The sequence below is a fragment of the Corynebacterium sp. DNF00584 genome (assembly GCF_001552965.1).
GTDB classification, from domain to species: Bacteria; Actinomycetota; Actinomycetes; order Mycobacteriales; family Mycobacteriaceae; genus Corynebacterium; species Corynebacterium phoceense.
Genome location: NZ_KQ959764.1, coordinates 1 through 109,555 on the forward strand (window position 1 = coordinate 1; position 109,555 = coordinate 109,555).

At 60.9% G+C, this 109,555-nt stretch carries 109 protein-coding genes, 1 tRNA gene and 1 pseudogene; 30 read left to right on the plus strand and 81 right to left on the minus strand.

Going from position 1 to position 109,555, the window contains the following annotated elements:
- Positions 1–1,286 precede the first annotated feature (1,286 nt).
- The 3 genes from HMPREF0307_RS13460 to tagD all read right to left on the minus strand — a co-directional run bounded on the left by HMPREF0307_RS13460 (position 1,287) and on the right by tagD (position 5,925).
- On the minus strand, positions 1,287–1,418 hold the full coding sequence (locus tag HMPREF0307_RS13460) for a hypothetical protein (protein ID WP_255356879.1): 132 nt from the start codon (positions 1,416–1,418) through the stop codon (positions 1,287–1,289).
- A gap of 310 nt (positions 1,419–1,728) precedes the next feature.
- On the minus strand, positions 1,729–5,520 hold the full coding sequence (locus tag HMPREF0307_RS09370; RefSeq protein WP_082723306.1) for a CDP-glycerol:glycerophosphate glycerophosphotransferase: 3,792 nt from the start codon (positions 5,518–5,520) through the stop codon (positions 1,729–1,731).
- Between the two features lie 15 nt (positions 5,521–5,535).
- A complete protein-coding gene (gene tagD, locus HMPREF0307_RS09375; protein WP_066492216.1) occupies positions 5,536–5,925 on the minus strand; it encodes a glycerol-3-phosphate cytidylyltransferase in 390 nt (129 codons plus the stop codon).
- A gap of 210 nt (positions 5,926–6,135) precedes the next feature.
- On the opposite strand from tagD, the gene HMPREF0307_RS12640 reads away from it, so the two are divergent.
- Positions 6,136–8,106, plus strand: a complete 1,971-nt coding sequence (locus HMPREF0307_RS12640; protein WP_231725141.1) for a glycosyltransferase family protein — start codon at positions 6,136–6,138, stop codon at positions 8,104–8,106.
- A gap of 12 nt (positions 8,107–8,118) precedes the next feature.
- Here the strand turns inward: HMPREF0307_RS12640 and HMPREF0307_RS09385 are convergent, their stop codons facing one another.
- From HMPREF0307_RS09385 to HMPREF0307_RS12655, 6 genes are all read right to left on the minus strand, one after another.
- Positions 8,119–9,042 carry a GT-D fold domain-containing glycosyltransferase gene (locus tag HMPREF0307_RS09385; protein WP_066492229.1) on the minus strand — a complete coding sequence of 308 codons (924 nt, stop codon included), beginning with the start codon at positions 9,040–9,042 and terminating at the stop codon, positions 8,119–8,121.
- Positions 9,035–12,412, minus strand: coding sequence for a bifunctional glycosyltransferase/CDP-glycerol:glycerophosphate glycerophosphotransferase (locus HMPREF0307_RS12645; RefSeq protein ID WP_197418407.1), 3,378 nt, complete (start codon positions 12,410–12,412; stop codon positions 9,035–9,037). The genes HMPREF0307_RS09385 and HMPREF0307_RS12645 overlap by 8 nt, the downstream gene beginning before the upstream one ends.
- 57 nt (positions 12,413–12,469) lie before the next feature.
- Positions 12,470–13,297 (minus strand): ABC transporter ATP-binding protein, encoded by an 828-nt coding sequence (locus HMPREF0307_RS12650; RefSeq protein WP_082723308.1) that lies wholly within the window; start codon positions 13,295–13,297, stop codon positions 12,470–12,472.
- Positions 13,281–14,225, minus strand: a complete 945-nt coding sequence (locus tag HMPREF0307_RS09395; protein WP_082723309.1) for an ABC transporter permease — start codon at positions 14,223–14,225, stop codon at positions 13,281–13,283. The genes HMPREF0307_RS12650 and HMPREF0307_RS09395 overlap by 17 nt, the downstream gene beginning before the upstream one ends.
- A 70-nt stretch (positions 14,226–14,295) precedes the next feature.
- The gene (locus tag HMPREF0307_RS09400) at positions 14,296–15,810 is read right to left on the minus strand and encodes a glycosyltransferase family 4 protein (RefSeq protein ID WP_066492244.1); all 1,515 of its coding nucleotides are present in this window, start codon (positions 15,808–15,810) and stop codon (positions 14,296–14,298) included.
- Positions 15,811–15,834: 24 nt separating this feature from the next.
- Positions 15,835–17,139 (minus strand): glycosyltransferase family 4 protein, encoded by a 1,305-nt coding sequence (locus tag HMPREF0307_RS12655; protein WP_082723310.1) that lies wholly within the window; start codon positions 17,137–17,139, stop codon positions 15,835–15,837.
- 307 nt (positions 17,140–17,446) lie between these two features.
- On the opposite strand from HMPREF0307_RS12655, the gene HMPREF0307_RS09405 reads away from it, so the two are divergent.
- Positions 17,447–17,519, plus strand: a tRNA-Asn gene (locus HMPREF0307_RS09405).
- 214 nt (positions 17,520–17,733) lie between these two features.
- On the opposite strand, the gene HMPREF0307_RS09410 is transcribed toward HMPREF0307_RS09405, so the two are convergent.
- From HMPREF0307_RS09410 to HMPREF0307_RS09605, 47 genes are all read right to left on the minus strand, one after another.
- Positions 17,734–18,156, minus strand: coding sequence for a hypothetical protein (locus tag HMPREF0307_RS09410; RefSeq protein WP_066492247.1), 423 nt, complete (start codon positions 18,154–18,156; stop codon positions 17,734–17,736).
- Positions 18,146–18,556: a hypothetical protein gene (locus tag HMPREF0307_RS09415; RefSeq protein WP_066492257.1), complete on the minus strand. Its 411-nt coding sequence runs from the start codon at positions 18,554–18,556 to the stop codon at positions 18,146–18,148. The genes HMPREF0307_RS09410 and HMPREF0307_RS09415 overlap by 11 nt, the downstream gene beginning before the upstream one ends.
- A gap of 4 nt (positions 18,557–18,560) precedes the next feature.
- Positions 18,561–18,890, minus strand: coding sequence for a hypothetical protein (locus tag HMPREF0307_RS09420; protein ID WP_066492259.1), 330 nt, complete (start codon positions 18,888–18,890; stop codon positions 18,561–18,563).
- The gene (locus tag HMPREF0307_RS09425; protein ID WP_066492261.1) at positions 18,890–20,332 is read right to left on the minus strand and encodes a GH25 family lysozyme; all 1,443 of its coding nucleotides are present in this window, start codon (positions 20,330–20,332) and stop codon (positions 18,890–18,892) included. The genes HMPREF0307_RS09420 and HMPREF0307_RS09425 overlap by 1 nt, the downstream gene beginning before the upstream one ends.
- A gap of 60 nt (positions 20,333–20,392) precedes the next feature.
- Positions 20,393–20,749, minus strand: coding sequence for a hypothetical protein (locus HMPREF0307_RS09430; RefSeq protein ID WP_066492263.1), 357 nt, complete (start codon positions 20,747–20,749; stop codon positions 20,393–20,395).
- Between the two features lie 19 nt (positions 20,750–20,768).
- The gene (locus tag HMPREF0307_RS09435) at positions 20,769–21,116 is read right to left on the minus strand and encodes a hypothetical protein (protein ID WP_156435922.1); all 348 of its coding nucleotides are present in this window, start codon (positions 21,114–21,116) and stop codon (positions 20,769–20,771) included.
- A gap of 372 nt (positions 21,117–21,488) precedes the next feature.
- Entirely contained in the window at positions 21,489–21,998 is a 510-nt protein-coding gene (locus HMPREF0307_RS09440; RefSeq protein ID WP_066492267.1) for a hypothetical protein, read from the minus strand.
- A 24-nt stretch (positions 21,999–22,022) separates the two neighbouring features.
- Positions 22,023–22,796: a hypothetical protein gene (locus HMPREF0307_RS09445; protein WP_066492270.1), complete on the minus strand. Its 774-nt coding sequence runs from the start codon at positions 22,794–22,796 to the stop codon at positions 22,023–22,025.
- Between the two features lie 90 nt (positions 22,797–22,886).
- Complete coding sequence (locus HMPREF0307_RS09450) at positions 22,887–24,383, minus strand: hypothetical protein (protein ID WP_066492271.1); 1,497 nt, start codon at positions 24,381–24,383, stop codon at positions 22,887–22,889.
- Complete coding sequence (locus HMPREF0307_RS09455; RefSeq protein ID WP_066492273.1) at positions 24,383–25,255, minus strand: hypothetical protein; 873 nt, start codon at positions 25,253–25,255, stop codon at positions 24,383–24,385. Before HMPREF0307_RS09455 ends, HMPREF0307_RS09450 begins: the two co-directional genes overlap by 1 nt.
- Positions 25,246–25,983: a hypothetical protein gene (locus tag HMPREF0307_RS09460; protein ID WP_066492276.1), complete on the minus strand. Its 738-nt coding sequence runs from the start codon at positions 25,981–25,983 to the stop codon at positions 25,246–25,248. The genes HMPREF0307_RS09455 and HMPREF0307_RS09460 overlap by 10 nt, the downstream gene beginning before the upstream one ends.
- Positions 25,984–25,997: 14 nt before the next feature.
- Positions 25,998–31,634, minus strand: coding sequence for a tape measure protein (locus HMPREF0307_RS09465; RefSeq protein WP_066492277.1), 5,637 nt, complete (start codon positions 31,632–31,634; stop codon positions 25,998–26,000).
- A 17-nt stretch (positions 31,635–31,651) separates the two neighbouring features.
- Positions 31,652–31,963, minus strand: coding sequence for a hypothetical protein (locus HMPREF0307_RS09470; protein WP_156435923.1), 312 nt, complete (start codon positions 31,961–31,963; stop codon positions 31,652–31,654).
- Between the two features lie 104 nt (positions 31,964–32,067).
- The gene (locus HMPREF0307_RS09475; protein WP_066492279.1) at positions 32,068–32,337 is read right to left on the minus strand and encodes a hypothetical protein; all 270 of its coding nucleotides are present in this window, start codon (positions 32,335–32,337) and stop codon (positions 32,068–32,070) included.
- A 91-nt stretch (positions 32,338–32,428) separates the two neighbouring features.
- Positions 32,429–33,052 (minus strand): phage tail tube protein, encoded by a 624-nt coding sequence (locus HMPREF0307_RS09480; RefSeq protein ID WP_066492281.1) that lies wholly within the window; start codon positions 33,050–33,052, stop codon positions 32,429–32,431.
- A 42-nt stretch (positions 33,053–33,094) separates the two neighbouring features.
- Complete coding sequence (locus tag HMPREF0307_RS09485) at positions 33,095–33,466, minus strand: hypothetical protein (protein ID WP_066492283.1); 372 nt, start codon at positions 33,464–33,466, stop codon at positions 33,095–33,097.
- The gene (locus HMPREF0307_RS09490) at positions 33,466–33,675 is read right to left on the minus strand and encodes a hypothetical protein (protein ID WP_156435924.1); all 210 of its coding nucleotides are present in this window, start codon (positions 33,673–33,675) and stop codon (positions 33,466–33,468) included. Before HMPREF0307_RS09490 ends, HMPREF0307_RS09485 begins: the two co-directional genes overlap by 1 nt.
- A gap of 54 nt (positions 33,676–33,729) precedes the next feature.
- The gene (locus tag HMPREF0307_RS09495) at positions 33,730–34,080 is read right to left on the minus strand and encodes a hypothetical protein (protein ID WP_066492285.1); all 351 of its coding nucleotides are present in this window, start codon (positions 34,078–34,080) and stop codon (positions 33,730–33,732) included.
- A complete protein-coding gene (locus tag HMPREF0307_RS09500; RefSeq protein WP_156435925.1) occupies positions 34,077–34,370 on the minus strand; it encodes a hypothetical protein in 294 nt (97 codons plus the stop codon). The genes HMPREF0307_RS09495 and HMPREF0307_RS09500 overlap by 4 nt, the downstream gene beginning before the upstream one ends.
- A gap of 95 nt (positions 34,371–34,465) precedes the next feature.
- The gene (locus HMPREF0307_RS09505; protein WP_066492296.1) at positions 34,466–35,380 is read right to left on the minus strand and encodes a major capsid protein; all 915 of its coding nucleotides are present in this window, start codon (positions 35,378–35,380) and stop codon (positions 34,466–34,468) included.
- 13 nt (positions 35,381–35,393) lie between these two features.
- A complete protein-coding gene (locus HMPREF0307_RS09510; protein WP_066492300.1) occupies positions 35,394–35,762 on the minus strand; it encodes a capsid cement protein in 369 nt (122 codons plus the stop codon).
- A gap of 9 nt (positions 35,763–35,771) precedes the next feature.
- Positions 35,772–36,317, minus strand: a complete 546-nt coding sequence (locus tag HMPREF0307_RS09515; RefSeq protein WP_066492303.1) for a hypothetical protein — start codon at positions 36,315–36,317, stop codon at positions 35,772–35,774.
- A 102-nt stretch (positions 36,318–36,419) separates the two neighbouring features.
- Positions 36,420–36,680, minus strand: a complete 261-nt coding sequence (locus HMPREF0307_RS09520; protein ID WP_156435926.1) for a hypothetical protein — start codon at positions 36,678–36,680, stop codon at positions 36,420–36,422.
- Positions 36,681–36,786: 106 nt separating this feature from the next.
- Positions 36,787–38,343: a VG15 protein gene (locus HMPREF0307_RS09525; RefSeq protein ID WP_066492309.1), complete on the minus strand. Its 1,557-nt coding sequence runs from the start codon at positions 38,341–38,343 to the stop codon at positions 36,787–36,789.
- A 156-nt stretch (positions 38,344–38,499) separates the two neighbouring features.
- Positions 38,500–39,903: a phage portal protein gene (locus tag HMPREF0307_RS09530; protein ID WP_066492313.1), complete on the minus strand. Its 1,404-nt coding sequence runs from the start codon at positions 39,901–39,903 to the stop codon at positions 38,500–38,502.
- Between the two features lie 23 nt (positions 39,904–39,926).
- Positions 39,927–41,576 carry a terminase gene (locus HMPREF0307_RS09535; RefSeq protein WP_066492524.1) on the minus strand — a complete coding sequence of 550 codons (1,650 nt, stop codon included), beginning with the start codon at positions 41,574–41,576 and terminating at the stop codon, positions 39,927–39,929.
- Between the two features lie 24 nt (positions 41,577–41,600).
- Entirely contained in the window at positions 41,601–41,888 is a 288-nt protein-coding gene (locus tag HMPREF0307_RS09540; RefSeq protein ID WP_066492315.1) for a phage terminase small subunit, read from the minus strand.
- A 266-nt stretch (positions 41,889–42,154) separates the two neighbouring features.
- The gene (locus tag HMPREF0307_RS13575) at positions 42,155–42,445 is read right to left on the minus strand and encodes an HNH endonuclease (RefSeq protein ID WP_082723312.1); all 291 of its coding nucleotides are present in this window, start codon (positions 42,443–42,445) and stop codon (positions 42,155–42,157) included.
- A gap of 181 nt (positions 42,446–42,626) precedes the next feature.
- Complete coding sequence (locus HMPREF0307_RS09545) at positions 42,627–43,088, minus strand: hypothetical protein (protein ID WP_066492321.1); 462 nt, start codon at positions 43,086–43,088, stop codon at positions 42,627–42,629.
- Positions 43,085–43,363: a glutaredoxin domain-containing protein gene (locus HMPREF0307_RS09550; protein ID WP_066492324.1), complete on the minus strand. Its 279-nt coding sequence runs from the start codon at positions 43,361–43,363 to the stop codon at positions 43,085–43,087. The genes HMPREF0307_RS09545 and HMPREF0307_RS09550 overlap by 4 nt, the downstream gene beginning before the upstream one ends.
- Before the next feature lie 3 nt (positions 43,364–43,366).
- Positions 43,367–44,728, minus strand: coding sequence for a DEAD/DEAH box helicase (locus HMPREF0307_RS09555; RefSeq protein WP_066492326.1), 1,362 nt, complete (start codon positions 44,726–44,728; stop codon positions 43,367–43,369).
- On the minus strand, positions 44,709–45,011 hold the full coding sequence (locus tag HMPREF0307_RS12665; protein ID WP_255356880.1) for a VRR-NUC domain-containing protein: 303 nt from the start codon (positions 45,009–45,011) through the stop codon (positions 44,709–44,711). Before HMPREF0307_RS12665 ends, HMPREF0307_RS09555 begins: the two co-directional genes overlap by 20 nt.
- A 247-nt stretch (positions 45,012–45,258) precedes the next feature.
- Positions 45,259–47,769, minus strand: coding sequence for a virulence-associated E family protein (locus HMPREF0307_RS09565; RefSeq protein WP_066492330.1), 2,511 nt, complete (start codon positions 47,767–47,769; stop codon positions 45,259–45,261).
- Positions 47,766–47,915 (minus strand): hypothetical protein, encoded by a 150-nt coding sequence (locus HMPREF0307_RS13000; RefSeq protein WP_156435927.1) that lies wholly within the window; start codon positions 47,913–47,915, stop codon positions 47,766–47,768. Before HMPREF0307_RS13000 ends, HMPREF0307_RS09565 begins: the two co-directional genes overlap by 4 nt.
- A gap of 150 nt (positions 47,916–48,065) precedes the next feature.
- Positions 48,066–48,662 (minus strand): DUF2815 family protein, encoded by a 597-nt coding sequence (locus HMPREF0307_RS09570; RefSeq protein ID WP_066492333.1) that lies wholly within the window; start codon positions 48,660–48,662, stop codon positions 48,066–48,068.
- Positions 48,663–48,784: 122 nt separating this feature from the next.
- Positions 48,785–48,973, minus strand: coding sequence for a hypothetical protein (locus HMPREF0307_RS09575; RefSeq protein ID WP_066492336.1), 189 nt, complete (start codon positions 48,971–48,973; stop codon positions 48,785–48,787).
- Positions 48,970–49,374, minus strand: a complete 405-nt coding sequence (locus HMPREF0307_RS09580; RefSeq protein WP_066492338.1) for a DUF4406 domain-containing protein — start codon at positions 49,372–49,374, stop codon at positions 48,970–48,972. Before HMPREF0307_RS09580 ends, HMPREF0307_RS09575 begins: the two co-directional genes overlap by 4 nt.
- Positions 49,371–50,789, minus strand: a complete 1,419-nt coding sequence (locus tag HMPREF0307_RS09585) for a DUF2800 domain-containing protein (RefSeq protein WP_231725143.1) — start codon at positions 50,787–50,789, stop codon at positions 49,371–49,373. The genes HMPREF0307_RS09580 and HMPREF0307_RS09585 overlap by 4 nt, the downstream gene beginning before the upstream one ends.
- On the minus strand, positions 50,786–51,199 hold the full coding sequence (locus tag HMPREF0307_RS09590; protein WP_066492339.1) for a hypothetical protein: 414 nt from the start codon (positions 51,197–51,199) through the stop codon (positions 50,786–50,788). The genes HMPREF0307_RS09585 and HMPREF0307_RS09590 overlap by 4 nt, the downstream gene beginning before the upstream one ends.
- Positions 51,196–51,372, minus strand: a complete 177-nt coding sequence (locus tag HMPREF0307_RS13005; RefSeq protein WP_156435928.1) for a hypothetical protein — start codon at positions 51,370–51,372, stop codon at positions 51,196–51,198. The genes HMPREF0307_RS09590 and HMPREF0307_RS13005 overlap by 4 nt, the downstream gene beginning before the upstream one ends.
- Complete coding sequence (locus HMPREF0307_RS09595) at positions 51,372–51,575, minus strand: hypothetical protein (RefSeq protein ID WP_066492340.1); 204 nt, start codon at positions 51,573–51,575, stop codon at positions 51,372–51,374. The genes HMPREF0307_RS13005 and HMPREF0307_RS09595 overlap by 1 nt, the downstream gene beginning before the upstream one ends.
- Entirely contained in the window at positions 51,538–51,753 is a 216-nt protein-coding gene (locus HMPREF0307_RS13010; protein WP_156435929.1) for a hypothetical protein, read from the minus strand. The genes HMPREF0307_RS09595 and HMPREF0307_RS13010 overlap by 38 nt, the downstream gene beginning before the upstream one ends.
- Before the next feature lie 76 nt (positions 51,754–51,829).
- Positions 51,830–52,006: a helix-turn-helix domain-containing protein gene (locus HMPREF0307_RS13580; protein WP_082723313.1), complete on the minus strand. Its 177-nt coding sequence runs from the start codon at positions 52,004–52,006 to the stop codon at positions 51,830–51,832.
- A gap of 336 nt (positions 52,007–52,342) precedes the next feature.
- Positions 52,343–52,897 carry an NUMOD4 motif-containing HNH endonuclease gene (locus tag HMPREF0307_RS13585; RefSeq protein ID WP_082723314.1) on the minus strand — a complete coding sequence of 185 codons (555 nt, stop codon included), beginning with the start codon at positions 52,895–52,897 and terminating at the stop codon, positions 52,343–52,345.
- Positions 52,898–53,224: 327 nt separating this feature from the next.
- Positions 53,225–53,380 (minus strand): hypothetical protein, encoded by a 156-nt coding sequence (locus tag HMPREF0307_RS13015; RefSeq protein ID WP_156435930.1) that lies wholly within the window; start codon positions 53,378–53,380, stop codon positions 53,225–53,227.
- A 12-nt stretch (positions 53,381–53,392) separates the two neighbouring features.
- Positions 53,393–54,409: a phage antirepressor N-terminal domain-containing protein gene (locus HMPREF0307_RS09600; protein ID WP_231725145.1), complete on the minus strand. Its 1,017-nt coding sequence runs from the start codon at positions 54,407–54,409 to the stop codon at positions 53,393–53,395.
- Complete coding sequence (locus tag HMPREF0307_RS09605; protein WP_066492342.1) at positions 54,406–54,654, minus strand: hypothetical protein; 249 nt, start codon at positions 54,652–54,654, stop codon at positions 54,406–54,408. Before HMPREF0307_RS09605 ends, HMPREF0307_RS09600 begins: the two co-directional genes overlap by 4 nt.
- 162 nt (positions 54,655–54,816) lie before the next feature.
- Between HMPREF0307_RS09605 and HMPREF0307_RS09610 the strand changes: the two genes are divergently transcribed.
- The 5 genes from HMPREF0307_RS09610 to HMPREF0307_RS13350 all read left to right on the plus strand — a co-directional run bounded on the left by HMPREF0307_RS09610 (position 54,817) and on the right by HMPREF0307_RS13350 (position 58,783).
- Positions 54,817–55,275: a hypothetical protein gene (locus tag HMPREF0307_RS09610; RefSeq protein WP_066492344.1), complete on the plus strand. Its 459-nt coding sequence runs from the start codon at positions 54,817–54,819 to the stop codon at positions 55,273–55,275.
- Between the two features lie 22 nt (positions 55,276–55,297).
- On the plus strand, positions 55,298–55,708 hold the full coding sequence (locus HMPREF0307_RS09615; RefSeq protein ID WP_066492348.1) for an ImmA/IrrE family metallo-endopeptidase: 411 nt from the start codon (positions 55,298–55,300) through the stop codon (positions 55,706–55,708).
- Positions 55,709–55,733: 25 nt separating this feature from the next.
- Entirely contained in the window at positions 55,734–57,059 is a 1,326-nt protein-coding gene (locus HMPREF0307_RS09620; RefSeq protein WP_066492350.1) for a hypothetical protein, read from the plus strand.
- A 182-nt stretch (positions 57,060–57,241) separates the two neighbouring features.
- A complete protein-coding gene (locus tag HMPREF0307_RS09625) occupies positions 57,242–58,342 on the plus strand; it encodes a site-specific integrase (RefSeq protein ID WP_066492353.1) in 1,101 nt (366 codons plus the stop codon).
- A 180-nt stretch (positions 58,343–58,522) separates the two neighbouring features.
- Positions 58,523–58,783 (plus strand): hypothetical protein, encoded by a 261-nt coding sequence (locus tag HMPREF0307_RS13350; RefSeq protein ID WP_082723315.1) that lies wholly within the window; start codon positions 58,523–58,525, stop codon positions 58,781–58,783.
- A gap of 116 nt (positions 58,784–58,899) precedes the next feature.
- Here the strand turns inward: HMPREF0307_RS13350 and dnaG are convergent, their stop codons facing one another.
- Positions 58,900–60,813, minus strand: a complete 1,914-nt coding sequence (gene dnaG / locus HMPREF0307_RS09630; protein WP_066492355.1) for a DNA primase — start codon at positions 60,811–60,813, stop codon at positions 58,900–58,902.
- A 75-nt stretch (positions 60,814–60,888) separates the two neighbouring features.
- On the opposite strand from dnaG, the gene HMPREF0307_RS09635 reads away from it, so the two are divergent.
- Complete coding sequence (locus HMPREF0307_RS09635) at positions 60,889–61,365, plus strand: guanyl-specific ribonuclease (RefSeq protein WP_066492356.1); 477 nt, start codon at positions 60,889–60,891, stop codon at positions 61,363–61,365.
- A 5-nt stretch (positions 61,366–61,370) separates the two neighbouring features.
- Positions 61,371–61,607, plus strand: a complete 237-nt coding sequence (locus HMPREF0307_RS09640; protein ID WP_066492360.1) for a hypothetical protein — start codon at positions 61,371–61,373, stop codon at positions 61,605–61,607.
- Here HMPREF0307_RS09640 and HMPREF0307_RS09645 read toward each other — a convergent pair.
- Together HMPREF0307_RS09645 and HMPREF0307_RS09650 are read right to left on the minus strand one after the other, a co-directional pair.
- Positions 61,604–62,896: a deoxyguanosinetriphosphate triphosphohydrolase gene (locus tag HMPREF0307_RS09645; protein WP_066492361.1), complete on the minus strand. Its 1,293-nt coding sequence runs from the start codon at positions 62,894–62,896 to the stop codon at positions 61,604–61,606. The two genes, HMPREF0307_RS09640 and HMPREF0307_RS09645, sit on opposite strands and share 4 nt — an antisense overlap.
- Before the next feature lie 18 nt (positions 62,897–62,914).
- Entirely contained in the window at positions 62,915–63,457 is a 543-nt protein-coding gene (locus HMPREF0307_RS09650; protein ID WP_066492363.1) for a YdcF family protein, read from the minus strand.
- Between the two features lie 19 nt (positions 63,458–63,476).
- Between HMPREF0307_RS09650 and HMPREF0307_RS09655 the strand changes: the two genes are divergently transcribed.
- Both HMPREF0307_RS09655 and HMPREF0307_RS09660 read left to right on the plus strand, forming a co-directional pair.
- Positions 63,477–65,462, plus strand: a complete 1,986-nt coding sequence (locus HMPREF0307_RS09655; RefSeq protein ID WP_066492366.1) for a TPM domain-containing protein — start codon at positions 63,477–63,479, stop codon at positions 65,460–65,462.
- A 125-nt stretch (positions 65,463–65,587) separates the two neighbouring features.
- Positions 65,588–66,466 carry a hypothetical protein gene (locus HMPREF0307_RS09660; protein ID WP_066492371.1) on the plus strand — a complete coding sequence of 293 codons (879 nt, stop codon included), beginning with the start codon at positions 65,588–65,590 and terminating at the stop codon, positions 66,464–66,466.
- Positions 66,467–66,610: 144 nt separating this feature from the next.
- On the opposite strand, the gene HMPREF0307_RS09665 is transcribed toward HMPREF0307_RS09660, so the two are convergent.
- The 3 genes from HMPREF0307_RS09665 to HMPREF0307_RS09675 are packed head-to-tail and all read right to left on the minus strand — an operon-like array spanning position 66,611 to position 68,955.
- Positions 66,611–67,054 carry a hypothetical protein gene (locus HMPREF0307_RS09665; protein WP_066492375.1) on the minus strand — a complete coding sequence of 148 codons (444 nt, stop codon included), beginning with the start codon at positions 67,052–67,054 and terminating at the stop codon, positions 66,611–66,613.
- Between the two features lie 6 nt (positions 67,055–67,060).
- Positions 67,061–67,573, minus strand: coding sequence for a hypothetical protein (locus HMPREF0307_RS09670; protein ID WP_066492380.1), 513 nt, complete (start codon positions 67,571–67,573; stop codon positions 67,061–67,063).
- A 2-nt stretch (positions 67,574–67,575) separates the two neighbouring features.
- Positions 67,576–68,955 (minus strand): glycine--tRNA ligase, encoded by a 1,380-nt coding sequence (locus HMPREF0307_RS09675; RefSeq protein WP_066492382.1) that lies wholly within the window; start codon positions 68,953–68,955, stop codon positions 67,576–67,578.
- 319 nt (positions 68,956–69,274) lie between these two features.
- On the opposite strand from HMPREF0307_RS09675, the gene HMPREF0307_RS09680 reads away from it, so the two are divergent.
- Together HMPREF0307_RS09680 and HMPREF0307_RS09685 are read left to right on the plus strand one after the other, a co-directional pair.
- A complete protein-coding gene (locus HMPREF0307_RS09680) occupies positions 69,275–69,592 on the plus strand; it encodes an ArsR/SmtB family transcription factor (protein ID WP_066492384.1) in 318 nt (105 codons plus the stop codon).
- Between the two features lie 30 nt (positions 69,593–69,622).
- Positions 69,623–70,045, plus strand: a complete 423-nt coding sequence (locus HMPREF0307_RS09685) for a Fur family transcriptional regulator (protein ID WP_066492386.1) — start codon at positions 69,623–69,625, stop codon at positions 70,043–70,045.
- Positions 70,046–70,047: 2 nt separating this feature from the next.
- Here the strand turns inward: HMPREF0307_RS09685 and HMPREF0307_RS09690 are convergent, their stop codons facing one another.
- The 11 genes from HMPREF0307_RS09690 to hemW all read right to left on the minus strand — a co-directional run bounded on the left by HMPREF0307_RS09690 (position 70,048) and on the right by hemW (position 81,040).
- Entirely contained in the window at positions 70,048–70,806 is a 759-nt protein-coding gene (locus HMPREF0307_RS09690) for an isoprenyl transferase (RefSeq protein ID WP_077210089.1), read from the minus strand.
- 22 nt (positions 70,807–70,828) lie between these two features.
- Positions 70,829–71,593 (minus strand): DNA repair protein RecO, encoded by a 765-nt coding sequence (gene recO, locus HMPREF0307_RS09695; RefSeq protein WP_066492389.1) that lies wholly within the window; start codon positions 71,591–71,593, stop codon positions 70,829–70,831.
- Positions 71,583–72,623: a GTPase Era gene (gene era, locus HMPREF0307_RS09700; protein WP_066492394.1), complete on the minus strand. Its 1,041-nt coding sequence runs from the start codon at positions 72,621–72,623 to the stop codon at positions 71,583–71,585. Before era ends, recO begins: the two co-directional genes overlap by 11 nt.
- A gap of 45 nt (positions 72,624–72,668) precedes the next feature.
- Entirely contained in the window at positions 72,669–73,526 is an 858-nt protein-coding gene (pdxY, locus tag HMPREF0307_RS09705; protein WP_066492397.1) for a pyridoxal kinase PdxY, read from the minus strand.
- A gap of 49 nt (positions 73,527–73,575) precedes the next feature.
- Complete coding sequence (locus tag HMPREF0307_RS09710; protein WP_066492401.1) at positions 73,576–75,222, minus strand: CTP synthase; 1,647 nt, start codon at positions 75,220–75,222, stop codon at positions 73,576–73,578.
- 130 nt (positions 75,223–75,352) lie between these two features.
- Positions 75,353–75,955, minus strand: a complete 603-nt coding sequence (ybeY, locus tag HMPREF0307_RS09715; protein ID WP_066492403.1) for an rRNA maturation RNase YbeY — start codon at positions 75,953–75,955, stop codon at positions 75,353–75,355.
- Positions 75,952–76,929 (minus strand): PhoH family protein, encoded by a 978-nt coding sequence (locus HMPREF0307_RS09720; protein WP_066492405.1) that lies wholly within the window; start codon positions 76,927–76,929, stop codon positions 75,952–75,954. The genes ybeY and HMPREF0307_RS09720 overlap by 4 nt, the downstream gene beginning before the upstream one ends.
- 10 nt (positions 76,930–76,939) lie before the next feature.
- Complete coding sequence (locus tag HMPREF0307_RS09725; protein WP_066492407.1) at positions 76,940–77,662, minus strand: 16S rRNA (uracil(1498)-N(3))-methyltransferase; 723 nt, start codon at positions 77,660–77,662, stop codon at positions 76,940–76,942.
- Entirely contained in the window at positions 77,663–78,805 is a 1,143-nt protein-coding gene (gene dnaJ / locus HMPREF0307_RS09730) for a molecular chaperone DnaJ (protein WP_066492409.1), read from the minus strand.
- A gap of 49 nt (positions 78,806–78,854) precedes the next feature.
- Entirely contained in the window at positions 78,855–79,883 is a 1,029-nt protein-coding gene (gene hrcA, locus HMPREF0307_RS09735; protein WP_066492415.1) for a heat-inducible transcriptional repressor HrcA, read from the minus strand.
- A gap of 5 nt (positions 79,884–79,888) precedes the next feature.
- The gene (gene hemW, locus HMPREF0307_RS09740) at positions 79,889–81,040 is read right to left on the minus strand and encodes a radical SAM family heme chaperone HemW (RefSeq protein ID WP_066492417.1); all 1,152 of its coding nucleotides are present in this window, start codon (positions 81,038–81,040) and stop codon (positions 79,889–79,891) included.
- 130 nt (positions 81,041–81,170) lie between these two features.
- Here hemW and HMPREF0307_RS09745 point away from each other — a divergent pair, with 130 nt between their 5' ends.
- Positions 81,171–82,538, plus strand: a complete 1,368-nt coding sequence (locus HMPREF0307_RS09745; protein ID WP_066492420.1) for a hemolysin family protein — start codon at positions 81,171–81,173, stop codon at positions 82,536–82,538.
- Complete coding sequence (locus tag HMPREF0307_RS09750; RefSeq protein WP_066492422.1) at positions 82,531–83,571, plus strand: CNNM domain-containing protein; 1,041 nt, start codon at positions 82,531–82,533, stop codon at positions 83,569–83,571. The genes HMPREF0307_RS09745 and HMPREF0307_RS09750 overlap by 8 nt, the downstream gene beginning before the upstream one ends.
- A 91-nt stretch (positions 83,572–83,662) precedes the next feature.
- Here HMPREF0307_RS09750 and HMPREF0307_RS09755 read toward each other — a convergent pair whose 3' ends face one another.
- The 3 genes from HMPREF0307_RS09755 to HMPREF0307_RS09765 form a co-directional block, all read right to left on the minus strand.
- The gene (locus HMPREF0307_RS09755) at positions 83,663–84,562 is read right to left on the minus strand and encodes an endonuclease domain-containing protein (protein ID WP_066492425.1); all 900 of its coding nucleotides are present in this window, start codon (positions 84,560–84,562) and stop codon (positions 83,663–83,665) included.
- Between the two features lie 98 nt (positions 84,563–84,660).
- The gene (locus tag HMPREF0307_RS09760) at positions 84,661–85,344 is read right to left on the minus strand and encodes a hypothetical protein (RefSeq protein ID WP_066492427.1); all 684 of its coding nucleotides are present in this window, start codon (positions 85,342–85,344) and stop codon (positions 84,661–84,663) included.
- A gap of 116 nt (positions 85,345–85,460) precedes the next feature.
- Positions 85,461–87,293, minus strand: coding sequence for an AMP-dependent synthetase/ligase (locus HMPREF0307_RS09765; protein ID WP_066492428.1), 1,833 nt, complete (start codon positions 87,291–87,293; stop codon positions 85,461–85,463).
- A gap of 76 nt (positions 87,294–87,369) precedes the next feature.
- On the opposite strand from HMPREF0307_RS09765, the gene malQ reads away from it, so the two are divergent.
- Positions 87,370–89,442: a 4-alpha-glucanotransferase gene (malQ, locus tag HMPREF0307_RS09770; RefSeq protein ID WP_231725148.1), complete on the plus strand. Its 2,073-nt coding sequence runs from the start codon at positions 87,370–87,372 to the stop codon at positions 89,440–89,442.
- Here malQ and HMPREF0307_RS13195 read toward each other — a convergent pair.
- Positions 89,432–89,593 carry a hypothetical protein gene (locus HMPREF0307_RS13195; RefSeq protein WP_168162255.1) on the minus strand — a complete coding sequence of 54 codons (162 nt, stop codon included), beginning with the start codon at positions 89,591–89,593 and terminating at the stop codon, positions 89,432–89,434. The genes malQ and HMPREF0307_RS13195 overlap by 11 nt on opposite strands.
- Complete coding sequence (locus tag HMPREF0307_RS09775; protein WP_066492429.1) at positions 89,577–89,756, minus strand: hypothetical protein; 180 nt, start codon at positions 89,754–89,756, stop codon at positions 89,577–89,579. Before HMPREF0307_RS09775 ends, HMPREF0307_RS13195 begins: the two co-directional genes overlap by 17 nt.
- Before the next feature lie 25 nt (positions 89,757–89,781).
- Here HMPREF0307_RS09775 and HMPREF0307_RS09780 point away from each other — a divergent pair, with 25 nt between their 5' ends.
- Positions 89,782–91,008: a carboxylesterase family protein gene (locus HMPREF0307_RS09780; RefSeq protein WP_066492432.1), complete on the plus strand. Its 1,227-nt coding sequence runs from the start codon at positions 89,782–89,784 to the stop codon at positions 91,006–91,008.
- Between the two features lie 113 nt (positions 91,009–91,121).
- Here HMPREF0307_RS09780 and idi read toward each other — a convergent pair whose 3' ends face one another.
- Both idi and HMPREF0307_RS09790 read right to left on the minus strand, forming a co-directional pair.
- Positions 91,122–91,625, minus strand: coding sequence for an isopentenyl-diphosphate Delta-isomerase (idi, locus tag HMPREF0307_RS09785; RefSeq protein WP_066492433.1), 504 nt, complete (start codon positions 91,623–91,625; stop codon positions 91,122–91,124).
- Positions 91,622–92,164, minus strand: a complete 543-nt coding sequence (locus HMPREF0307_RS09790; protein WP_066492434.1) for a hypothetical protein — start codon at positions 92,162–92,164, stop codon at positions 91,622–91,624. The genes idi and HMPREF0307_RS09790 overlap by 4 nt, the downstream gene beginning before the upstream one ends.
- Before the next feature lie 114 nt (positions 92,165–92,278).
- Between HMPREF0307_RS09790 and HMPREF0307_RS09795 the strand changes: the two genes are divergently transcribed.
- The 12 genes and pseudogenes from HMPREF0307_RS09795 to HMPREF0307_RS09850 all read left to right on the plus strand — a co-directional run bounded on the left by HMPREF0307_RS09795 (position 92,279) and on the right by HMPREF0307_RS09850 (position 107,129).
- Positions 92,279–94,141 (plus strand): ABC transporter ATP-binding protein, encoded by a 1,863-nt coding sequence (locus HMPREF0307_RS09795; protein WP_066492435.1) that lies wholly within the window; start codon positions 92,279–92,281, stop codon positions 94,139–94,141.
- Between the two features lie 9 nt (positions 94,142–94,150).
- Positions 94,151–95,227, plus strand: coding sequence for a MalY/PatB family protein (locus HMPREF0307_RS09800; RefSeq protein WP_066492437.1), 1,077 nt, complete (start codon positions 94,151–94,153; stop codon positions 95,225–95,227).
- A 92-nt stretch (positions 95,228–95,319) separates the two neighbouring features.
- Positions 95,320–96,690, plus strand: coding sequence for a branched-chain amino acid transport system II carrier protein (gene brnQ, locus HMPREF0307_RS09805; protein WP_066492439.1), 1,371 nt, complete (start codon positions 95,320–95,322; stop codon positions 96,688–96,690).
- Between the two features lie 56 nt (positions 96,691–96,746).
- A complete protein-coding gene (locus HMPREF0307_RS09810; protein WP_066492441.1) occupies positions 96,747–97,736 on the plus strand; it encodes an LLM class flavin-dependent oxidoreductase in 990 nt (329 codons plus the stop codon).
- Positions 97,737–97,877: 141 nt separating this feature from the next.
- On the plus strand, positions 97,878–98,642 hold the full coding sequence (locus tag HMPREF0307_RS09815) for a GntR family transcriptional regulator (protein WP_066492442.1): 765 nt from the start codon (positions 97,878–97,880) through the stop codon (positions 98,640–98,642).
- An 11-nt stretch (positions 98,643–98,653) separates the two neighbouring features.
- Positions 98,654–100,087 (plus strand): ABC transporter substrate-binding protein, encoded by a 1,434-nt coding sequence (locus tag HMPREF0307_RS09820; protein WP_066492443.1) that lies wholly within the window; start codon positions 98,654–98,656, stop codon positions 100,085–100,087.
- The gene (locus tag HMPREF0307_RS09825) at positions 100,084–100,989 is read left to right on the plus strand and encodes an ABC transporter permease (protein WP_066492444.1); all 906 of its coding nucleotides are present in this window, start codon (positions 100,084–100,086) and stop codon (positions 100,987–100,989) included. Before HMPREF0307_RS09820 ends, HMPREF0307_RS09825 begins: the two co-directional genes overlap by 4 nt.
- On the plus strand, positions 100,986–101,771 hold the full coding sequence (locus tag HMPREF0307_RS09830; protein ID WP_066492448.1) for an ABC transporter permease: 786 nt from the start codon (positions 100,986–100,988) through the stop codon (positions 101,769–101,771). Before HMPREF0307_RS09825 ends, HMPREF0307_RS09830 begins: the two co-directional genes overlap by 4 nt.
- A complete protein-coding gene (locus HMPREF0307_RS09835; RefSeq protein ID WP_066492450.1) occupies positions 101,768–103,051 on the plus strand; it encodes an ATP-binding cassette domain-containing protein in 1,284 nt (427 codons plus the stop codon). The genes HMPREF0307_RS09830 and HMPREF0307_RS09835 overlap by 4 nt, the downstream gene beginning before the upstream one ends.
- A gap of 1 nt (position 103,052) precedes the next feature.
- A complete protein-coding gene (locus HMPREF0307_RS09840; protein WP_066492452.1) occupies positions 103,053–104,642 on the plus strand; it encodes an FUSC family protein in 1,590 nt (529 codons plus the stop codon).
- A gap of 357 nt (positions 104,643–104,999) precedes the next feature.
- A pseudogene (locus tag HMPREF0307_RS09845) lies at positions 105,000–106,783 on the plus strand (BCCT family transporter).
- Positions 106,764–107,129: a hypothetical protein gene (locus tag HMPREF0307_RS09850; RefSeq protein ID WP_066492457.1), complete on the plus strand. Its 366-nt coding sequence runs from the start codon at positions 106,764–106,766 to the stop codon at positions 107,127–107,129. The pseudogene HMPREF0307_RS09845 and the gene HMPREF0307_RS09850 overlap by 20 nt, the downstream one beginning before the upstream one ends.
- Here the strand turns inward: HMPREF0307_RS09850 and HMPREF0307_RS09855 are convergent.
- Positions 107,085–108,413, minus strand: coding sequence for a M20 metallopeptidase family protein (locus tag HMPREF0307_RS09855; RefSeq protein ID WP_066492459.1), 1,329 nt, complete (start codon positions 108,411–108,413; stop codon positions 107,085–107,087). The genes HMPREF0307_RS09850 and HMPREF0307_RS09855 overlap by 45 nt on opposite strands.
- A gap of 25 nt (positions 108,414–108,438) precedes the next feature.
- Here HMPREF0307_RS09855 and HMPREF0307_RS09860 point away from each other — a divergent pair, with 25 nt between their 5' ends.
- Positions 108,439–109,527 (plus strand): alpha/beta hydrolase, encoded by a 1,089-nt coding sequence (locus HMPREF0307_RS09860; RefSeq protein ID WP_066492462.1) that lies wholly within the window; start codon positions 108,439–108,441, stop codon positions 109,525–109,527.
- Positions 109,528–109,555 lie beyond the last annotated feature (28 nt).

Below are 109,555 nucleotides of genomic sequence, written 5' to 3' on the forward strand. Positions count from 1 at the left end.
ATATCAGGTGTCCACCAAACAGGGGTCAGGTCCCATTGTATAAGGTAGCGTTGGCGCAACTCGTGCCAGCGCATCATCACCTTTTATGACCTTAAGGTCGCCTACTGGGTGACGAAACTGGCCGACCCCGTCGGAGCCGACTCACTGGTCAGCAGGCTCAATGCCGGACATCGCATCGAACTCGGCGACTACGACATGCGCCAACACCTGGCAAGCGCCACACATGGTGCCAACGAGTAGTCGATCGGGTTAGAGGCCCGGCCGCTGGCCCCGACAAGGCCAGCTGCCTGGCTCTACCACCTGGTCGGAATCCAGCCCTACCACCGTTCCGCAACACCCCTACCAACAAGCCGTGCTCAGCAGACTACGTCGCCCCACGAGCGCCTATGGATCAGTTCGTTCGTATAGGAGCCGTTGACATTCTCAGCCAAAGCATTGTCATAGGAGTCACCCACCGTCCCAGTCGACGCGGCGATACCGTGCTCGGCCCGGCGCTCGTTGTAGACGATGCTCACATAGTGTCAGCCGTGGTCCGAGTGATGAATCAGTCCCGTTGTTTCCTTGACACACACGATCGCCTGGTTGAGCGCCTGCAGCGGCAAGGCTTCGGTGCGCTTCGAATCCGACAGCACCCACCCGACAATCCTCCCGGAGAACACGTCAGTGACAAAAGCTGTGTACACGAACCCCTTTCCTGGTGCGCACATAAGTAATGTCCGCCACCCACAGCCGATGAGGGCCAGGGGCCTTAAACGCACGATTGGCCAAGTCAGGGCGAAGATCCGAGCCTGTGGGTTTGCGTGTTGTAATTAGTGCCTCACCTTGACCCTTGCCTGTTAGGTCTGCGCTGCGCATCAGCCGGGCTGTGTTCTCGCGGCCAATGTCACTGCCCTGGCGGCGCAGCACGCGTCACATCTTCCGCACCCCGTAGACGTCGTAATTTTCGGAAATGAACGTCGCGAATATGCTCCACGAGGGCAGCGTCGCGAAGAGCGCGGGCGCTTAAGCCCCCGGGCTTTAGACTGGAGGTACCCACGCGAACTAAGAAAACCGCCTTCGCGATGCGTGTTGAACGTCTGACGGACGAACTCGACTGAGAAACGATTCTAATGCTCATCGATGATCGATGAATCGGATCATTTCTTAACGTCTGGGGCGAGTCCGGATGCGAAAAAGCCGAGGCGGCTTTCAACAACTCGTTGGTGTCCCGCAGCTCGTGATTCTCTCGACGTAACCGTGCGTTTTCTGCCACAAGGTCCTCGGGCAACCGTTCAGTAACGCGCCCCTCACGTCGAGCGGCCAGCGTCCATCGCCTCGCTGTATGCCACGAGACGCCCAGTTTGGGCGCCACGATCTTGCAGGCTGCCTGCATGGAAATCCTCCTCCGCCAGGATGCGGTCTTCCACGAGGCGGACCACACGGTCCTTCGCCTCCTAATCACATTTTCTCGGCATGTTCCAGATTTCTCCATCTACTCAAACGGAACAAACCTGGGGCACTTCAAACCAAGCTGCTTAGAAATCACGAACGCTCGAATCTCACTGAACCGGGGGGGGCGCAGGGCATTGCTACGAACCGCATCCATAGACTCACGATTCGTCTGAGCCTCCCACAACAATTTATCAAGGACTGTAGCTTGCCGCTGAAGCTCGCTTTTCACCTTGCTTAGCTCGTTGACTGGATCGTCAGAGTTTAGCAATAGTTTCTCTAGGCCTTCGAAAGAACCCTTTATTTAACTTCCTCGATGCTTTCATGGTTGTCGACTGCTGCAAAAATGGTCCGAAGCATCTCAACTGCGCGATGTCCGTCATCTTGGGAAGCAAACCGGTTAAGAAATGCCTCATACTTCGGTGTAATCGCAAGGCCAACGCTGCGGAATTTCTCGATGTACGAGATCACTTCATCAGTTGTACGGCAAAGGGGACCTGGAGCAAATTCCTTGAAATCAAAATAAAACCCACGCGTCGTACCTGAATATTGCTCAATATCCGGCACCAAAAATATCATCGGCTTCCTCGTGACAACGTAGTCAAACATGATAGACGAGTAATCAGTGACCAATAAATCAGAGGCGTTGATCAAATCAGAAATATCGCTGTACCGAGAAACATCGATCACATTGATACCCCGAATTTGCCTGCCGGCGTCGGTTGTATTGGAGTGCCCACGCATAAGGATTACGACATCGTCACCAAACTTGTTCCTCAGTTTGTCAAAGTCCAAGTAGGAAACCAAGTCATAGTGCCCTGACGCGACTTTCTTGTCATCACGCCAAGTCGGAGCGTACAGAACGACAGTTTGTTCATCTGTAATCGACAAGTACTCGCGCGTTGCAGCGCGACACTCGAGAGCAGTTTCGCCTACGAGACCATCATTTCGTGGGTAGCCGTCGGACACCACGGTTCCGGTATATCTAAAAGCGTCACGCATTATTTTACCTGCCCATTCACTTTGAGCAAGGAAAAAGTCCCAATACCTCTCCTCACGCTCCATAAGCATGCGGTAACCGAGAGATAGATTCTCCTGGGGAACATGGTGTCCGATTTTCTTCAGCGGCGTACCATGCCAAGTTTGGATGTACGTCTGTCCGTCTTGTTTACGGAACTGGGATGGGAAATTATTGTTGTTGATAAGCCAACCGGCAGAATGAAGCAAATTCCACCATTCTTCGGAATAACGTACAACAGGAATGCACCCATCGGGCGCACTCACAGAACCATCCTTAATAGTCCAATAACGATTCACTTCCGGTTTTAGTTCAGCAAACGCTGAAGCAAACGCTGCTGGTGAATCTCCCTTGGACGATCCAGCAAAGGATTCAAATAGCGCTATTGTCGGATCAACAGGTGTATTCCCAGCAAGAGAGCTTTGTTGGAGCTTGTACTGGTTATTTTTACCCAGCTCATGCTTTGCGAGAGGGGAAGAAATTCGAATCTTAAGACCCTTGCCGCCTGGCGTCGCGTACAACCGTAGTCGGTTCACATTTCCAGTTGCTTCACGATAAAAGGCTCCAAATTTCGTGTCCAATACCTTGGGCCAAATACTAGCTGGCAAGGATTTTCCAGTGGGCTGCAGAATCTGGAAAATATAATCGGCGGAAGGCAAGGAAACCAATCGTCCGCTCTGATCTACTTCCAACATCGAGAACTTTACTTGGAATGTGCCTGAATCTGGTTCAAAGTGTACGTCCTCAGGCCGAATATTTCGGGTCGACGAGACTAGCGCAAATGTTGGTACAAACTGACGAATTGCAAGGTCGTCAAAATACACGCGTCCGCGCACGAGGATCGTAGAATCTTCTATTTGAAGTTTCGTCTCATCAATAACAGCAAACTGTACATATCGACGAACGGAGAGGTATCCCCAATCCGAAGCCAACACTTCGATGCCCGGGGCACTCACGGTCAAAGCAGTACGATTTCGAACCCCGACGGGGAATGTGCGACCCCGATCCCAGCGAATGCGGAGATCATATTCATTGAAGTTCTTCACGCCAGACGGCACAAACGACTTGAACTGAACAGATGCGCATAGTTCGCCATTTTCCTCAACAAGCGGCACATCAAAAAGCAGGTCCTGATTATCCTTTGAGAGCGCGTACAAACGCGGTTCATCGTTAGCTTTCCTACCGAACAGAGCAGCCTCTGTGTGATCATAAGACTGAATCTTGACGCGAAGGCTATTTTTAGTCGGCTCCAACTCATTCAGCACGAACCTTGGCCGCAGTAGATAAACCTTCCAAGTTTCCTGCGAAGTCTTAAACGCAAGAGTGTTTCCAAACTGGTCGACTTGCCCGGAAACCAGCGTGTTAAGTCCAAACCAATTTTTCAACTTAGGAGTTTTAGTGCGAATAACATAGCCGAGTCCTTGCGCCTCGAAGCGCATAGAAAGCTCTTCGGACTGGCTCCCTAGGAATGTTCCAAGTGCGTCACTAATGGCTTTCGGGTTTAAGGAGAAATCAAAAATCGCTTGAGCTGGCTCTTGAGCAATACGTGTCCACTGCGTCGCCAGTCTCTCATCTTGCGCTCGTGATCCAGCGACACGGTAAACAATCTGACCAGACGCAGTTTCAATCACTAGATCGACAGATGAGAGCAATTCTGCTGGAAGATCATCGCTAGCCACAGCGCCGCGAAGCACGACATCTCCATTGCTCCGAAGTTTCTGGTCGAAAACCTCAATCGCTAAGTCGCTCTCCCTCGGAACAACTCGATGTTCTTCCTCAGACAGCAGAGCTGGAAGTTCTGATTCAATGTCAGCCGCTGCTAGAAGAATTTGATTGTCATAAGAGATATTCCACGCCGCACCGTTTTGCACGAAGTAGTTAAGAGTCGTCTTGAAGTCCGCAAGCTTCCCCGACCTAAGGGTTGCGAACATAAGTCGACGGTCAAATGGCATTTGCTGAATTACGTTAAGTGAAGCCAAAGCCCCATACTTTTGGAATGTGGAAACCAGCTTCGATGCGAACTCATCCGACGCGCGCGGAATCTCGCGGTAATAGTAGTACAAGTCCTCCGAAAGAAGTTTGGCCAGCCAGAAGTCCTGAATGGCTGGGTCCGCTCCTTCTAAAGCACTCCAAACGCGGTCGACAATTTCAAGGCGTTGATTTAGATCGTCGACAGAAGTCTTATTTTGCGTAATCGAGGAACTGTCGTCTCTAAGTCTCCAACGATAGACGACATCGTCAAGCACATCGAAGGGCAAACCACAGGTATAGAGCGCCGCAGTGCCTTCTTGATCTTCGTAAAGAATTCCTTCTGGGAAGGCTCCAACGATCTCTTTCCAGATCTCAAAATTGTAGAGCTTGTTCCACGCAAAAACGTCGTAAAGAATCTGCGGAAGTTGCTCAAGCTTAAGCCTATGCCGAGTCTTTGAATGCGCTTCATGCACCCACTTAGGCGTCCAGCTTCGCACCGAGTCGAAACGCTCGATTGACCCCACCACAAAAGCAGACCCAGTCTTCTCCAAGGTTTCCACCATCGTCCGAAGACCCTCCGAGGTTACGAAGTCGTCTGAGTCGATGAAAGTCAAGTACTTACCAGTAGCTTCAGCAACGCCAGTATTTCTGGCAGCTCCGAGGCCGGCGTTTTTCTTGTGAATTACTTTCACTCGTGTATCGCTTTGAGCCAGCTCATCACAAATTTGTGGCGAATTGTCGGTAGAACCATCATCAACAATGATGACTTGAATGTTCTCATACGATTGGTCCAGGAGACTCTGCACCGAGCCTCTGACGTATTGCTCCACGTTATAAACTGGTACAACTACGGAAACCAAAGGCCCATCAATCTTGAAGACGCTGCGCACTTTCGTAGAAAGATCAGTCGTCTTTTTCTTAGGCTTTGGAACTTTAGTCGCCACCGGAGCCGGCATTGGTTCAGGCTTCTTCGTTTTTTGGGCAGCAGCACGTGATCCAACAGAAGTACCGACTCCGAGCGTTTGTCGGAGTTTTGGATTGTCAACGACCTTTGATAGCCCTAAAGCTCTGGCTATAGACGCAGCTCGCGTAATATTCTTCATCGCCGTTTTCTCCTGTTAATTGTTCAAATCCGACTTAATCTGCGACGTTGAGATTTCAGGAGTTCGCGCAAGATAAATTACCTCGCACTTCTCTCCAAGGAGCTCGTCGAACTTTCCCCGCCAATCGTCACCCATAACAAACACATCCACGTTGTATCGATCGATATCCAGCGGTTTCTGTTCCCAATTGTCCTCAGGAATCACCATGTCAACGTATCGAATTGCTTCAAGCATGCGCTTGCGATCGGCGTACGAGAAATAGGCCCGCTTACCCTTCAACGCGTTGAACTCATCAGAAGACAGAGCGACAATTAAGTAGTCCCCTAGGGCCTTTGCTCGCTTTAGCAACTCAATGTGCCCATAATGCAGGAGATCAAACGTGCCATAGGTAATTACACGACGCAAAACTAGAAACCTCAGTCTTTCAAAAATCAGGTAGCCGACGAGGAGAGAAGCCGATGTAGACTACTTTTATATCGATGCCGCGGCGACGCGACCTTACCATTCTAACGTACTTGCTTTTCATGCACCCCATAACCTTATAGAAACCTTAGACACCCTCGATGTATTTGGTCTAACCCGTCGAGCTGATCACTGCCAAAGATAGATCTCCCCATGAACCTTGATACTCGTAAAAAGTTCCCCTTTAAGAAATTGAAGACTGCTGGGCAGCTGATTCGTCAGGGCCGCTTTAATTACGTTTCAATCGTTGCAAAGCGACAAATAATGGCCTTTCATCGCCGAAACGCGCCTTATTGGTTGATAAATCTGGAGAGGAGATTTGCCGCGCGTTCTTCTCGACAGGAAGAGTCATTCAAACCGTTTTTGACACCACCGTTTAAAGTTCGTTCACTCGAACGAAACGAGCCAAAAATCCGAGCAGCCGTCATCCTTGATGACTTTTCACTTGCTTGTTGGGAACATGAATTCCAAGTCACGTTGCTGACTCCTAATAATTGGCGAAGTAAAATCGCTAGCAGCCAATTTGATTTACTTTTCGTCGAGTCAGCATGGCAGGGGAACAACGGCGCATGGTCGACGCGGTTGAGCCAACCGGGCCAGGTTGATCCAGTACTACAAGAGATTGTCACTGCGTTCAAAGAATTCGATATTCCTACCGCTTTTTGGAATAAAGAAGATCCCCCTCACTTCGAGCAGTTTATTGCTACGGCAAAAATGTTTGACTTTGTTTTCACCACCGATTCGAACAAAGTTCCAGAATACGAAAGGCATGTTGGTGTCGGCCACGCCTTCGCATTACCGTTCGCTGCGCAACCCATCATTCACAATCCCGCTAGAAATTCACCCGGCACACCAGGAGTTCCAGATCCTCGCTGGCATCAAGGCGACATCGCTTTTGCAGGAAGCTACTTCAAGAATAAATTTCCAGAGCGCCGATTTCAACTGGACACCTTGCTGAAAGCCGCTGTGACATTAGCGAACGAGAATTTCAAGTTCTCTATCTTCTCCAGAACAGGTTCTGCGGACCCCAATAACAGATTCCCCAGCTACGCGAAGCCTTACGTTATCGGTTCGCTGCAGTATGAATACATGTTAAGTGCAAACAAAGAACACAAGGTGTTTATCAATGTAAATACCGTGACTGACAGTCCCACAATGTGCGCAAGGCGAATTTTTGAAGTACCGGCTTGTGGCACTGCTGTCCTCACAATGCCAACTCCCGCAACCAAGAACTTTTTCTCAGATTCGGAGCTGGTAACAGCAACAGACTCGGCTACGTCGCTATCAAGCCTGTCCATGCTCCTCAAGTCACCTGCAATGCGCGACCGGGTAAATCACCGTGCACAACGCAAGATCTGGAATGAGCACACTTATAGACATCGAGCGCTGAAGGTCGCTAAGGCGCTCGGCATTCCAAGTGATGAATACGAACGTCAACTGGCAGTACCAAGAGTCTCAGTTATATGCTCTACCAATCGCCCCTCACAAGTTCCCCATTTGATCGAGCAAGTCGCACGACAAGTAAACGTAGAAATCCAGCTAATCATCGCGACCCATGGCTTCGAGCTCTCACAGTCTCACAAACTGCTTTTGGATCGAACCTTCGATGATTACAAGGTTGTTGTCACCGATTCTTCGATGTCTTTGGGCGATTGCCTCAACGCTTGCGTGAATGAATCCTTATTCGATTATGTCGCAAAATTTGATGATGATGATATCTACTTACCGCACTATCTCGAGGATCAGATAAATACGCTGAAATTCAGCGGTGCTTCATTGGTTGGGAAGCAAGCCGCTTATGCTTTTGTGGAGAGCCGCAACGCATTGATGCTTCGCCGCCCCGAGAGAGAACACATGTGGACAAACTTCGTCGCAGGCCCCACATTTGTTGGGCCGCGTGCTACGTTTGTCTCAAACCCCTTCGAGAGCCGCACCACGGGTGAAGACTCAGAGTTTCTGCGATCGATTGTCAATGGTGGTGGACATATCTACTCCGCAGACCGATTTAACTTCATTCAGATACGGCACAAGCATGGACATACTTGGCAGTTAGCGGATGACGATTTTTTGGCGCAAGGCACGATTGAAAGCTTTGGGTTCAATGAAGCCCACGCTGAAGCCTGATGCAAACACTATTCAGGTTAATTCTGCTGACACCAACGGCGTTCTTTCGGGCCACTCGCCGCCTTCAAAGGAAACGGAATAAGAATTTGAAATGTGTCCGATATCGAGCGCTCGATAACCCGCTTTCACCAGTTCAGCAGAGAGCAAAGTGCCCGCTGGCCCAAGCGAGAGTAGGAACAACTCGGTATCCCGTTCTTCTACGTTCTTGACGCACTCGGCAATTAACCTGTCCACGTCATCGACTGCCTCGGTCGGCGTGGAATAAATCATGTCAACACTTGAGCAGTTATCAAACAGAGCATCTTGCAGCTTGAAGCGTGAGCCTTTCCCCGTCACAACGGAAACTCGCTTAGATTCCCACACTCGTCGCCATGTTTTCACTGCTTCCTCTCCGAATTCTTGGAAGAAAGTTGGACGCGAAACATGCGCGTCCCCGAACTCGTCAAGCTCAAGCAGCCTCGGTTTCAAGTTGTACCAAATTCGTTCCCAGACATTACGCCAATGCGCATGAGTAGAAAAATGCGGAAGCGCCATCATCACGCGCGGATCGGAACACGCGAATTCAAATGCTTCAGAAAGCTGACCTGCGAGTTCCCAAGAATTCGATTGAAAACCAAGCCTAAAATCGGGCTCAAGCATCAAGCGAAACTCACCGTCCCCGAAGCGAATCAGAGATAAATCCTCAACTATTACGCGCTCCAAAGTGGCCAAAAAACTAAGCTGACGCGCAGCGAAGTATTCGGAAACCTGCTTATCTACGCTCTCACGAGTGAAAGCTCGAACTAGCTCGAGTTCATTACTGAGCTGTTTTACCTGCGTTCTCAACGCACCAATTTCGGTCTTCATCTCGGAGAACTCGTTGGAGAGCTGCGTGCCTAATGCCATCCCGAGGATGTCAAAATTCTCTTCTAAGAATTCCTGGGTCTCTTTATCCATAGAGAGCTTTTTCCTCCGATTCCAAAGCTTGCTTAATCCACTCCGCAATCCACTCCAGATTTCGCCGTACCGATTTTTCCACTTCGGAAGGAACTATACTTGCTTCTGAAGATTCGAGAGCACGCTTAATTTCCGACATCAGTACATCGACATTAGATGTTGCAGGCCAGACTGAGTCCTCTGGCCAGCGACCGTAGAATCCACGCTCTTCATTCCGATACGCTTCCAAATCCGGCGCGTAAATTACCGCAGGCTTCCCTGTCAACGCGAAGTCGAAGAATATGGATGAATAATCAGAAACCAGTACATCGGACACGGCCATGAGTTCCTCAACATACTTTTGGCTTGTAACGTCGATGACGTTCTTTCCTTTGTATTTTATCCCTCTCATATGGTGGCCACGGACTAATACCACGGCATCGTTTTCCGCGGCTAATTCGGCGGCGGGGAATGCAATCTGCGAGTGAGAATATCTCCATGTAGGAGCGTAGAGAATTACTTTCTTGTTTTCAGAAATGCCGATTTCTTCCTTGATTGCCTCTACGTTCAGGAGCGAAGTAGCCAGTCTCGAGTTTCGCGGGTACTCTCCAATTCGTATCTCACCTTGATACTTCACGGAGCCAGCGATACGTTGTGCCCCAAATTCATTTTGTCCGAGTAACAAGTCCCACTGCTGTGCTTGTCTAAGCATCAACCGTCGATAAACCAGGCCAATATAGCTTGGATGTGCGTCAAGAACTAGTCGTTTGATCGGCGTTCCGTGCCAGGTTTGAAGCCACTTTTGACCGGGATTCTTACGGAACCACTGGGGAAAGTTATCGTTGCTAACAATGACGCGCGCATGACTCAGGATGTCGAACCATTCGTCCGATCCGACCAAAACTGGAATTGCACCGTCTGGTGCCTTCACCGTCGAATCCCGAACGCCGAACCATAACGGGACATCGAAGTTTTGCTGGCGTACGAAATCAAAAATTGCTCCGGGATTATCGGCCGTAGTTTTGCCAGAGAATGTCTCAAAATAAATTCCCCGCACAAGCTCGGACGCTGCTACTCCAGTCGTAGAGCGGGTTCCGTAGTGCGTACTCTCCGCTACTCGCTCAGACTGAAATACATCAAGTACAACGGCCCCGTTCGAGCGTTGGCGTAATTTTACGCTCCGCACACTTCCCATTACATACAGATTGAGTTTCCCCTCATCTGCCTGATAAATGCAATTCAATCTGGTGAATCGATTCTTGGCCCATTGGGAGTGCCTTACGAAATATGACGCTGCTCTTAGCTCAGAGGTCCTGAATACGGCTTCGAAGTTCCTGTCGTTCCAATACATCTGCCCAACGATTGATTGATTCTTAGAAATCAGCCAAATTGTTGGACGAGAAGAATGAGTCGCTGTTCCACAAATTCGCAGCTGATCGCCATCATTTACAATCCGGTGGATGAACACGGGATGCCAAGTCTGGACAAGTTGGGGTGAGCCCGTTGCCGTTGGCCGGACGTACACGAATCCCGAAGAATTTTCAGAAGAGTCCTCAGAAACCACGAACGAATGAGACGCACTATGCAGGGCCCATTCCTGCCGACTACCTAGAATTCTTTGCGGAAACAGCGGAAGACGTGCAGAAGCCGTCGTGTAATTCTTATTATTCTCGAGCTTCAGCACATGCTCGCGACTTCGTGCCCGGAGTTGCAGCTGAGGCACTTCGCCTACAATTTCAAAATCAATCTTGCCGCCAAGCGGTAATCTACTTCGGACCTTACCTATTGATTTCGCATTGCCATCGACGAGACACACCCTAACTATGTGCCCATGCGCTGTGGGAGAGCTGCTTATCACAATTGCTCGGTCACCATCTCCCTTATCTTCCACAATGAAGGGTTGAAAGGCCTCAGGATTTCCTAGTTCAGCGTCAATGTTTCGGCCAGCCGCGATCCCAGAAATCACGCAGGTGACCAGCTGAGATTCAGGGATTTTTTCCGCATCGACTTTCAAAACATATGCCGACGACGAGTAGTCGATATACGCATGCTGGACTTCCGCATTTACCCAGCCTGCGGGAGCACGCTGCAGCTCCGCGTTGACCTGCTGAGCATCGTTTTCGAGCACAGCTGATGTGAATAGTACGTCCGCAGGATCTAATCCTGAGATGAAAGCTGCAAACTCGACAGCGAGTACTCCATCCATAAGGAATGCTCGACGGATTATCATCTTGCTTTGCAGATCAGCTGGACGCAAGGACGAGATAAATTCGGGAATCTCCCAATCGACAAGGTCTGGGAACATAAGACCTTTGCCTTCAGAAGGCAACACAAAACTGCTATTTTGCTCAAGTATTAGCCCGCGGAAACCATCTGTGTCGGGGTAATCCCGGGTTGCAAATACCCACAGCGTCGCGCGTTGTTTAAACGGGACGTTGTCAAGTGAGCCGGACACTTCTTGTGCCTTGCTAAGTACGAACGAAGCAAAGCTTCTCATTTCAGCGCGGTAAGAATCATCCGATGCCTTTGAAGAAACGTATTGCACATACATCGGAACATCACGTTCGGCCCAAGTCTTGACTAGCGCTCGTTTGAACGAGTTAGGAGCATCAACTGATTGGCTCCACATTAGGCGGACCAGCCGATTTCGATCTTGGATATCTTCCAGTCTCGCCTTTCCCCCTGACCTCGATGCTCCTTCCTCAGAAATCCGCCACGAATAAACCGGTCGTTTCAAAACATCAAAAGCCCTTGCTTTTATCACAGCCGAAACTATTGGCGGCTGATCTTCGTAATTCATGTCCTCCGGCATCGGCCCCACACACTCGTCCCAAAAACTTCTCCGGAAAATCTTGTTCCACAGAACAGGTTCCTCAATTATCTGTGGGAAAGAGTCGACTGTCGCACGAATTCGATCTTTGGCGTGGATCCTCTGCACTATGGACGGTGTGGTCACTGCACTCCCCCGATGACGGAGGTACCCCCCAGTCGCAAAATCGCTTCCCGATTTTTCAAGGGTCTCTAGCATTTCCTTGTAAGCACCGGGCAGAACCAAATCATCCGCATCTGCAAAAGTCAGATACTTACCCTTGGCATGTTTAATCCCTAAATTGCGGGCTGCGCCAGGCCCACGTCCTTCACCGTCAATCACCCGAATTCGCTTATCCCACATTGCCAGAGAGCGGACGATAGCACGGGATCGATCCGTCGAATTGTCATCAACTACAATGATTTCCACGCTTTTGATGTCTTGAGATTGGATGCTGTGAATCAGCGTTGCAATCCACCTTTGCGCATTATGGACTGGAACGATCACCGTCAAAATCGGCGAATCATCTCGGTGATTAAACCATGTACGAGCATTAGGCACTTGTTGAGCCCAGCGTTTCACGTCGTGAGCGTAAGCCAAGTACGGACGTAGCTCAGAAAATCGCATTATAGAACCTCTCTACGATAGGCGGAGATTAGGGCGAACGTAGGTTAATCGCATTGCGCGAAGCAGATCATCTGCTTCTTGGTCATTGCCGGCTGACTTCAAATCGGCCCATTCGACGTAGTCGTAGCAGACTTGCTGCGAAGGCCCATCGGCGACGGTAACACCTTCGTGTATCCATATGGCGCGGTCTACCATCTTCGCCATAATTCTCGGCGCATGCGAGACAAGGAAGACAACACCAGACCGGGCTACAAGTTCGTTCATCCGCTTCTCCGCTTTCTGATTGAAACCTGCGTCACCAGTCGAAAGAGCCTCATCAATGAGCAGAACTTCTGGATTTCCAATAGTACCAATCGAGAATCGTAATCGCGCTGCTTGACCTGAAGAATAGGTGCTCATTGGGCGATGGATGGCATCTCCGATATCGGCCATTTCAATGATTTCATCCAGAGCTTCATCGGTTTCTTCAGGAGATAGCCCCATAGCGAGGCAGCCTAGCCTCGCATTCTTGATGCCATCTACTTCTTTAATAAGCGCTGCATTAACGCCTAGCAGGGTTGGCTGTTTTCGGACGAATACAGTACCCGAAGTAGGTCGCTCAGTACCTGCGATGAGCCGCATCAAGGTGGACTTTCCAGAGCCGTTTTGACCAAGAATTCCTACTGATTCACCCGCGTAGGCAACAAGAGTGGTCTCTTGAAGCGCTTCGACATGCTGTGGTGCCCAAAATTTCCTGCCGGTTCGAACTGTATAAGTCTTCGTCACATTATCGACCACTACCATCGGCTCGCGAGGCTTTGACCCGGGGGTTACACCAGTGTCTTTAATCGACTCCGACATATCGCTCCTCCGCTTGCCAGAAATAAATAAAGCCAATAATAAAAAGACCTAATGCCCACGCCAGCATTTGCAGCCAAGCCGCTAGCGACGGAACTGCTCCGTAAAGCACGACGTCACGAACCGCTGTAAGAAATATGTATCCCGGATTAGCCTTCATGAGACAAGTCATCAGCTCTCCTCCGGCAAAGTGATCGACAGAGAAAAAGACACCAGACGCGAAAAACCATCCACGTTGTGCAACGTTAATGATGACCTGCATATCCGGGACGAACGCCGTTATACGCGCTCCAATGAACATCAGACCGGTTCCAAAAAGATGGAGTAATAAAAAAACTGGGATGATGAGCACAATTGTCCATGGAACACGACCGCTGGTGATCAAACCGAAGATTACAGCGACTAATGCTGCCGGGAGTGAATCAAACAAAAGTCGCAATGACTCAGAAAATACGACAGCGGCACGCGGAAAGATAAATGACTTAATCATTCCTTTGTTCTTCTGAACAAGCCTCATTCCAGAACTTAGGTCCCGTTGAAGGAAACCAAAGAAGGTCACGCCCAGAACGACGTAGCCTATAAAATTGTCCACGCCACGCGATGTGTGGAGGAGGACTCCGAAAATCAGGATATACATAAGCGAGTCAACTACAGGTGACGCTACAAGCCAGAACTGCCCCAAAAGCAGATCCTTGTTCGCCTGGAATGCTCTCGCACTCGCTTGAATTTTAACGAAATGGCGTCGCTGCCACAGCAGAGCGACGTAGCGGAATAACCCCGGTCGAGCATCGAGGCTTCGCATACCGTCGACAGAAACAGAAATCGCGTCTCTCGCACTGGATGGCACCATTCGAGCAAGCTCATTTACTGTTACGGCGGCATCATTGCCAGAGCGTCGACGCCAACGGCCGTGCAAATTCCGCTTACCCATTTGTTTTCCTCATCTCAATTACCTTACCGCCATGTTCCCTAAAGTTTTCTTAGCCTAATCACCGCCATGGCTATCCAGCCAAATACAGGTTCCTAAATACTTCACCGATTTTGGCCCATGTTCGTTGTGAGGCCCATTGTTTGCCTCGTGTACTGATGCTCCGCGACATTGCTTCTTTAATACCCAAGCTAAGTGCCACCGGATCCTCTGGTTGCACATAGGTTTCGACTTCCCCAGTTACTTCTCGTAGCGCAGGGAGATCGGAAGCGACGACTGGGATGCCCAAGGCCTGAGCCGCGATGGTTTTAATCGGTGTCACAGTCCGGCAAACGAGCGTATCTTTCCTCGGGACCACCATCATGTCGAGTGCACTGTACCACTTCCAAATGTCCTTATGCGGTTGCTTTCCTACAAATTGAACACGATCCCCTATCCCCAATGATGTTGCGAGGGATTGCAGCTCTGAAAGCTTTTGACCATCGCCAACGATGATCGCCAAAAACTCTGGCCCCAGTTTGGTCATCGCCTGTAAGAAAAAATCAAGCCCCTCATAATCAACTACCGCAGTGATTGCCCCTACGATGATTTTGGAGATAGGTAGGCCCAGTTCAGAGCGCAATTCCGCACGGTCGGGTTTCTTATCGAGTAAGTCTCCTTCGACGCCATTTGGTGCAATTACAATCTTCTCTGGGCTCACGCCTCGCTCAATGAGACTTTGCTTTGAAATTTCACTCAGTACGACAACTGCTGCTGCTGCCTTGGCAGCCGCTAATTCTTGCGCTCTCGCAAGCCTAAAATACTCCGAATGGCGAGATACATGCTGAGTAATCGCTGGTTTCTTGGAAAGCCACGTGCGTTCCGGCTCACCACGCATCTCATAAACCCAAGGGATCTCTAGAATCATCGCTGCGCGACTCACTATGAGCGCATTCTCAAAGCCAGTTGTAGTTTGCAATACTTGGGCACCAGTTTTCCTAGCCACCTCAATGAGCGCATTGATTGCAGTTTCTTGCTGCGCTTCAAGTGACTCCGGGTACTGAGAGGGCAAAATGCGGTGATACTCGATGCCGTCAATGAATTCCTGTTCGGCGGTGGCAAAACGTCCAACGACCGCCGGGTATCCCAGACGCGTAGCCGCTGCGACCTCGAGACCAGCGCCTTGCATGGCTTTTAGAACTGCATGGCTACGCAACGAATAACCGGAATTAGTATGCGGAAGTGAATTCGTGAGGTAGTAAAGCACTTTCTGAGCCCGTTCTAAGGGAAGCGACGTAACAAACGGCTGCTCTAGGCGATTCCGCTCGCTCTGATACCACGCCGAAAGCGCCTGACTACCCGCCCCCGTGTTGTTGAGAACTTCAATTGCGCGAGTAATCTCCCCAGTGTCGTAAGCTTCTCGAGCGACCGATTCCGGCGTATCCGTCTCTGTGCGTGGGTTATACAGTTGAGCGACACGTCCTATGGCAGGAATACGCTTAAACCGCTCGCCGACATTGCGAGCAAGTCCTTGGGGGTCAATAGTGAGTTGCTCACGCACGAGCCCCTTCATGACCCGCAGTTGTCGATGACGCACTGAAAAATCCATAATTAATTCAACATCCTAATCCGGCTAATCCGTCTCAAGAACTTCAGCAATCAATTGCGCCAATGATTCAGGAGCATGAATGTCTCGCTCATCATCAACCCATCGTTTTGCCTGCGGATTTACGCGCAGGTTTTCTCGATTGCGGGCCAACGTTACCCACGATTCCCCGAGAGCTTGCGGGTCAGAAGGCGCAACTACATCTCCAGCCTCGAGTCCATTAATTAGCTCGGCAGCTTCGCCAGCCACTGCACCGCTGATGAAGACACCGGCAGAGATGAGCTCATACGTTTTCGAGGGGACAGTTCGATGTAGCGGCTCCCAGTCTGTCAGATGGACAAGAGCAACATCAGCCCATTGGTAAAATTCTTCGAGCTGCTGAGCCGGAACACGATCCAAAATTTCGACATCGAGGCCTAGTCGCTTCACCTGTTTCTTCAATGCTTCTTTTGTCGCCCCTGCGCCGACGAATTTCATTTGAATATGAACGCCTTTTTCTTGCGCGACTTGGGCCGCAAGTAGGGCGTTGCTGAGTTTTTGAGCGCGGCCCAAAGTCCCAGCATAGAGAACTCGAAGGCCATCGTCGCTCGTAGACTCTTCAAAAGTTTTCTTGAACGGCGATTCAACTGGGAATACATTGCGTACTGTAGCAATCGGCACTGCTCCACGCTTTCTCCACAAATGCAGGCTCTTTCTAAGCTGCTCCCGCAATGATTGCGCCGTAACGATAATCCCGGAAGATTGAGATAATGACAGATTGATCATCCTCTCAACCCCGATAAAGGCCAACTGCTTAGGCCCTGAGCTGAGGACACGCTCACGCAACGAACGCGAACCGGTTCCTTCGTTCCAGTCATCAGACTGTTTCAAAAGGTCGGGCCATGCATCGCGCAAATCGATGATGTACTTTAGTTTCAAATGACGAGCTAAAAGCATGGTGAGTACCGCTGTAGGAAGCGCTGGCACTGTGCCAATCAGCAGGTCTGGTTTTCCGTTCTCAAACAGGCGCCCAGCTTTCCACCCAGTGATCAGAGAGAATCCAGCAACAATCGCTTGGTTAAGGGCTTTCCCCGTAATACTCGGCCCCGTCAAGAAATAACGGGTACGAAAAATCCGTTCCCCGCTTGGACCGAGTTCCGGTTCAGCGGTCGTGGACCACAGTTGTTTACGCCACTCGCCCCAAGTCACTCGTCGCGCATAGTGCTCAGGAGGAGCAATCACTGATACCGAATGCCCCTGCTGTTGTAGGACACGAGAGAGCCAGGTCCATCGACGCTGCGGTACACCGTTTTCGGGATACCAATAGTGCGATAGCACCAAAATATTAGCCATCCCTCAACTCCTGATCCATCGAGACTAGCTTAGTAGCCTTATGCAACTTTCTCTGTCGATAAGTACAGTACCCGCGTCCTAGCATCCTTTGTTTAAAAGATTAGTCCTAAGTATGCCTTTGACCAACCGTAAAACGATTGGCACTCGTGGCCAACTCCTCTGCACGCTGAACAATTCACTGCCCAGAGACACGGCATTCAGAGATGGATTTTTCAGCTATACGCTGGCGATTTGCAAAGGGTACGGAGTCGCCGTTATAGTAATTCAACATCGCACAGAGAGCAGCAAAGTTCCTGGAGCAACACATTCCTCCATAGCTCAGTTGGCAGAGCATTCGACTGTTAATCGAAGGGTCACTGGTTCGAGCCCAGTTGGAGGAGCAAATAATTTACCCCCTTCTACCAGTAAATATGCTGGTGGGAGGGGGTTTCTACGTTTTGGGCATTACAGTCTTTTACAGTCGTTTACAGCGGTTTACAGTGGTGCATGTCGTGGGATTGCATGGCCGTTTTAGTCCCCTAAAACGCCGAAAAGGACCCCCACCACGAGGGTGAGGGTCAAACTTCATAAACTTCAAAGGCTTTCACAAGGGGGCTAGTCCTCGTCCGGGTAGGTCGATATTTTCCACTCTGGATAGGTCATCATCGGGGGCGGGGGCAGGGTGATGTCTTTCTCCACCGCCCAGAATTGGAGTTTGCGCCAGTAGCCCGCGACGTACAGCTGATACTCGTGGTGGATCTTGTCCTTGGCGCGTAGCTCGCCTACCTCATCATCCAGGCGCTGAATCGTCTCCTCTAGCCGGTCTAGGCGGCGGGCATCACTAGCCTCATCAGCGGCGATAGCTTCCTGCTTATGCCTGGTCAGTGCTTTGCTCGCCGCGCCGATAATGCCGCCGTAGTTTTCAGCCGCCTTGGAGAATAGGCCACTCACGAAAGCGAGGATGATGGCGATAGAGAGAAAGAAGCCCAGCGGGTTCTTCGAGCCGGATAGGAACGTGGGTATTTCGTCAATCTGCACTATGCTCCCTCCGGTTTTTGGCGACGGCCATGCGGATTGTGAGTGCCCAGGCGATGACTGCCCAGATGAACGCGGTCGTGAGGTACAGGGTGAGGTAGCGCCAATCGTCGAATGAGCCGTCCTTGAACACGTCGTCCACAACCATGAGGGCGAACGCGAGATAGATAGCGGTGGTGAGTAAAGCACCGCCGCGCACAACCCGGTTGGAGCTAGACGCTAGCCCTGCCGCGATGACGGCAGCGGCGACGAGGCACGCCACACCCCAAGCGAAAGCAGGGCCAAGACCATCAATCTCAAAGACTCCGACGCCGCTGTGAGTATCTCCGGTGACGTAGTCGAGGCCGCGTGACGCCATCTGAAACGCCAGGGCAGCGATGATGAGGCGGAGGGAGCGGGTCACGGCCTCACTCCCCCGCGGTGGTGGGGCCGGTGTAGACCGGCAGGGCGGGCACGTCCTCCGGCTCCGGTGTGACGGGCTGCTCAATGACTACACCTACAGGGGCCTGATCTGACTCGCGGCCCGTATTCACGGCGGCGAGGAGGCCACCAATGAGCGCGGCTAGACCACCGGTCTGTCCCAGCCAGCCGTCTACCTGCTCGGGGCTGGCGATGCCGAATGCGACGAGGGCCAGGCCCACGGCGGCGACGATGACGTACACAGCGAGCCGAATCCACCACGGGGTTCCGATGACGGCGCGAGGCTTCGGTGCGGAATTGGTGTAGTGCTTGGCCATTAGTGCTCGCCTCCTAGGAGCTGGTCGAGCTTGCGCTCAATACGGACGATCATCTGAATCATGTGAGCAAGGGCGTCAACCGGAGTAATGCCCTTACCCTTCTCGTTCACCCCTAGGTGCTTCCAGCCGGGGTACGACGCCTCAATGTCCACGGTGCCGTCCTCGCGGAGAATCTTGTCACGCCCGCCCGTGATTTGCTGGCGAATATCCTTCACATCCGAGCCAATGGGGTCGGTGATGCGAATATCGACGTAGCGCTTGGTCTCTTCGGTTTTCCGGTCAATATGCTCGAGAATTCTTTGAATATCAGCCATGCTTAGCTCCTGCTCTTGCTTTCCTGTGAATAGTGTTTCCAGCTGTGCCCTGCTGCCCCGGTAGGCGTTGATGTCCACGCTGTAGCCCGCGACCTGCGCGTTGCTGCCGAACTGCCACAGGGCGGGTTTCTGATTGCCCAGCGGGTAGTCCCATTGGCGGTGGTGGTCGCCGGGGTAAATGTCACGCGGCTTGCCCCTCGGGTTGCCGCCGTAGGCTGCGACCCAGAACGCTCCGAACTCGTGACTGTCCGGCTCGTGGGGGCTGATACGCCCCTCCCAATACGGGACGTAGGAGTACGCGCCGATGACGCGCACGCCCCGGCGCTCGAACTCGGCCTTGCAGGCGCGGATGTGGTCAACATGAAGGCCCGCGTTGGTCTCCACGTCAATCCACAGCGGGCGCTTCTTGTCGCCCATGACCTCCAGGGAGGCCTGCACTTGCTGCGCCACGCTAGTGCCCTCGCTCGGGTTCCTGAGGTAGTGATAGGCGGCGGTGAGCATTCCCGCGCTCTCCGCGTCCTCAAGATGAGAGCGGTAGCACCTGTCCTTGTAGGTGCCGTCCGTGGTGCGGATAATGGCGAAGTCGATACCCTCACGCTTCGCCTGCGCGAGCGACATGCCGTCCTGGTGCTCGGACACGTCGATGCCGAAGATGACGCCCGGCGCGGCCTGGTCCCCGCCGGGTTCTCCTGGCCAGCGTGCATCGCGGAGGACTACCTCGGGGTCGAGGATGGTCTCGCCGAGTACGCGCTGCGCGGGCGCGACCCATGAGTATCGGTAGAACTCGAAGTGGAGGTGTGGTGGCACGCCTCCGTTGGTTGCGCTGTTCGGGTTGATGCGTCCGATACGCTGACCTTCTCTAACGTGTTCGCCGGTGGCGACCTCTGGGATGATGTGGCCGTAGACGGATTCACCGCCGCCGACGCTGGCGGGGTGGTCGAGTCTGATCCAGCGCCCGAAGCCGCTTGCTGGCCCGGCTGCGATGATGGTGCCGTCCTTGACGGCGTAGATGGGGTAGCCGCCTGAGCCTCCGTCGCGGCCAAAGTCGGTGCCCCAGTGGGTGGTGCCCCACCGTGCGCCTATTGGGCTTGTGACATAGAAGCCTTTTTGTACTGGCATTGTGGTCATAGCCTCCTCCTTTCTTGGGTATAAAAATGCCCCTCGTGGGGGCTGGGTTGGTTTTCGCAGTTAGTCTTGGGCGGGCATCGGGATGATCACGAATGAAAACGTGTCATTCGTCGTGGCGTCGGCGGCGCGCAGATAGATGTAGGCGTTGTTGCTCACGGCCTCAACCAGGTTGATGCCACCAGGGTTTTCCCGCCACCATTGCACATCACGCCGCCTGTCACCATCCGTCAGGACGAGTGTCGTCGAGCCTCTATAGGTGGTGGAGAGCTGCACATGTGAAACGCCTTTCGGGATGCCGATGAGGTCGATTTGGCCGCGCTGGTGCGCCTTGCCAGCGGCAATGACAGGATTCGTGCCCGGCGCGCCGGTCATCACGACCGAGTACGGCATTGCGTCTTCAAAGATTGGGGTGGTCATGCCGCCACCTCCACTGCGGTTAGGCGGGCACCTGGAAAATCGTGATTCCCAGCAGCGTGGGGTTCGACGGGTCTGCCGTCGAGACGAATGGGACCACAGTTCCCGCCTTGTCCATGATGACTCGGACGATGCGGCCCTTGTGGGGGCCGTCCATGCCGAACACGGCCCGCGACCCCACGTAGAGGGACATCCACCGCTCCTCGTCGAAGTCGATGATTAGCTGATGCACACCGGCGGGGAGCCAAAAATCGGTAGCCGTGTCTTTCGGACCGCGCCCGGCCACAATCTGGCCCCGAGTGCTGCCCTCGGTTGAGACGGGCTTGATGACCAGTGAGCGCATCCAGGCTTCTTCTAGTGGTGCGGTCATTTACGCCACCGCCCGGCGCGCTAGACCGGATAAATCGTGAGTGTGCCCCTGTGATCCTCCGCCACATTTTGAGCTTTCGCCGCAGGGCGGACATACACCACGACTTTCTCCCCGGGTTTTGCCCCACCCCGGCCCGTCGTCCCCCCCGCCGTTAAATTCGGTGAGCTTCCGCCATTCCCAGCCCTTGCCATTATGGTGCTGGTGCCAAAGCTCGGCCTTTTGCGGCCCAGACCAGGACGCAGATACCAAGCTCGGCCCCTCCAGGCGGTAGTGGTCGCCACCATCTACGCGCGTGAGCTGTTCATTCCCAGCTTGTCTTACCAGTGTGAATGACACCGGCATTGCAATATCGGGTGTTGTCATTTCTCCTCCTTAGTGTGTTGCTGCAGCTCCAGGGCGTGGACGGTCCCCGGCCGCCGGGGCATCACCAGTGCCTGCTGCAGTGGTTGGTTTTGGTGGTGTGACGTCCAGCCACACCGTGCGGTCCGTGAAATCATTCGGCAGGTCAGTCAGTGCGGTCTTTTGGAGGATGTGTCCTTTCCACAGGACGTGCTCACCCGGCAAAAACGGCACAGTCTCCACAGCCTGGCTGACCGCACCGATACCGTCCGCGCGCATCGTCGCAGGCAGTTTCGCGTCCTGCGGGGTCGCCAGCGCACCCTGCTCACGCAGCCGCTGTACCGCATGCGTCGCGCCCTCCTGGATTGCTCTCTCACGCTCCCGGCGCGCTGGCTCTTCATCGAAGCACCACCCGCGGTGGCGCATCAGGCCAGCGTCGGAGAGGCGTTGGACGACTTGCTTGGCAGCCTCTTCGAGCTGCCAGGCGTCAAGCCCCTCTATGGCCTTGACGAATTGCTCAAGGCCTGCTTCTGGTGCTGTCATTATCCTTTCCTTTCATTTCTCTGGCTACTGTTCTTTGAATGCCACGTAGGGTGGCCACACGGAAATATCCGTGCCGGGAATCTGCACTTTCTTCGCCCGCACGGACTTGCCGTCCTTGCTCAATTGGGCCTCCCGTGTGGAAAAGGCCACGCTGCGTTCAAACGCAACGGCACCGTCAGAGCGCACGCTCACCGGGTTCTCGACGGGGTTTTTATACACATCAGTCGGGATAAACTTGCCCGTCTCCCTATCCACCTCAAGCACGTATTCGGGTTTGTTCGGCAGCCACACCTCGACCTGTATGTGCGCCTGGGTGAACACCATCTGTGGCGCTCCCTGCTCAAACACATCTGAGCGGTATCCTGGTCCGACATTGAACGTGTACAAGTCCACAGCCGATTTACCGCCGATGGCGGCCTTGTACTCGATTTGGAACTGGACTCGGCCCCACCACGTGCCATGCGCGGTAAATTTCAGCCCCCGCTGCTGGTTCCAGTCAGTGGTGGTCAGCAGGTCGTCGTGTTTTTTCGACCCCGCACCCACATGATTAAACAGCCTGGTCCGTCGGTCCCTGTTCCACGCAATCAGGTTGCGGTGCACATCAAGACCACCTGAGAGGTAGTACTGCTGGATCGCAAGGGTGTGTGCCTTGGCTTTCTCCGCACCCTGGCGCGCCTCGTGCGCTTTCTGCCGCTCCTGTTCGGCAAGCTTGCGCTTATCCTCGGCGAGTTTGCGCTCCTGCTCGGCTTCGTTGCGGCGTCGCTCCGCCTCCGCTCGTGCGAGCTCTGCAGCCGCCATGGACGAGGATGCTGCCATCATCGCGTTGCTTGCTCGACTGCGGGCGGTCTCCGCAAGCTTGCGCTGCTGCTCAGCGGCATTACGCTGCGTCTAAGCGGCAGCACGTTTCCCCTCCGCATCAGAACGCGCCGTCTCAGCCTGATCACGCGCAGTCTCAGCAGCAGACCGCGCAGACTCGGCCTTCGAGCGCTCATTCTCTGCTTGCACACGCTGCTGCTCCGCCTTTTTGCGCTCCTCCTCCGCCCACATGCGCGCCTGCTCCGCTGCTGCCATCGCGGCAGCAGCAGCCTGCATCGACTGCATCGCACGCTTACGCGCCTGCTCCGCCTCATTGCGTTTCGCTTCTGCATCAGCACGTTTGGTTTCGGCAGAGTCGCGGGCTTGCTCAGCTAAGCGACGCGCTGTCTCCGCATCATTGCGTGCTTCCTCCGCTTTCCGCAGTGCCTCCTGTGTCAGCGTCTTCGCCTGCGTTGCCGCCTGCGACGCCGTGGATGACGCTTCCGACGCTGTTTTCGCCTGCGACGACGCGTCCGACGCCTCCCGTGATGCCTGCTGCGACGCCTGCGACGCATCCGACGCCGCATCCGAAGCATCGGTGGCTTCCTTGACGCGATCAGCAGCCTCCCGCGCATAATCGAAGCTCTTCTGCGAATGCCGCCTCGCCTGGTCCGAGTACTCGAAGCTCTTCTCCGAATGCTCACGCGACCGCTCCGAATAATCCAATGAAAGCATGCTGTGTGACACCGACTGTGCCGACGACGCCGACGACCGCTGCGACGCCAACCGCGCCTCCAACGAGGACCGCGCCGCATCCTTCGAATGCTGGTCCGCAGCCTCCGAATGCTCAGCCGCTTTCTCCGACGCCTCAGTCGCCTCACGCACATGACTAGCAATCGTCCCGTCAGCATCTTTGACCGCCGTCAGCGCCTCATGGGCAGCAGACTTCGCAGACTCCGCGGTGTTTTTTGCCGATGCCGCGACCTTGCTCACCGACCCCACAGCCTCAAGCCGCTCACGACGCTCCTGCATAATCTCGAACTCACGGTCCTGGATGTCTCGCTCGCGAGCGGCATCATCCTCAACCAGGGCACCGCCAACATGAACGCGCCAGTCAACAACAGCCCCAGCCTCAACCTTGTCTTCAATCAAGGTCACCGGCTGCATCAGCACACGGTTCCAAATCAACACCGGAACAATGTCATCGACATCGAAATCGACCCGCGGCACTAGAGCTCCCAACGCTGACCTGTCAAAATCCTGCTGGAACAACGCATCACCATCGGTACGCCGAGCGGCATCGTCAAGCACACGCTCAACATCACTACGGCCCGAGAACGGGACCATAGCGCCAGTCTCCGAATACTCCGCCGCAGTAATCGACACATTAGCGCGCACAAACCTACGGCCCATCCGCCCCGGCGCGTCACGGAGTTTGGCGGCGTAGCCGAAGTCTTGGTCGTCAGGGATTTCTGGCTTGTGGTCGTCGGGGACGGTATCAGGCCATGTGACTGCCCAGGTGCCGTAGGCGTACGAGGCAAGTGAACGTAGGACAGTGAGTTCACCGCCGTCGGCAATGAGTGGGTGCATCAGACCTCCTCAATCTTGTTGACATGAATGATTTGAATAGGATGCGCCCAGCTATGGGCCGCGACTGTTTCGACACTGTTACGGCACAGGATTGGGGGATCCCCCGGCCACCACAACGACACGTCGATACCGACACCAGCTACTTTGCAGGCGCTAGCGACAGTGTCGAGGACGGGATCATCGTTGACGCGGATGAGTACTCGATCCGAAGTATCGGACTGAGTGTCGTAGGCGACGACGGCGTGTGGCTGGTTGTCCCATCCGTAGAGTTTGTTGACTGCGTCGAGCGAGTCTTGGATGAGGTTGCGCACGGTTGACACTGCAGGACCGTCCATGGTGTACCCGTCGGCTTTGGTAGCCAGACGAACTTGAGCAAGCTCGCGTGGCAGCACGTAGGTCACGCCGGATGCATCGGTACGCCATTCAGTAAAGGCGGCACGTTTCCATTCGGCTGGGATAGATGGGCAAGGCCACCACGCCAGCCCGTCGAGGAGGTCGAGGGCGTGGATGGTAAGTGTGGACGGCGCCGACTTTCCCGCGACAACTGTGTAAATGATGGTTGCTGCGCGGCGTTGCCCGTCAGAGCGCACCATCATTAAAAGCCGGGTTGGCCCGTTGGCAGGAACAAGCGCACCGGTGGAGTCCTGGACTCCAAGGCCGTTCCCAACAAGCTCATCAAGCACACGATCGCCAGGCTGCACCGAAACCTCAACCTCAACGGAGGAGGCCGTCAGCCTAGCCTTGGGAAAAGTCACGGAAATGACGCCACCTAGCTCGAGAAGAGGTAACCCATTCTCGTCGAGGATTCCCAACCACTGGCCCTCGTCGGCAACTACCCTGTCAATGTGCTTGCGCCAGTTCGTTAGATCCACGGGTTAAGTACTCCTTCCTCCCACTCGAGGTACGCACCAGCTGGAAGCCCAAATAAACGAGTTTCACCGACCGGGACCATCTCACCCACGGCATCGACAGTGATGGCCGCGCGCGTGTTACCGACCCAGACGCGTGCACTATTTGACCGTCGCAGCGGCAGGCGATGCTCGACGGTGACCGCAGGCAGCGTGAACGACGCCCCGGAGGGAAGACGCACTGTGCCCCCACTACCCGACCACACCAAAGTTGGCCAGATAGGTACGTCCCCACCGTTAGCGATCGATACCGAACTGCCGGACGCCGTGTAGTGGCGTGACCACACACCGGCGTAGCACACAGCAGATAATTCGATGCGCGCACCCTGGCGAGGTACGGCACCAGGCGCAGGCAGCGAGGCCGCGAGCTGCATCGCCACCTGGTACTCGGCACCACTATCACGCCGAAGGAGCAGGGTGCCCGGCGCGCGGGTTGAAAAATCCGCGTGGGCTTTAACCCACTGGTCGAAGGTGAAGAGGACGAGAGTAAACGACCCCTCCATTGGTGCGACCGTGCGATCGGCAAGCAACAGTGCCGCGCCCGGTTCACCTGGCACCACGACCGGATTGTCGGTATAGGTACCGACGAATCCCGAGAGAGTATCAACCTCAATAAACGGTGTACCGTCACTGCCTTCGAGTAGTTGGTATTCCGCCCCAGTTGGCGCGCGATACCGCAGGGAATAACCCATGGACGTTCCTTTCTTTAGCGTCTCCTGTAGGCCACCTCGGCCGCCAGCGGCGTCTTGTTCTCCAGTTGCACAACTCGTGCATTCAGATTGCCTGCCATCTCCTTGACCTGCTCCGCGCTAAACGCATCGCCGGTCATGTACAGCACCTTGTCGGGCTGAGCAGCAAGCTGACGCAGTTGGTCGGCGGTATCGGCCTGGTAGTTGGCCAGCTTTTCGACTGCGGCGCGCACTCCGGCGTCTTGGGTTTCGTAGTACTTCGCCCATGCCTCATGCGAAGCTTTCTCAGACTCCAACGCGGTGATTTCGTTGTTCATCGGATTCAGCTTCGTGCGGTAGTCCACCTCGGCCAGCTGCTTTTCCAGCTGTCGCCGCATTTCCGACTCGTTGGCCTTGATGTCGATCTGCTTGTTCTTGTACTCGATTTCATCGAGAGCTCGAGCAGCATCACCTAGCGACGAGTTCTTTATCATCTGCTCAACCATGTCGGTATGCCCGGTGAACCCGAGCCACCCTGCAGACGACATCACCTTGTTGACATCGCGCTTGTTGACGTTGGCTGATTTGAACTCGTCGGTTTGTTCCAGCTCGCGAAGCTGCTGGTCGATCTGGGCGAGACGACGCTTGTCCATCGCCCCAGCACCGGATGCGTGATACGAGAACACACGCCACCAATTCTTGCCCTGGTTGGCCTTGATATTGGCTTTCTCGGCCTGCAGGTCAGCCCACCGCTGCGCGGCCGTAGCCTCCCCTTCTCCCATGCCGAATGCCTTGCCCGAGGCCACCGCCAGCTTTTCAGCAGCAGTACCCAGCTGGGCCGTCACATCCTTGAGATTCAGGGCAGCCACGGTTGCCTTCCAGACTGCCTCGAGGTTGGCCTGCTGCGCCTGGGCCGCCAGCAACCGCTCGCCAACCTGCGCGGCCTGCACCTTCTCCCACAGGGAGCGCGACGTGTCAGACCACGTCGACATGTCCGCCATGATCGAATCCATCGACGCGCCGAACTCATCCGTACCTGCCTTAAGGCTGTTGCGGAACCGGTCGTACGACAGCGACAGGTCATCGTAGTTACTCATGCTGGCCTTAAGGTCAGCGCGACGCTGCGCCTCAAACTCGGCCTGGGCTTCGGCAACAGTGACCGCACCCTCGAGTTGTGAGCGCACCCCGTCCATTTGTGCGATGCGCACATTACGCAGAGCTGCAGCCAATTCGATTTGTGCCAGCATTTGCTGGACGATGAGCTTGCTGACCTCCCCGCGCAGCTTCGTGACCATACCGGCGAGCTGTGCGATGGACCCGAACGCGTTGCTTATTCCCGACCATGCAGTAGCGAATCCTTGTTGGACTGCCACGATCTTGTCGGAAATCCACGTGACGATCTTCTTGGTCACCTTGATAACAGTCTCGGCGACTTGGATCGCTGCAGCAACCTCCGCACGACCAGTAGCCTCCGCAGCCAACCGCACGGCACCCAGCGAAGACTGGTACTCATTCTCCGCGTCGGTGACTGCCTCCTGTGCCTTGAGAAGCTCCTCGGCGGACTTCGACCCGTTCTTTTCTAGCTCCTTGGCCGCGTCCTCGCGCACACGCTTGAGCTTCTCCTCTGCGTCAGCGACCTTCTTAGCTTTCTTCGAGCCGTCCTTATCCGACTTCGCCGCCGGAGTCGTCTTCACCTCCTCGAGGTTCTTCTCTGCGTCCTTGATGCGGCGCTGCATCTTGTCGGACAGCTCCACATCTTTGCCTTGCATTTCGCGGTACTGGGCACGCGCAGAGATCAGATTCTTCTCAGCCTGGGTGACCGCCTCGGTCGCATCAACCTGCGCAACGGACGCATCTTCCAGGTCCTTATAGGCTCCGGTAACCCCACCGAACGTGGACTTCAGGCCAGTGATTCCAACCAGGGATCCAACACTGTCGGCAAGCCCCAGGCCCTCGGTGGCATCCATACCAGAAAGGTAGGCGCGGATGTTCGACCCGTCCTGAACGTCGCGCACCACATCACCCAGGAAGGCGATCTTGTTGGCGATCTTCTCCCCGGCGCGCTCGCCAAAGACTTCAGCAAGCCCGGCATAGCCGCTGTCGGAGCCGTTCCATGCAGCTGTTAGTTCATCGGCCATGGCTTCCCACGGCACGCTTGAGAACTTGGTCAGCGCAGATGTCAAGCCCGGCACCAGGCCAACGAACTTGTCGAAAGCCACAGTCTGGGTTGAGTTAAGGACGCGCTCGGGCTTGCCCTTATTTACTGCGATGCCGTTGGTGGGGAGGATTCCGCCGGTGTCGTAGATGTGTGCCCGCCACTTCTTAAGCTGGGTGCGCTTGTGCTCGTCCTTCTCCCACTCCGACTTGAGGTTCGAGGCCGTGCCCCAGTCGATGGTGTCGAGCTTGATGCCGGTGTCGACGGTGACACCGGTAGTCGATGTGTTGGCTACCTTGCCGTTGACAAGAGCTTCTGATGCCGCCGTACCGACGGCGGTGCTGCCCTTGAGTGCGCGCCACCACACATCGGTGAACTGGCCGTCGCGGGAGCCTGCGGCGCGGCCACCAATCTGGCCGTTGCCACGCCCGCCGCCCATCTCAACGTTGGTGGACTCGCCCTTAGGGCCGTAAATTGTGCTCGCGGTATGGCCGCCCCAGGGACCGCCGTTGAAGTAGGCGACCTCAAATGCGTTCTTGCCAGAGCTACGCCCCCGCTTGAACCCGTGCTGTGCCAGCCAGGAGCCCTGCGAGCCAGTGGCGAATTTGCGGCCTGTCGTGTCTACTCCGGCGACCAGGGCTGCTACGGCGGACTGGGTGCCCGAGCAGTCGCCCCAGTTTCCGTCCAGGCCGCCGCCCCACACGTAGGGCGACCCCTCCAGCGAGCCGGGGGCCTGGTTGCCGTTGACGTTACCGCCATGCAGGAACTTCAACACATCCGAGTAACCCACCACGCCGCCGTCGGCGTAGCCAGGAAGGCCAAGGTCGCCCTTGCGCCTGTCGAGCTTGCCTCCGTTGATGGCCGCCAACAGCGGAAGGTACTGCTTAGTGGCTGCGCGGTTGACGATGAATTCACCTGGTTCCACACGTGCGATCGGGGTCTTCTTCTCCGTCGACCAACCAAGGATGGGGTCTCGCTGTGAGTTCGACACACCGGGGATGGATGGCAGGACACCGCTACGGGCGAAGCCGGCCAGGCCACCAAAATGTAAGCCGGGAACGAATCGCTCCACGGAATCCGGCACGACGGAACGGATAGCGTCCATCACCGCCGATCCGGCGTTACGTACACCGTCGGCAAGGCCCTGGATGATCGAGCGGCCCGCGTCTAGGAGCCAGGAGCCGGCACCCGCGAACGCAGCCTTGATCTTGCCTGGGATTTCCCGGAACCCGTTGACCATGTCGTTGAGGCGGTTCTTAATGGCGGCTATCGCGTTGTGAATGGCCTGTTTGAATACGTCGAAGGCTGCGCGCATGGCGTCGGTGTTTCCGCTGAATACGGACTTCACGACGTTAATCGCGGCCTTAAACGGTTCGAAGACAACGTTCTGAATGAACTGCCAACCGTTGTTGAACGCGGTCTTAAGCCCCTCCCAGATCGCCGAGAGTGCCCCTACGACTGCACTCCAGATGTTCTGCAAGCCTTGGACTTCGTTTTGCCAGGCCGTAATGAAGACGGACTTGATGAAGTCCCAGCCTGCCTGGAACGCAGACTTGAGCCCCTCCCACGTCGACGAGATCGCACCGCTAACCGACTCCCAGGTAGTCTTAATGCCTTCAACGGCACCATCCCACAGAGTGAAGAACGCCCCCTGGATAGCCTCCCACCCAGTGCTAAACGCGGTGGTGATCGTGCCCCAGGTAGATGAAATCCAGCCTGTAAACCCTTCCCAGGCAGACCGTATTGCGTCGACGGCGCCGTTCCACAGGTCAAAGAAGGTGGACTTGATGATCGTCCACGCCGCAGTAAATCCTGCAGTCAACAGTGTCCATGTCGAAGAAATCCAGGTGGTAAACCCCTGCCATGCGGACTGCAGCGCAGCGGTGAAGGTAGCCCACAGCTGTCGGCCGGTCTCTGTCTTGGTGAAGAATGCCCACAAGGCGGTGCCAATTCCGACGATTGCTGTAATTGCCCACCCGATGGGGCCCATAGCTACGACCCAGGAGGCGGCAATCTTTGCGGCGTTGACGGTGGCCTGGATACCGGCTTTCACCCAGCCCGTGCCGAGGGAAGCGAGGGCGAGCAGGGCAGAGCCTGCGTTTTGGGCGCGCACCAGCACCCATGCCGCAACCTGCTTAGCCGCGCCGATAGTTGCCTGCACGCCGGCCATAATCCAGCCCGCGCCCACCTTCCAAAGATTAAGCACAGCCGCAGCGCCCGACTTGACCGCCTCAATCTTAGTGGAAATCCACGCCGCGACCTGCTTAGCCGCGCTTACGGTAGCTGCGATACCTGCCGCAGTCCACTTAGCAGCCAGGCCGATCATAACGGGTGCAACCGCCGGGGATACCACAGTCGCCAGGCCGAGAAGCTTGTTTTTATTGTCGGCGATCCACGTCCCTGTAGTCTGGAAAGCATCACCCACGCCGCGCACCACATCGGGAATTGAGCGCAGGCCCGCCCCCACGAGCGGGATGACTTTCCCTGCTAGGTCATTAAACCCGTTGATAAGATCGGTCAGAAACGGTTTAGCTGCTGTCAACCCATCCGACATCGCGCCGACAAGCGTGGCCTGGAGGTTACCAAGCGCACCCTCGTAAGTACTCACGGACTCCGCAGCCTGCTTCGCCCCGTCCTGCTGCCCTAGCTCCATCACAGCCTGGTTGAATTCCTCGGCGGTGATCTGACCGTCGGCCATGGCGTCGCGGAAGTTGCCCGTGTACGCCCCGTTTTTAAGCATGGCCTCTTGCAGCACTCCTGAGGCACCGGGGATGGCGTCAGCGAGCTGATTCCAGTTCTCTGTGGTGAGCTTGCCTGCGCCTGCGGTCTGAGTCATGACCATGCCGACGCTCTTGAAGGTGTCGGCGTTGCCGCCAGACACCGCGTTGAGGTTACCGGCGGCCTCAGCCAGGTTGGAGTAGTCTTTAACGCCGTTGGAGGCCAGCTGCGCGGTCATGGACTGGATGTCACCGAGGTCATAAACCGTGGCGTCAGCGTAAGCCTTGGCCTGGGCGGTGACCTTATCGATCGTGCCGGTATCAAGCCCCGCAAAGCTAAGAGTGGACTTGAACTTATCCGTCGCGTCCGAAGCGGTCACGGCTTCAGCAGCAAGCCCCTTGAGCCCGCCGATGGCCGCGGACGTCGCGGCTGCGACTCCACCGCCAACTGCGCCGACAACAAAACTGTTTTTGAGCGCATCGGTGGCACGCTTACCTGCACTACCGACAGACTTCTCCAGTTCGTCACCCACAGCCTTGCCAGTCTTGACCCCGGCACCCTTAACCGCGGCCTGCATGGCCTGGTCAAGCTCTTTACCCAGCTCGGAACCGGCAGACTTCCCCTTGCCCTTAATGCTCGCATCAAGCGCTTTGGCCGTTGACGTTGCCATAGACCGGCCAAGGTCTTTGCCAGCCGACGCACCAATGGAGTCGAAGCTCTTAACGACCTTATTGATTCCATCGGCGAACTTTGACGTCTCCGGAAGGATCGAGATGTAGGCAGTAGCCAGATTGATCGCCATGGGCAGGCTCCTTTGTGTCAGGCCCAGCCGAGCTGGCGGGCGATTTCAGCAGTAGACGCCACTTCACCAGTGACGGTTCCCGACGCGTCGTTATCGTTGAGGTCGACTGAATCCCCTTCTGCGAGTTCCACGCTGCTGCGGGTGTTGGCGCCGCGTGAGACAAACACTGGCAGCGGGTCGCCACGCTTAGCGGTCAGCGCGTAATGGATGATTCCGAGCCGGTCGGCGACAAGCGCGAGCAGGTCATCGGAAAGCCCCCACTCGGCGTCTTCGCCATGCACGGCTCGATATAGTGCTGATTCCCGCGGCACAGTGTCGATAAACGCCACGAGATCACCCCACTGATAGTCAGGATCGCTTTGCCCGAACCAGCGAAGCCTCAGCCCTGCGCGCAGGAGGTCGGCTTCGAGTGCGCGGCGTAGTTCGTCCTCGTCTAGGAGTCCGCAGACTCCTCGGATTCCCCCACGGTGACTCCGGAGTCCTTCTGCCAGGCAACGATCAGTTCCTGGACAGCTTCCTGCTCCATCGTGTCGATAATGGCGAGGGTATCAGGGTCGTTGTCGAGGACGAGTTCGAAGAGGGTGAACAGCTGTTCAACTTCGTCGAGCTTGCGGATCTTGCGGATGACGCCGAAGGGGAGATTGCCGAAGCGGGGAAGGGTGATCTTCTTCTTGCCGACGGTGTAGTGGAATTTTTCAGTCATTGGGAGACCTTTCTATGGGTTGAAAAATTGGGGAGACAGTTGTGTGGCGGCCCCACAGCGTCTCCCGTATCTGTGGGGCCATCAAAAATGATTAGGATTCGCTACCAGCCGATACGGTGCCCGCAGCCGGAGTACCGGCCGGGGTGTCGAAGAACTGGTAGAACTTCTTGCCGTTGGCGTCGGCGAAGCACTCGACTTCGATTTCGTACTTGATGACGTCGTCCTTGACGTAGGAAATGTCGCCGACGGAGGTGACCTGGCCGTCGGGGATGAAGATGCGGCCCTTCTTACCTTCGCCGCCGTTAAGATCAGCCACCCACGTCTTGTGCGGCAGTTCGCCAGCGGAGTCGGAGACGGTGATCTTGCCGTCTGCGATGGTGACGTTGTCCTTGCCGTAGACGGTTCCGAGTACGTTGGCGTTGGCGGCTTCGAGCAGCGTCAGCTTTACGGTGACTTCGTGGCTAGTCTCGAGGACAATAACGGAGTCCTTGTTCCAGTCCTTGATCTTTTCGGTGTCGCGGTTGACGGTCTTGACGATGCCGTCTTCGCCGACGAACCCGGCGGGCTTGACGCCCAGCTCGGCCGAGATCGGGGTCGTAGCGTCCTTCGGGTACTTAGCGGTGTCCTTGACAAGGTCACCGATCTGCAGACCTCCAGAGGCCTTGACGTCGGGTGCGCCGACGATGACATTGGTGCGGTTACGGGAATCAGACATGTGTACTGGTCCTTTCTGAAAATGAGTGAACCCTCGCCCGGTTTAGGCGAGGGTGGTAAATACGTAGCCGACGAACTGCCAGCGTGCGTATGTATCTTGAATGTCCGGGTCGGGGAACTCGACGGGGCCAGAGACCTCGTCCCACCCGACGATCGCGGGCACTTGGCCGGCCAATTCGAAGCGGAGGAAGTCACGACACCTCCCGATTATTTCGAGGATGTCCTCCAACTGGGTGTGCGGCCCATAGACCTGGACGATGATCATGGTCTTGTCGTGCGAGGGCGAGAAAGCAGTTGGAGCAGCCTGCTCAACCCGCAGGAATACCCCGGAGGCGCCCCTTTGCACTTTTGACGACACTGGAAGACCTGTGGCCTCTGCCAGTACCTCGATGACTAGCTCGAGTGCGGTGACCATTACAGCTCACCGCCTATGGCCTTAAGGAGCGAATTGTGCTTGGCGTTGGAGCGGATTGACTCCGGCGGGGTACGCACGATGGCGCCGTAACGCCGCCTACCTTTGAGGACCGAACCTCGCGACTCGTACGGATGCCCCGGGGATACGGCCTCGGCGCGGGAACGCACCACGTCGGCGGCAGAGTCGACCATTGCGACGGTCTCTGGCATGGTGCGCATTTTCCGAAATGCCGACAAGTTCCATTCGATCTCAATGCTGGCCATCTACCCCACCGTCTTTCTACACTTCACGACAAGCGCGCCCGGTGCCCAGAATGGTCCGTGGTTGTAGTCCTGGGGATTGCCGTCGACCTGCCATTCCTGCCCGTCGGGCAGGCGCACCTGGGCAGACGGCAGGATGTCGAGGGAGTCAGGGGCGTAGACCTCGAGGACATCGATAGTGCGCAGCACCGAGTCCCCTGCCATCTCTTGAGACTGCGTTACAGCCCACCCGATGACCGGCACTGTCTGCCACTCGCCAGCACCCGGACTACGGTTACCGAACCGATCCGTCACTTCTGCGCCTGGCATCATGACCTCAACGGTGTGTTTCGGAGCGATGAATGTTCGGGTCACAACCAGCTCACCGCCTCGATTGACCGCATGCCGCGCGAATGCCCCAGTTCGTCCGCCAATGCTTTATCCAGCATCTCGCGCTCCGCTTTCGTGAGGTACAGGTTGCCCTCGCTATTGCGATACGACGTCGACTGGGCAAACGGGCCTGCCGTCTGCGACAGCGAGTCCACATTTTCCGTGCCGTCCGCGAGCAGCGCGCGCTTGGCCATGGAGCAGACAATAAGACGCAGCACCGCCGCCAGTTTCTCCGACGGCCGCGTCGGAATGTCGTAGGTGGCCTCGAGCCACACAGACGCATCCTCGAGTAGGGCGTCCGCCTGGTCCCCGTCAGGGGCAAGCGACCACCGAGCCCGCAGGTCGTCAGCCGTTGCGAACGCCAGCATGATTACTGCGCCAGGCCGGTCAGGAACACCGCGGACATCGGGTCAGTCACGCCGAACGCCAGGGTGGCCCAAGTGTAGAATTCGGTGACCTGACGAGCCTTGATGTACTCGCTGTCAGTCGAGATCGGGTCTTCCACACCCATGACACCAATCGTGCCACGCTCGAGCAGAATGCCCTCACCCTCGGCCAGCGCATCGGAGCCGGTCTCGATCAGCGTCACACCCAGCGTCGACAAAATCGACTCCCAGTTGGAGATTCCGAGGATAGCCTTGAGGTTCTTCGCGTCCTTTCGACCGAGCACGAGCGTGTCCGGGGTGTAGCCCAGGTTGGTGGCCTCGATGAGGAGCTTCGCGGAGAGGATGTCGTCGATGAGCGTGCCCTCTCCGTTCAGGGAGGTCTTGGCTGTGGCCTGGACCTTACCGGCAGCAGCCCAACCATTGGACTCGTGCTTGAGTGCTCCTTCGGTAGTCGACAGCACATCCTTGACGACTTCGAAGCCGCGGTCATCAACGTCCTTGGCCATGGTGTTGGCGATGCGGCGGGCGCCGCGCTGCAGGATAGTCGGGTCGTTGCGCTTTTCTGCCTCACGGGTCAGCTCATACTTGCCACCAGTCTTGACCACGGGATCAACAAACGGTTTGCCGCCGCCCACACCAATGACGGGGAACTCCGCGCCCGGCGCGATAACACCAGGCTTCTGGTCCGCGAGTGCGTTGTTGGTCTCGAGGCGGTCATACATGATGGCGCCGCCGGTTGCGGCAACGCTGGTGAACAGCTGGCCGGCGACCAGGTTAGCCTGGACGAGATCCGCGATGTAGTTGGACAGGCGAGTCGGTTCCTTCACGAACATGCTCGTGGTGATGGTGCCGTCCTGGTTGATGCTGGCAGGGGCCAGAGGGAAAGTGAAATCAGCCATTTTGGTCTCCTTTCTAGATAAGTGCCACGGTCACGACGTTGTTGGCTGCGGCCGAGACCGCTTGGCCCGCAACTGCTGCAGAATCAGCTGCCTTGACTGCGGACCCGTTGGCACCAACGGCGACGAGGTCACCCGCGGCGATCGCGCCGGAGGCGGTGACATCGACAATGTGGCCAGCGCGGTACACCATGACGTGGCGGTCCTTAGCGGTATCCTGCGCTGGTACACCGAAGGCAACAGAGCCTGCTGTGCCCGGCTTAACAACGGGGTTGCGGCCGTCAGTGTTGGCGGCGATCTGGACGAAAGTGCCGGCCTTAATGTCCGCCTGTGCCTTCACAGTCGGGTTTTGGGCCGGGGTGTAGTGAACAGTGGTAGTAGTCACTATCTCTCCTTACTTATTGGCGAACGGGCCGGTCACAGCCCAGTTCGAGGGATATGAAAAATCAGGGGCCGCCTGCTTATCCGACGCTCCCGGTTTTAAGTTCTCCACCGGATAGTCCGACGGAGGCGCTGCACGCTTCGCAGCCTGCGCTTGAAGCTCACCCAGCCGCTGCGCATTCGCATCAAACTTCTCGGGGTCATCGCCGAGCAGGTCGGCGTTGTCCTCGGAAATTCCGTACTTGGCGAGTGCCTGTGCTCGAGCGAGCTGCACCTGGTACTGGCGCGCAGTAGCACGCTCCGCCTCGAGGGCTTCCTGTGCACGCTGCAAATCGGTCTTCTCGGCTTCCTGAATTTCGCGGTATTTCTCCGCGTCCGCGCGGAACTCGTTGCGCTCGGTGCGGTACCGGGCGTTTTCCTTGCGGAGCTTTTCCAACTCGTGCTGGTAGGACTCCGCGGTACGTTCCTGCGGCTGGTGGCCGTCCGCTTCCTGGGCGTTAGGCTGTTCTGCCACCTCCGTGGCTGCGTGCTCGGTGGTGGCGGTGTTTTCATCTGCCATGATTAACCTCCTGGGTTAGTTTTCGGGCATAAAAAATCCCCCGCCACCAACCAGTGGTGTGGGGGTTGTAGCATGGCGGGGACTCGCACCCCGCAAGCGTGACTACTTCATGCTCGTGTCTGCGGCGAGCGCCGCCCGGACTTCTGGGGCGACGTCGTTGACGTCCGCAGCTTCTACGACTATGTCCGGCTGGCCAAAATGCTCGAGGAACTGTGATTTAGCTTCCTCTATGGGTACGTCACGCTCCGCGCAATCGAGCAGGAAATCCTGCATCGTGTCGCCACGTGCAGCATCACGGATGTCCATGAGATTCTTCGACGTTGCGGTAAGAATCTTGGCCCCATCGAATTTGATGACCGCCACCTTACCGCCGCCTTGATACACCCAGGCGGTTCCTCTGGCAACATCAGGCCGCTTCACGTGATACCGCTTCGAGGGAAGCAGCTCAAGCCCCATTGACTTATACCTATCAGACATCTTGCCCAATCACCTCCGCATGCAGAACCAACTGTCCCTTTATCTCTTCGACTTGGTTAATCCTATATCGAGTTTGGCGTCCGAGAAGTAGCTCTTCTTCATCTGGGTGCTGAGAAATCGAAGAGCTCTTGTCATGCGCACCGTTCCAGCCCACATAGACCGCTTTTGTGCCGCTGGGCACTGCCAAGCGCAGTTCGATGCCCCCGAACTCGTCCTGCCCATGTGTTGACGTCGATAGGTAACCCCAGGCTTTGAATTCCTGCTTCCCCCACGAGCTCACGTCCTCCACGTCAAAGTAGCCTGACATCGCACTGCCAGCTAGTTCTTGGCGCTTGATGCGCCGCACCACCTCGACAGGCTCCTTGATGCGCGCCGCGCGCTCCATCGCCGAGTCGACATCACGCATAGCCTCAGCAACCGGCTGGAGCTCCCGCCGACGTTTCCTCGGCAACCGGTCGATAGCAGCAAACATGTCCTGACTCTTGTACTCCCGTGCGAGCTCATTCATCTCCCGATGCCCCACGTCGGTGTAGGCCCACAAGGCCCCAAGCTCTGGCTCAGTGAAATCGGGCTCCCTAACTCCGTACCGGTCATACAGGTAGTCGGCGGCTTTCGTACGTCCCATTTCAAGCAATGAGACCGGACGTCCCCCGCCGTCGCCGGAGCCACCGGACGCCCTTGGAGGCACCGGAGGTTTAGGTGGAACCACACCGTCAATAACCGCCTGGACTCCTCCCGGTGTCTCCGCAATCTTCTGGTTGAACCGCGCCAGCGTTGCCGCCGACCCGTCCCCCTTGTCAGATTCCCTCCACGCTGCTTCCAGCTTCCGGTACTCATCCTCGCCCTCCCACGAGTACCCCTTGAATACGAGCACACCCTGGCAATCACAGTGGTCGTGGTAGCGATGCCCGTCACGACGGCGCGTGACCGTGTCCTCGGAGTACACCGGGCCCCGCGATGCCAGCATCGCGCAGAACGCGCAGTTCTCCGCGCCGGACAGCACACGCGCGTACCCCATCTTCACGGGCTTCTTTGAGGACTTCACCCGCGCCTTACCGGCCATCGCGGTATTCGCCACCGCCCGCCGCCCGCCGGCACGCACATGCCTCCCCACGCGCGCCCCAACCCTTCCCACAACCTCCTCCACCACCCGAACGTCATGCGGGTCGGCTTGCTGTACCGCCACCCGGCGCGCCACCATCTTCTGCGTATCAGGGTCCAAGAACTCGACCTCAACAAGTGCTGTGGACTCCGGTGTCAGCCCGACGACGTCCGTAAGCGCCTGGTACAGGCTGTGGACGTCATAAGCATCTTCCTTCGCTGGGCTGACCTCAAGGCCCTGGGCGGCCGCGGCGGCTCCCATGTCCTGGACCTGCCGGCGGTACATCGCAGTGCGCGCAGCAGCCACCGTCGGGTACAGTTCCTGCGCCATGTCAGCAACCGCCGACGCTGATTGCGGCACACCGTGCTCTACGAGGTGTGCGGCTACGAGCTTCGCCACTCGCGCATCGAGCTTGCGAGCAGCAGCACGTATTTCCTCCGCCCCCATAACCACACCCCCTCTTCAGTACCTACACGTCTTCGCGCCGTAGCGCCACAGGAACCAATCCAGTGAAATCAATGCCTTCAAGCCCCAATGCCCGCGCAGCGCTTTCAGGCAAAACTCCCGCCCTGATCGCTTTACCCAGCGCGTCGAACTTTCCAGCTAGATCATCATCCCGGGGGGGGTAAGAGCACCGTCATTCGTTGCGTCAAACAAACCAACGTCAGAAACAACGCCACTACGCGCCTGCTGTGCGCGACGTACGCGCTCCTTAGTCCAACCCGGAATATCCGCCCAGAGTTCTTCCGACGGAATGCCCAACATCGTCGTAAGCTTCCCGAGGCCGTCCACCGTCTGTGCGAACGACCGCGACGACGTCTCCTCCCACGTAATCTCCGACTCAAAATCCGAGGCACCAGCCTCGTCCCCGGCAGCATGGGAGCACAACCGCAGCAGCTGCTCATGCGACTCACCAAACGAGGTCTGAATCTCTGCCGCCTGGCGATCCTTCGACGTCTCCAACGCCGCCAGACCATCCGCCGAGATGTTGCTAATAGCATTCGCCCCCAGAGACTGGGCGGGCACCTGCGCCAAGGCGGCAAAGTCTCGTACCGACGCCTGCCGCGACTCGATATAGCGCGACAAATCAGTCTCGTCGTACTGGCCGACCTTGACGTCAACATCATCAAAGAACTGCGTATCGGCCACAGACTGGCGAAATGCCTGCTGCTCCGAGTCTGGCATCCACCCAATCACGTACCGCTGTTTAAACGCCGCGAAATGCTGGGCAACGCCCTGCTCATAGTTCGTCCGGTTGATGCGGTCTTGCAAGCCGAGCAGGTGCTCTACGATGCCGCGGCGCTCCTCCCCATCAGCAAGCATGCGATCCTGGTAGCGCACGATCGGCACCGCTCCCATGTTGTGTGGCCGGGCCTCCTGAAAGACCAGGTTCGTCGGCGCAGAGTAAGTTCTGTCGAGCCATCCGCGCGGAAACTCCGGCGCATGCTGCACTCCGAAGAAGTACACGTACTCCTCGTCGTACAACCGCAGATAGCGGTCACCAATCTCGAGAGCCAGCATCGGATACTCATCCGACGAAAGCACACCTGGCAAGCCCACACTGTCCGAATAATAGGTGACCATGCGCCGCGGAGAATGCACCCCAATGCGTATCGCCCCATCCGTTGCGGGGAGCACCGACGCGTAGGCCGTGCCGTACGTCAACCCAGCACGGTGCAAGCCCGTCTGCCGCGCCGCCATCTTATTGCGCTGCCACCACTGCCACGCACCCGCCTGATCCCCGTCCGCTGAATAGAAGCCATCGACCTTAAGCGACTGCGAATATGTGTCGACAACGAGCGCCACAAACGGCGCAACCGACATCCGCGCAAGCTCCGCGTGCTGCTCACGGTTCTTCGACTTGATAGAAGCCCCCACGCGAGCTGCGGCCATCTCCGCATTCCACGGCACCATGTACTCATGGATATTGTCGAAGCGCGCCCGCTCTGCCACGTGGACAGACAACATATCTCGCACTGCCTGCCACGCCTTGACCTGATTCAACATGCTTCCCCTCCTTTCAAAGGACGCTAAATGAAAAATGCTTTGCCAGTGCGCTGCTTCTTCTTGCTGCGCCCATTCTGCTCACGGACTAGCCGCCACACCATGCGCGCGCCAATCATGCACACGCAAGCGTCAATCTTCTTCGACGACTTTCTCGACTCCTTACGCACCGTGATGCCATACCGGCCTTCATGACGGCGAGCGTTCAACACATGCTCCGTTAGGAGCGGGTTACCATCATGCGTGAACGAGTGCTGCATAATCTCAGCCTCCGCGAGCTCCGCAGCCGTGGTGAACTGAAAGTCCTTACCGCGCATATCCCAAGCAATCGGCTCGGGCTGCTGCGCGCCACGCGACGTCGCCCACAGCTCCAGCCGGTCGCGATACCGCTCCGGCCACGCCACCTTCGTAAACGATTCCCATTCGCGAACGTCCGCGAAGAACGCGACCACGTTCCAGGTGGCGAATGCGAAGTCGACGCGGTCATCGACGGCCTGGACGTCCACCATCGGCTTATCGTCGGGGTGTGCCGCGCGCGGCGCCCACACACCAATCGTGAAGACGTGCCCGTCCTCGATACGACACCCGACGAGCGCGGTGTGGTCGTTGGAGAGTGACCCGTCGAAGAACATGACGATGTCCTCGCCAGGGTCAACTACGATGTCGGGGCGCGCCATCTGCGCCCAATCCTGCGGGTCTGCCCACGAGTCCGACGACGCCACCGGCCAATTCAGGTACTTACGTTTCGAATCATCAACCCGCGCCGACGGCGACCAAATACGCGTCATAATCGCATCAATATCCGCCCACGGGCAATCACCGTAAACCCACTCGAGGCCGGCGCGCAGCGAGTCCGCATCCGACAAGTCGGTGCCATGCGGAGCCTGGCGCGCATCGTAGAGAATCTTCGACTCATTCTTAGACCGGCCAGTCTCCTGCAACACCCAGTCATCGAAAGTAGCCTCACCCGCCGAGCTAATACCCGGCTTCCACGCATTCAACGTCTCAAGCATGCGAGAACCCGACTTCGAGAGATTATCGAGCAGCGTACTATGCAACTCCACGCCACCGTTCGACGGCGTCCAGTGCTCCAACTCGTCGCCCACGACGAACGTCGCCTCCGCGCCTTCCGCAGTCGCAGCAGACGAAGTAATCACTTCGAGCTTCCCCTCCGGCTGGACAAAAATCTGCGTCTTGCCCACATCTAGCTGATAGTCCTCATGAAGCTTCGGCGCGTTCGCAGGCGACGCCATGGCACGCACCATGCGCATCGTGTTCTCCGTCTGGTCCAGCGATACCGCGGCGATCTGCACCCAAGGCATCGACACAGGTTTGCCGACGACTCCGCCAGGCACGTCCTTGTCGAAACGGGCGAAACGCACCGGGGCAAGCAGCTCGATAAGTGCCATGACGGCAGCGAACGGTGACTTGCCACTACCTTTCGCAAGGCGGCGCGCCGCATGATGATACAGCCAACGCCCATCCTCATCGACCGAGTAGAACCACAGCACAAACCGGGCCTGCTCACGAGTGAACTGCCATGCCATACCCGCCCGGATACCATTCGGGTGGCGCAGATACTTCGCAGCCCACGCCAGCGCCTCGTAGCCCAGCGTGCGCTTCGGCAGGCCGTCTGGGAGAGAAGATAGCCGCTCACGCGGGTCGACGTTATCCATATACACTCGCCTCCCCGTCGTGGTCTAGGAGAACATCTCCTTGTAGTTCGCCAGCACTGACGATGTCTCATCTTCACTCGCATCGGCGTCCGCGGCCTGAAGCTCGACACGTAAGCGGCGACGCTCACCCTCAGTTGTCATCAGCGCCGCGGCGCCACGGTTGAACTCTGCAAGCATCGACGCTTTGACAGGCTCACCAGAGTTCAGTTCCTGCGACATGACCTCCGCGAGCAGTCGGGCTGTCTGCCAGTCTGAGGGCTCATAGAATACGGCCTGGCCGGACTCCTTGAGAGAGCGGAACCAGTCCTTCATCAGTGGGTGCCAACTTGGAGACACTCGAGGCGACTTAGGTTTCGCGCGTGGCCCACTACCGTCAACGACTGTCAATGCCGGCTGGTTGCCTGCTGGCTTATTGCGGCGGCGCCGTTGATCACTGCGCTTTGGGGGCGGCCCAGGCATACAATCTCCTTTATCTCTTCATTGTTGAAGCCGTTTTCTTCAACCCGTACACAGGCTTTTGCCCTATGCGTCCCGTGGGTCCGTGTGCCGGTTCCGAGGGCCCTCCCCCACCCCACATACTAGACCAGGCCAGGGTGGGGTCGGCGCGGCAACTGCAATCGCTGACGCCGGGCGCGTCGGGCAGCTGCGGCTTCGCCTTGGCTCTTCTCCTGATGGCATGCGGGGCATAACCACTGGACGTTGTCTAGGCTGTCGGTTCCGCCGGCTGAGTGCGGGCGGATATGGTCGAGTTCAAGTTTTCCTTGAGTGCCGCAGTTGGCACAGTAGCTGGGCAGCTGTCGTCGGGCTTGGTTTCGGAGTTTCTTCCATTGGCGGGTGCTTGTTCGGCTGTTGCCGTTTGTCCATGCCATGGTGTGTCTCCTTTGGTGTCCTGCTCCGGTCGTGAGCCGGTGGCCTGCGTCTGTCCGCCCATAGAGCGTGACCTGGTGGACGTTGTTGAAGCGGTCGCGGGTAGTTGGCGGCAGGACTGAAAAAACGACAAAACCCCAACTCGTGGTTGGGGTTTTCTTTCTTTAGCGCAAGCGTAGCATTTCAGGGCCGCTGGTTGTCAAGCCCTAGCAGGCGAATGAGGAAACTCCGCTTCCGCTTTTCGAGTTGGGCGATGGTGATGGGCTCGTCGGGATGGCAGAAGTTGTGGATGATGCGGTGTTCTTTTCCGAGCTCTTCGATGATGTCGCTGGCCCAGTCGAGGTCGGAGATAGGTTGAGCGTGGTAGGCGATGAGTTCGCAGAGCCGTGGGGCGTTGTTGTCGGCGGCATGGATGCGGATGCCGGCTTCCCGGAAGGCGTTGTGTGCGACTTCTCGGAGATTGGTTTCATAGTAAATCCAGGTTTCGGTGGCGATAGGGTTGCCGGGTGGGCGCGATCCTGGGGTGGGGCGCATGACGCGGGCTTCGGGCCTGGGCGGGTGCAAGCCTTTGAGTTGGTGGAGCTCGAGGTAGGCGATGCGGAGTTGACGGGCGTGGTGTCGGAGTTCGTGCTCGTCGGTCTTCATGCGTTCTCCTTGACGAGGTATGCGAGAGCGTCGATGTCGTCTTTGCGCATATCCGCCCAGCGCATGACTTCGCCGTCGGGCGCGGTGACCTCGACCAGCGGCAGGGTTTGCCAGCCGTTGGCTTGCATGGTCTTGATGGCTTGGGGTGATTCATCGAGTTGGGCGACGGTGACGGGGATTCCCATGCGGCTGATGGCGCGGATGGTGGCGCGGCATTTTATGCAGCCGGGGCGGGTGTAGACGGTCGCGGTGTATTGGTCATTGGTTGCGGTCATTGGTTAGGTCCTTTCGAGTTCTGCCTTGACGGCGTCGATGAGTGCAGATTGTGTGGTGTCTTTGCGGGCAAGTGCCTTGGCGACGTGGGTGTCGATGGTGCCCTCGGCGCGGATGTGGACGATGGAGACAGGCTCGGTCTGCCCCTGGCGGAAAAGCCTCGCGTTGGTCTGTTCGTACAGCTCGAGTGACCAGGGTGTGGTGGTCCAGACGAGGATGTGCCCGCCGCTCTGGAGGTTGAGGCCATGGCCGGCCGACGCTGGGTGAATCAGTGCGAGTGGTATCTTGCCGGCACACCAATCGGCCATGTCCTCCGCGCTGGATAGTGGTCGGGCGTGCGGGAAGCGCTGGCGGATGCGCTCTGCTTCATGCTTAAACCAGTAGGCCACCAGGACGGTGTGCCCGGCTGCGGCTTCGATGATGTCCTCGAGTGCATCGAGCTTGGCGTCATGCACGTCCAGGACGTCGCCATCCGGCGAGTAGATGGCGCCGGACGCGAGTTGTAGGAGCTTGCCGGACAGGACACCAGCGGAGCCCGCTGTGATTTCCTCGCCGTCAATGTCGGTGACCATGGTTTTGCGGAGCTGGTCGTAGGTGGCGCGCTGCGCTCCGGTGAGGTGCACGACGCGGTCGGTGTAGGTACAGGGTGGCAGTTGCAGGTAGTCGGTGGTGCGCATCGACACGGTGATGTCCGCGATGGCGTCGTAGATTTCTTCCTCCGCGCCATCAGCAAGACGCCACTCGTAGACGATGTGGCCATTGCGCTTGCCCGGTGTGAACCACCGCTGGCGGAACGCGGTGAGGGTCCGCCCGAGACGCTCGCCACCATCCATGAGCTTGAACGGGGCCCATAGGTCGGCGAGTGAGTTGGGTGCGGGCGTGCCCGTGAGCCCCACCAATCTCGTGATGTGTGGTTGTGCGGCCATCAATGCTTTGAAGCGTTTGGCCTTGTGATTCTTGAAGCTGGAGAGCTCGTCGATGATGACCATGTCCCACCGCCAGGGGTCGCCGCGGCGTTTCAGCTCGGCGAGGAGCCATGGGAGGTTTTCGCGGTTGATGATGGTGAGGTCGGCGTCCTGGTCGAGTGCCGCGGCGCGCTGCTTCGGCGTGCCAACACACACCGCGTGGGTGAGGGGTTTGAGGTGGTCCCATTTGTCGAGTTCGGCGGGCCAGGTGTCGCGGGCGACGCGTAGCGGCCCGATGATGAGGGCGCGGCGTGCCTGGAAGGTGCCGTACATGAGGTGGTGTATGGCGGTGAGGGTGGAGATGGTTTTGCCCATGCCCATTCCTAGGAGTAGGGCGGACCTCGGGTGGCTGATGATGAAGTTGATGGCGTGTGCTTGGTAGTCATGTGGTTTGAATTGCATCGATGACGCTCTGTATTTGGTCGGGGTGGTCTATCCAGGTGGCGATGAATCCCATGTCTTGGAGTTGTTGGAGTCGGCGGGCCTGGAGGGGGCGGGGTTTCTTGCCGGGGGCTTTGACTTCGACGAATCCGAGCTTGCCGCCGCGCAGGATGATGAGTCGGTCTGGCATGCCGTTGGTGCCGGGGCTTGTGAATTTGTAGGCGTGTCCGCCTGCTTGCCGTACTGCTTTTTGGAGTGCTTGTTCGACGTGTTTTTCTTGCAATTTGGGGCCTTTCTGGAACAAAGGAACAAAGTTTTCCTTGGTAGCCCTCTGGATTAGGGGTTATGTGTGTTGTTTTGTACCTACATGTCCCCTAATTCACTCTTCAGGTCATTTAGTAAAAACTTTGTTCCGTTTGTTCCGGTATCTCGTTTCCCTCGCTAGCGCGGGATTTTTGGGCGGAACAAAGTGTGGAACAAAGTTTGTTTTTGTTCCGTTTGTTCCGGGGTGGAACAAAGCTTTTCGGGCTTTGTTCCACCCCTTTTGTTCCTTACTTTTCGACTCGAACATCTACTCGACCGTAGAGCCGCTGCTTGCCGTAGATAGGGAGCCTGCGTTGCTTGCCGGTGTCGTCCCATCCTGGGATTTGGGCCATGATGGCGGTGATTTCATGGGCGTCGATTTTCCGCATGGCATCTGGCTCACGGCCGAAGCATTCGGTCCAGATTTCAATCTTGGAAACGGTCTGCCGCGCCGCGGCGTGTTCCCAGATGCCTTGCGCGGCGACGTACTCGCCGGGCAGCGTGCCACCGTCGAGGTAGATGCGCCGCGCGCCGATAGGCAATGTCTCCCAGTTTGAGGGGAGTGCTTTGTCTAGGTATTCCTGGACGATGCCGACGCGGTCGTCCTGCTCGACCGCGTCCGCCTGCGCCTCGAGCGCCACCTCCAGGAGGTCGCCTTCGAGGTAGAGCTTCTCGCCGGCGAGGTCGGCGACGCGGGCCTCGGCCCACACCTGCTGCACTAGTTCCTCGGTGAGGTCTTGGACGGTGTAGATACCGTGGCCGGTGACTTCGATGGGGAGCCATCGGCGGTTGCCGGTGGGGTCGCGGAGGAAGCCTTCGCGGGCGTTGGTGGTGCCGACGAGGATGCAGGAGCGCGGGCGGGACTCAACAACCCGCCCGTAGGCGGGCCGGTACTTGTCAGCCTGACGGCTGATGAAGCCCTTGACGTTCTCGTTGTCGACTTTGCGCATGCCTGCGAGCTCGGAGATTTCGACGATGAGGTTGCCCTGCAGTTTCTCTGCGCCGGTTTTATCCCGCATGTCGGTAATCGAGATGTCGTCGCTGAACCACTGGCCGGCCAGCTTGGCCCAGATGGTGGATTTGCCGACACCTTGTGGTCCTTGAAGGACAGTGACGGTGTCGAATTTGCACCCTGGGTGGAAGGTTCGCCGGTGTGCGGCGACCAGTGTCTTGCGGGTGACGGACCGCACGTAGGTGGTGTCTGCGGCACCGAGGTAGTCGATAAGCAGGGTGTCGAGGCGCTCGGCCCCGTCCCATTCGGGGAGGGTGGTGAAGAAGTCGCGGACGGGGTGGAAGGCCCGCTTCGAAGCGACTGAGAGTAGTGCGTCTGTCATTTTCGTTGGGCTGTAGATCCCTTCATATGTTCTGGCTAGGTAGGTTTTGAGCTGGGCGTAGTCGTTTTCAGTCCAGCCGTCGCCGACTTGCTTCCATGGCAGGGCTTGTGGGTCGCGGGCGTGGAGGGTGTGGGCGTGGGCGTTCCAGCCGATGTGGGTGAGGTGCGGGTCGTGGGTGAAGATGAGCTCGAAGTTTCCGATGGAGTCTTTGAATCCACCGTTTCGGTTGACCTCGAGTTGTGTGAGCCACTCGGTGCCGGTGTTCTCATCGTCGGCCGCGGCGGCTGGCGGCTGCTCCCCTGCTGTCGGCTCCTGGACGTCGGTGCCGTCGATGGGCTGGAATGCTTCATTCAGCATGGCGGCAGTGGTGGCCGCGTGCTCGCGCTTGGTTGGCGTGTCCTGCTCGACCATGGAGAGCATCGCCAACGTTGACGGCAGTTTGTTGATGGGTGTGCCGGGGGCGGCGTCCTCGTCCTGTTCGCCGTAGAGGTGGGTGGCGACGAGGTCGAAGGCGGTGAGGTTGCGCCCGGCGGCGGGGTCGGTGGCGTGGTTGGACCATGCGCGCAGCCCACCGTCGTAGACGATGAGGCCGTTAGCGGAGGTGCCTGCAGTGTAGGTGTAGCGCCCGCCGGTGCCCAGCCGGTAGACCTCGCCGAGGAACGTGTCGATAGCTTGGGGGATGGTGTAGGCGCGGTTAAACGCGCCAATCAGGCCGGGCTTAGACCTGGGGTCTTCGGCTTTGCCGGTGTGGCCGGCCGCGGCGGCGGCCATGGTGAGTTGTGCGGTGTGGGTGTCGATGCCGGGCCAGGTAGTCATGTCCCGCCAGTCCGCATACCGGGCGAGGGCGGCGTCTGGGTCGAGGTCGGTTTTGCCGCGGCTGACCTCGACGCGGTAGTCGCCGTCCTGCAGGGTGGACGGCTTGTACATGAAGCGCTCCGGCTCGAAGGTGGAGGCGTCGAGCCAGTCGAGGCCGGGGTTGATGTCCTGGCCGATGCGGCGAGCGACCGCCCCGTACTCCTCGGCACTGATGTCGCGGGTGAGCCACACCCAAACCCGCCAGCGCTGCTCTTCTTCGGTGTGGCTAAGCGTGGTGTGCGCGAGCCATGCGCAGTCGAGGGTGTCCTGCAGGTGGGCTGAGAGGTCGACGTCGTTGGGGAGGTCATCGATGTCGAGGGTGATCATCGAGCGGGTGAGGACGTGGCCTTTGCGGCGGCGCCCGTGCTTGAGGTGGCCGGCGACGAAGCCGCCAACATCCTTCCACTCGCCCTGCGTGGCCTTCGCCGCGGCGTGGTATTCGGCCATGGTGTGTGCGACCTCGATGGGTTGGTAGGCCCATGCGGTGAGGTCTTGTTTGGTGGTGTGGGTGTTGGTCCAGGTGGTGGAGGTGCGCCGTGGCGCGGTTGCCAACGTTAGTTCGCGGTTCATTGGTTGTCTCCTTCCTGGGGTGTGAGGATGTTGAGGCTGATGAAGAGGGCGATGATAGCGTCGAGGACGAGGTCATCGAGGATGTGCACGCCACGCTCCGCGAGGTATGCGTGCATGGCCTGCCGAGCGGTGGACGTATAAGTCATAAGTTGTTTTTTGAGTTGTTGAGAGTGGCTAAGGTTTTGTGTGTTGAACTGGGGTTATTTAGTTGTTTTGGGGTTGTTGGTGCTAAGGGGTGAGCCCCCGTCCTGATGGGGTGTCAGAATGGGGGCTCGAGCGGCTGGGCTTGGAGGGTGCTAGAAGCCGAGGTTTGCGGAGGGGACGTTGATTGCGGGCCGGCCACCAATCGCGGAGAAGACGTCTTCGGCGGTGACCGGTGCGGCGCCCAGACGCTCGCCGTCCTTCGCCTTCTGCACACCGACGATGGTGGCGGCTACGCCGACATTGCCTTGGGAGGCGTAGACGTAGAATTCGACGCAGGCGTTGACGTAGCAGCCGCTGTAGATTTCATCTGCGTCGATGAGTGGCTGGGCTTGCTGGTCGACGATGAAGGGCTTGCGGTCGGCGTTGGCCTTCGCGGACACGTAGAGGTGGTTGGCGAAGGCGTCGCCGCGGGACACGCCGTCGTTCTTCGGCTTGTCGCCGTCGCGCAGCGGTGGGTAGAGGGTCTGCTGCGGGTCGATGGGGGCCTTAATCTTGCCGCGGGCGACTGCGTCCTTGACGGCTTCGTTGACAGCGGCCTGGAGGATACCGATGGTCTTCGCGTCGTCCTTCGGGACGAGGAGCACCGCCTGGTACTTCGGGTCGGCGCCTTCGTTTGCGGCGCGGGGGACGAAAAGGTCGTTGTAGGACAGGCGGGCTGGGAAGGTTGCGTGGCGGGAAGTGAGTGCCATGATGGGTTTCCTTTCTAGGAGGTGTGGGTGTCGTTGGTGGTGTCGGCGAATGGTTCGCCGCTGGGGTTGAAGATGGACTGGATGCGCTGGTAGGCGTCCTGGTCCTGCGGGGTCGGGGTCATCTAGGTCTCCTTTCTCTCGCTGTCGACGCGGATTTTTTCGGTCAGTATGGCGATGATGATTTGCAGTGCTTCGGCGCGGGTGAACCCGGCGTCGACGTATGCGCCGAATACCGCGGCTAGCCCTGCAGCCTGCCGCCGGGCTTCGCCGTCTGCTTCGGGGAGCTGTCCTGGGGTGCGGAATTGCATCATGCGAAGTCCCTTCCTGCGATGTGCATGGGGATACGGTTCGGGGTGGGTGTTTCCCCGGCGTCGTTGATGTCGTTGAGCTGGAGAACCTTGAGGCCGATGGCCTTGGCGACCTGGAGCTCGAGACGCGCGCCGGCGGAGTTTTCCCACCCGTCAAGCAGGTAGATGAGGTCGCACTTGACGAGCAGCTTGATGGCTTCGCGCATGTAGTAGCTGTGCGGCTTCTCCTCGCCTGGCTGTGGCGGGTCGACGGGAAGAGCCCTGTATTCCCAGGGGTGGTCACGGTGCGCACCGGAGTACACGCGGAAGCCATGCTCCGCGAGCAGCTTTCCTGCTTCATGGAAGGCCGGGTAGTTGAAGTTCGGCAGGCCGGTCATGGGACCGGCGATGTACACGTTGGTCATGCTGTCTCCTTGGTTTCGATGGGCTGGAATACGGTGTCGGCGGTGGCGATGGTCAGCGCGGGCCGGGGGTCATCGGCTGGCACCAGCGTTGGCTTGCCTGCGGGCTTGTGCAGCAGCGGGCCGACACTCTGGTCGAAGGTTTTCTTGCCGAGGAGCTTGGTCATCGCGGTGATGCCCAGCACCTTCTTCTCGTAGGGGTCGTGGCCGAGCTCCTGAACCACGTCGGCGACCGCAGTCTCGTCGGTGTACTTGCGTACCGACCGGCCTTCCACCAGCTTCAGGCCGGGGTACTCGTGACCTTGGTTGGCCTTGTCGAGAGCATGGTTTTCGACCTTGCCGAGCCACTTCTTGAGCTCGCCGGACCAGGTGACGATTTGGGCAATCTGCTCATCGGTGAGGGTGGCCGGGTCCGGCGCCGCCGGAACGAGTGAGCCCTCGGACTCCATCGGCACCGGCTGGAAGTAGTGCTGTGCGAGTGCTTGGCATTGTGGGGCGTGGCGGCAGAATGTGCACCACTCCCCCGCGGCCAGCTCGCCCGACCCCTCGATGGCGAGGGCGGCGGCGGGCTTGACCACATCCTCAGCCCAGGCGAGCAACTCGGTGACGGTGATTTCGTCGGTGGAGATGTTGTTGCGGCGGGGTTGGAAGATGACCATGCGCACGCGCTGGACGTTGTAGAGCATGCCGTAGAGGTGCAATGCTCCAAGGGCGTACAGGCGCATCTGCGGATTCCCCACCGCGCTGACTTCCACGCCCTTGCCGTACTTCAGGTCAACGATGGTCATGGTGCCGTCGCCGACGATGACCGCGTCACCCGTGCCGAAGCCGTCCGGCACGATGTGGGAGAAGTCGAGGCGTTGTTCGATGGCGAGGAAGGCGCCGGGGCTGGTTTCCCGCGCGGCGGCGAGTTCCGCCATGACGGCGTCGGCGTAGTCGTCGGTGTGTGAGTCCATCTCTTCGTCGATGCCGTCGCGGTCGACGAGGGTGGTGGGCTCGTCGAGTAGGAGGCGGAGCTTATGCTCTGCGAGCTCATGTGCGAGGGTGCCCTCCGCCGCGGCGGCGGACTCCGAGTCCGGGTAGCGCTCTTCCAGGCGGGCCGAGGGCGTGCAGTGTAGCCAGCGGTGTGCGCCGGAGGCGGATAGGAGGGCGTGGGCGCGGCCGGCGTGCCCTTCGGCGGGCTGGTCGGTCATGGTGCCGAAGGACGCGACCTTGTTGAAGGTCAGGCGCTGCGGCCCCTGCGCGGCATGGTTGAGCGGCACGCTCTTGCGGTTGAGTCGGCTGAAAATCTTGTAGACGTCGCCGTCGGTGGTTTCGACGTGGGTGGCGCCGAGCTCCTGGAGCTTCGCTGTGGCTGCGTCGGTGTCGGTCAGGTCGAGCGCGTCGACGGTGATGAGCTGCTGGTAGTGCTGGGTCATGCTTCCTCCGTGTGCTGCTGTGCCATGGTGATGAGCTCTTCCCACTTGTCGGCGGGGAGCTTGTCGAGGTGGTCGATGCCGAAGTGTGGGAACAGGGTGCCGGCGATCCATTGGCCGCCGCCGTTGTTGGCGATGCCGCGCAGGAGCTGCTGCGCGGTGGCGCGGAGTTCAGCCACGTCGGGTCCAGGCTGCGGGGCCGGCACGGGGGCAGGCTCCGGTGCTGGGGTGGGCTCCGGCTGCACTTCCATAGGAGCCTGTTCCTGGACGGGAGTCTGTTCCTGGGCGTGAGTTTCAGCGGGCGGACACTCGCCTGCAGGTTCGGCCTCGATGCGTTCCATGGCTTTAGTCAGGCCATGGATTGTGATGGCGAGCAGGTCGAGGGTGAGTTCCTTGGTAAGCCAAGTGGTCATGATTGGTGGTCCTTTCGGTTTTGCAGGAGGGCGACGCCGCGACTTGTGGCGCGCGTTCCGTTATCGGTGGTGTAGATAAGGCCTGCGTCGAGGAGGTCCTCGAGCTGTGCCTTGGTGAGGTGCTTGCCTGCTGCCCAGCGGCGCAGAGTGGATTCCTGAAACTCAGTCGGCATTACAGGCTCCCGGTGCAGACGTTGGCGGGGTTGTAGGTGACCGGTGGCGCGCCGATGATGAACATGAACGCGACGGTGCCGATGATGGTTAGCGCGACGAGGGCGACTTCGAAGCGCCAGCGGCGGTCGAGCTGATCTTCGAGCTGGGCGATGTGTTGGAGCCGGCTAGCTGCGGTGGGTGGGTTGGTGGTCGGGATGGGCATGGCGGATTTTCCTTTCATAGGCGCTGGTGAGTGAAGCGATATGGTGGGCGTGCGCGGCGCCATCCTTGAGGCGGCGGCGGATACTCTCCGGCAGTCGGGGCATGGTGTACAGGGCGCGATAGCGGCCCTCTATGTCTTTGAAATGTGCGATTGCTTCGTCGATGGTGATTTCCCGCATTAGCCCCTCCGCATCATGTAGAAGCGCGGCGTATAGGCGCGGTAGCGACGATGGAAGATGTGCTTGAGTAGTCGTTTCATGCTGCTCCTTGATTCATGTACTGGTCGAGCCAGGATTGTGTTGTGCGCCAGGTCTTGCCTGGTTTGCGGGCCTCAATGTCGCCGCGCCGCATCAAGGTGCGGATAGTTTCGGCGTGAAGGCCCGTGTACTCAGATGCTTCCCTCACGGTCAGCCAGGCCGGTGTAGTATTCATGGGTGTCTCCGTTTCAGGTGGACAGAGCAAGACCCCCGCGTAGTTACAGCAGTCGCGGGGGCCTTTTGTGTATGTGGGGGGGTTGCAGGCGTGCAGAGCCAAGCGGGCAGTGTCCAACCCCGCCGGATACAACCTTGACGCTCCATTTCGCCTTGAACAGGAAGAACGCGCTTAACAACCCCAAGTGCCCAGCCAGGGAGTCGAACCCCGGTAGTGCTTGCAAGAATTCAGCCACCCGCTATATAGGCAATAAGTGATGAATTCGTGTTCCGTTCTGGGCTTGGTATTTATGTCAGCGCCGTTCGTTCCCTCCCAACCACGTTGGGCGGGGTTCGCCTAAGACGCATACTTTTCGAAATATCTATCCGCTATCTGCTGGAAATGAGGCTTCATTTCCTTATGCCGGGACAGGTAAGCGTATGCACTGTTACAAGCACGACATCCGCGACGGTTGGATTTACTAATTACCAAGTTCCCATGGCAGAAGGCGTGCCCCTTCGAACAGTGCGTTTTCACAGCATTGTGATGGCGCCCATTGCGCACTTTATCTAGGGTGTTTTCCTTCCTTGAGCCCCAGCGCAAATTTTCCAGCCGATTATCTTCCGGGTTGTCGTTCCAGTGGCACGCCTCCATGCCATCAGGGCACGGACCAACAAAAGCCTCTAAGACGGCGCGGTGAACATGTATTGAGGTTCCTTTTCCTCCTCGGAAAAGATTCACTCGTAAATGGGAAGTTCTACCGTCGTGAGCCGGGGACAATATCTTCCCTTTTAGTGGTTGGTTAACCCCGTTAGACAGGGTGATGATTCGGGGTAGAGACCGCACTCTTCCTCCGTTAGAAACCTCGTAGTATCCTTCCCAACCGGGGATTGGTCTCCATTCTTCTTTCATTTTTCTTCTTCTCTTTCTACTCGCCTTATTTGGGAGAGCGTGCCGTGTGCAGGACTTGAACCTGCTGAGTGCCCTTCACGGCTTGGGGTTTACGTCCTTGGTGGTTCCCTCCCGCTTACGGCGGGGTGCCTGCCTGTCGGCTTGGCCTAATGCTTCACGGACATGTCAACGTGGTTCTTAAGCCCGGTATCTTCTATCAGGACAATTCACTAATTCAGTTGTCAGTCATCGCGGCCAACTGGTTCCTGCCCTATCCCCTGGGGCAGGAGGTGTTCGGCGGCCTGGTGCCCGTGGGGAGGCTTGCACTCCCCTGCCTGCTAAGTCGGGCTATTCCTCTTCGATCTGCTCGCGTTCTCTGATGGAGCTGCGTGCGAAGCGTTCCGCTTCCTCAAAGAGCGCGTCGACCTCATTAGGGTTTATTTGCTCCTTGAGTGCTGCTTTGATGTAGCCGAGCATGAAAGCTTCTAAATATGCGGTGTTCATGGGTCTGCGTCCTTATGCGGTGGTGTAGTACTGGTCCCACACGCGCTGCATCAGCTCCCGGTCTGCTTCGGTGTAGCCGTTAACCTGACGCACCTGCCCGTTAGATAGGGTGAGGTCGTACTTTTCCGGCTCCCTCCCCTTTTCCAGCGTGTACAGTGCCTTCATGCGTTTGCCAAACATTGGGGCCACGGACTTCATCTTCTTGTTGGAGAGGTTCTTCGACTTCAAGAAATCCGCCGTGTACAAAGGCCGGGTTTCCGGGTTCAGCTCCGGCACCTCACCTAGGCCGCGTGCCAGAACAATGCGGGCCTTCGCCTCCAAATGGTCGGGGTGAATAAGGCCCTTAGCCGCCTGGCACAGTTCCATCTGCATCTGTGACTGACGCATGAGTGCGTTTAGTTGGTGTTCCTCGGCACGGGGGTTGATGGCGCCACCGTTGTGGAAGTAGGCGTCGAGGGCGTTAGCGGCTTCGAGTTGGTAAGCCTCAAGCGTTGGGCGGGCCGCTTCGGAGACGCGGTTAGTGTCGATGGTGGCAAGCCACATCGTGAGAGTGCGACGGTCAACCATTGAAGTTTGGTAGTTCTTGCCGTCCGCCGCAGTTGTGGTCATCATGACCATGACTGCCCATGGCTTAGATTCGAGCTTGCGGTGTTGACTCTTCCAGTCAATGCCGAGCGCATCGCAGACATGCTTTGCACTGGCCCACTCGGTGCCGTCGTGCTGCACCGCCATAATGGGTCTAGTGGCCCCCGGGACCGGGATGGTGGCGAGCTTCGTGCTCATTTGATAATCTCCTTGATGTAAAAGGTTTTTACTTTTGCCCCCTGTTCCAGCAGGGGGCTTTTCTTTTGCCTCGGCCAGGCCATCGGCATGCTGTTTCGGGCTGCGGATGATTGTTACGGTGACCTCGGGTGTGGCCTTTCGAAGTAGGGCTTTGATTTCTTCAACGGTGTAGGGCCTATCGCCCGGAAGATTCACGGTCACCTCCGGCGTTGCTGCGCCGGGGTTTTTCTTGCTTCCGAGGGTCATGCCGCGTCCATTTCCGCTACCTGGTCGAACCATGCGCCGATGTAGTGGGAATCGCCTTGCAGGGTTGCGACGCGGAGCGCGAGTTCTGCGGTGACTTTCGCGCCGGCGCGCAGCTTTGGCAGGTCAGCGGGGTAAACACCGATGAGGAGTGCCAGCTGTTCATCTGTCTGCAAATTGCGCGAACGCATGATTGCGTCGAGAGCGCCGGGGCGGAAGGTGTAACGGGGCGGTGCAATCACAGCCATGTAGTTACCTCCGTGTAAGTTTTGAGATTTTGCAATCCGGCATGTTGTGAACCGGACAGGATTCATTATGAACCCCTCGCGGTTCATTGTCAACCCATGTAGGTTTATTTTCGACTTTTCGCAGCGCTTGACACGTTTTGCAACATGGTTCATAATGAACCTATGACACTTCAAGAATGGCTAAAATCCCTCCCCGGCTCCCCCACCGTCAGCCAGGCAGCAGACCACTCCGGAGTCTCCAAGGCCACCCTGCTCCGCCACGACAAAAAGGGCGAGACCACGGCGGAATACGCAATCACCATCGCGCGCGCTTACAAGGTGAATGAAGTTCAGGCGCTTATCGACCTCGGCTTCATCACCAAGAAAGCCGTGCTCGAGCTGGGCATCACCATGTCCCTCGATAACGCGACCAACGAGGCGCTTCTCGAGCAGGTGCTGCGCCGTTCTGACCCGCAGGCACGCCACCTCTTCGGCAACGACGGCACCGAGGACGTCATCGGCCTCCGCCCCGATTTCCGCGTCGTGTCCGACCCTGATGCTTTGATTGAACGCATCAACTCTGGTGAGGAACAGATCGCGGCCCAGATGGCGACTGAACCCCTGGAAGAAAACCAGCCCTAGTCAGACAGGAGACCTATTCCCCATGAGCTTTGTTGAAGATCGTCTCGCGGACATGCTGGCCGGTCTTAACGTCCGCTTGGTCGAGTCCTCAAAGCTCGACCCCCAATACAACGCGGTGTGGCACCCTGCCAGTCGCACTGTCATCGTGCGCCGCGACCTCGACCCCGTCACCCGCACCTGCGCCATCGCCCACGAACTCGGCCACATCGTCAATGGCGATACGTGCTCATCCCCACGGGCTGAACGCTTAGCCGATGAATGGGCCGCGCTGCAGCTCATCGAAGCCGACAGGGTTGAGGACGTGGCCGCAGACTGCGACGGCGTGCCGACAGCAGTCGCCGCCGAGCTGGGCGTGACCCCGCACCTTTTGGGCGTGTGGATGCAACTGTTCGCCGCCGGGCGTGTTTCGACCATGTCGTGCATGATTCTCTAGACAACTCTCACGAAAGGACTCTCACATGAAAACCATTGACCTGCGCTCCCTCGGCATTGACGAGTGGCAACCGGAATACGAAGTCAAGGGCGTGTTCTACCACCAGGACACCGCCCAGAAGATGGTGCGCGCGAACCGTCTTGATGATTTCGGCCGTCACAATGTGCGCCTAACCGTGGTGCCTGAACCGGATAACCCACATGGAGACACCGCCCTGTCTGTGCGGTGGAATGACAATGTCCTCGGCTACATCTCAAAGGATGATTCCCCGAACTACAGACAGTTGCGCCGCATCGCTGCGTCCGGGTTTGACGCAGAAACGTGGGGCAGTCTGACGATTATGAGCGACTGGTCTAGCGACGATGATGAGCCGGAATACCGCTACTCGGCGACTGTTCAGCTCCCGGACGCTAACCGCTTGTTCCCCATGAATCAGCCACCGGAGGGCCGCTACACGCTCCTGCCCACCGGCAGTGCCATCCAAGTAACCAACGAGTCGAACTACTACGAGCACCTGCTCGATTACGTGCCAGAGTCCGGTGAGGGGCTACTGATCGTCACCCTGCACGTCGAAATGGTTGGAGTGCGCCAAAAGCGCGAAGGTGTGGTCGTGGAACTCGACGGCTCCCCCATCGGCGAGCTATCTAAGGCCAGCTCGGAGAAGTACATTACCGCCATCAAGCACCTGAATGAGCAGGGGGTAACCGTCGCGTGCATGGCGAAGATTAAGGGCTCATCTGTGGCCGCTGAGGTCACATTGCACGCGAAGAAGGCCCATGAGTTGACGGAGGATGAGCTGAATCCGACCGGGTTTGATGCGTTCCCGACGCTGGTGCCGTTCCAGGCCGACCCGGACGCCTACGATGCGCCGGACAGGTACAAGGGTGAGGAATCTTCTCATTACTCCACGCCTAAGCCTGCGAGCGCGCCGGCATCCAACACCATCATTGTGCCGCTCACATCGACGCCGGCGGCGGCGGAGTCAGACGCTGTGTGGGAATCATTGCTCACCCCGGATGGCACTAAGCGTGCGAACCTGTGGCAGCGTGGCTACGCGCGGGCTGTGGTGGGCAAGTCCACCGGCAAGACTGGGCCGCGCATTGACTACGCCACGGTTGGGCAGTGCAAGGATATCGTGGCGCATTTCGGCGGTGACGTGGCTGAGGTGGATAAGCGTGGCAGTGCTCTCTTGAAGTTCATGTGGTGGTTGCTGGTGGGCATGCTGGTGTTGGTTGGCCTGATTTTCCTAGTGGCTGGTTTGTGGCAGGTTCCGGCGTTGATTGCAGCGCCGTTCGTGCATCATTACTGGTCGCGCAGTCGCCTGAAGCCGCCGTTCGGCAAGCAGGGCTGAATTTGAAAGCCCCCGCGGAGCTGTGCTCAATCGCGGGGGCGGTGCCCGCGTGGCCCTCGGGGGCGGGCGTTGCAGGCCCCCACAGCATAAATGAAAACCCGCCCCTGGCGCTCAACATGTGGAAGTCGCGAGCACCAAGGGGCGGAGTATCCAACCACTAACGGGAAGGACACGTATATCTTATGTCATCGATTAGGCCGTACAAGACCGCAAAAGGCAGGGCGTGGCGCGTACAATACCGCAGCCCCGACGGCAGGAACCGCACCAAACAAGGATTCAGAACGAAAAGCGCGGCGCAAGCGTGGGCCGATAAAAACGCCACCACCATCCGCGAAGGCGACTGGATCGACCCCAACGCCGGCAAAGTTACCGTAAACGAGGTTCAGGCAGCGTGGGAGGCTAACCTCACGCACCTAAAGCCTAAGACGCGGCACGACATGCTGGCCGTGTGGCGTAACCATGTGGAACCGAAGTGGGGAACGCACAAAGCATTCAGTATTAAGCCTTCCGAGGTACAGGCGTGGGTGTCTTCATTGGACAGGTCCGCGTCGCTGGTTAGGCAGGCTCACGCGGTGCTCGCTCAGATTCTTGACCTGGCGGTGATGGACAAAGCAATCCGTGAGAATCCGGCTCGTGGGGTGAAACTGCCCCGCAAGGACGCGGCAAGGAAGGTGTATCTGACAGCGGAGCAGCTTGGCCTGCTGGTGGGTGAATGCACACGCTACCGAGAGCTGGTGTGGCTCCTTGGCACAGTGGGGCTTCGATGGGGTGAGGCGGCAGCACTCCGGGTGCGGGATGTGAATGTGCTTCGCAACCGTATCAGTATTGAGCGCAACGCAGTCACCGTAGGCAACGAGGTGATTATTGGAACGCCTAAGACGCATGAGGTACGCCAGGTGTCTGTACCGCCTTCGGTGATGCGGATGCTGGCCCCAGTGATGGACGGGAAGGGACCGGACGAATTGTTGTGGCCACGTCGTGACGGCACGCCGATGAAACCACCCACGCATGGCAAGTGGTACTACAACGCGCTAGACCGCTGCATGGAAAAGTACCCGGATTTCCCGCGAGTCACCCCACACGGACTTCGACATGTTGCGGCCGGCCTGATGATTTCAGCCGGGGCGAACGTGAAAGTTGTGCAAAGGCAACTCGGGCACGCGAGCGCGGCGATGACGTTGGACACCTACGCGGAACTCTTCGACGAGGATTTAGAGGCTGTGGGTAGTGCCGTGGAGGGAAAGATTTCGGGTGTCGTGGGATTGCATGGCGTAGGGGCTTAAAAAGGGTGTTTATGCTGGTTAAACATGGTTTATGTCACTGGTTCGAGCCCAGTTGGAGGAGCAGGATGGCCGCAAACACTGAGGTGTTTGCGGCTTTTGCGTGTTCTCGCCATGCTTCGTTCAAGGGTATGCTGGCAAAGACACGACCTTAGCCTTCTAACGAGAGGACATACCGATTCAATGATTCAATTTGTCGTCGGCGCTGCGGCCGGTTACGTCTTTGGCACGAAGGCTGGTCGAAAGCGCTATCACCAAATCAAGGACGGATACGAAAAACTCGCCAACTCTCGGGCGACGAAGTCAGTAATCCATGGAGCGCGTAAAGCAGTTGCACAGAGACTAGATCCAGAACCACGGATGAAGGAAGTTAAGGACGTGTCTAGGCGAGATTTCTCTGCGAATCCGAAAGACTACACAATTTACGAACCCGACTCCGATTAGCGCATCCGAAGTGGTAGACTAAGACTTCCACACATAAAAGGGGACACAGCCATTGACTCGACTCATTTGGCTGTGTCCCTTTCTCATTGTAAACAATCACGTTCACGCGCAACCTACTAGCTACCTGTTGCGCGAAATGCTCTCTCATTCAGCTCCCGGCGCGCCTGTTCTAACGCCACGAGATCAGAGAACAGTGAGTTGTACGCCGCTTGGTCGTCGGAGGGACGCATACGGCCAAGCTGGGCTTTGATGAGAGCAATCTGGTCACCGACGCGGGACTCCTGGAGGCGCGAGAGCACGGAGTCGGTATAGACGTTCATGTCGACGTCGGTGGGCAGGATTTCCTCGACGGCGAGCTCGGAGATGAAGCTCTGGGCGGTGACGTCGGGCATCTGCTCGCTGACTCGTGCGACCCATTCGACGGGGGGCATCGTCAGCGCGGTGGCAATGCCGCCGGCCTTGGTGATGGCCTCGCGCACGGCGCGGTAGGCCAAATTGGTGTAGCTGGCGGCATCGATGCCATCGAAGTATTCGCCGGCGTTCTGCGGGTATTGGAGGGCGATTTTTAAGGCCTCGCGCTGCGGCCAGAGGTGAGTGTCCTTCGGGTTGGGACGATGGAGCACGGGGACGTCCTGCGCCGCAGGAGCCTGCTTGGAGTCGTCGAAGCGACGAATGGTGCGCTTCTCCTTCTTAGGTGCACGGTGGGCCTGCTCGACTTGCTGGAGGACCTCCATGGGGTCAGGCCAGCCAACCCACGCGGAAAGGCGGCGTGCGTACTCGTCGCGCAGGGGCTTGTCCCGGATGTCGGCGACGACGGGGACGGCGCGGCGCAGGGCTTGGAGGCGGCCCTCGGCAGTGTCGATGCGGTAGCCGGCGATGATGGTCTGCACGACGAACTCGAACATGGGGATGCGGTCTGCGATGAGGTCGCGCACGGCGGCATCGCCACGCTTGATGCGTAACTCGCAGGGGTCGAGGCCCTCAGGCGCGACGGCGACGAAGGACTGGCCGGTGAACTTCTGGTCGCCTTCGAAGGCGCGCATAGCGGCTTTCTGGCCGGCCTCGTCGCCATCGAAGGTGTAGATGAGCTCGCCGTTGAAGTAGGAGTCGTCCAGCATGAGGCGGCGGAGGATCTGGAGGTGGTCCTCACCGAAGGCGGTGCCACAGGAGGCGACGGCGGTCTTGACGCCGGCGGCGTACATAGCCATAACGTCTGTGTAGCCCTCGACGATGACGGCCTGGTGGCCCTCCGCGATGTGCTTCTTGGCGAGATCAATGCCGAAGAGGACCTTAGTCTTCTTGTAGAGCATCGTCTCTCTGGTGTTCATGTACTTGCCCATCGGGTCATCATCGAAGAGCTTGCGGGCGCCGAAGCCGATGACGTTGCCGGCGAGGTCCTTGATGGGCCAGATGAGGCGACGGTGGAACATGTCGATGGGGCCGCGCTTGCCCATTTTGGACAGGCCGGCCTTCTCGAGTTCCTCGAAGGAGAAGCCCATGCGGATGAGGTGCTTGGTAAGCGTGTCCCAGCCCTCGGGAGCGTAGCCGCACTGGAAGTCGTAAATGATCTCTTGGGAGAAGCCGCGGTTGAGGAGGAAATCTCGGCCAGGTGCTGCCTCGGGGGTTTCGAGCTGCTTGCGGTAGAAATCGTGCGCCGCCTTGTTCGCCTGGATAAGGCGCTGACGCAGGCCTGGCTTTTCCTCACGGGCGGCGGCACTACCCCCCTGGTAGGTGATGTGGTAGCCGATCTTCTGGGCGACGGCCTCGACGGCCTCGGGGAAGGTGAGCTGCTCCATCTCCATAAGGAAGTTGAAGACGTCGCCGCCCTTGCCCGTGGAGAAGCAGTGATAGTAGCCGCGCTGCGGGCGCACGTGGAAGGACGGGGTGCGCTCGTCTTTGAATGGGCTCAGCCCCTTCATCGAGTCGTAGCCAGCAGGCTTTAGTTGTACGTACTCCCCCACGATTTCCTCAATGGGTGCACGTTCACGGATCGCTTGAATATCGCTGTCCGGAATCCTGCCTTTCGCCATGGGTAATAGATTACCTGCACTGGCAAATCAGCGACCGATTTCTTCATGGTGCTATCCGTTTGCAATGATGGGGGTATGGCGCACTCTACCCCCTCGAAGAAATCACTGCCTGCCGTCATCGGCGGCGTGGTGCTGGTCCTCGTAGCGGGCTATTTTGGCATCGACTTGAAGGGCGATTCTGGGGCTTCGTCGTCGGCGACGTCTGCTCCTGCCTCAGCATCTGGGACGGCGGAGACTGAGGGGGCATCGGAAAGCTCATGTGCTTTGGACACGCTGCCGACTGAGGCAGCGGAGACGGTCGACGATATCCTCGCCGGCGGGCCGTACGAGTACCCCGACAACGACAACGTGCGGTTTGGCAACTACGAAGGCGTGCTACCGAAGGAGTCGCGGGACTACTACCGCGAATACACCGTGGACACGCCGGGCCTCAACCATCGCGGCACGCGCCGCATCGTCACCGGCGGCGGCTCCGACACCGACCCCGACGTCTGGTACTACACCGACGACCACTACGAAAGCTTCTGCACTATTCCCGACGCGGAAGGGTAACCATCATGAACCGAGTTCTCATCACCGAACCGCTGCGCACGCGCGAGGAATTCTTTGCCGCCCTGGGCAAGATGCACTTTGTGGGAGACTCCCCTGCTCCCAGCAACCTCGACGCACTTGCCGACTTTGTGCGCGAATTCCGCGTTGACGTGATTGTGGCCGCAGATATGGCGCTCGAGCTGCATGACTACACGGACCTGGTGCGGGTGTTGGAGGCTGAGGGTGTGAAGTTGGTTCGCTAGTCCATGAAGCCGGAAAGCTCGGCGCTGCGCTTGGCCAGCCGCTCGAGGCGGGACTCGGTCATGGAGGCGATTTGGTCGATGATGACGCGGTCGCGTTCGGCGTCGGAGTCGGCGGCGAGCCACCAGCCGGCGAACATGGCGTCGAGGGAGCCGGGGGCGCCGGCGACGAGGTAGTCATAGACGCGGTAGATGCGCTCGCGTTGGCGGTCCTGACGCGCGAGGTGCGCGGGGACGTCCATGACATAGAGGACCGCGATGGTTTTGAGCAGCTTGACCTCGGCTTGGGCGAGTTCGGGGACGACGAGGTGGCCGTTGGTGCGGCCCAGCTTGTTCTCGGCGAGGAGGTCTGCGTTGGCGGTACGGGTGGCACCCACGGTGGCGCCGACGTAGCGGCCGACGAGCTCGGAGGTCATCTTCTTGAGATCGGTGTAGGCGCGCAGGGAGTAGTCGAAATCGCCGATGGCATTGATGACGTCGAGACGGCGGAGGGAATCGGCGGCATCGAGAAGCTCTGCTGCATCCCCGCCGAAGGCCTGGGCGCCCTTTTCGGCGAGGGTGGCAAGCTCCACCAAGTCCCAGAGGACGGACAGGGAAATGCGACGGGAGATGATACCGTCTTCGACGTCATGGACGGAGTAGGCAATGTCGTCTGACCAGTCCATGACTTGGGCTTCGATGGGCGGAAGGCCGTCGGTGTGGCCTTGGCGGACCCACTCGAGGATGTGGGCGTCCTCGTCGTAGCAGCCGTACTTGCGGTTCGTTGTGCCGTCCGGGTTGGTCTTGAGCTTGGGATATTTGCAGGCAGCGTCGAGGGCGGCGCGGGTGAGGTTAAGTCCATAACTTTCCTCGCGACCGTTCACGGTCGCGACCACTTTGGGCTCGAGGCGGGTGAGGATGCGCAGGGTTTGGGCGTTGCCTTCGAAGCCATTCTGGGCGACCTCGTTAAGGGCGGTCTCGCCGTTATGTCCGTAGGGCGGGTGGCCGATGTCGTGGGTAAGCCCGGCCATGTCGCAGAGGTCCGGGTCCAGGCCCAAGCCGCTGCCGATGCCGCGGGCGATCTGGCCGACCTCGAGAGAGTGGGTAAGGCGGGTGCGGGGTGTGTCGCCGTCACGGGGTCCGACGACCTGCGTTTTATCGGCGAGGCGGCGCAGGGCTGCGGAGTGGAGCACGCGGGCGCGGTCGCGGGAGAAGGCGCCTCGATGATCTGGGCGAGCGTCGTGGGCGAAAGAGGAGCCTTTGGGGGACTCGTCGAAGAGGCGCTCGGTATCGGCGGGTTGGTAGGAATACATCGAGGTTAAGCCTAGCGTTTATTCGCGTTCGAGCTGGTCGTGGCGCGCGCTCCAGTTGGGGCGCATAATGCGCTCGAGGCGGTGCAGGGCGGGTGTGAGGCCAGGAATGACAAGCGCGAGGATGCCGCCGACTTCGTGGATGACACAGCGGAACCAGGATGCCTGTGGGAAGTGGATGGGGCAGTCTTTGGCGGTGACGGTTGTCGCGCGGAAGCCGTGGCGACGGGCGATGAGCCAGGCGCGCGGCGCGTGGTAGGGGTCGGTGACGAGGGTGATGTCCTTGATGTCCGGGAAAGCGCGCTTGACAGCGTCGAGTTCTTCGCCGGTGGTGTGGCCTTCGCGCAGAGCCGTGATGTGGGTGGCGCCGCGGACTTCGAGGTATCGGGCGGCGACGCCGGCTTCGGTGAAGCGGTCGCCGGGCAGGTTGGAGCCGGTCGTCACGAAGTGGCGGTCGGTGCCAAGCGCAAGGGCGGCGTTGAGACGGGCTTGGAGGACCTTGGAGGGGCGGCCGTCATACTGGGCGGCACCCAAAATGACGATTGGGCCGAGTTCATGTTCCATTAGTGGGTAGTCTAGTGGCATGACTTTTTCGCGCGTTGGACGCGCGGCAGTGGCCGCGCTACTCATCGGACTGGGCACGGGCGCACCGGCGGTGTTCCTGGGCACGGCGGTCGCACAGGCGGCGCCGGCAGCTTCCTCGATCACGGCGAAGGTGACGGATGACTCGGGTGTGCTCTCCTCGTCGCAGAAGTCCGACTTGGAGTCGCAGATTGCGCAGCTGCAGTCCTCCGATCAACGTTTGCTCTACGTCGTCTACACCACGGGCCTGGATTCCCAGGTCGAGTCCTATGCGGAGTCGATTGTGGATTCGCGCGGTACGAATACGGCGGCGTTCGTCGTGGATACCGAGGCACGTAAGGCGACGGTGAGCGTGGGGTCCGAGTGGCCGTCGGGCTCGCAGGACAAACTCTTTGAGGCCGCCTATGATTCGCTCGCTGCCTCCGATTGGGCTGGAGCGGGCAGCGCTGTGGTGGAGGCGGCATCGGGAAGCTCGGGCTCGGGTGATGGCGCGCTATGGCTGGGTGCCGGCGGTGCGGCTGTGCTCGCGGCGGGCGGCGGCGCGTATGCGATGTCGAAGCGGAAGACTAAGAAGGAGACCGCGGCGACGGTCGAGTCCGCGCGGGAGATCGAGCCAACGAACACGACGGCGTTAGCACGGTTGCCACTGCCCGTGTTGGAGGAACTCGCGCAGGAAGAGCTCGTGTCCACAGATGAGTCCATTCGCCGTGGCAAGGAGGAGCTCGACATTGCGATTGCAGAGTTCGGGCCGGAGCGCGCGCGGAAGTTTACGGCGGCGATGAATCAGTCCACCTCGACCCTGCAGCGTGCGTTTGCGACGCATAAGCAGATTGAGGCGCAGCGTGGGATGCCGGAGGCGCAGAAGCGTGAGCTTTTGGTGTCGATTGTGTCCTCGTGCGGGCAGGCGGATGATGCGTTGGATGCGCAGGCAGCTGAGTTTGCGTCGATGCGCGACTTGTTGGTCAATGCTGGTTCGAAGCTTGATGAGTTGACGCAGAAGACGGTGGATTTGAGGGCGCGTATGCCGCAGGCGACGGCGACGTTGAATTCGTTGCGGGAGCAGTACTCGGAGGAAATGCTGCAGTCGATTGCGGATAATCCTCAGATGGCGTCTGTGTCCTTGGATGAGGCAGAGAAGTCCTTGTCGTTGGGTCGTTCGTTGCAGTCGAAGCCGGCTGGCCAGCAAGGCGGACTCGTGGGGGCGATTCGTGACTCCGAGCACGCGATTGAGGTTGCGGACCGGTTGCTGTCGGCTATGGAGAATGCGCAGTCCACGATCACGACGGCGCAGCAGGGTCTGTCCGCGCTCATTGCAGAGGTTGATGGCGAGATTTCTGAGGCGCGTCAGATTGAGGCGCAGGGTCAATCCCAGGGGACCTCGGCGGACTGGGCGTCCTTGGAGGCGTTGTTGTCGGAGGCGTCTGCTGCCGCTGAGGCGGCGCGTGCGGGTGGCGCGGCGGATCCGTTGGGGCATTACACGACGCTGATGTCCCTGGACGGGCGGCTCGATGAGGCGCTGGATACGGTGCGTGAGGTGACGCAGACGCATGCGCGCCAGCTGGATATGTTTGCGCAGCAGATTTCGGTGGCCTCGTCCACGATTCAGGCGGCGGAAGACCTCATCTCGGCGCGTGGTCGTTTGGTGGGTGCCTCGGCGCGTACCGCGTTGGAGGATGCGAAGCGTCTGCATGCGCAGGCGTTGCAGCAGCGTGACCGTGACATTCGTAGTGCCCTGGATTTGGCGCGTCAGGCAGTTGCCGCGGCCCAGGAAGCGCAGCGTCGTGCGCAGAACGATATCGATGACTACCGCCGGCGCCAGCAGCGCCAGCAGATGGCGTCCGGTGCGGGTGACCTCATCACGGGCATGGTCATTGGACAGATGCTCGGCGGCGGTGGACACCGTGGTGGCTACGGCGGAGGCTTTGGGGGCGGCTTCGGTGGAGGCGGCTTTGGGGGCGGTGGCGGTTCGAGGACGGGTGCGTTCTAGTCCTCGGGTGTTGTCCACAGGTTGCAGGGTCATGGTTGCCCACTAAATTGTGCAAGACGGCGGTTATCCACAGGTATGCAGGGTACATGCTTGCGGGTGGCCGCCGTTGTGGGTTTTCTAGGGGTATGAACCTCATTGCATTGCACGAAGCAACACACGAAACACTGGCATTGGTCGCTGCGGGACAGCTCATTCAGGTCGCGGGCGGGTACGCGTGCGACCGCGCGGAGTGGGAGGCACTCGCCTATCACGAACAACAGGAGTGGCGGGTGCGCGCGGCAGGATTATCGGTCCGGGAGGCGGTGCTCGTGGGGAAATCCGCGGCGCGTATCCATGGATTATGGGTCCTATCGGCGCGTGAGGAAGAAGTCGAGCTCACGTTGCCGGCAGGCGGCTTGCCGCGTCGGACGCAGTGGAGCGCGGGATATCGGTATAGGCGATTGATCTTGGCGGATGACGATTATCGAGAGATTGACGGTCTGCGGGTGACGTCACGGCCGCGGGCGTGCATCGATACCGCGCGCTTCCACGGCTTCGCGGACGGTCTGGTGGCGATGGATTCGCTGCTGCGGCAGGGGTACTACCGCGAGCATGTCTCACTTGTGATTGCACGGATGGGGCGGTGTAAGAACATCACGGTCGCGCGACGGTGCCTCGAGTTGGCAATATCGACGTCGGAGTCGCCGTATGAGTCTTTCGCGCGGGCGCTGCTCATCGAGGGGCTTCCGGGAGCGGCGGTTCGGCCGCAGGTACGGGTGCTGCCGGGGGTTCGTGTAGACCTGCTCGTGGACGAGCACGTGGTCGTGGAGATTGATGGCGACGTGAAATACGACGGGCAGACGTATCGCGGGACTGAGGAAACCATCGTGGCGGAGCGAGCGCGCGAGAAGCAGCTCCACAACGCGGGGTATCAGATGGTGCGCTACTCCCCTGCCCAATTACGCCGGGAGCCGGAGCGCTTCATCGCGGAGGTATCGGCGGCGCTTGCGCGGAAAGCGGCGTAAAAGAAACAAAGGCAATGTGCCGTTGGCACTATGCGCTGGTCGTGGAATTTGGGTGAATTAAAGCGACCAGCGCATATGGCTATTATGACATTGCCTTTGTCGGGGATAGGTGGTTGTGGAGGCCGCGGGGGTGGTTGCCGATGGCTACATGCGGCGGATGTGGCCGGAGTTGTCGACTTCCATGCAGCACCACGTGAGGAAGACGAAGTCCACGTCTGGGATGGGCATGTCCTGCGGGTGGTCGAAGACCTCGAGGGTGGAGCCGTGGGGGCGGGTGCGGGCGACCACGTTGCCGGCGGCGTCGATGATGGCGCGCTCGCGGCGCAGCCGCCGGGTGCGGTTGAGCGTGTAGCGACGGGTGCCGCACACGGCGGAGAGCCGGTTGACGGAGAAGCCGGTTTGGGCGACGGTGAAGACCTCGCCGTCGGAGGTCGTGGCCTTGATGACCAACTGCATGTCGTCGCGGGTGACCTCGGTGAGGATTTGGCCGTGGGCGAAGTGGATGACGTGCTCACGCACGGCGGCGGCCTCGGCCCCGCCGGGGTCCGTGAGGCCGTCGTGGCGCCAGGTCCAGTATTCAGTCGACATGGTGACCTAGCCCAGGAACAGCGCGCCGACGGCGACGAGGGACGCGAGAACGAGCGTGGCGATCCAGGCGATGGCGCCGCTGGAGGTCTTCGCCTCAAGGATGAGACGCGTGAACCAGCTGAGAGCGGCGACTTCCTCGACGGAGAGGTCGTGGTCGGTGTAGTCGCCCTCGAATTCGAGGATGGCCTCGCGCACGCCGCGGTTCTTCGAGGTGAACTGGGCGACCTTCGTGCCGGAGGCATCCTCGATGATCCAATTGCCGGAGGTCTCGCAGATGAACGCGAAGGTGCGGCCGTCGAGGGACGCGTCGAGCCGCTTGTCGCGGCTGGCGTTGCCGGCGAGGCGGAAAACGCGGTCATCGGCAAGCGTGGCAGAGGCGCCGAGGTCCGAGGCGTCGAGGCGCCAGTAGGCGTCAGCAACGGTGGCGGAAGACTCGGTGAACTCACCGATCGGCTCTGCGGCCTCCGCGAGGAGACGCGGTGCAGAGCGATCGGTGCGATCCCAGCTCGTGTAGTGCATGCTTAGCAGCCCACCAGGCGGGCGGCGAGGTAGGACTCGAGCTCGTCGATCTTCACACGCTCCTGCTCCATGGAGTCGCGCTCGCGCACGGTGACGGAGCCGTCCTCGAGGGAGTCGAAGTCGTACGTGACGCAGAACGGGGTGCCGATCTCGTCCTGGCGGCGGTAGCGGCGACCGATGGCACCGGACTGGTCGTAGTCCACGTTCCAGTTGGCGCGCAGCTTGTTGGCCAGCTCCTGGGCCGGGGTGGACAGCTCTTCCTTCTTGGAGAGCGGAAGAACGGCGACCTTGACCGGCGAGAGGCGGCGGTCGAGGCGCAGGACGACGCGCTTGTCGGTGCCACCCTTGGCGTTGGGGACCTCTTCCTCGTCGTAGGCATCGACGAGGAAGGCCATCATGGAACGGCCGAGGCCGGCGGCCGGCTCGATGACGTAGGGGATCCAGCGCTCGCCGGTGGTCTGGTCGAAGTAGGACAGATCCTCGCCGGAGCCCTCGGAGTGGACGCGGAGGTCGTAGTCAGTACGGTTAGCAACACCCTCGAGCTCGCCCCACTTGGAGCCGGTGAAGCCGAAGGCGTACTCAACGTCGACGGTGCGCTTGGAGTAGTGGGAGAGCTTTTCCTTGGGGTGCTCGTAGAGGCGGAGGTTCTCCGGGTCGATGCCCAGGTCGACGTACCAGTTGTAGCGGTCGTCGATCCAATACTGGTGCCACTCTTCGTCCTCGCCCGGCTTGACGAAGAACTCCATCTCCATCTGCTCGAACTCGCGGGTACGGAAGATGAAGTTACCCGGGGTGATCTCGTTACGGAAAGACTTGCCGATGTTGGCGATGCCAAACGGCGGCTTCATGCGCGAGGAGGTGAGGACGTTTTTGAAGTTGACGAAGATGCCCTGGGCGGTCTCCGGGCGCAGGTAGTGCAGGCCTTCCTTGTCATCGACGGGGCCGAGGAAGGTCTTGAGCAGGCCGGAGAAGGCCTTGGGCTCAGTCCAGTTGCCCGGCTGGCCGGTCTCCGGATCGTTAATGTCAGCGAGACCGTTGGGAGCAGGGTGGCCGTGTTTCTCCTCGTAGGCCTCGAGGAGGTGGTCAGCGCGGTAGCGCTTGTGGGTGTAGAGGGACTCGACGAGCGGGTCAGTGAAGACCTCGACGTGGCCGGAGGAGACCCACACCTGGCGCGGCTGGATGACGGAGGTGTCGACGCCCACGACGTCCGAGCGAGACTGGACCATGTGGCGCCACCACTGGCGCTTGATATTTTCCTTGAGCTCGACACCCAGCGGGCCATAGTCCCATGCGGAGCGGGAACCGCCGTAAATCTCGCCGGCCTGATAGACCAGGCCGCGGCGCTTGCACAGGCTAACAACGGTGTCGATGACGGATGCCATGATTCCTTTTACACTCCTACGGATCGGATTCGCGGTTGAGGGCGAATCGTCGGACGCTTGCAATAGCCTCCTATCCTAGCCTGTACGGGGGCGGACCGGCAGGAAGGGGTGGAGGGAAACAGTGCACGTTCCTAACACTATGGGTGAAATGCGTAAACATTATCCCTAGCCGCAGGTGAATAACACCATTGAGAAAGAGTGGAAAAATTCACCCAGACTTTTCCAATGTCCCACAGTAACTTCCCAGCTAGGGCAAGTATGCACAAAAATGGTCTATTGATATAGTGTCTAGGTCATACACGTCGACGGAGGATTTACCGTGCCCAACACACTACCCACTGCAGACGAGCTGAAGAACGCTGAGCATCTGTTCAGCGCACTCGACTCGCCGCTGCGTCTGCGTATCCTCATCCTGCTGGCCGATCGCGGCCACTTCGTCCACGAGCTCGTGGGCAAGTTGGAGAAGTCGCAGCCGCTTATTTCCCAACACCTGCGCGTGCTCAAGTCCGCGGGTCTCGTGCGCTCCGAGCGCTCGGGCCGCGAGGTCATTTATTCACTGTCCTCGCCGAAGTCAATCCGCCTTATCACCACGGCCGCAAAGCTCGAAGAAGAGCTCATGGCAGCAAGCGAGAGCTGATTTTCAAGTTATATGCGTTAAGATAACCGTATGACTGTGCAGTCCAATATTCCGAAGCTGGGTGCGCGCAATACGAAGCAGCGCACTGCCGTCGTCGAGGTTCTTCGCGAGATGGATAAGTTCGCTTCGGCCAAGGACATTCACCAGGAGCTGCAGGCGCACGAGGCCAAGGTGGGTCTTACCACCGTCTACCGCACCCTCCAGTCCCTGTCCGAGATCGACGCAGTGGACGCGCTTCATATGCCCACAGGTGAGACGCTCTACCGCCACTGCGAATCGAGCCACCATCACCACCACCTCGTATGCACCAAATGCGGCCGCACCGAGGAAATCGATGGCGGCCCCATCGAGGCCTGGGCAAAGGAAATGGCCAGCAGGTTCGACTTCGAACTCACTGGCCACGACGCCGAGGTCTTTGGCATCTGCGCGCAGTGCCGCGCGAAAGCAGCTTAACGCTAATTCTTTTTGACGCCGCCGAAGCGGCGGTCGCGGCGGGCGTATTCCTCGACCGCGGCGAAGAGATCCTCCGGCGTGAAATCTGGGAAGAGCTTGTCCTGGTAGACCATCTCCGCGTACGCGGACTGCCACAGCAGGAAGTTGGACGTGCGCTTCTCGCCGGAGGGGCGCAGGAACAGGTCTACGTCAGGCATCTGCGGGTCGTAGAGATACTGCGCGATGGTCTTCTCATTGATGGCGCTGGGCGCCAGCTGACCGGATTGGATATCAGTGCCGAGCTTGCGGACGGCATCGACAAGCTCGGCGCGGCCGCCGTAATTGACGCACATGGCGAGTGTCATGCGGGTGTTGTCTTTGGTGAGCTCTTGGGCGGCCTCAAGCTCTTTGATGACGCTGCGCCAGAGGCGGGGGCGGCGGCCAGCCCAGACGACGCGGACGCCGCGCTCGTTGAGCCAGTCGCGCTGGCGGCGGATGACGTCGCGGTTAAAGCCCATGAGGAAGCGAACTTCCTTGGGGCTGCGGCGCCAGTTCTCCGTGGAGAAGGCGTAGGCGGACAGGTACGGGATACCCATGGCAAGGCAGGCGTCGACCGCGTCGAGGAGGACCGCCTCTCCCCTCTTATGACCTTCCGTGCGCTCCATGCCGCGCTCTTGGGCCCAGCGCCCGTTGCCGTCCATGACGAGGGCGATGTGTTTGGGGAGGAACTCCGCGGGGATCTCGGGCGGAGTGAGGACTCGGTTGGGGTCAGGCGTAATCACCCGCCCGATCTTACTCGACTCGCTATTGGTCCATGACCGCCAGTGCGGTCACTTTGCGCTCGATGTGCCACTGGAGGTGCGCAATGGCGAGCCGGTGGCCTTCCGCTTCCTGTACGGGTGTGGGTGTGCTGGGGTGTCCGTGCGCAAGTAGCCAGAGGTGATGGAGGGTCTCCGGGTCGACCTCGGCGGCGCCGGGCGGGCGGCATTCGTGGCAGGCGGCGCCGCCGATGGCCGGGTGGAAGGCGTGGTGCGGGCCGGGTTTGCCGCACTGGGCACAGTCGAAGAGGCTCGGCGCCCAGCCGGAATGGGCCATGGCTTGAAGGAGGAAGCGGTCGAGGACGCGGGTGGGCGGCTCGTGTTGGAAGTCGCGGAAGGCGGCGACGAGGGCCTCATAGAAGTAGGGGTCGGTGTCGAGGGCGAGTTTCTCGGCGGCCTCGAGGGCGGCGCAGGCGGCGGTGTAGCGCTCGTAATCGTCGATGATGTGCGCGCCGTAGTAGCCCACGGTGTCTGCTTGGGAGATAGTGTGGAGGTTGCGCCCCTCGTAGAACTGCACGTCGAGGTCGACGAAGTGCTGAAGGCGCGAGCCGAAGCGGGACTTGGCGCGGCGCACGCCCTTGGCGACGGCGCGCACGAGTCCATGGTGGTGCGTGAGCAGCACGATAATGCGGTCGGCCTCGCCGAAGTCGTATGTGCGGATGACGACGGCGCGATCCCGGAAGTTGGGGCGACCGCCGCTGCTTTTCGGGCGCGAGGTACGAGCGCCCGCGCCTGTGGGCTTAGAAGCCAAGGCGTCCCAGGAATTTCGGGTCGGACTGCCAGTTCTTCAGGACCTTGATGCGCAGGTCGAGGAAGACGTTTTGGCCGAGCAGCGCGATGATCTTCTTGCGGGACTCGCCCATGATGCGGTTGAGGCGGCGGCCGTCCTTGCCTTCGATGATCTTCTGCTGGCCGGGGCGCTCGAGGTAGATGATCGCATGGATGTTGAGGACGCCGGGGCGCTCGGGGTTGGGCAGCATTTCGTCGATGCCCACGGCGACGGAGTGCGGGAGTTCGTCCTTGAGGCCGGCGAGAGCAGACTCGCGGATGAGCTCGGCGATGCGCTCTTCCTGGCGCTCGTCCGTGACGTGGTCGTCCGGGTAGAACTTGGGGCCTTCGGGCAGGGCGTCGCGGATAACACCGACGAGGTCTTCGACCTGGGTGCCGTCCTTGGCGGAGACGGGGATGACCACGGCGTCAGGGTCGTGCTCGGTGAGCAGCTCGTGGAGGGCGAGCAGCTGAGCGCCGACCTGGTCACGGGAGCCCTTGTCGAGCTTGGTGACGATACCGATGATCTTCGTCTTCGGGGCGACCTCACGGACGTTGTCGAGGATCCAGCGGTCGCCGGGGCCGATCTTCTCGTCTGCGGGGATGGTCAGGCCGATGACGTCGACGTCGGCGTAGGTGTCTTTGACGATCTCGTTGAGGCGCTCGCCCAGCAAAGTGCGCGGGCGGTGGAGGCCTGGGGTGTCGACGACCACGATCTGGCAGTCCTCGCGGTGGACGATGCCGCGAATGGGGCGACGGGTGGTCTCCGGCTGGTTGGCCGTGATGGCAATCTTCTCGCCCACAATGGCGTTGGTGAGCGTGGACTTGCCGGTGTTGGGGCGGCCTACAAATGACACGAACCCAGAGCGGAAGCCCTCGGGCGTGTCGGTGTAGTCGCGGTAATCAAGTGCTGCCTCGTCGGGCAGGTTCTCGAAGGCGGCGTCAAAGTTGTCTGCAGGAGTGGCTGCGGGTTTGTCGGCCGGGTTCGATTCGTGAGGGTCTGTATCGTTCATCGTGCCCACATCATACCCGCTCGGCGGGGGTTTTCACGATCCCTGCTAGAGATCCTCGACGTCGGTGACGGAGAACTGGAGCTGCGGGTGCTCGAAGTAGTCCTGGGCAGCGATGAGGCACAGCTCGTCCGACTCGGCCTCATAGGTGACGTTGAGCAGGTCCCAGACGGAGGACGCGGTGGCCTTGAGCGCGGCCTTCGCGTCACGAGTCTTGGCGTAGTGGCCGGTAAAGAGCGCGGCGGTGACGTCGCCGGAGCCGTTACGCTTGAACGGCAGGCGCGGGGTCGCAACGATAAAAGCGCGGTCGCCGTCCACGGCGAGCATCTCGATGGAATCCTCCGGGGTCTCCGGGCGGTTGACGGAGGTCACGAGCACGGTGCGGGGGCCGATCTCCTGGGCGACCTTGACGGCCTCGAGGGTCTGCTCAAGGGTGCCGGTCTCGTGCTCGGTGAGGTAGCCCAGCTCAAACTGGTTGGGCGTAATGATGTCCGCGACGGGAACCACCTTGTCGCGCAGCAGCGGCGGGATCTCGTCCGAGACGAAGCAGCCGGACTTCGCGTTGCCCATGACCGGGTCGCACGCGTAGAGGGCGTTGCCGTTGACGGCCTTGATGCGGCGCACGGCGTCGACGATGGCGCCGGCGATGTCCGAGCCGCCCTGGTAGCCGGAGAGGATGGCATCGATCTTGGGGAAGGCGCCGCGCTTCTCGATGCCGTCGACAATCGAGGTCACCTCGGTGCCCGGAATCATCGGTCCGCCCCAGTCACCGTAGCCGGTGTGGTTGGAGAAATTCACCGTGTGGATGGGCCACACCTCGTGGCCTGCGCGCTGAAGCGGGAACACTGCGGCGGAGTTGCCGACGTGGCCGTAGGTGACGTGGGACTGAATCGACAGAATATTCATGGGGCTTATTGTGCTACGAAGCACGGACGCGTACCAAGTATTTGGCGAATTACTTGTCGGTCTTCGTTGTCTCCTCCCCCAGGGCGGCGCCGATGAGGCCGGTGAACAGCGGGTGCGGGCGAGTCGGGCGCGACTTATACTCCGGGTGCGCTTGGGTGGCGACCATGTACTTGTGGTCGGGGTACTCCACGAACTCGACGAGGTTGCCGTCGGGCGAGGTGCCGGAGAAGACGAGGCCGGAGCCCTCCGTGATCTGCTCCTTGTACGCGTTGTTGACCTCGTAGCGGTGGCGGTGACGCTCGGAGACCTGCGTGGTGCCGTAGGCCTGGGCGACCGCGCTGCCCTCGGCCAGGACGGCCGGGTAGGCGCCCAGGCGCATGGTGCCGCCCAGATCTGCCTCGCCGGCCACGGCCGCTTTCTGCTCGGCCATGGTGGCGATGACTGGGGTGCTGGTGGTGGGGTCGAACTCGGTGGAGGAGGCATCGGAAAGCCCGGCGTGGTGGGCGGCCTCGAGCACCATGGACTGGAGCCCCAAGCACAGGCCGAGGAAGGGCACGTCGTTCTCGCGTGCGTAGGTCACGGCGGCCAGCTTGCCTTCGATGCCGCGCACGCCGAAGCCGCCGGGGACGATGATGGCATCGAGGTCCTCGAGCTCGCTCGTGTCCTCGGCGATGGTGTCAGCGGCAATCCAGCGGACGTTGGCCTTGGCGTGGAAGGCGAAGGCGGCGTGGCGGGTGGCCTCGGCCACGGAAAGGTAGGCGTCCGGCAGGTCGATGTACTTGCCCACGATACCCACGGTGACCTCGCGCTGGGGGTTGTGGACGCGGTCGAGGAGGTCGCGCCACTGCGTCCAGTCCACGTCGCGGAAGGGCAGGCCCAGCTTACGGTTGACGAAGGTGTCGAGATGCTCGCGGTAGAGGACCTCCGGGATGTCGTAGATGGACGGGCTATCCGGGCAGGAGGTCACGCCCTCTTTCTCGATGTCGCACATGAGCGCAATCTTGGCCTTGAGCGGGGCCGGGACCTCACGGTCGCAGCGCAGGACCACGGCGTCCGGCACGATGCCGATGCCGCGCAGCTCCGCCACGGAGTGCTGGGTGGGCTTGGTCTTGAGTTCCCCGCTCGGCGCGAGGTACGGCACGAGGGAGCAGTGGATAAAGAAGACGTTGTCGCGGCCCACGGTGTGGCGGACCTGGCGCACGGCCTCGAGGAAGGGCTGGGACTCGATGTCGCCCACGGTGCCGCCGATCTCGCTGATGACGACGTCCGGGGTGTTGCCCTCGGCGTCCGGTTCGCTCATCGCGATGACGCGGGCCTTGATTTCGTCCGTGATGTGCGGGATGACCTGGACGGTCTTGCCCAGAAACTCGCCGCGACGCTCCTTGGCGATGACGGTCGAGTACACCTTGCCGGTGGTGACGTTCGCGTTCTTGGTGAGGTTGCGGTCGAGGAAGCGCTCGTAGTGGCCCAGATCCAGGTCGGTCTCGGCGCCGTCCTCGGTGACGAAGACCTCGCCATGCTCGAACGGGTTCATGGTGCCCGGGTCCACGTTGAGGTACGGGTCGAGCTTTTGCATGGTGACGGACAGGCCGCGGGCGGTGAGCAGCTGGCCCAGGCTGGCGGCGGTGAGCCCCTTGCCCAGCGAGGAGACAACGCCTCCGGTGACGAAAATGAACTTAGTCGGCGTAGCAGACATGGGGGGTCCTCCTTGACGGAGACGGACCTGCGTGTACCGCGAAAAATGCGACATCCCGCAGGTGAACTATTTACCTACGGGATTTCAGGATAACACGGAACGTGAAAATTCAACAATAAGAAGACAGATATTACTCCCCGTGCGGCTCCCCCACCGCCGGAATCCCACCACCGGGCACCTGCTTGTCCAGGTTCGCGCGCTCGGCGGCGTCCGGGAAGGCCTTAGGGCCGGAGGGCTTCGGTTGGAAGCTCAAGCCGCGTTCCTTCACGTCGTCGTACCAGTCCGCGAGCAGCTCGTTCTGGAGGCCGAACATTTCCTTCTCTTCGGCTGGCGTCGCGTGGTCGTAGCCCAGCAGGTGGAGGCACCCGTGGACGGTGAGCAGGGCCAGCTCGTGTCCCAGCGAGTGGCCGGCGGCCGTGGCTTGACGCTGTGCGAACTCGGGGCAGAGCACGATGTCGCCCAGCATGGCGGGGCCGGGAGCGGCGGCATCGGGACGCCCGCCCGCAGCCCCCGGGGTGATCTCATCCATGGGGAAGCTCATGACGTCGGTCGGGCCGTCGAGATCCATCCAGCGCACGTGCAGATCCGCGATGGTCGCAAGATCCACGGCGGTGATGGTGCACTCCGCGTCCGGGTTCACGTCCATGCGGCCGAAGGCGTAGGAGGCAACGTCGATGAGCATTTCTTCGTTGACGCCGTCGTAGCCGCACTCGTTCAAAAACTCGATGCTCATTCTTGGTCCTTCTTCCGTTCTTGCTCTGCGTCGAAGCGATCGTAGGCACCCACAATGCGACCCACAAGCTGGTGGCGCACCACGTCGTCGGCGCCCAAGTCCGCGAAGTAGATATCGTCAATGCCGTCGAGGATGCGGCGCACGATGCGCAGGCCAGAGACATGACCGCGCGGGAGGTCGACCTGTGAGATATCGCCAGTGACCACGATCTTTGAGCCGAAGCCCAGGCGCGTCAAGAACATCTTCATCTGCGCAGGCGTGGTGTTCTGCGCCTCGTCAAGGATGACGAAGGCGTCGTTTAACGTGCGGCCACGCATGTACGCCAGCGGGGCGACCTCGATGATGCCGGCCTCCATGAGCTTGGGGATGATCTCCGGATCAAGCATGTCGCGCAGCGCGTCGTACAGCGGGCGCAGGTACGGGTCGATCTTGTCGTTCAAGGTGCCCGGCAGGAAGCCGAGCTTCTCCCCCGCTTCCACGGCCGGGCGGGTCAAAATAATGCGCGAGACGTCCTTATTGTGCAGCGCCTGCACGGCCTTCGCCACGGCGAGGTACGTCTTACCGGAACCGGCCGGGCCAATACCGAAGACGACCGTGTTGTTATCGATGGCGCGCACGTACTCGGACTGGCCGACGGTCTTAGGCCGCACGGTCTTGCCGCGGCGCGAGACAATATCCGCGGCGAGCGCCGCGGAGACCGACTGCGGGGCCTCGACGGCGACCATCTTCACGGCGTGCTTGACCGTCTCCGGGGAGATGGTGTGGCCGCGGCGCGCGATAGACTCGAGCTCGTCGAGAACCTTGGCCGCACGCGCGACCTCGTAGTCCGGTCCCGTGATGGTCACGGTCGTCCCGCGTGCGAAAAGGTCCGCATCGAGCTGATTGTTGAGGACCCGCAGGTTGGCATCCGCCGTGCCCAGCACGGCGGCGACATAGGCGGAGTCCACCTCTATCTTCTGAGTGATAATTGGCACGAGCCCCAATCTACCAGCGCGAGGTCCGCACCCCGATGGCGGCCAAGGCCACCATTGCTGCCGATGCCGTCCGCAAGACCTCCGGCCCCAGCTTCACCGCCGTAGCCCCCAGCTTAGCCAGCTCTGTGCTGCCGATGCCGCCCTCCGGCCCGATGAGCAGGTACACCGTTCCTTGTAACTCGACATCGCGCAGCGATGTCGTTGCGTCTTCGTGGAGGACGTAGGCAGTCTCGCCATTGATGAGCTCGGCGACCTGTGCGGTGCTTAAGGGACCGGTGACCTCGGGCACGCGCGCCCGGCGCGACTGCTTGGCGGCAGCGGTCGCCGCAGACTGCCACTTGGCGAGCGCCTTGGGAGCCTTCTTCGCGTCCCACTTGGCGATGCACCGGTCCGCCTGCCACGCGATGATCCCATCCGCGCCGGCCTGCGTCGCGAGGTCGACGGCGAGCTCGGCGCGCTCGGACTTGGGGATCGCCTGGATGACAATGACCTTGGGGTCAGGCTCGGGGATGGTCTCGATCTCGTCGACGCGCGCGACGAGCGCGTCCTTGCCGCGCACCTCGGTGACGGTGACTGTGGCGAGGCGCCCGGCGGCATCGGCAAGCTGGATGCGCTCGCCGGGCGCGACGCGCTTGACGGTGACGGCATGGCGGCCCTCGGGCCCGGAGAGCTCAACGATATCACTCTCGCTCGCGCCAGCGAGCGATTCTACGCGGAAGACGGCAAGGCTCATTTAGCGGCGGAACCTTGCGCGCAGGCGGTCGAAGAAGCTGTCTTCCTCGTCCTCGGTGTGGATGGCGGTGGTGTGCTCGGTGCGGTCGCGGACCTCTTCGAGCAGCTCGCGGGACTTGGAGTCGAGGTCGGTAGGCACGACGACGTCGACGTGCGCGAGCAGGCGGCCGCGGCCGTCCGTGCGCAGGCGCGGCATGCCCTGGCCCTCAACGGAGATTGTCTGGCCCGGCTGCGTGCCCGGCTCGATCTCGACCTCGAGGTCCGTGCCGTCGAGCTGCGTGACGGTGAAATTCGTGCCCAACGCCGCGTCGACCATGGGGACGCGGACCGTGACGTGCAGGTCGTCCGCGTCACGCTCGAAGACGGGGTGGCGCTGCGTGTGGACCTCGACGAAGAGGTCGCCAGCCGGGCCGCCGCCGTGGCCGACCTCGCCCTGGCCCGACATGCGAATGCGCATGCCGTCGCCGATGCCAGCCGGGATATTGATGGTGAGGTCGCGGCGCTTCTTTACGCGGCCGTCGCCACCGCAGTGGCCGCAGGGGTCCTTGATGACTTCGCCGTAGCCCTGGCACGTCGGGCAGCGGTGGGAGGTCATAACGTTGCCGAGGAAGGAACGCTGGACCTCCTGAACCTCGCCGGCGCCGTGGCAGGTCTCGCAAGTCACGGGCTTGGAGCCGGACTCCGAGCCGGAGCCGTGGCACGTATCGCAGAGCACGGCCGTGTCGATGGTGACGGGCTTCTTCGCACCAGCAAACGCCTCTTCGAGCGTGATCTGGGTGCGCAGCAGCGCATCCGAGCCCGGCTGCACGCGCGAACGCGGGCCGCGAGACGCCGCGCCGCCACCGAAGAACTCGGCAAAGATGTCGCCCAGGCCGCCGGTATCGAAGCCGCCGGCGAATCCGCCGCCAGGCATGGACCCGCCCTGCTCCATGGGGTCGCCGCCGCGGTCGACAATCTGGCGCTTCTGCGGATCAAGCAGGACCTCCTGGGCGAGCGAGGCCTCGCGGAACTTCTCCGCGGCCTCCGCGTCGTCCGGGTTGAGATCCGGGTGGTACTTGCGCGCTAGCTTGCGGTAGGCCTTCTTAATCTGTTGATCGGTAGCGTCTTTGTCCACGCCGAGAATGCCGTAATAATCACGAGCCACGGGAAATTACCAGTCCTTTACTCAATCGTCTTCGGGGATCGTTGCGAGTTTACTCGCCCGCCACGATGTCACTCACATAGCGTGCAACAGCAGAAACCTTGGAAATTGTTCCCGAATAGTCCATAAACGTCGGTCCCACGACGCCCATGCCGCCCAGCGCCGCGCCGTCAGTGCCGTACGCGGTGGCGACGACGGACGAGCCGCGCAGGCGATCCTCCTCATGCTCCTCGCCGATAACGACCGAGACGTTGCCCAGATCCGGGACCTTGGACAGCAGCTTGAGCACGACGACCTGCTCCTCGAGGGCCTCGATGATCCCGGGCAGGCGCTGCGGGAAGTCGCGGGCCACGCGCGTGAGGTTCGAGGCACCCGCAATGATGAGCCGGTCCGCGGGGTGCTCGACGAGTGTTTCGATGAGCGTCGTCGCACAGTTGAGCACATGGCCGCGCAGGTCGAGCGGCGCCTGCTCGGTAAGCTGCGCGAGCTCCACGGAGGCCTCGTCGAGCGTGCGGCCCTCGAGCGCCTGGTTGAGCAGGTCGCGCAGGCGCGCGACGTCGTCCGGCTCGATGATCTGGTCGAGCTCGACGTTACGCTGGTCCACGCGGCCGGCGTCCGTGATGAGCACGAGCAGCAGTCGCACCGGGGAGAGCGCCACGACCTCGCAGTGCTTGACGCGCGAGACCTTGAGGTTCGGCATCGCGACGACGGCGGCTTGCTTGGTGAGCTGCGCGAGCAGCCGCACGGAGCGGCGCAGCACGTCTTCCAAGTCCACGCCGTTCTCGAGGAAGTGCAGGATGGCCTGGCGCTCCGGCTTGGACAGCGGCTTGACGTCGTGGAGCGTGTCGACGAAGTGGCGGTAGCCCGCCTGGGTGGGAACGCGCCCTGACGAAGAGTGCGGCTGCGTGATGAGCCCGGCGTCCTCGAGGACCGCCATGTCATTGCGAATGGTCGCCGAGGACACGCCCAGCTGGTGGCGCTCGAGCAACGCCTTGGAGCCCACCGGCTCCTGGCTCGCAATGAAGTCCGAGACGATGGCGCGCAGGACCTCGCGGCGCCGCGCTTCGGTTGAGGTAGACATGCCCGTTAGTGTACTTCGTCGCCTCGTTCCTCGGCGACGAGCAAGTCGGTGATTATGCCGTCAGCGAGCAGGCGGCCTTCCTTTGTTACTCGCAGGCGACCGCCTGCGAGTTCGAGGAGACCGCTGTCGATGAAGCGGTCACGGGTCTGCGTCGCGTTGTCGCTTATCCAGTCCGCCGGGATGCCCTCCCGCAGGCGCAGGCCGAGCATCACCTTTTCCTCGTGGCGTTCCTCCGGCGTGAGCGTCTCTGATTCTTTGATGGGCAGCTCGCCGTGCGCGAGGGTGTCGACGTAGCGGCGCGGATGCTTGACGTTATAGAAGCGCTCGCCGTCGAGGTGCGAGTGCGCGCCGGGGCCGGCTCCCCACCAGTTGCCATCGACCCAGTAGATGCGGTTGTGCTGGCACTCCCCGCCGGGCTTCGCCCAGTTGGAGACCTCGTACCACTGAAAACCTGCGGTTTCCAGAGTCTCGGAGATGAACTCGTAGCGGCGCGCGAGGACGTCCTCGTCCGGCGCCGGCAGCAGCCCCTTCTTCACCTTGCGGGCCATGCGGGTGCCGTCTTCGACGATGAGCGAGTACGCGGAGACGTGGTCGACGCCGGTCTCAAGGACACGGTCCAGGGTTTCTTTGACCTCGTCATCCGTTTCCGTGGGCGTGCCGTAAATCATGTCGAGATTCACATGCTCGAAGCCTGCGTCTTTCGCCTCGCGCGCGGCGTCGAAGGCGCGGCCGGGCGTGTGGACGCGCTCAAGGATTCTTAAGACGTGCGAAGACGCGGACTGCATGCCCAGCGAGATACGCGTGAAACCGGCGTCGCGGAGCGCCGCGAAGTACTCGGGGCTCGTGGATTCGGGGTTCGACTCGGTCGTCACCTCGGCGCCGGGCTGGAGCCCGAAGGTGTCCTTGACCTTGTTCACAATGCGTGCAAGGCCTTCCGAACCAAGCAGGGAGGGAGTGCCTCCGCCGATAAAGACGGTATCGGCACGCTGAGGCGCGCGAGCAGCGGCCAGCTCAAGTTCGCGGTCGAGCGCGTCGAGGTAGGCGCCGATGAGTTTGGTGCCCCCTAATTCATTCGGCGTATAGGTATTGAAGTCGCAATATCCGCAGCGTGAAGAACAAAACGGGACATGGATATAAACGCCAAACGGAGGATTCATAGCGTTTTAGCCTAGCGTGCGTGTACGCTATTTCTCATCTTTTAATCTGCTACCTGAAGAAAGGCACTACCGAGGTGGAACCTCCGAGTCGAAGTCCCCGTTTCCTGAAGCTTAGGAGCGGGGTCTAGCCATGTGGACTGCAATCGGCATGATTGTCCTAGGCATTGTTGTCATTGGCATCATCATCGCGTTTAACGCGTATTTCGTGGCCCAAGAGTTTGCGTTTATGAACGTGGACCGCGCGCAGCTGCGCACCATGGCGGCACAGGGGGATAAAAAAGCAGAGCGCGCGCTCATGCTCACCCACCGCACCTCGTTCGTGCTCTCCGGCTCGCAGCTGGGCATTACGGTCACCGGCCTGTTGGTGGGTTATATCGCAGAGCCCCTCGTGGGCAACGGCCTGGGCGAGCTCCTCGGCGGCGTGGGCATCCCGCGCGCGGCGTCGGTGACCGTCGGCACGGTGGCAGCACTCGCCTTGTCGACGGTGGCGTCCATGGTCTTCGCGGAGCTGTTCCCGAAGAACTACGCGCTCGCCACGCCCATGAAGGTAACGATGGGCATTACCAACTCGACGAGCTGGTACTTGCGCATCTTCGGCCCGCTCATCCACTTCTTCGAGTACGCCTCCAACGGCCTGCTGCGTCTGTTCCGCATTGAGCCGGTCGAGGACCTCGATTCCTCGGCGACGACGGAAGACTTTGAATCCATCGTGGACAACTCGCACGAGTCTGGCACCCTGGACGAGAACACGTACATGGTGCTCGACCGTCTGCTCGACTTCCCGGAACATGACACGGGCCACGCGATGATTCCGCGTTCGCGCGTGGACGTTGTCGACCCGGACACCACGCTGGGCGAGGTGCGCGAGATGATGGCTGAGAACCACACGCGCTACCCCGTCATCGATGACGAGCACAATCCGATTGGCGTCGTGCACCTCTATGACGTGCTCGAATCGACACTGCCTTCCGACGCACACGTCACCACGCTCATGCGCGAGGCCGTCGTCGTGCCGGAGCTCATGGACCTGCCGGACACGGTGAAGGAGCTGCGCGATTCCTCCGAGAAGCTCGCGTGCGTCATTGACGAATACGGCGGCTTCATCGGCATCGTCACCATGGAGGACCTCGCAGAGGAAATCCTCGGCGACGTCACGGACGAACACGATCTTGAGGAAACCGAGGAAATCACGGAGACGGACGACTCCCACTGGATCGTGGACGGCGACACGCCCATCGATGAGATCGAGCGCGCCGTGGGCCACGACCTGCCGGATGGCGACTACGAGACCATCGCGGGCCTGCTCATCGCACAGTCCTCCTCTCTGCCGGAGGAAGGCGAAGAGTTCTCCGTCGAGCTCGAGGCCGAGCCGGAGGACTGGGTCGAGGGCGACGATGCCCCCACCCGCCGCCTCCACATCACCGTCCAGGAGGTCGAGCGTCACGTCCCGTCCTCCCTTGCTCTGGAACTTATCGAAGAGGAGGCCGACAATGACTGATTTGATCATCACCATCCTCATCCTCATCGCGTCCGCGTTCTTCGTCATCATCGAGTTCGCCACCATGGGCGCGCGCCGCAACCGCCTCGAGGAAACCGCGGAGACCTCCCGCGCTTCTCGTGCCGGCCTGCGCTCTCTCAACGAACTCACCATCATGCTCGCCGGCGCGCAGCTGGGCATTACCGCCTGCACGCTGATCCTCGGTGCCGTGACCAAGCCATGGGTGCACCACTTGCTCATGCACCCGCTCGAGGCGCTCGGCCTCTCGCTGGGCATCGCGGACGTGGTCGCGTTCATCCTCGCGCTGTTCATCGTCACCTTCATCCACCTCGTCATCGGCGAGATGGCCCCAAAGTCCTGGGCGATTACCCATCCAGAGACGGCGCTGCAGCTCATCGCAGTTCCCGCGCGCGGCTTCATTTGGGTCTTCCGCCCGCTGCTCACGTGGATCAACACCATGGCCAACCACATGGTCCGCGCCGCCGGTGAAACCCCGGTCGACCGGGCGGGTGCGGCTGGCTACGACCCGGAGACGCTGCGCAATCTCGTCGAACACTCCCGCCAAGTCGGCACCATGGACGATGAGTCCGCGAACCAAATCACCGGCGTCATCGAGCTCGAGTCCGCCACGGCCGCCGACATGGCGCGCGCCCACGGTTCCCAGATCGTGCCGCTGCCCGCGGATGCGACGGTCGCCGACCTGCAGCGTCTCGTGACGTCCAAGCACATCATGCGCGTCCTCGTCTTCGACCGCGCCCGCAATGTCCGCGTGGTCCACGTCCGAGACACTCTGCTCGCTTCCCCGGACACGAAGGCGCTCGAGTTCTCCCGCCCCGCCGTCATCGTGACGCCCACCGCCACAGTGCAGCGCACGCTCGATCTCATGCGCGCCCGCGGCGAACAGCTCGTCATGGTCGGCCGCCCGAGTTCCGACAACGCGGCCTGGATCCTCACGTGGGACGACATCATGGGCCAGCTGTGGCCGCAGATTACGGAGCAGCTGGATCAGGCGGCTCCGCCGGCGGCGTCGTAGCCCCTCGAGGCGCACGCGCCGGAGACCTCAAGAGTAAACCAGAAGAAGTGAACCACTCGAAAAATTGATCGAAAACTTCACTTCTTCTGGTTTACTTCTGTTTTGCGTTCACCTCGCTGAGGGCCTGCTCCAGTAGGGCGAGACACTGCTGTGGTTTCGTAAGCAACTGCCGCGGAGAGAAACGCAGCACTCGGTGGCCACGGTTGGTGAGTTCCTTCTCCCGTTTGCGCTCCGCGACGATGACCGACTCTGGGCGCTCACCGTATTTGCTGTCGCCATCGATTTCGACGACAAGCCCGCCAGGCATGAGGAAGTCGACCCGATAGCCATAGAGCGAGACTTGTTCGCGCCAGCTCACTAGGCCGGCAATCTCAGTGTCGAGGAGCAGCGCACGGAAATAAGACTCGTAAGGCGACTCGGTGTCGTTACGCGCAGCGGCGAAAGCCCGACGGGCATGTGCAACTCCTTTGTGCCGTGCTGCACGCGCAATGGCTTTCTGCAAGGCAGAAGGGTGGCCGCCGTTGCTCAAGAAGCAATCCATCGCCGCGAGACCGGCCGCGAAGCCCTCCCAGCACGCAATATCAACGCAGGTACGCGGAGCCGCTGTCACGCGGATGCCATGGAGCTCAACGATATCCTCGGGGAAAACTCGCCGTTTGAGATAAAGAGTGTGGGGTCCCCATGCACCACGCGGACGCCGGCCACCGGAAGGCAACACGACATGGACGCGCTCTTCCTTTGCCGCAATTACCCATAGTCCGTGAACCCGCGCAGCGGAACGCCCCGCGAGCACGCCGCCGCGCAGCTCGCGACCTATGGCCAGAGTGCGGAGATGGTGCTGCTGATAGGCGGGCATCTCCGACCACGCGCCACGCGCCACGGCGTGAGCATTGCCGAGACGCAGGTAGGCGCCGTCAGAGATTCCGTCGATAAGGGGTCTCGAGGCTTTCGGATCTCCGGGGATTCGGATGATTACTTCGTGAAGGTTCATACCTCCTTAGACCGCAGCACGCCGCGAAAGGTTCCGGATAAGGCTCGACTCCCCGCAGCGGAAGAGGGAGTGCTGCGGGGAGTCGAAGAATGTGGGGTTTAAGCCGTCTGGCCCTTCTTACGGGCGGCGGCACGCTTCGCGGCAACCTTGGCCACGATGGCGTTGACGCGGGCGCGTTCCTCGAGGAACGGCGGCGGGTTGTGGCCACGCATGGCGCGGGCATAGGCAGGCTGGGCGTGGACCACGGTGTGGAGCCAGCCCTCGACCGCGGTGGCGACGGACTCGCCGGAGCGGCGGTAGAGCTGCGGGAGCGAGACCATGTCGAGGTTGCGGGCGACGGCATCGGTTTGCTCAAGGACGTACTCGACCATGTCACGCAGGTAGTCCGTGACGAGGAACGTGCGGCCTTGGAGGGCGTGGGCCATCTCGGAGATGACCTGGGGTCCTTCGAGCGGAAACTTGAGCGTGAGAGTGCGGGCCGTGACGTCGCGTGGGGCTTCGATGTCGAAGTCGCCAGTGACGGCCGCAGAGATGGTGCCGGCGCGTACGCCCGAGACGAGCGCGTGGCGCAGGCCGATGAGTTCGCCTACGACGCGGCCGGAGTCGCGGCGGGCGTCACCCACGATGTCGTGGAGCTCGGCCAGACAGTCGAGGGTGAGTTCGTCGTCCCAGTCTTCGATGGCCTCGATGAGGTGCTCGATGTATTCGACAACCTCGTCGCCGATGTTGTAGAGCTCCTGGGTGAGCTCGCGGTGACGCAGCTCAGCGGCGATTTTGTGCACCCGCGCACTCCTTTCAAGACCTCTAGTAAAGGTTGAGGGTTTTGCTCAACGGGTGAAACTCTATCGGGTGCCGCGCGGATTAACTGTGCGACACTCCGATGGATTTCACAGGAAATCTAACGCTGGTAAATGTGGTCGATGGCATCCGCGTAGCGTTGCGCCACGACGTTGCGCTTGACCTTCATCGTCGGGGTGAGCTCGTTTTCCTCTTCCGTGAGGTCGGTTTCGAGGATGAAGAACTTCTTAATGCCCTCGGCATGGGAGACCGTGGAATTGACCTGGTTGATGGCGTCTTGAATCTCGGCGCGGAGGGTGGCATCGGTAGCAAGCTCCTTCATGGAACGGCCCTCCGGGATGTTGTGAGCCAGGCGCCAGCGAGCCAGGGCGTCGTCGTCGAGGGTGACAAGCAGGCCGATGAATGGCTTGCCGTCGCCCACCACCATCGCCTGGGAGATGAGCGGGTGGGAGCGCAGCTGGTCCTCCATGGGGCCCGGCGAGACGTTCTTGCCGCCGGCGGTGACGATGAGGTCCTTCTTGCGGCCGGTGATGATGACCTTGCCTTCGTCGTTGATTTCGCCGAGGTCGCCCGTGTTGTACCAGCCGTCCTGGATGGACTCGGCGGTGGCCTCCGGGTTGTTCCAGTAGCCGTCAAAGACGATGTCACCCTTGATGAGGATTTCACCTTCGTCGTTGATCTTGATGGACACGCCCTCGAGCGGCGGGCCGACGGTGCCGATGGTCTGGTCCACGAAGTCGACGGCGGCGGCCGCGGCGACCTCGGTGAGACCATAGCCTTCATAGACCGGCACGCCCAGGCCTCGGTACCAGTGGAGGAGGTCCGGGCTCATGGCGGAGCCGCCGGTAATCGCGTACTTGACGTCGCCGCCCATGGCCGCGCGGACCTTGGAGTAGACGAGCTTGTCAAAGATGGCGTGGCGGGCCTTGAGCAGGCGGGACGGGCCCTCCGGCAGGTCGAGCGCCTTGGAGTATTCGATGGCAGTGGCCTCAGCGCGGGCGAAGATGGCCGCCTGGGCCGGGTTCGCAGAGGCCTTCGCAGCCGCTGCGTTGCGGACCTTCTCGAAGACGCGCGGGACGCCGAGGATGAGGTTCGGGCGCGAGCGGGCGAACTCAATCGTGATGGTCGAGAAGTCAGACCAGTGGTTCTGCGAGGCGCCGCCGATGGCCACGGCGAGCGAGACCGCACGGGCGAGCACGTGGGCAAGCGGCAGGAACGTGAGCACGTGAGAACCCGGGACGGCGATGGCGCCGATGGGGTTGGTGAGCAGGCCACGGGCCTCCGCCAACCAGTTACGGTGGGTGATGATGCAGCCTTTGGGGCGGCCGGTGGTACCGGAAGTGTAGACGAGCGAGGCAAGATCCTCCGTCTTCGTCCCGTGAATGCGCTCCCAGACCTGGTCATCGGAGACCTCGCGGCCCTCGAACTTGAGGGTGGCGATGGCCGAGGAGTTGATTTCGAGCATGCGGCGCAGCTGCGAGGGCGAGCCCTTGATACCCGGCTGGCCGTCCTCGCCGAGGACGAGGTGGCGCATGAGCTCGGAGTGGTCACGGGTCTCGGTAATAGCGAGCACGGCGCCGGAGTCTTCGACAATCCACTGAATCTGGGACAACGAGGAGGACGGGTAAATCGGCACGCTTACGGCACCCGCGGCCCAAATGGCGAAGTCGAGCAGCGACCACTCGTAGCGGGTATTCGACAGCAGGACCACGCGGTCGCCGTGCTCAACACCCGACGCAATGAGGCCCTTGGCCACCTCGAAGACCTCGTCTACGAATTCTTTCGCGGTGACGTTAACCCACTCGTAGTTGGCCGGTCGGGTAAACATGACGCCGTGCGGGCGCGCCTTGGCGGTGTCCATCATGGCGGTGAGACACGTTTCGCCCGGCTCGATGGTAAACGGGGCGGGCGTGGTGGCTTCCTGCAGGGTCATGGGCGAAACTCCTTGTAGCGCGATAAATTTGCTATTCACCACTCTAGCAACGCTTCAAGATGGCACAATCGGGTTCGTGATTAATTATGAGCTGCTAAGCGAACTCGCCGGACGGTACGGCGTCGCCACCGGGTATACCTCCGCGGGCGGCCAGTACATCGTCACCCCAACCTCGTCTATTCTCTATACCCTCACCGCGCTCGGTGTGAACGTGAGCTCCGATCCTTCCGATGAGGAGCTCACGCGCCTGCTCTTCGAGGAGTACCAGACCCGTATGTCACGGCCGCTGCCTGCATGTGTGGTGACGACGTCGGGGCACGAGAAACGCTTCGACGTCCACGTCCACGCGGGCATGGAAGCCCGTGTCGAGATTCGACTGGAGGACGGCGGCACGCGCGAGGTCTACCAGGACGAGAACATGCAGCCGGACGCTGACGTCGCGGGCCAGATGTGGGGCGAGGCCACCTTCCACGTCCCGGGCGACCTGCCGCTGGGCTACCACGAAATTGAACTCGTCTCCGAGGGAATCACTGCCACGTGCCCGCTCATCGTGACCCCCACCCGCCTGTCCACCGTGGACCAGTACCTCGAGCACCCGACCGGCGGCGTCATGGCACAGCTCTACTCGGTGCGCTCCGCCGAGTCCTGGGGCATGGGCGATTTCCACGATCTGGGCGAGCTCGCCCAGACCCTCGCCCACGACGCTGGGGCGGACTTCCTGCTTATCAACCCGCTCCACGCCGCCGAGCCCTTCCCACCGGTCGAGGACTCCCCGTACCTGCCCACCTCGCGCCGCTACGTCAACCCCATCTACCTGCGCGTCGAGGACGTCCCGGAGCTGAACAACCTCTCCCCCGACGAGCTTTCCGATGTCGCCGAGCTCGCCGAGGAATTCCGCGCCCGCAACCAGTCGGCTGGGGAAATCGTGCGCAACGACATCTTCGAGGCAAAGCTCCAGGCCCTCCATGCGATGTTTGGGCACCCGCTCAGCGACGAGCGCGCGGTGGCCTTCGGCGAGTACCAGGCCCGCGAGGGCCAGGCGCTGCGCGACTTCGCCGTGTGGTGCGCGGAGCAGCACCTGGCGCGCGACACGGGCCGCCGCCACGCGATGACGGAAGGCCTCACCGAGCTCACGGATTTCTATGCGTGGCTGCAGTTCCTCTGCGACGAGCAGCTCGCCGCGGCGCAACAGAAGGCGATCGATGCGGGCATGGGCATCGGCCTCGTCACCGACCTCGCGGTGGGCATTCACCCGGGCGGCGCAGAGGCGGTGAGCTTGGCGGATTACCTGGCGCCGGCGGCATCGGTAGGCGCCCCGCCGGACGAGTACAACCAGATGGGCCAGGACTGGTCCCAGCCGCCATGGCACCCTGTCCGTTTGGCGGAGGCGGGCTACAAGCCGTGGCGCGACATGATGGCCACGGTGCTGCGCAACGCCGGCGGCGTGCGCGTCGACCATGTGCTCGGCCTGTTCCGTCTGTACTGGATTCCGCGCATGCAGGCGCCGACGATGGGCGCGTATGTCGCCTATGACTGGGAGGCGATGCTCGGCGTGCTCACGCTCGAGGCCGAGCGCGCTGGCGCGGTGCTCATTGGCGAGGACTTGGGCACGCTCGAGCCGTGGGTCTTGGATGCGCTCGCGTCGCGCGGTGTCATGGGCACGTCCATCGTGTGGTTCGAGCACGCCTCGGACAATGTGAGCGCGCTGGCACAGCAGGACTACCGCGCGCTGGCGCTCGGTTCGGTGGGCACGCACGATCTGCCGCCCACGCTCGCGTACTTGGCTGGCGAGCACATCACGCTGCGCGCCCGCCTGGGCCTGCTCACGCGTCCGGCGGACGAGGAGCTCGCTGGCGAGCGCGAGTGGATGGACCGCGTCCTTGCCGTCGCCGCGCCGGGTGCCGAGACCGAGCGCGAACAGCTCGTGGCGCTGCACAAGTTTATGGCGGGCACGCCGTCGGCGCTCACGTGCACGAACCTCGTGGACATGGTGGGTGACCGCCGCGCGCAGAATATGCCGGGCACGACGCACGACACCTACCCCAACTGGTGCATGCCACTTACGGATCCGGACGGCAAGCCGGTAATTATCGAGGACCTCGCGGGCCTCGAGCTCTTCCAACAGGTCGCGGAAGCGTCTAGAAGATAAAGCCGAGCACGGCGGCGATGAAGATCAAAGCGAACATCGCCAGCAGGGTGGGCGCGACGCGGGACTTGGGCAGCGCCCGCTTGCGCTTGACCGGGCGGCGCTCCGGGTCCCACAGGCCCTCGCGCGGATCATTGTTATTCGGCGTCGACATGGTGCTTTATTCTAGCCACCCGGTCAATGCAGAACATGAGCACCCACGCCACAGCGACGAAGGCGGGCACCACCGTCACCGTGAGGATGAGCATCTGCACCGCGATGGGCGCCTCCACCATCCACTGGGAGAAGGCGTCCAGGACCTCGCGCAACCATTCCATGGGGAGCAATTGTAGTCTTTAAGGCATGCACGAGTTGAGCATTGAGGCCCCCAGCGGCACGTTCCGCGGCACCGCGGAAGGCGGAGTCCGCTACTTCCACTCCATCCCCTACTCGCATATCCCGAGTCGCTTCGCGGACGCGGAAAAGCTGGGTGACCAGGGCATCGTCGACGCGCGCGAGCCGCAGCCGGACGCAGTGGCGCTCACCATCACCACACCGGAGGACGCCTGCGACGCCCCCGTCATCGTCTATATCCACGGCGGACGCTTCGAGTCGGGCACCCACGAAGATCCGCGGGCCGAGGGCAGCGCGAATGCACGGGCTGGCATCGTCGAGGTGCAGCTCGGCTACCGCGTGGGCCTGGCGGGACTCGCGAAATTCCCCGAGGACGAGTACTTCCGCTACCGCGCCATCGACGACGCGCAGCTGGGCCTCGAGTGGATCCAGCGCAATATCGAGGCCTTCGGCGGTGACCCCACGAATGTCACGCTCGTCGGTCAATCCGCGGGCGCGACCATCGGCCTGTGGCTCGCGCGCCGGGACCACTACCGCGGCGCGTTCCGTCGTCTCGTCGCGCTCTCGCCGTGCTACCCACGCGAGCCCTTCGAGGCACGCAAGGCCACCCTGCGGCAGTTTCTCAAGGTGCCCATTACGCGCGCGGGCCTGGACAAACTCACCGACGAACAACTCGCGGCCGGCTACGCGAAGTTTCGCAAGAAGTTTGGCTTCGACATGGCGCTCGGCCCCTACCCGCTCGACCCGACGCAGCTCGCGGATATTCCCATCGTGCTCGGTTCCACGCGCGAAGAGTTCGCCAACCTCGGCGAGCGTTTCGACCGCGCGCCGTTTCCCAAGGCGATTGGCTGGTATATTGCGCCCAAGTTCGGCATGCGGCGCGAGCGCTTCAGCACGTGGGCAGACCTCGCGGGCACGAAGGGCATTGTGGGTCGGCTCATCGGCGACGGCTGCATCCGCCGCTGGGTCGAACTCGTGGGCCACAACGTGAACACGTGGATGGTCGAATTCGTTCGTGACGGCAACGCCTTGCACTGTCAAGAGCTGCGCCCGCTCTTCGGCGTCACCGAGTCCCCACTCACCGGCTGGCTCCAGCGCCTCGCACGCACCGGCGAGCCGGGCTTCGAGCCGTACCAGCCCGAGCACGCCGTGTGGCGCTTCAACCTCGACACCGGCGAGGCGACCACCACGTACGGTGCGCTCGACTACGTGGGACAGGCGTTCCAGGAGGACTAAACCCAAGAAGGCCATGTCACGGTGGCCATAACCGCAGGTCGCCTAAACGAGACGAAAATAAGCGACCAGGGAATATGGCCAACGGGATATGGCCTTTGAGGTTGTAGGGGGAATTAGAGGAGCGCGAGCTCCTCCACCATCCACGGACTGAACGCGAAGGGGGTCGCGGCGACGGCGCGGCGCACGTCCTCGAGGGGAACCCACGCGAACGAGTCGATTTCCTCCGGGTTGGGGTCGATGGTGCCCGCGATCCACGCGGTGTAGACGGGACAAATCTCGTTTTCTACGACGCCTGAGGAATCAACGGCGCGGTAGCGGAAATCGGGTAGGGCAAGGGCGACATCGGAAAGCTGGGCACCGAGTTCGAAGGCGGCGCGGCGGTGGACGGCGTCGACGGTGGCCTCGCCGGGGCCGGGGTGGCCGCAGAAGGTGTTGGTCCACACGCCGGGCCACGTCTTCTTCGTGAGCGCGCGGCGGGTGAGGAGCACGTCGTCGCCGCGGAAGACCCAGCAGGAAAACGCGAGGTGAAAGGGGGTGTCGCTGGTGTGGACGGTTGCCTTGGGGGCGGTGCCGGTGGGGTTTCCTGCGTCGTCGCAGAGGACTACGAGTTCCGTCATAGGTTGAGGTTTCCAGTCCACGTCACGTTGCCCATCGTGAGGCGGGCGTTCCACAGGGTGCCGGGGGCGGCGTCGAAGCGGTACTGAAGGTTCGTCGCGGAATGCGCGCCCAGCGGCATGTCGAGGCCCGGCGCGAGGACGTCCGCGTTGACCTCCGGGTCGTACGGGAGGAGTTCGACTCGGGTCCAACCGCCGTTGCCGTCGGCGACCTCGAGGACTGGCTCGGTCACGGCGTCGACAGGCAGGGGCTGGTCGTTGAGGTTCTTGAGCAGCACGGTGAGCACGCTCCCCTGGACGGAGTCGGAGTAGACGCCCTGGAGCTGCCAATCGACGTTCATGCCGTCATCGTGGACGACGGCGCCGAGGTCCGAGTTGACCTCTTTGTTCTTCACGTCCTGCGGCTGGTAGGCGGGGGTCTCCGAGGTGGTCACGGAAATGTCGTCGCCTGGGTTGAGTCCGGTCTCGCCTGGTTCGAGGATGCTGCACGAGGCGAGGAGGCACGCGGCGGGCACAAGAAATGCCACGGTGAGCTTACGCAATGGAGGAACCTTCCGGAATATCGATGAGTGTGCTTCTACCTTAACCGACGCACCGGCCATCTTAGGTAACGGCAAGGTGCAACCGCGCGCGTGCGGTGGCATAGTAGCCGGTTGATGAAACCTCTCGTTCGTATCGTGCGCGGCGCCGCTGCGCTGTGGCCGTATTATCTTGCAATTTTCCTCACCGCCGTGGCCGGCGCGGTGCTGACGCTTATTTCCCCGTTCATTATCCGCGAGGCGACCAACACGATTGTCGACGCCGTGAGCGGCTCGTCCACGGGCGCGCTGCGCACCGTGCTCTGGCTTGCGGTTGCTTTGTTTGCTGCCGATGCCGCTAGAGGCATCGTCGCCAATATCGGCGGCTACTTCGGCGATGTCATGGTCGCGCGGCTGCGTCAGGTGCTCTCCACGCGCTACTTCGCAAAGTTGCTCGCACTGCCGCAGGGTTATTACGACAACCAGGTGACAGGCACGATCATCGCACGGCTCGACCGCTCGATCATGAACATCACGCAGTTCCTGCAGTCGTTTAGCAATAACTTCTTCTCGATGATCCTGCAGATCGTCGCGGTGCTCGTCATCACGGCGTTCTACTACTGGCCGCTCACCATCCTGCTGCTCATCTTGTTCCCGCTGTATTTCTGGCTCACGGCGCTTACCTCCAAGCGCTGGCAGAAGTTCGAGAAGGTCAAGAACGAGCACATCGACGTGGCCAACGGGCGTTTCTCCGAGGTCATCGGCCAGGTGAAGGTGACCAAGTCCTTCGTGGCGGAGACGCGCGAGCTCGCTTCCTTTGCGCACCACTACCGCGGGATCGTGGATACGACGAAGCCGCAGTCGAACTGGTGGCATTCCATGGACACCGCGCGTCAGCTCGCGATGGCGGCGGCGTTCTTTGGCATTCACTGTGTCATCTTCTGGCGCACGCTCTCCGGTGACTTCACTCTGGGTGACATGGTCATGCTCATGCAGCTGGTGACCATGTCCAAGCAGCCGGTGACCATGCTTTCCTGGATCGTCGACACCGGCCAGCGCGCCATCGCGGGCTCGGCAGACTACTACAAAGTCATGGAGGAGGACCTCGAGCCCACGGCGAATGCGTCGCTCGTCAAGGCGATCGAGGCTTCGGACGAACCGACCTTGGACCTGGATACGGCAGAACCGCTGGACGTCACCCCCGGCGCGCCCGTCTTCGACTTCCAGCACGTCGGCTTCGAATACGAAGAAGGCAAGCCCGTCGTCACGGACATCACGTTCACCGCGCCGGAAGGCCACAAGGTAGCGCTCGTGGGCGAGTCCGGCGGCGGCAAGTCGACGCTCGTCAACCTGCTCCTGGGCCTCTACCGCCCCAACTCCGGTAGCATGCACATCCTCGGCCACGACGTCCGTGACCTCACCGCGGCGGAAATCCGCGCCTCCGTGGGCGTCGTCTTCCAGGATCCCTTTCTCTTCTCCGGCACGATTCGCGAGAACATCGCGTACGGCAAGCCGGGCGCGACCGAGGAGGAAATCCTCGACGTGGCCAGGCGCGCCAACGCCCACGACTTCATCATGGCGTTCCCGGAAGGCTACGACACGATCATCGGCGAGCGCGGCCTCAAGCTCTCCGGCGGCCAGAAGCAGCGCGTCTCCGTGGCCCGCGCGATGCTCAAGGACGCGCCCATCCTGGTCCTCGACGAGGCGACCTCGGCGCTCGACACGAAGTCCGAGCGCGTCGTGCAGGCGGGCCTCGACGAGCTCATGAAGGACCGCACGACGCTCATTATCGCCCACCGCTTGTCCACCATCGCGGACGTCGATACCATCATCACGCTGGACCACGGGCGGGTCGCGGAGATTGGTACGCCTGCGGAGCTGGCGGCATCGGGAGGCATTTATGCTGAGCTGCTCGCGCTCACGCAGTCCTCGGCGAAGGAGGACCGCGAGCGGCTCAAGCGCTATGGATTTATTGAGCCAGGATCTGAGGACGATGAGTAGTCTGGGTGCATGCAGTTTCCCAGCCTTGAAGAACTGAAAGCCCGCGGCACCCGCAAGTGGACCGTCTACGGAGACGACGTCCTGCCCCTGTGGATCGCGGAGTCCGATTTCCCCACCGCCCCTCCGGTCATGGAGGCGATCGAGCGCGCGGTAAAGAACGAGTCCTTCGGCTACACGCCGGGCACGTCGACGTTGCCGGAGGAACTCGCCGGCTTCTACAACCGTCGCTTCGGGTGGGAGCCGAACCCGGACTACATCTTCACCATCGGCGACGTCGTGCGCGGCATGCTGCTCGGCGTCCAGTACTTCACCACGCCCGGCTCCCCCGTCGTCGTGCCGGTGCCCAGCTACCCGCCGCTGCTCGAGCTGCCGGAGACCGCCGGCCGCGAGAAGATCGAGACCTCGCTGGACTTGGATGAGATCGAGGCTGCGTTCGCGAAGGGCGCCGGCTCCATCGTGCTGTCCACGCCATTCAACCCGCTCGGCATCGCGTTTGAAAAAGACTGGCTCACACGACTGGTGAACATCGCCGATAAATACGGCGCCCGCATCCTCGCGGACGAAATCCACGCGGGCATTGTCTACGAAGGCACGCACATCCCGCTCGCCTCGCTCTCGGACCGCGTCATCACCGTGACGGCGACCTCCAAGGCGTTTAACGTGGCGGGTCTCAAGTGCGCGCAGATGATCTTCGCCAACGCAGACGACGTGAAGACGTGGCGTTCTCTCACCGGCGTGGCCAAGGACGGCACGGGCACACTCGGTGTGCTCGCTGCCGAGGCCGCCTACCGTGACGGCGACCCGTACCTGGACGAGCAGCTCGCCATCCTTAAGCAGAACCGCGACTTCGCCGCTGACGCCTTCGCCAAGGCCGGTATCGAGTCCACGCGCCCCGCGGCGACGTACCTCATGTGGCTCACGCTCCCCCAGCTCGGCGAGAAGCCTGCGGCATGGCTGCGCGCGCACGCGAAGGTCGCTGTCAACGAAGGCGTGACCTTCGCGGCCCCGGGGCACGCCCGCCTCAACTTTGCGACCTCCCCGGAGATCCTCCGTGAGGCGGTCGAAAGGATCACGACCGCACTGTAGTCTCACATGATGGGATTGTGTTTCCATACTGAGGATCGCTACTCTGTTGAGTAGTCGATAAGTATTCAAGCCGCGAAAGGATCCCCAATTCCATGGCTTCACCTGTCTCCTCAGGATCTCCCCAAACACCGAGCGCGATGACCGTCGTGGTCGCCTCCCTCATGCTCTTTTCCATGTTCTTCGGTGCGGGCAACCTCATCTTCCCGCCCATGGTGGGGGTTAGCTCCGGCACCAACTTCTGGCCCGCCATCCTGGGCTTCCTCACCGCGGGCGTGCTCCTGCCAGTCCTCGCCGTCGTCGCCGTCGCGATCACCGGTCGCTCCGTGCGCGATATCGCCAACCACGGCGGCTGGCTCTTCGGCATCGTCTTCTCCGCCATGGCGTACCTGGCCATCGGCGCGTTCTATGCCCTGCCGCGTACCGGCGCTGTGTCCATGGAACTGGCGATTACTCCCATGACGGGCTGGGAAGGCACCGCCGCCAACGGCATCTTCAACGCCATCTTCTTCCTCATCGCACTCGCGCTGTCATGGAAGGCCAACTCCATCATGGACACTCTGGGCCGCTTCCTCACCCCGGCGCTGGTGACGCTGCTCGTCGTGCTGATCGCGCTGGCCGCCTTCGCCAATCCGCGCAACCCTGGCACGCCCACTGAGGACTATGCCTCCGGCGCCTTCGCCACCGGCCTGTTCGAGGGCTACAACACGATGGACGCCATCGCGGGCCTCGCGTTCTCCATCGTCATCGTCTCCGCGCTGCGCGGCAAGGGTTTCAAAGCCGGTGCCCCGGTCATCAAGGCGACGGTCGTCTCCGCCGCCATCGCGGGCGTCCTGCTCGCCGCCATCTACCTGGGCCTGGGCTACATCGCGCAGACCATGCCCAACGGCCAGTCCTATGAGTCCGGTTCACAGTTGCTTGCCGATGCCGCCAACTCCACAATGGGCACCGCCGGCCAGGTCGTCTTCTCCGCCATCGTCCTGCTCGCCTGCATGACCACTGCCGTGGGACTTATCACCTCGACCTCGGAGTTCTTCTCCGCCCTCGTGCCGAAGACGACGTACCACCTGTGGGCCATCATCTTCACCGCACTGTCCATCCTCTTCGCGTTCCAGGGCCTGGAGACGGTGCTCTCCATCGCCGTGCCGTTCATCGTCTTCCTCTACCCGCCGGCGATCACGCTCATCGCACTCACCATGGTCCAGCCGCTGGTGAAGAAGCAGGTCATCTTCTACTGGGGCTACCGTCTCGCATTGTGGATGTCCGTCCTGTGGTCCGCACTGAGCCAGCTGGGCATCTTCCCTGACATGCTCGCGCTATCACCGGGCCAGGACGCTCAGCTGGGCTGGATCGTGCCGACCGTCCTCGCCTTCATCGTGGGCCTGCTCCTCGACTTCGCCACCCGCCGCGGCCGCGCCAAAGACGCCGCCGTGTTGCAGGGTGAGCCCGTGACGGTACCGGAATAAACGTGACGCGGATAGGGTTTTCTAGTAAGTACGCTGTTTACTTTCAAGGAGAATCCATGACCCGCGCCGCACTCTCAGTCCTCGACTTCTGCACCGTCTACGAAGGGGAAACCTACGGCCAGGCCATGGCCCGCTCCGTGGAGCTTGCCCAGCACGCAGAGAAGTTCGGATTTAAGCGCATGTGGTACACGGAGCACCACAACATGCCCACCATCACCTCTTCCAGCCCCGCCGTGCTGATTGCACACATCGCCGCCAACACCCAGTCCATCCGCCTGGGTTCTGGCGGCGTTATGCTGCCCAACCACTCCCCCTACGTCGTCGCCGAGCAGTTTGGCACACTCGCCGAGCTGCACCCCAACCGCATCGACTTAGGCCTGGGCCGCGCACCGGGCACTGACATGCAGACCTTGGGCCGCGCACTGCGCCGCGACTCGCACTCCGCCGAGCGCTTCCCTGAGGACATCAAGGAATTAAACGGCTACCTCACCGGTAAGTCGATCATCCCGGGTGTGCGCGCCATCCCTGGCGAGAACACCAGTATCCCGATCTACATCCTGGGGTCGTCCATGTACGGCGCCTCGCTCGCCGCGAAGCTGGGCCTGCCCTACGCTTTCGCCTCCCACTTCGCACCCCAGCACCTCCAGACCGCGACGAAGTATTACAAGGACAACTACGAGCCGTCCGAGCAGTACCCGGAGCCGTACCTCATCGCCGCCGTCAACGTGCTTGCCGCGGACTCGGACGAGGCCGCCCAGGAAGAATGGGAGAAGGTCTGCTTCAACCGTGTCAAGGCCTTCGCGGGCCGCGGGAAGTACCTCACTGACCAGCAGGTCGAGCAGATCGTGGCGTCCTACCAGGGCCAGCAGATCCTCGAGATGCTCAAGTACTCCGCCGTGGGCACCAAGGACGAGGTGCGCGACTACCTCGAGCAGTTCCAGCAGTCCGTGGGCGCCGACGAACTCATGATTTCGCTCCAGTCCACGACGCATGACAGCGTGCTCCACAACATGGAGCTCCTCGCGGAGGCCTGGGACCTCACGTAGTGCTCTACCGCACCTGGGTGAATAATATGCGCAAAAATATGCAAACTGACTTCATTCATTGATGCGTCACGATGTAATATCTAAGCGACCTTTCACTGTTCCACGTGGGTCATTTCTATTCTATTCAGGGGAGAGACCACCATGCCTGGTCGGCGCGAACCGCAGCAGTACCAAAAGATCGCAAGCTTCCTGCGCGGTGAAATTTCTTCTGGTCGCCTCGGTGTAGGCGATGTCCTTCCCAGCGAGGCGGAATTGTGCGAGCAGTTCCAGACCTCGCGCGGCCCCGTGCGTCAGGCGATGGCCGAGCTGCGTTCCGAGGGAACCATCTCCTCGGGCCGCGGCCGCCGTTCCGTCGTGCTGGGCAACTTCAGCTCCGAGTCTTTCGAGGCCTCCTACTCCGCGGCGCAGCGCTACAAGGAAGCTGGATTCACGCTCGAGCAGAAGATTCACTGGCTCGCCCGCCGCCCGGCGCCCCGCGAGGTGGCCGAGGCCCTTGGTGTCAAAGAGGGCGACCCCATCGTCTATATCCACCGCACTCGTCAACGCGCGGGGCAGACGCGCCTCATCCAGGAGGAATACTTCCCGCTCGAGGTGGGACGCCACATCCTCGACTTCGATGAATCAGAGCCGTCACTGCATGCCGTCCTCGCCCGCGCTGGCGTCGAGGTCGACAATCTTTCGCGTCAGCTGCGCGCCCGCCCCGCGACTCCGGAGGAGGCGGAAACGCTCGGCATTGAGGAGGGCTTCCCGGTCTTCGAGGTGACCAATCGCCTCCACAATCACAACGGCGACCCCATCGAGTACGGCGTTTACGTCTTCCCCGCTGACCGTATGCAGATGCAGATGAACGCCATCCGCGGCGCCGGATCCCCCCTGCGCTTCACTCTCCAATCACCCACCGAGTAACTTAATCGGGTATGAAACTACCCTCTCTCGGGGCGGTGGCGCTCGCGTTCACACTCGCGGGCTGTTCCGCCGGGCACACCGCCGTCGTCGAGGCGACCGATACTCCCTCCGTGGTCCTCGCCACCACGGCCGCGGCGACCTCGCTCGACTTCACGACGACCGGCGGCGCCGCCATTCCGGCCGCGCTCATGGGCAACGTCTACGAGACCCTCGTGACCATCGCGGACGACGGCTCCATCCAGCCGGGCCTCGCCGAGTCCTGGGATATCGACGGTACGGAGTACACCTTCCACCTGCGCGAAGCCACCTTCAGTAACGGCGACGCTTTTTCTGCAGAGACCGCCGCGTGGGCGATTAATCATACGCATGAGTGGACGAACGCCCTGGGCAAGCAGCTCGCCGCCGCGCACGCGCGCGCCGTGGACGAGCACACGTTAAAGATCAGCCTGGACGCGCCCTCGGAGTCTTTCTTGTGGAAGCTCGGCACGACCGTCGGCGCCATGCTCCATCCGTCCGGCGAGACCATCGGCACCGGACCGTATACGGTGCGCGCCTTCTCCCCTGGCGAGTACGTCGACCTCGCCGTCAACCGCGACTATTGGGGCGAGTCCGCGCACGAGGACGTCCAGATCCGCTACTTCCCGGATATCGTCTCGTCCGTCAACGCTTTGCAATCCGGCAGCGTCGACATCGTGTGGGCCGTCCAGAATCCGGAGCTCCTCGCCAACTTGCCGGAGGACTACGAGGTCCAGGTGGGTGCCACGAACGGCGAGGTGCTCGTCTCCATGAACAACCAGACCGCGCCCTTCGACGACGTGACCGTGCGCCGGGCCGTCGCCTACGGTGTCGACCGCGAGCTCGCCAACCGCATCCTCTTCGACGGCATGGCGACCGACACCGGCGGCGCCCCCGTCGCCCCCGCGGACCCATGGTTTACCGGGAAAAACTACTACCCGTACGACCCGGAGAAGGCCAAGGAACTCATGGCCTCCGCTGGCGCGGAGGGTACCCCATTGACCATCACGGTGCCCACGCTGCCCTACGCGCAGACGCTAGGCGAGCTGCTCTACTCGCAGCTCACGGATATCGGTTTCGATGTCACGCTTGAGTCCGCGGAGTTCCCTGCACTGTGGCTCGGCCAAGTCATGGGTGCCAAGGACTACCAGATGTCCATCGTCGCGCACGTCGAGCCGCGCGATATCACCACGCTCTTCGGCAGCCCGGACTACTACCTGGGCTACGACAACGCGCACACCCGCGAGCTCTTCGCCGAGGCCGACGCCAAGGACCCGGAGCTCATGCACGACGCCGTCGACCAGATCATGGACGACGCCGGCGCGCTCACCGTCGCGAATATGCCCAATATCGTGCTCTCCCACGGCGTCACGGGCGTCGACGCCAACCAGGTCACGGACGGCATTCGTTTGAAGGAGATCACCCAGTGAAAATCCTCGCTCGCTACCTCGGCACGCTCTTCGCCGCCTCCGTCATCATCTTCGCTCTCATGCGCGCTGTCCCCGGCAACCCGGCACGTGTCGCCCTCGGCGTCAACGCGGACGACGAGTCCGTCGCCGCGCTAACACATGAGCTCGGCCTGGACCGCCCGCTGCTCACGCAGTACTGGGAATGGCTTTCCGGACTGTTCACCGGCGCCTTCGGCACGTCCTTGAGCTCCGGCCAGGACATCACGCCGCTCGTCCTCGACCGCGCTCAGGTCTCGCTCATCCTCGTCCTCGCCGCGATGGCGCTCGCCCTCCTCGGCGCCATCCCCGCCGGCATCTTCCTGGCTCGACGCGACTCGACGGCCGTGGCGGCGCTCACGCAGCTGGGCATCGCCGTGCCGAGCTTCCTCGTCGGTATCCTCCTCGTTGCCGTCTTCGCCGTAAAACTCGGCTGGTTGCCCGCCAACGGCTGGGTCGTGCCGGTCTCGCCGCGCTATCTCGTCTTGCCCGTCATCTCCCTGGCGCTCGTCCAAGGCGCGATGCTCACCCGTTACGTGCGCAGCGCCGTGCGGGAGCAGCTCCACCGGGACTATATGCGCACGGCGCGCTCGCTGGGGGCATCGGAAAGCCAGGCATTGCTGCGGCACGGGCTGCGCAACGCCGCGCTGCCGGTGCTGACCGTCGCGGGGCTGCAGCTCACCACGCTGGTCATCGGCGCGGTAGTCATCGAATCCGTCTTCGTCATCCCAGGGCTGGGGTCCATGCTCCTTGACGCGGTCGCGGTGCGCGACCTCACGACGGTACAGACGCTCGTCATGCTGCTCGTGGCGTTTACGCTCACGGTCAACCTGTTCACGGACGTAGTGTACCGCGTCATTGACCCCCGGATTGGAGCGCGCGCATGAGTCGCACAGGGTGGATTGGCGCGATCCTCGTCGCGCTCACGGTGCTCACGACCGTGGTCGCGTTTATCTGGACGCCGTATGACCCGTTCCAAGTCTCGAACCAGCTTGCGGCCTCGCCGTCGGCGGAGCATCTTCTCGGCACCGACCGCTTTGGCCGCGACGAGCTCTCGCGCCTTATGTCCGGCGCGCAGATTACGCTGTCTGTTGCCATCGTCGCGGTGCTCATCGCGGCAGTCATCGGCGTGCCGCTGGGCATCGCGGCGGGCATGGGCTTCCCGCTCATCATGAGGGGCGCGGACCTGCTCCTCGCGTTCCCGGCGCTGCTGCTCGCGATTATCGCGGGCGCGGTGTGGGGGCCGTCGACGCTCACGGCGATGATTGCCATCGGCATCGCAGGCATTCCGTCGTTTATCCGCGTCGCCCGGGCAGGCACGCTGCAGGTCATGCACCAGGACTTCATCGCGGCCGCGCGGATTTCGGGCGTATCCAAGCCGGTCATCGCGGTGCGCCACGTGCTTCCCAATATCGTGAGCCTCATCGTCGTGCAGGCCTCCGTCTACTGCGCGCTCGCCATCCTCGCCGAGGCTGGCCTGAGCTACCTGGGCCTGGGCACCGCTCCCCCGGCCGCCTCCTGGGGCCGCATGCTCCACGACGCACAGACCATGCTCGGCACGCAGCCGCTGCTCGCACTCTGGCCGGGCCTGGCCATCGCGCTCACCGTCTTGGGCTTTAACCTGCTGGGCGATGGCCTGCGCGACCTACTGGATCCGGAGGATCAATGAACGTTCTGGAAGTACGCAACCTCACGATTCCGGGGATCCTCCACGGCCTCACCTTCGAGGTCGGCCGCGGCGAAAGAGTGGGCCTCATCGGCGAGTCTGGTTCGGGCAAGTCGCAGACAGCTCTGTCCATCATGGGGCTCGTTGCGCATTCCGGTGATGTGGAGCTCGATGGAAAAGCCGCCATGGTCTTTCAGGAGCCGCTCTCCGCGTTGGACCCGTTGATGAAGATTTCGCGCCAGCTGCACTATGCCGGCGCGACGCCGGAGTCCCTCAAGGACGTAGACCTCGACCCTGCTGTGGCGAAGCGGTATCCGCATGAGCTCTCCGGCGGACAGCGCCAGCGCGTGCTCATCGCCATGGCGCTCGCGCAGAATCCGGATCTGCTCATCTGTGACGAGCCCACGACGGCGCTCGACGCGACGACGCAGGCAGGCGTGCTCGCTTTGATCGAGCGGCTCGCGGATGAACGTGGCTTCGCGCTACTTTTCATCTCGCACGACCTGCGGGTCATCGACCGCATGACGACGCGCCGGCTGTTGCTCAAGGCGGGCCACTTTGAGTCACTCGAGTCCGAGTATGGCCGCAGCCTCGTGCCGCAGCCGATTACCCCATCGCCGGCTAGGACCGGCGAGCCCATTATCGAGGTCCACGCCGCCGCGCCCTATGGGCTCGAGCACGTCGATCTCACGGTGGCGCGCGGCGAGCGGCTCGCCGTTGTGGGCGGCTCCGGCTCCGGTAAGACAACCTTGTTGAAGATGCTCACGGGGCTGCTCAAGCCAGCGTCAGGCACGATCGAGGTCCACGGGAAAATCCAGATGGTCTTCCAGGACCCGCGGGGCTCGCTCAACCCGCGGCTGCGGGTCGGCCGGTCGATCAAGGAGGCCGGTCCGGACGTGGCGCAGGCTCTCGTGGACGTCGGCCTCCAACCTTCAGACGCGAAGAAGTACCCGCACGAATTCTCCGGCGGCCAGCGCCAGCGCATCTCCATCGCGCGCGCCCTCGTCGGCCGCCCGGATATCCTGCTCGCGGACGAGGCGGTCTCCGCTCTCGACGTCATGGTGCGCCGGCAGATCCTCGAGCTCCTCGACCGGCTCGTCGACGAATACGGGCTCACGCTCGTCTTCGTCACACACGATCTGGGCGTCGTCAAAGAGATCTGTTCGTCGGTCGCCGTTGTCCACGAGGGCCGGATTGTCGAGCACGGCCCTGTCGACGAGATCTGGGAGCACCCCCAGCACCCGTATACGCAGCGTTTGCTCGCGGCGGCTAAGCTACCCTGACGTGGAAGCGCTACCCCAAAGACCCAGTCCCCTCCAGTTACTCACCGCCTACAACTCGAAGGTTCGCCGCTGGCCCGGCGCGCTGCGCGCAGCACTCGCCATCCTCATCCCCGGCTCCATTGCGCTGCTCCTGGGCTATGACCATGCGGTCCTGCTCATCTCCGCCGGCGCGTTCGCGGTCATCTACGGCGAGGGTCATCCCTACCGCACGCGCCTGCGGGTGATGGCGACTGCGGCGCTGTTGCTTTTGGGGGCATCGGTAGGCGGCGTGCTCGTCGACGGCCTCCTCGCTGGCGGTCTCTATGCGGTAGCTCTCGGCGTCCTGGGCACCTTCGTACAAAACGCCTTGCGCCTGCCGCCGCCGGGCTGTTTCTTCATCGTCATGGTCGGCGGCGGCTCGACCATGATCACTGGAGTGCCTGCCTGGGAAGTCGGCCTCTGGTGCGCGGTCGGTTCGCTCACCGGCATCATCCTTGGCATGCTGCCCGCAGCCCGCGACGCGCATGGGCCGGAGAAGCGCCGCGTCCTCGGCGTCGAACAGGCCGCGCGCGCCTTCGTAGAAGAGCCCACGCTTGCCCACCATCACCAGGCGCAGACCGCGTTGGTCTCCGCGTGGCAAGCGCTTTCCGATGCCGCCATTATCCGCGGCGGCCGCATCCTCCAGCCCGCACAGCGCGACCTCGTGGACCGCACGCTTGCCGCCCAACGCGCCGTCGCCGCACAACACGTGGATTCGGCGCTGCTCTCGGATGAACCCGCGGATATCGATCCTTCCCGCACCGTCATTCCGCACACGAACCCGACCGCGCGCTACCGTCTCTACCGTTCGGCGACGCGCAATTCGCACCCGTCCTTGGCGGCGCAGCGCGTCCTCGTGGGCGGTCTGCTCACCGTGCTCATTGGGCTCGCACTCGGGCTCAACCGCCCGGACTGGGGAGCGGTCTCCGTGCTCCTCGTCCTCCAATGGGGTCCCGACCGCGTGCCCGGCACCATTCGCGGCGTGCAGCGCATGCTCGGTTCGTGCCTGGGCGTGTGTCTCTTCGCGGCGTTCCACTATTTCGGCGTCTCCGGGTGGACGCTGTTGCTCGCGCTCGCGGCCTGCCAGTACGCGGCGGAAACCTTCGTCGTGCGTAATTACGCGATCTGCGTTATCTTCTCCACGCCGCTGGCGCTTCTCATGGGCAACTCGAACTTCGCGGCGATTGAGGCGCGTCTCGCCGAGATTGCCTTGTCCGTCTCGCTCGCGCTCGCCGTGCTGTGGCTGTGGCGTCCCCGTGCGGCGGCCCAGGATCAACAGCGTCTTCAGGCACGCTGCGTCCAGGCGATGTCCACGCTGCTCGGCTCGTTGCTCACCACCACCCCGGACGCAGCGCTCACCACCCGCCGCGATCTCCAGTACGAGCTGCTCTCCGAGCGCCGTGCCATTCTTTCGCTCGCCGCCAATGGACACGGTGAGCTTTTCTGGGAGCGCCACCAGCGGCTGCGCCGCGCGGGCTATCACCTGCTCGACTTCTGCTCACTTCACCCGGACCGCCGGCCCACCGAGCCGGAGCTGCGCGAACTCGTTAGCGCAGTAGAAAAGTCTGGATAACCTCGTAGCCGCGGCCCTCACCCAGGTGCGACTCGACAAGCGCGACCTCGTCGGGCGGAAAGAGCGCGCTACAACACCTTATGAGGAGTAAATGTCGAGCAGGACGGCAGGGTTGAGGACATGCTCCTCGACGCGCTCAAAGACGTCGAGTTCCACTAGGGCCTCATCAAAATCAGGTACATGCATGCGTATCACCTACCGGTCTAGATTAGCCATATAGTAGCAATTTCCGCGCCGCACAGGGATAATTGGCGACACTGTCTACTTTAAGGATTTCCCGTGACAACCTCGGATCCCTACCACGCTTCACTCAACCCCGCGGATAAGGAGACCGCGGTCGGCTTGTATCCCCACGACATGCACCCGGGCCTCGTCCCGGGCATTTCCGTCGATGACCAGCGCAACCGCTTCGGGCTCGACAAGCCGCTCTTCTTCACCACGGCCGCCTTCATCATCGCCTTCATTATCTGGGGCGTCATCTGGCCTGACTCCGTGGCCAATGTCTCCTCAGCCGCGTTCTCGTGGGCGATTACGAACGCTGGCTGGCTGCTCAACATCACGATGATCCTCGCGATCTTCGTCATGGCCTACGTCGGCTTCTCGCGCTTGGGCCGCATCAAGCTCGGCACGGATGACGAAGAACCCGAGTTCGGCCGCTTTAGCTGGATCGCCATGATGTTCGGCGCTGGCATCGGCGTCGGTATCTTCTTCTACGGCCCGTCTGAGCCGCTGGCGCACTACCTCACCCCGCCGCCGCACACCGTGGACGGCAATTCGGTCGAGGCCCTCCACCAGGCCATGGCGCAAGCCAACTACCACTGGGGCATCTCCCCATGGGCGGCCTATGCCCTCGTGGGCGGCGCCATCGCGTACTCGTCTTACCGCCGCGGCCGCGTCCCGCTCGTGTCCTCCATCTTCAAGCCGCTCTTCGGTTCCCGCGACACGGACGGCCCGCTGGGCAAGCTTATCGATGCCCTCGCGCTCATCGCGACCCTCTTCGGCACCGCCGCAACGCTGGGTGTCTCCGCCATCCAAATTGGCGAGGGCGTAACCATCATCTCCGGCCACCCGGTGGCGAACGCGGGCCTGCTCGTGATCATCGGCATCCTCGGCTGCGCGTTTATCCTGTCCGCGGTCTCCGGCGTCTCGCGCGGCGTGCGCTACCTGTCGAATATCAACATCACGCTCACGCTCGGCTTCGTCATCTTCGTCTTTATCGTGGGCCCCACGCTGCTGCTGCTCAACCTCATCCCGTCGGGCATTATCACCTACCTCGACCAGCTTTTGCCCATGATGGCCAAGGGCCTGTCCTGGGGTGATGAGACCATCGAGTTCCAGTCCTATTGGACGGCGTTCTACTGGGCATGGTGGATTGCGTGGACCCCGTTCGTGGGCATGTTCGTCGCCCGCATCTCCCGCGGCCGCACCCTGCGCGAATTCACCCTCATCACGGTCTTCGCGCCCACGGCCATCCTCATTCTCGCATTCACCGTCTTTGGCGGCACCGCGATTAGCTTCAACCAGAAGGGGCTCGAGGGCTTCGATGGCTCCGCATCCAACGAACAGGTGCTCTTCGCCATGTTCCAGGATCTGCCGCTGGGTACCATCACGCCGTTCCTGCTGCTCTTCGTCCTCGCGGTCTTCTTCGTGACCTCGGCGGACTCCGCCTCCGTCATCATGGGCACCATGTCCTCCAAGGGCGACCCGACCCCAATAAATTCGTCGTCGTCTTCTGGGGTCTGTCCATGATGGGCATCGCGGTCGTCATGCTGCTCACCGGCGGCGAGGAGGTCCTCTCCGGACTGCAGAACCTCACCATCCTCGCAGCCCTGCCGTTTAGCGTTGTCTTGCTCGTCATGATGGTCGCCTTCATCAAGGACCTGCACTCCGACCCGATGTTTATCCGCCGCGCCTACGCGCGCACCGCCGTCAAAAACGCCGTCGTCCGCGGCATCGAGGAACACGGAGACGACTTCGAGATTTCCGTCGAGCATGCGGAAGAGGGCCGCGGCGCCGGTTCCGACTTCGACTCCGCCGCGGACCGCTACACTGAGTGGTACCAGCGCACGGACGAAGACGGCGAGAACGTCGACTACGATTTCGAGACAGGAGAATGGGCCGATGGCTACAAGAATTCCTAGTGAGGTCGTCCTCGACGGCTACTCACTCGCCGAGCAGCACCAGATCGACCATCTCTTCCTCACCGAAGGCGGCCCGTTCTCGCTGCTCGCCATCGTCGGCCTCGTGCTCATCGCAATCGCAGGCTGGCGCTTCCGCTGGCTGCTCATCCCCGGCGTCCTCCTCGCACTCCACCGCCTGTGGTGGATTCCCGTTCTTGCCTACCGTCTCTTCGACGATCCCGCCGCAGCCGGGTATGCAGCGCAGTACTACCCCCTCTACTGGCTGCCCCAAACCCTTGCGCTCATCGCGGCCGCGGTGGTCCTATACCTGGTGGGCAGCCTGGCGCGCCGCATGAATCGTCGGTGACGGGTGCGACTGCGCCGCATGCAGTCGCTCCACCGCCACCGCAGCCAGCGCCGCCGCCTGATCGCCGAGCACGCGATCATCAAAGCGCGCGAGCGGCGAGTGATTCCACTCGCGCTTTTGCTCCGGCAGGCTCGGGTCAACCGTGCCCAGCCACGCGAACGTGCCCGGTACCTGCTGAAGCACGACGCCAAAGTCCTCGCTGGCCATCATCGGCGTGCGCATGCGCACCACGCGTTCCTGCCCGAACTGGCGAGCCCACACGCCCGCGGCAAACGCGTCCTCGCGCGCATTCGTCTTCGTGGACGGGTAGAGCACCTCGAACTCGGTCTCCACAGAGCAGCGGTGCGCCGCTGCGACATTGGTGGTGACCTCGGTGATGACTTGGCGGACCCGTTCAATGGCGGCATCGTCAAGCACACGCACCGTGGCCGAGCAGCCCGCGCGCTCCGGGATGGCATTAATCGCGCCGTCGCCCGCCCAGAGGTTGGTCACGGTGATGACCACCGGATTGAGCGCGTCAAAGCGGCGCGTGACCGCGGACTGCAGCGCGAGCTGAATCTCCGCCAGCGCCAGCACGGGATCCACCGCGTCGTGCGGGCGCGAGCCGTGACCGCCCTTGCCCAGCACCGTAATGCGAAGGTTCGACGAGGATGCCATGAGCGGCCCCGGTGCGTGGTTGAACGTGCCAAAGTCCTGCGGGCCGACGTGCAAACCGTACGCCGCAATCGGACGGCGCCCCGCCGCGTCAAGCACGCCTTCCTCAATCATCGGCTGCGCGCCGCCCGGGCCTTCCTCGCCCGGTTGGAACATGAAAATAATGTCGCCCTCGAGCTCTTCGCGGTGCGCGCAGAGCATGCGCGCCGCGCCAATGAGCGCCGACGTGTGTAGGTCGTGGCCGCACGCATGCATGTAGCCATTCGTCGAAGCAAAGGGGCTGCCAGAGCGCTCCCCCACCTCGAGCGCGTCCATGTCTGCGCGCAGCAACACCGAGACCGGATGGTCGCCCCTCTTACCCCCGCGCAGCACCGCGACGACCGAGGACACGGCTAAGCCGGTCGACACCTCCAGCGGCAGACCTTCGAGCTCCTCGAGCACGCGACGTTGCGTACGCGGAAGCTGATTTCCAATCTCAGGGTTTTCGTGCAGGTCGCGCCGAATAACCTGCAGGTTATTCAATAATTCCTTAGCTTCGCTGCGCAGGACGTCGACGGCAGGCTCGCCCTGCAAGGTCGCGCCCGGCGCCGGAAGCGGCGGGAGCTGCTGGCCAATGTGGGGTGTAGTCATGCCCGCCTATTGTAAGGTAACGCGCATGCGAATTCTCCCTCTTGCTCTCGCCGCTACCCTTACCCTCGCCGCCCCGGCGGCCCACGCCCAGGACCTTTCCTCCGAGGCACACCAGCTCTCCAGCACCAACCACGGCTCCTCCCGCGTCACCGTCGAGGCCGTCACCACGCTCCTCGGCGCGCTGGGGCCCAACGCCAAGCTTCTCACCGATCTTTGGGCTGCTTCCGATGCCGCCTATCCCCACCCCATCACCTCCCTCCCCTCCGCATCCATCACCCGCCACAAGGTCGATGGTCGCCAAGAGCGCTGGGACATCGCCTCACCGGCCATGGGCCGCGTCATCGAGGCCGACGTCCTCGTGGGCACCGGCCCAGTCGTCTTCCTCTTCGAGGGCGTCGACTCGCCGGAGACCTCCGGTTGGATCAAACGCGGCATTGCGCAGAAGGTCTTCGCGGACTCCGATGCCACCGTCATCATTCCCAACCAAGGCCGTTCCTCCATGTGGCAGGACTGGCGCCGCGATGACCCCAAGCTCGGCCGCATGAAATGGGAGACGTTCTACACGAAGGAACTCGCCCCGCTTGTAGACCGCGAAATCCCCAATAACGGCAAGCGCGCCGCCATCGGCCTGTCCATGGGTGCCTCCGGCGCCGTCATGATGGCCAATAACAATCCGGGATTCTTCGACGCCGTCGCGGGCATCTCCGGCTGCTACTCGACACTCGACCCGACGGGCCGCGGCACCGTGGAGCTTACCGTCGGCAACGGCGGCGGCAGCACCGCCAACATGTGGGACGCGTCCGACTGGAAGCGCAACGACGTCACCTCGCACCCGGAAGGCCTGCGCGGCACGCGCATTTACCTCTCCGCGGCAACCGGCGAGGTCACCGAGGCCGACCAGCGCGGCTACGCTGGCAAGCCGCTCACGGATCAGATTGGCGGCACGCTGCTCGAGGCAGGCTCGCGCCAGTGCACGCAGCGTCTCGACTCTGCTCTTACCCGCGCCGGCATCGAGCACACCACGAACTATCTCGACCGTGGCGTCCATGACTGGTCCATGTTCTCGGGCCAACTCGCTCCCGCATGGGCGGCTATCCGCCCCGCTCTCTACTAATCACCCCGCCGCTCGCCAGCTTTGGGTT

Coding starts and splice junctions, on each gene's coding strand:
- HMPREF0307_RS09370 (WP_082723306.1), bottom strand. CDS start 5,520: ATGAAGAATATTACGCGAGCTGCGTCTATAGCCAGAGCTTTAGGGCTA.
- HMPREF0307_RS12640 (WP_231725141.1), top strand. CDS start 6,136: ATGAACCTTGATACTCGTAAAAAGTTCCCCTTTAAGAAATTGAAGACT.
- HMPREF0307_RS09385 (WP_066492229.1), bottom strand. CDS start 9,042: ATGGATAAAGAGACCCAGGAATTCTTAGAAGAGAATTTTGACATCCTC.
- HMPREF0307_RS12650 (WP_082723308.1), bottom strand. CDS start 13,297: ATGTCGGAGTCGATTAAAGACACTGGTGTAACCCCCGGGTCAAAGCCT.
- HMPREF0307_RS09395 (WP_082723309.1), bottom strand. CDS start 14,225: ATGGGTAAGCGGAATTTGCACGGCCGTTGGCGTCGACGCTCTGGCAAT.
- HMPREF0307_RS09400 (WP_066492244.1), bottom strand. CDS start 15,810: ATGGATTTTTCAGTGCGTCATCGACAACTGCGGGTCATGAAGGGGCTC.
- HMPREF0307_RS12655 (WP_082723310.1), bottom strand. CDS start 17,139: ATGGCTAATATTTTGGTGCTATCGCACTATTGGTATCCCGAAAACGGT.
- HMPREF0307_RS09420 (WP_066492259.1), bottom strand. CDS start 18,890: ATGGCCAAGCACTACACCAATTCCGCACCGAAGCCTCGCGCCGTCATC.
- HMPREF0307_RS09425 (WP_066492261.1), bottom strand. CDS start 20,332: ATGACCACAATGCCAGTACAAAAAGGCTTCTATGTCACAAGCCCAATA.
- HMPREF0307_RS09430 (WP_066492263.1), bottom strand. CDS start 20,749: ATGACCACCCCAATCTTTGAAGACGCAATGCCGTACTCGGTCGTGATG.
- HMPREF0307_RS09435 (WP_156435922.1), bottom strand. CDS start 21,116: ATGACCGCACCACTAGAAGAAGCCTGGATGCGCTCACTGGTCATCAAG.
- HMPREF0307_RS09440 (WP_066492267.1), bottom strand. CDS start 21,998: ATGACAGCACCAGAAGCAGGCCTTGAGCAATTCGTCAAGGCCATAGAG.
- HMPREF0307_RS09445 (WP_066492270.1), bottom strand. CDS start 22,796: ATGGCGGCTGCAGAGCTCGCACGAGCGGAGGCGGAGCGACGCCGCAAC.
- HMPREF0307_RS09450 (WP_066492271.1), bottom strand. CDS start 24,383: ATGCACCCACTCATTGCCGACGGCGGTGAACTCACTGTCCTACGTTCA.
- HMPREF0307_RS09460 (WP_066492276.1), bottom strand. CDS start 25,983: ATGGGTTATTCCCTGCGGTATCGCGCGCCAACTGGGGCGGAATACCAA.
- HMPREF0307_RS09465 (WP_066492277.1), bottom strand. CDS start 31,634: ATGGCGATCAATCTGGCTACTGCCTACATCTCGATCCTTCCGGAGACG.
- HMPREF0307_RS09475 (WP_066492279.1), bottom strand. CDS start 32,337: ATGACTGAAAAATTCCACTACACCGTCGGCAAGAAGAAGATCACCCTT.
- HMPREF0307_RS09480 (WP_066492281.1), bottom strand. CDS start 33,052: ATGTCTGATTCCCGTAACCGCACCAATGTCATCGTCGGCGCACCCGAC.
- HMPREF0307_RS09485 (WP_066492283.1), bottom strand. CDS start 33,466: ATGGTCACCGCACTCGAGCTAGTCATCGAGGTACTGGCAGAGGCCACA.
- HMPREF0307_RS09490 (WP_156435924.1), bottom strand. CDS start 33,675: ATGCCAGAGACCGTCGCAATGGTCGACTCTGCCGCCGACGTGGTGCGT.
- HMPREF0307_RS09505 (WP_066492296.1), bottom strand. CDS start 35,380: ATGGCTGATTTCACTTTCCCTCTGGCCCCTGCCAGCATCAACCAGGAC.
- HMPREF0307_RS09515 (WP_066492303.1), bottom strand. CDS start 36,317: ATGGCAGATGAAAACACCGCCACCACCGAGCACGCAGCCACGGAGGTG.
- HMPREF0307_RS09525 (WP_066492309.1), bottom strand. CDS start 38,343: ATGGGGGCGGAGGAAATACGTGCTGCTGCTCGCAAGCTCGATGCGCGA.
- HMPREF0307_RS09530 (WP_066492313.1), bottom strand. CDS start 39,903: ATGTTGAATCAGGTCAAGGCGTGGCAGGCAGTGCGAGATATGTTGTCT.
- HMPREF0307_RS09535 (WP_066492524.1), bottom strand. CDS start 41,576: ATGGATAACGTCGACCCGCGTGAGCGGCTATCTTCTCTCCCAGACGGC.
- HMPREF0307_RS09540 (WP_066492315.1), bottom strand. CDS start 41,888: ATGAAGGACTGGTTCCGCTCTCTCAAGGAGTCCGGCCAGGCCGTATTC.
- HMPREF0307_RS13575 (WP_082723312.1), bottom strand. CDS start 42,445: ATGGCATGGACAAACGGCAACAGCCGAACAAGCACCCGCCAATGGAAG.
- HMPREF0307_RS09545 (WP_066492321.1), bottom strand. CDS start 43,088: ATGAAGACCGACGAGCACGAACTCCGACACCACGCCCGTCAACTCCGC.
- HMPREF0307_RS09550 (WP_066492324.1), bottom strand. CDS start 43,363: ATGACCGCAACCAATGACCAATACACCGCGACCGTCTACACCCGCCCC.
- HMPREF0307_RS09555 (WP_066492326.1), bottom strand. CDS start 44,728: ATGCAATTCAAACCACATGACTACCAAGCACACGCCATCAACTTCATC.
- HMPREF0307_RS09565 (WP_066492330.1), bottom strand. CDS start 47,769: ATGAACCGCGAACTAACGTTGGCAACCGCGCCACGGCGCACCTCCACC.
- HMPREF0307_RS13000 (WP_156435927.1), bottom strand. CDS start 47,915: ATGACTTATACGTCCACCGCTCGGCAGGCCATGCACGCATACCTCGCG.
- HMPREF0307_RS09570 (WP_066492333.1), bottom strand. CDS start 48,662: ATGGCACTCACTTCCCGCCACGCAACCTTCCCAGCCCGCCTGTCCTAC.
- HMPREF0307_RS09575 (WP_066492336.1), bottom strand. CDS start 48,973: ATGATGCAATTCCGCACCCCAGGACAGCTCCCCGAAGCAGACGGCGAA.
- HMPREF0307_RS09580 (WP_066492338.1), bottom strand. CDS start 49,374: ATGACCAACGTGTACATCGCCGGTCCCATGACCGGCCTGCCGAACTTC.
- HMPREF0307_RS09585 (WP_231725143.1), bottom strand. CDS start 50,789: ATGACCCAGCACTACCAGCAGCTCATCACCGTCGACGCGCTCGACCTG.
- HMPREF0307_RS09590 (WP_066492339.1), bottom strand. CDS start 51,199: ATGACCACTTGGCTTACCAAGGAACTCACCCTCGACCTGCTCGCCATC.
- HMPREF0307_RS13005 (WP_156435928.1), bottom strand. CDS start 51,372: ATGCCGACTGAGTTTCAGGAATCCACTCTGCGCCGCTGGGCAGCAGGC.
- HMPREF0307_RS09595 (WP_066492340.1), bottom strand. CDS start 51,575: ATGCCCATCCCGACCACCAACCCACCCACCGCAGCTAGCCGGCTCCAA.
- HMPREF0307_RS13010 (WP_156435929.1), bottom strand. CDS start 51,753: ATGCGGGAAATCACCATCGACGAAGCAATCGCACATTTCAAAGACATA.
- HMPREF0307_RS13580 (WP_082723313.1), bottom strand. CDS start 52,006: ATGAATACTACACCGGCCTGGCTGACCGTGAGGGAAGCATCTGAGTAC.
- HMPREF0307_RS13585 (WP_082723314.1), bottom strand. CDS start 52,897: ATGAAAGAAGAATGGAGACCAATCCCCGGTTGGGAAGGATACTACGAG.
- HMPREF0307_RS13015 (WP_156435930.1), bottom strand. CDS start 53,380: ATGAACACCGCATATTTAGAAGCTTTCATGCTCGGCTACATCAAAGCA.
- HMPREF0307_RS09600 (WP_231725145.1), bottom strand. CDS start 54,409: ATGACCCTCGGAAGCAAGAAAAACCCCGGCGCAGCAACGCCGGAGGTG.
- HMPREF0307_RS09605 (WP_066492342.1), bottom strand. CDS start 54,654: ATGGCTGTGATTGCACCGCCCCGTTACACCTTCCGCCCCGGCGCTCTC.
- HMPREF0307_RS09610 (WP_066492344.1), top strand. CDS start 54,817: ATGACACTTCAAGAATGGCTAAAATCCCTCCCCGGCTCCCCCACCGTC.
- HMPREF0307_RS09615 (WP_066492348.1), top strand. CDS start 55,298: ATGAGCTTTGTTGAAGATCGTCTCGCGGACATGCTGGCCGGTCTTAAC.
- HMPREF0307_RS09620 (WP_066492350.1), top strand. CDS start 55,734: ATGAAAACCATTGACCTGCGCTCCCTCGGCATTGACGAGTGGCAACCG.
- HMPREF0307_RS09625 (WP_066492353.1), top strand. CDS start 57,242: ATGTCATCGATTAGGCCGTACAAGACCGCAAAAGGCAGGGCGTGGCGC.
- HMPREF0307_RS13350 (WP_082723315.1), top strand. CDS start 58,523: ATGATTCAATTTGTCGTCGGCGCTGCGGCCGGTTACGTCTTTGGCACG.
- dnaG (WP_066492355.1), bottom strand. CDS start 60,813: ATGGCGAAAGGCAGGATTCCGGACAGCGATATTCAAGCGATCCGTGAA.
- HMPREF0307_RS09635 (WP_066492356.1), top strand. CDS start 60,889: ATGGCGCACTCTACCCCCTCGAAGAAATCACTGCCTGCCGTCATCGGC.
- HMPREF0307_RS09640 (WP_066492360.1), top strand. CDS start 61,371: ATGAACCGAGTTCTCATCACCGAACCGCTGCGCACGCGCGAGGAATTC.
- HMPREF0307_RS09645 (WP_066492361.1), bottom strand. CDS start 62,896: ATGTATTCCTACCAACCCGCCGATACCGAGCGCCTCTTCGACGAGTCC.
- HMPREF0307_RS09650 (WP_066492363.1), bottom strand. CDS start 63,457: ATGGAACATGAACTCGGCCCAATCGTCATTTTGGGTGCCGCCCAGTAT.
- HMPREF0307_RS09655 (WP_066492366.1), top strand. CDS start 63,477: ATGACTTTTTCGCGCGTTGGACGCGCGGCAGTGGCCGCGCTACTCATC.
- HMPREF0307_RS09660 (WP_066492371.1), top strand. CDS start 65,588: ATGAACCTCATTGCATTGCACGAAGCAACACACGAAACACTGGCATTG.
- HMPREF0307_RS09665 (WP_066492375.1), bottom strand. CDS start 67,054: ATGTCGACTGAATACTGGACCTGGCGCCACGACGGCCTCACGGACCCC.
- HMPREF0307_RS09670 (WP_066492380.1), bottom strand. CDS start 67,573: ATGCACTACACGAGCTGGGATCGCACCGATCGCTCTGCACCGCGTCTC.
- HMPREF0307_RS09675 (WP_066492382.1), bottom strand. CDS start 68,955: ATGGCATCCGTCATCGACACCGTTGTTAGCCTGTGCAAGCGCCGCGGC.
- HMPREF0307_RS09685 (WP_066492386.1), top strand. CDS start 69,623: ATGACTGTGCAGTCCAATATTCCGAAGCTGGGTGCGCGCAATACGAAG.
- era (WP_066492394.1), bottom strand. CDS start 72,623: ATGAACGATACAGACCCTCACGAATCGAACCCGGCCGACAAACCCGCA.
- pdxY (WP_066492397.1), bottom strand. CDS start 73,526: ATGAATATTCTGTCGATTCAGTCCCACGTCACCTACGGCCACGTCGGC.
- HMPREF0307_RS09710 (WP_066492401.1), bottom strand. CDS start 75,222: ATGTCTGCTACGCCGACTAAGTTCATTTTCGTCACCGGAGGCGTTGTC.
- ybeY (WP_066492403.1), bottom strand. CDS start 75,955: ATGAGCATCGAGTTTTTGAACGAGTGCGGCTACGACGGCGTCAACGAA.
- HMPREF0307_RS09725 (WP_066492407.1), bottom strand. CDS start 77,662: ATGAGCCTTGCCGTCTTCCGCGTAGAATCGCTCGCTGGCGCGAGCGAG.
- hrcA (WP_066492415.1), bottom strand. CDS start 79,883: ATGTCTACCTCAACCGAAGCGCGGCGCCGCGAGGTCCTGCGCGCCATC.
- hemW (WP_066492417.1), bottom strand. CDS start 81,040: ATGAATCCTCCGTTTGGCGTTTATATCCATGTCCCGTTTTGTTCTTCA.
- HMPREF0307_RS09745 (WP_066492420.1), top strand. CDS start 81,171: ATGTGGACTGCAATCGGCATGATTGTCCTAGGCATTGTTGTCATTGGC.
- HMPREF0307_RS09750 (WP_066492422.1), top strand. CDS start 82,531: ATGACTGATTTGATCATCACCATCCTCATCCTCATCGCGTCCGCGTTC.
- HMPREF0307_RS09755 (WP_066492425.1), bottom strand. CDS start 84,562: ATGAACCTTCACGAAGTAATCATCCGAATCCCCGGAGATCCGAAAGCC.
- HMPREF0307_RS09765 (WP_066492428.1), bottom strand. CDS start 87,293: ATGACCCTGCAGGAAGCCACCACGCCCGCCCCGTTTACCATCGAGCCG.
- HMPREF0307_RS13195 (WP_168162255.1), bottom strand. CDS start 89,593: ATGTCGACGCCGAATAACAATGATCCGCGCGAGGGCCTGTGGGACCCG.
- HMPREF0307_RS09775 (WP_066492429.1), bottom strand. CDS start 89,756: ATGGAATGGTTGCGCGAGGTCCTGGACGCCTTCTCCCAGTGGATGGTG.
- HMPREF0307_RS09780 (WP_066492432.1), top strand. CDS start 89,782: ATGCACGAGTTGAGCATTGAGGCCCCCAGCGGCACGTTCCGCGGCACC.
- idi (WP_066492433.1), bottom strand. CDS start 91,625: ATGACGGAACTCGTAGTCCTCTGCGACGACGCAGGAAACCCCACCGGC.
- HMPREF0307_RS09795 (WP_066492435.1), top strand. CDS start 92,279: ATGAAACCTCTCGTTCGTATCGTGCGCGGCGCCGCTGCGCTGTGGCCG.
- HMPREF0307_RS09800 (WP_066492437.1), top strand. CDS start 94,151: ATGCAGTTTCCCAGCCTTGAAGAACTGAAAGCCCGCGGCACCCGCAAG.
- brnQ (WP_066492439.1), top strand. CDS start 95,320: ATGGCTTCACCTGTCTCCTCAGGATCTCCCCAAACACCGAGCGCGATG.
- HMPREF0307_RS09810 (WP_066492441.1), top strand. CDS start 96,747: ATGACCCGCGCCGCACTCTCAGTCCTCGACTTCTGCACCGTCTACGAA.
- HMPREF0307_RS09815 (WP_066492442.1), top strand. CDS start 97,878: ATGCCTGGTCGGCGCGAACCGCAGCAGTACCAAAAGATCGCAAGCTTC.
- HMPREF0307_RS09820 (WP_066492443.1), top strand. CDS start 98,654: ATGAAACTACCCTCTCTCGGGGCGGTGGCGCTCGCGTTCACACTCGCG.
- HMPREF0307_RS09830 (WP_066492448.1), top strand. CDS start 100,986: ATGAGTCGCACAGGGTGGATTGGCGCGATCCTCGTCGCGCTCACGGTG.
- HMPREF0307_RS09835 (WP_066492450.1), top strand. CDS start 101,768: ATGAACGTTCTGGAAGTACGCAACCTCACGATTCCGGGGATCCTCCAC.
- HMPREF0307_RS09850 (WP_066492457.1), top strand. CDS start 106,764: ATGGCTACAAGAATTCCTAGTGAGGTCGTCCTCGACGGCTACTCACTC.
- HMPREF0307_RS09855 (WP_066492459.1), bottom strand. CDS start 108,413: ATGACTACACCCCACATTGGCCAGCAGCTCCCGCCGCTTCCGGCGCCG.
- HMPREF0307_RS09860 (WP_066492462.1), top strand. CDS start 108,439: ATGCGAATTCTCCCTCTTGCTCTCGCCGCTACCCTTACCCTCGCCGCC.